The organism is Thermostichus sp. OS-CIW-31, from assembly GCF_054060305.1.
Genome location: NZ_JBSSDA010000013.1, coordinates 1 through 90,021, shown reverse-complemented (window position 1 = coordinate 90,021; position 90,021 = coordinate 1). Strand labels below are relative to the sequence as shown.

Annotated in this window: 77 protein-coding genes and 4 pseudogenes; 39 read left to right on the top strand and 42 right to left on the bottom strand. The window is 57.9% G+C overall.

The features are described from left to right. The first annotated feature begins 379 nt into the window (after positions 1–379). Positions 380–706, top strand: a complete 327-nt coding sequence (locus tag ACVWY9_RS09260) for a DUF5684 domain-containing protein (RefSeq protein WP_011432901.1) — start codon at positions 380–382, stop codon at positions 704–706. Between the two features lie 44 nt (positions 707–750). Here ACVWY9_RS09260 and nuoK read toward each other — a convergent pair whose 3' ends face one another. The 5 genes from nuoK to ACVWY9_RS09235 form a co-directional block, all read right to left on the bottom strand. After that, on the bottom strand, positions 751–1,056 hold the full coding sequence (gene nuoK / locus ACVWY9_RS09255; protein ID WP_414328814.1) for an NADH-quinone oxidoreductase subunit NuoK: 306 nt from the start codon (positions 1,054–1,056) through the stop codon (positions 751–753). Between the two features lie 81 nt (positions 1,057–1,137). Continuing rightward, the gene (locus ACVWY9_RS09250; RefSeq protein WP_414357958.1) at positions 1,138–1,746 is read right to left on the bottom strand and encodes an NADH-quinone oxidoreductase subunit J; all 609 of its coding nucleotides are present in this window, start codon (positions 1,744–1,746) and stop codon (positions 1,138–1,140) included. Positions 1,747–1,865: 119 nt separating this feature from the next. After that, positions 1,866–3,176 (bottom strand): TPM domain-containing protein, encoded by a 1,311-nt coding sequence (locus ACVWY9_RS09245; protein ID WP_457388154.1) that lies wholly within the window; start codon positions 3,174–3,176, stop codon positions 1,866–1,868. 145 nt (positions 3,177–3,321) lie between these two features. Continuing rightward, positions 3,322–4,053 (bottom strand): lipoyl protein ligase domain-containing protein, encoded by a 732-nt coding sequence (locus tag ACVWY9_RS09240; protein ID WP_457388153.1) that lies wholly within the window; start codon positions 4,051–4,053, stop codon positions 3,322–3,324. 17 nt (positions 4,054–4,070) lie between these two features. After that, positions 4,071–4,535 (bottom strand): YbjN domain-containing protein, encoded by a 465-nt coding sequence (locus ACVWY9_RS09235; RefSeq protein ID WP_457388152.1) that lies wholly within the window; start codon positions 4,533–4,535, stop codon positions 4,071–4,073. A 222-nt stretch (positions 4,536–4,757) separates the two neighbouring features. Here ACVWY9_RS09235 and ACVWY9_RS09230 point away from each other — a divergent pair, with 222 nt between their 5' ends. Further along, positions 4,758–5,513 (top strand): 5'-methylthioadenosine/adenosylhomocysteine nucleosidase, encoded by a 756-nt coding sequence (locus ACVWY9_RS09230; RefSeq protein WP_457388151.1) that lies wholly within the window; start codon positions 4,758–4,760, stop codon positions 5,511–5,513. Positions 5,514–5,576: 63 nt separating this feature from the next. Here ACVWY9_RS09230 and ACVWY9_RS09225 read toward each other — a convergent pair whose 3' ends face one another. Next, complete coding sequence (locus tag ACVWY9_RS09225; protein WP_457388150.1) at positions 5,577–6,554, bottom strand: PspA/IM30 family protein; 978 nt, start codon at positions 6,552–6,554, stop codon at positions 5,577–5,579. Between the two features lie 310 nt (positions 6,555–6,864). Next, on the bottom strand, positions 6,865–7,683 hold the full coding sequence (locus ACVWY9_RS09220) for a hypothetical protein (protein ID WP_457388149.1): 819 nt from the start codon (positions 7,681–7,683) through the stop codon (positions 6,865–6,867). 85 nt (positions 7,684–7,768) lie between these two features. On the opposite strand from ACVWY9_RS09220, the gene ACVWY9_RS09215 reads away from it, so the two are divergent. From ACVWY9_RS09215 to lpxD, 4 genes are all read left to right on the top strand, one after another. Further along, on the top strand, positions 7,769–9,031 hold the full coding sequence (locus ACVWY9_RS09215; RefSeq protein ID WP_414407247.1) for a class I SAM-dependent methyltransferase: 1,263 nt from the start codon (positions 7,769–7,771) through the stop codon (positions 9,029–9,031). A 49-nt stretch (positions 9,032–9,080) separates the two neighbouring features. Further along, on the top strand, positions 9,081–10,631 hold the full coding sequence (locus ACVWY9_RS09210) for a hypothetical protein (protein WP_457388148.1): 1,551 nt from the start codon (positions 9,081–9,083) through the stop codon (positions 10,629–10,631). 66 nt (positions 10,632–10,697) lie between these two features. Continuing rightward, the gene (locus ACVWY9_RS09205) at positions 10,698–11,216 is read left to right on the top strand and encodes a DUF4330 domain-containing protein (RefSeq protein WP_414342569.1); all 519 of its coding nucleotides are present in this window, start codon (positions 10,698–10,700) and stop codon (positions 11,214–11,216) included. Between the two features lie 15 nt (positions 11,217–11,231). Further along, the gene (gene lpxD, locus ACVWY9_RS09200; protein WP_457388159.1) at positions 11,232–12,263 is read left to right on the top strand and encodes a UDP-3-O-(3-hydroxymyristoyl)glucosamine N-acyltransferase; all 1,032 of its coding nucleotides are present in this window, start codon (positions 11,232–11,234) and stop codon (positions 12,261–12,263) included. 53 nt (positions 12,264–12,316) lie between these two features. Here the strand turns inward: lpxD and ACVWY9_RS09195 are convergent, their stop codons facing one another. Further along, the gene (locus ACVWY9_RS09195; protein WP_457384495.1) at positions 12,317–12,742 is read right to left on the bottom strand and encodes a DUF1499 domain-containing protein; all 426 of its coding nucleotides are present in this window, start codon (positions 12,740–12,742) and stop codon (positions 12,317–12,319) included. Between the two features lie 150 nt (positions 12,743–12,892). Here ACVWY9_RS09195 and ACVWY9_RS09190 point away from each other — a divergent pair, with 150 nt between their 5' ends. Continuing rightward, on the top strand, positions 12,893–13,621 hold the full coding sequence (locus ACVWY9_RS09190) for a Uma2 family endonuclease (protein WP_457384496.1): 729 nt from the start codon (positions 12,893–12,895) through the stop codon (positions 13,619–13,621). Positions 13,622–13,644: 23 nt separating this feature from the next. After that, positions 13,645–14,370 carry a Uma2 family endonuclease gene (locus tag ACVWY9_RS09185; RefSeq protein WP_457388147.1) on the top strand — a complete coding sequence of 242 codons (726 nt, stop codon included), beginning with the start codon at positions 13,645–13,647 and terminating at the stop codon, positions 14,368–14,370. A 33-nt stretch (positions 14,371–14,403) separates the two neighbouring features. Here the strand turns inward: ACVWY9_RS09185 and ACVWY9_RS09180 are convergent, their stop codons facing one another. From ACVWY9_RS09180 to crtH, 3 genes are all read right to left on the bottom strand, one after another. Next, entirely contained in the window at positions 14,404–17,097 is a 2,694-nt protein-coding gene (locus tag ACVWY9_RS09180; protein WP_457388146.1) for a TylF/MycF/NovP-related O-methyltransferase, read from the bottom strand. A gap of 4 nt (positions 17,098–17,101) precedes the next feature. After that, positions 17,102–18,022, bottom strand: a complete 921-nt coding sequence (locus tag ACVWY9_RS09175; protein WP_457388145.1) for a hypothetical protein — start codon at positions 18,020–18,022, stop codon at positions 17,102–17,104. Positions 18,023–18,312: 290 nt separating this feature from the next. Next, positions 18,313–19,869, bottom strand: a complete 1,557-nt coding sequence (crtH, locus tag ACVWY9_RS09170) for a carotenoid isomerase (RefSeq protein WP_457388144.1) — start codon at positions 19,867–19,869, stop codon at positions 18,313–18,315. Between the two features lie 203 nt (positions 19,870–20,072). On the opposite strand from crtH, the gene ACVWY9_RS09165 reads away from it, so the two are divergent. Beyond that, entirely contained in the window at positions 20,073–21,092 is a 1,020-nt protein-coding gene (locus ACVWY9_RS09165; RefSeq protein WP_457388143.1) for an aromatic ring-hydroxylating dioxygenase subunit alpha, read from the top strand. Here ACVWY9_RS09165 and ACVWY9_RS09160 read toward each other — a convergent pair. The 10 genes and pseudogenes from ACVWY9_RS09160 to psaA all read right to left on the bottom strand — a co-directional run bounded on the left by ACVWY9_RS09160 (position 21,075) and on the right by psaA (position 32,627). Next, the gene (locus ACVWY9_RS09160; protein ID WP_414342559.1) at positions 21,075–22,025 is read right to left on the bottom strand and encodes an ABC transporter permease; all 951 of its coding nucleotides are present in this window, start codon (positions 22,023–22,025) and stop codon (positions 21,075–21,077) included. The genes ACVWY9_RS09165 and ACVWY9_RS09160 overlap by 18 nt on opposite strands. Continuing rightward, positions 22,019–23,158, bottom strand: a complete 1,140-nt coding sequence (locus ACVWY9_RS09155; RefSeq protein WP_457388158.1) for an ABC transporter ATP-binding protein — start codon at positions 23,156–23,158, stop codon at positions 22,019–22,021. Before ACVWY9_RS09155 ends, ACVWY9_RS09160 begins: the two co-directional genes overlap by 7 nt. Before the next feature lie 224 nt (positions 23,159–23,382). Then, positions 23,383–24,237: a PD-(D/E)XK nuclease family protein gene (locus tag ACVWY9_RS09150; RefSeq protein ID WP_457388142.1), complete on the bottom strand. Its 855-nt coding sequence runs from the start codon at positions 24,235–24,237 to the stop codon at positions 23,383–23,385. A 541-nt stretch (positions 24,238–24,778) separates the two neighbouring features. Next, positions 24,779–25,318: a hypothetical protein gene (locus ACVWY9_RS09145; RefSeq protein ID WP_414331790.1), complete on the bottom strand. Its 540-nt coding sequence runs from the start codon at positions 25,316–25,318 to the stop codon at positions 24,779–24,781. 53 nt (positions 25,319–25,371) lie between these two features. Then, complete coding sequence (locus tag ACVWY9_RS09140; RefSeq protein ID WP_457388141.1) at positions 25,372–25,593, bottom strand: hypothetical protein; 222 nt, start codon at positions 25,591–25,593, stop codon at positions 25,372–25,374. After that, a complete protein-coding gene (locus tag ACVWY9_RS09135) occupies positions 25,594–26,793 on the bottom strand; it encodes an RNA-guided endonuclease InsQ/TnpB family protein (protein WP_457388157.1) in 1,200 nt (399 codons plus the stop codon). Next, positions 26,681–27,298: pseudogene (locus ACVWY9_RS09130) on the bottom strand (IS607 family transposase). Before ACVWY9_RS09130 ends, ACVWY9_RS09135 begins: the two are co-directional and overlap by 113 nt. A 116-nt stretch (positions 27,299–27,414) precedes the next feature. Further along, positions 27,415–27,996 carry a Uma2 family endonuclease gene (locus ACVWY9_RS09125; protein ID WP_011431692.1) on the bottom strand — a complete coding sequence of 194 codons (582 nt, stop codon included), beginning with the start codon at positions 27,994–27,996 and terminating at the stop codon, positions 27,415–27,417. 107 nt (positions 27,997–28,103) lie between these two features. Continuing rightward, positions 28,104–30,338 carry a photosystem I core protein PsaB gene (gene psaB, locus ACVWY9_RS09120; RefSeq protein ID WP_011431693.1) on the bottom strand — a complete coding sequence of 745 codons (2,235 nt, stop codon included), beginning with the start codon at positions 30,336–30,338 and terminating at the stop codon, positions 28,104–28,106. Between the two features lie 21 nt (positions 30,339–30,359). Continuing rightward, on the bottom strand, positions 30,360–32,627 hold the full coding sequence (psaA, locus tag ACVWY9_RS09115; protein ID WP_414351196.1) for a photosystem I core protein PsaA: 2,268 nt from the start codon (positions 32,625–32,627) through the stop codon (positions 30,360–30,362). A gap of 327 nt (positions 32,628–32,954) precedes the next feature. On the opposite strand from psaA, the gene ureC reads away from it, so the two are divergent. The 3 genes from ureC to ACVWY9_RS09100 all read left to right on the top strand — a co-directional run bounded on the left by ureC (position 32,955) and on the right by ACVWY9_RS09100 (position 37,151). Next, positions 32,955–34,673: an urease subunit alpha gene (gene ureC, locus ACVWY9_RS09110; protein ID WP_457388140.1), complete on the top strand. Its 1,719-nt coding sequence runs from the start codon at positions 32,955–32,957 to the stop codon at positions 34,671–34,673. A gap of 63 nt (positions 34,674–34,736) precedes the next feature. Next, a complete protein-coding gene (locus ACVWY9_RS09105) occupies positions 34,737–35,843 on the top strand; it encodes an ABC transporter ATP-binding protein (RefSeq protein ID WP_457388139.1) in 1,107 nt (368 codons plus the stop codon). Positions 35,844–35,891: 48 nt separating this feature from the next. Then, positions 35,892–37,151, top strand: a complete 1,260-nt coding sequence (locus ACVWY9_RS09100; protein WP_457388138.1) for an ABC transporter substrate-binding protein — start codon at positions 35,892–35,894, stop codon at positions 37,149–37,151. Between the two features lie 3 nt (positions 37,152–37,154). Here ACVWY9_RS09100 and ACVWY9_RS09095 read toward each other — a convergent pair whose 3' ends face one another. The 3 genes from ACVWY9_RS09095 to ACVWY9_RS09085 form a co-directional block, all read right to left on the bottom strand. Then, positions 37,155–40,163: an ATP-binding protein gene (locus ACVWY9_RS09095; RefSeq protein ID WP_457388137.1), complete on the bottom strand. Its 3,009-nt coding sequence runs from the start codon at positions 40,161–40,163 to the stop codon at positions 37,155–37,157. Between the two features lie 18 nt (positions 40,164–40,181). Then, on the bottom strand, positions 40,182–40,823 hold the full coding sequence (locus tag ACVWY9_RS09090) for an ABC transporter permease (protein WP_457388136.1): 642 nt from the start codon (positions 40,821–40,823) through the stop codon (positions 40,182–40,184). Positions 40,824–41,049: 226 nt separating this feature from the next. Beyond that, on the bottom strand, positions 41,050–41,841 hold the full coding sequence (locus ACVWY9_RS09085; RefSeq protein WP_457388135.1) for a hypothetical protein: 792 nt from the start codon (positions 41,839–41,841) through the stop codon (positions 41,050–41,052). Between the two features lie 215 nt (positions 41,842–42,056). On the opposite strand from ACVWY9_RS09085, the gene ACVWY9_RS09080 reads away from it, so the two are divergent. The 11 genes from ACVWY9_RS09080 (at position 42,057) to ACVWY9_RS09030 (ending at position 54,884) form a co-directional block, all read left to right on the top strand. Beyond that, the gene (locus ACVWY9_RS09080; protein WP_011431703.1) at positions 42,057–42,542 is read left to right on the top strand and encodes an ureidoglycolate lyase; all 486 of its coding nucleotides are present in this window, start codon (positions 42,057–42,059) and stop codon (positions 42,540–42,542) included. 549 nt (positions 42,543–43,091) lie between these two features. Continuing rightward, positions 43,092–43,238, top strand: coding sequence for a hypothetical protein (locus ACVWY9_RS09075; RefSeq protein ID WP_187147246.1), 147 nt, complete (start codon positions 43,092–43,094; stop codon positions 43,236–43,238). A 16-nt stretch (positions 43,239–43,254) separates the two neighbouring features. Continuing rightward, positions 43,255–44,394 carry a CAP domain-containing protein gene (locus tag ACVWY9_RS09070; RefSeq protein WP_457388134.1) on the top strand — a complete coding sequence of 380 codons (1,140 nt, stop codon included), beginning with the start codon at positions 43,255–43,257 and terminating at the stop codon, positions 44,392–44,394. 192 nt (positions 44,395–44,586) lie between these two features. Next, a complete protein-coding gene (locus tag ACVWY9_RS09065; RefSeq protein ID WP_457388133.1) occupies positions 44,587–46,134 on the top strand; it encodes a ferredoxin--nitrite reductase in 1,548 nt (515 codons plus the stop codon). Between the two features lie 61 nt (positions 46,135–46,195). After that, positions 46,196–47,518 (top strand): CmpA/NrtA family ABC transporter substrate-binding protein, encoded by a 1,323-nt coding sequence (locus tag ACVWY9_RS09060; RefSeq protein WP_457388132.1) that lies wholly within the window; start codon positions 46,196–46,198, stop codon positions 47,516–47,518. A gap of 145 nt (positions 47,519–47,663) precedes the next feature. Continuing rightward, positions 47,664–48,623: a nitrate ABC transporter permease gene (gene ntrB / locus ACVWY9_RS09055; protein WP_457388131.1), complete on the top strand. Its 960-nt coding sequence runs from the start codon at positions 47,664–47,666 to the stop codon at positions 48,621–48,623. A gap of 72 nt (positions 48,624–48,695) precedes the next feature. Continuing rightward, complete coding sequence (locus tag ACVWY9_RS09050) at positions 48,696–50,687, top strand: nitrate ABC transporter ATP-binding protein (RefSeq protein WP_457388130.1); 1,992 nt, start codon at positions 48,696–48,698, stop codon at positions 50,685–50,687. A gap of 38 nt (positions 50,688–50,725) precedes the next feature. Beyond that, entirely contained in the window at positions 50,726–51,568 is an 843-nt protein-coding gene (locus tag ACVWY9_RS09045; RefSeq protein WP_457388156.1) for an ABC transporter ATP-binding protein, read from the top strand. A 33-nt stretch (positions 51,569–51,601) separates the two neighbouring features. After that, positions 51,602–52,135, top strand: a complete 534-nt coding sequence (locus tag ACVWY9_RS09040; protein ID WP_457388129.1) for a Uma2 family endonuclease — start codon at positions 51,602–51,604, stop codon at positions 52,133–52,135. Positions 52,136–52,243: 108 nt separating this feature from the next. Then, positions 52,244–54,412, top strand: a complete 2,169-nt coding sequence (locus ACVWY9_RS09035; RefSeq protein ID WP_457388155.1) for a molybdopterin oxidoreductase family protein — start codon at positions 52,244–52,246, stop codon at positions 54,410–54,412. Then, positions 54,393–54,884, top strand: coding sequence for a nitrate reductase associated protein (locus ACVWY9_RS09030; protein ID WP_457388128.1), 492 nt, complete (start codon positions 54,393–54,395; stop codon positions 54,882–54,884). Before ACVWY9_RS09035 ends, ACVWY9_RS09030 begins: the two co-directional genes overlap by 20 nt. Here the strand turns inward: ACVWY9_RS09030 and ACVWY9_RS09025 are convergent. The 4 genes from ACVWY9_RS09025 to ACVWY9_RS09010 form a co-directional block, all read right to left on the bottom strand. Continuing rightward, entirely contained in the window at positions 54,856–56,049 is a 1,194-nt protein-coding gene (locus tag ACVWY9_RS09025; protein WP_457388127.1) for an RNA-guided endonuclease InsQ/TnpB family protein, read from the bottom strand. The genes ACVWY9_RS09030 and ACVWY9_RS09025 overlap by 29 nt on opposite strands. A 454-nt stretch (positions 56,050–56,503) precedes the next feature. Next, positions 56,504–57,799 carry a phosphoribosylamine--glycine ligase gene (purD, locus tag ACVWY9_RS09020; RefSeq protein ID WP_457388126.1) on the bottom strand — a complete coding sequence of 432 codons (1,296 nt, stop codon included), beginning with the start codon at positions 57,797–57,799 and terminating at the stop codon, positions 56,504–56,506. An 80-nt stretch (positions 57,800–57,879) separates the two neighbouring features. Next, positions 57,880–59,070 carry a glycosyltransferase gene (locus tag ACVWY9_RS09015; RefSeq protein WP_457388125.1) on the bottom strand — a complete coding sequence of 397 codons (1,191 nt, stop codon included), beginning with the start codon at positions 59,068–59,070 and terminating at the stop codon, positions 57,880–57,882. An 83-nt stretch (positions 59,071–59,153) separates the two neighbouring features. Further along, entirely contained in the window at positions 59,154–60,443 is a 1,290-nt protein-coding gene (locus ACVWY9_RS09010; protein WP_457388124.1) for an HD domain-containing protein, read from the bottom strand. A 160-nt stretch (positions 60,444–60,603) separates the two neighbouring features. On the opposite strand from ACVWY9_RS09010, the gene ACVWY9_RS09005 reads away from it, so the two are divergent. After that, the gene (locus ACVWY9_RS09005; RefSeq protein ID WP_457388123.1) at positions 60,604–61,563 is read left to right on the top strand and encodes an SGNH/GDSL hydrolase family protein; all 960 of its coding nucleotides are present in this window, start codon (positions 60,604–60,606) and stop codon (positions 61,561–61,563) included. 71 nt (positions 61,564–61,634) lie between these two features. Here the strand turns inward: ACVWY9_RS09005 and ACVWY9_RS09000 are convergent, their stop codons facing one another. Both ACVWY9_RS09000 and dapA read right to left on the bottom strand, forming a co-directional pair. Continuing rightward, entirely contained in the window at positions 61,635–63,470 is a 1,836-nt protein-coding gene (locus tag ACVWY9_RS09000; RefSeq protein ID WP_457388122.1) for a ribonuclease J, read from the bottom strand. A 219-nt stretch (positions 63,471–63,689) separates the two neighbouring features. Beyond that, the gene (gene dapA, locus ACVWY9_RS08995; protein ID WP_011431720.1) at positions 63,690–64,610 is read right to left on the bottom strand and encodes a 4-hydroxy-tetrahydrodipicolinate synthase; all 921 of its coding nucleotides are present in this window, start codon (positions 64,608–64,610) and stop codon (positions 63,690–63,692) included. Positions 64,611–64,885: 275 nt separating this feature from the next. Here dapA and ACVWY9_RS08990 point away from each other — a divergent pair, with 275 nt between their 5' ends. Continuing rightward, positions 64,886–65,257 (top strand): nitroreductase family protein, encoded by a 372-nt coding sequence (locus ACVWY9_RS08990; protein WP_457388121.1) that lies wholly within the window; start codon positions 64,886–64,888, stop codon positions 65,255–65,257. Positions 65,258–65,504: 247 nt separating this feature from the next. Then, entirely contained in the window at positions 65,505–65,780 is a 276-nt protein-coding gene (locus ACVWY9_RS08985) for a nitroreductase family protein (RefSeq protein ID WP_457388120.1), read from the top strand. A 51-nt stretch (positions 65,781–65,831) separates the two neighbouring features. On the opposite strand, the gene trpD is transcribed toward ACVWY9_RS08985, so the two are convergent. Then, on the bottom strand, positions 65,832–66,863 hold the full coding sequence (gene trpD / locus ACVWY9_RS08980; RefSeq protein ID WP_457388119.1) for an anthranilate phosphoribosyltransferase: 1,032 nt from the start codon (positions 66,861–66,863) through the stop codon (positions 65,832–65,834). Between the two features lie 183 nt (positions 66,864–67,046). Between trpD and trmFO the strand changes: the two genes are divergently transcribed. Beyond that, positions 67,047–68,426 (top strand): FADH(2)-oxidizing methylenetetrahydrofolate--tRNA-(uracil(54)-C(5))-methyltransferase TrmFO, encoded by a 1,380-nt coding sequence (gene trmFO / locus ACVWY9_RS08975; protein WP_457388118.1) that lies wholly within the window; start codon positions 67,047–67,049, stop codon positions 68,424–68,426. Positions 68,427–68,665: 239 nt separating this feature from the next. Here trmFO and ACVWY9_RS08970 read toward each other — a convergent pair whose 3' ends face one another. Next, positions 68,666–69,682: a phosphotransferase enzyme family protein gene (locus ACVWY9_RS08970; protein ID WP_457388117.1), complete on the bottom strand. Its 1,017-nt coding sequence runs from the start codon at positions 69,680–69,682 to the stop codon at positions 68,666–68,668. A gap of 365 nt (positions 69,683–70,047) precedes the next feature. On the opposite strand from ACVWY9_RS08970, the gene remA reads away from it, so the two are divergent. From remA to ACVWY9_RS08940, 6 genes and pseudogenes are all read left to right on the top strand, one after another. Further along, positions 70,048–70,317: an extracellular matrix/biofilm regulator RemA gene (gene remA / locus ACVWY9_RS08965; RefSeq protein ID WP_414330335.1), complete on the top strand. Its 270-nt coding sequence runs from the start codon at positions 70,048–70,050 to the stop codon at positions 70,315–70,317. A 99-nt stretch (positions 70,318–70,416) separates the two neighbouring features. Then, positions 70,417–71,064 (top strand): guanylate kinase, encoded by a 648-nt coding sequence (gene gmk / locus ACVWY9_RS08960; protein ID WP_369791759.1) that lies wholly within the window; start codon positions 70,417–70,419, stop codon positions 71,062–71,064. A 210-nt stretch (positions 71,065–71,274) separates the two neighbouring features. Beyond that, positions 71,275–72,610 (top strand): annotated as a pseudogene (locus ACVWY9_RS08955) (RNA-guided endonuclease InsQ/TnpB family protein). Positions 72,611–72,706: 96 nt separating this feature from the next. Next, positions 72,707–73,165, top strand: a complete 459-nt coding sequence (gene speD / locus ACVWY9_RS08950; protein ID WP_457388116.1) for an adenosylmethionine decarboxylase — start codon at positions 72,707–72,709, stop codon at positions 73,163–73,165. A 119-nt stretch (positions 73,166–73,284) separates the two neighbouring features. Next, positions 73,285–74,223 carry a fused MFS/spermidine synthase gene (locus tag ACVWY9_RS08945; RefSeq protein WP_414356308.1) on the top strand — a complete coding sequence of 313 codons (939 nt, stop codon included), beginning with the start codon at positions 73,285–73,287 and terminating at the stop codon, positions 74,221–74,223. A gap of 93 nt (positions 74,224–74,316) precedes the next feature. Continuing rightward, positions 74,317–75,468, top strand: a complete 1,152-nt coding sequence (locus ACVWY9_RS08940) for an NAD-dependent epimerase/dehydratase family protein (protein WP_457388115.1) — start codon at positions 74,317–74,319, stop codon at positions 75,466–75,468. Here ACVWY9_RS08940 and ACVWY9_RS08935 read toward each other — a convergent pair. The 10 genes and pseudogenes from ACVWY9_RS08935 to ACVWY9_RS08890 all read right to left on the bottom strand — a co-directional run. Further along, complete coding sequence (locus tag ACVWY9_RS08935) at positions 75,465–76,376, bottom strand: histone deacetylase family protein (RefSeq protein WP_457388114.1); 912 nt, start codon at positions 76,374–76,376, stop codon at positions 75,465–75,467. The two genes, ACVWY9_RS08940 and ACVWY9_RS08935, sit on opposite strands and share 4 nt — an antisense overlap. A gap of 57 nt (positions 76,377–76,433) precedes the next feature. Next, positions 76,434–76,754 (bottom strand): hypothetical protein, encoded by a 321-nt coding sequence (locus tag ACVWY9_RS08930; protein ID WP_011431733.1) that lies wholly within the window; start codon positions 76,752–76,754, stop codon positions 76,434–76,436. 595 nt (positions 76,755–77,349) lie between these two features. Continuing rightward, positions 77,350–77,721, bottom strand: a complete 372-nt coding sequence (gene rsfS, locus ACVWY9_RS08925) for a ribosome silencing factor (RefSeq protein WP_011431734.1) — start codon at positions 77,719–77,721, stop codon at positions 77,350–77,352. 42 nt (positions 77,722–77,763) lie between these two features. After that, a complete protein-coding gene (yqeK, locus tag ACVWY9_RS08920) occupies positions 77,764–78,357 on the bottom strand; it encodes a bis(5'-nucleosyl)-tetraphosphatase (symmetrical) YqeK (RefSeq protein ID WP_414328665.1) in 594 nt (197 codons plus the stop codon). Between the two features lie 4 nt (positions 78,358–78,361). Continuing rightward, positions 78,362–80,173: a translation elongation factor 4 gene (gene lepA / locus ACVWY9_RS08915; RefSeq protein ID WP_414356302.1), complete on the bottom strand. Its 1,812-nt coding sequence runs from the start codon at positions 80,171–80,173 to the stop codon at positions 78,362–78,364. Between the two features lie 331 nt (positions 80,174–80,504). Next, on the bottom strand, positions 80,505–81,032 hold the full coding sequence (locus ACVWY9_RS08910) for a low amplitude/bright protein LabA (RefSeq protein ID WP_011431737.1): 528 nt from the start codon (positions 81,030–81,032) through the stop codon (positions 80,505–80,507). Between the two features lie 150 nt (positions 81,033–81,182). Continuing rightward, entirely contained in the window at positions 81,183–82,169 is a 987-nt protein-coding gene (gene glyQ, locus ACVWY9_RS08905) for a glycine--tRNA ligase subunit alpha (protein ID WP_414328660.1), read from the bottom strand. Positions 82,170–82,221: 52 nt separating this feature from the next. Continuing rightward, positions 82,222–82,986, bottom strand: a complete 765-nt coding sequence (locus ACVWY9_RS08900; protein WP_414387909.1) for a peptidase — start codon at positions 82,984–82,986, stop codon at positions 82,222–82,224. 48 nt (positions 82,987–83,034) lie between these two features. Beyond that, positions 83,035–84,495 (bottom strand): DUF697 domain-containing protein, encoded by a 1,461-nt coding sequence (locus ACVWY9_RS08895; protein ID WP_457388113.1) that lies wholly within the window; start codon positions 84,493–84,495, stop codon positions 83,035–83,037. A 33-nt stretch (positions 84,496–84,528) separates the two neighbouring features. Next, positions 84,529–84,712 (bottom strand): annotated as a pseudogene (locus tag ACVWY9_RS08890) (hypothetical protein); the annotation flags it as partial. Between the two features lie 242 nt (positions 84,713–84,954). Here ACVWY9_RS08890 and ACVWY9_RS08885 point away from each other — a divergent pair. From ACVWY9_RS08885 to ACVWY9_RS08860, 6 genes and pseudogenes are all read left to right on the top strand, one after another. After that, on the top strand, positions 84,955–85,239 hold the full coding sequence (locus tag ACVWY9_RS08885; protein ID WP_414328853.1) for a DUF427 domain-containing protein: 285 nt from the start codon (positions 84,955–84,957) through the stop codon (positions 85,237–85,239). 58 nt (positions 85,240–85,297) lie between these two features. Beyond that, on the top strand, positions 85,298–85,882 hold the full coding sequence (locus tag ACVWY9_RS08880) for a TolB family protein (RefSeq protein WP_414407272.1): 585 nt from the start codon (positions 85,298–85,300) through the stop codon (positions 85,880–85,882). Positions 85,883–85,931: 49 nt separating this feature from the next. Continuing rightward, positions 85,932–87,116, top strand: coding sequence for an LL-diaminopimelate aminotransferase (locus ACVWY9_RS08875; protein WP_457388112.1), 1,185 nt, complete (start codon positions 85,932–85,934; stop codon positions 87,114–87,116). A 115-nt stretch (positions 87,117–87,231) separates the two neighbouring features. Continuing rightward, positions 87,232–87,975, top strand: a complete 744-nt coding sequence (locus ACVWY9_RS08870; RefSeq protein WP_457388111.1) for a hypothetical protein — start codon at positions 87,232–87,234, stop codon at positions 87,973–87,975. 247 nt (positions 87,976–88,222) lie between these two features. Next, complete coding sequence (gene hisD / locus ACVWY9_RS08865; RefSeq protein WP_457388110.1) at positions 88,223–89,536, top strand: histidinol dehydrogenase; 1,314 nt, start codon at positions 88,223–88,225, stop codon at positions 89,534–89,536. A gap of 201 nt (positions 89,537–89,737) precedes the next feature. Continuing rightward, positions 89,738–90,021, top strand: a pseudogene (locus tag ACVWY9_RS08860) (helix-turn-helix domain-containing protein); the annotation flags it as partial.

Genomic DNA, 90,021 nt, shown 5'->3' with positions numbered 1-90,021 from the left:
TACGGGGGTGAGGCTGGATTCCATTACGTGATCGAGCTGCTCTGGGATGCCTGTAGCGGCTTGCTGGAATCCCTGGTTCCCGGGATCCAATGCCCGCCGTTGCCCCCCCGTGCTTGAGAGATTATTCGTCAGATCTGTATTCTTGATGAAACTTGACAGAATTCTTGATGAAACTTGACAGATAAGTCTGGACAACGGGATCCCTTTTGGCTAACTTTGTGGGCGGGATCAGAGTAGCTCCTGAACAGCTTTGGAAAGTTGGTTTTCTTGCGGTTTGGCCTTATAGCTGTATAGATTCGAGGGTTGTCTCTGACACCAAAGAGACGCTGGAGACAAGTGAGTTGACATTCGCAAATATCAAATATGTGGGAGGGTCACGATGGATGAGCTTTTACCAGGGCTGATTGCCGTTGCCCTTTACGCCTTCTTTAGCTACACCTTAATGGTGATTGGAGAGAAGCTAAACGTGCCGAATGCTTGGTTAGCTTGGATCCCGATTGCTAACATCTGGGTGATGTGTCGAGCTGCTGGTAAACCCGGCTGGTGGGTGATCCTCTTCTTCATTCCCCTAGTCAACTTGATCTTCGGTATCTGGGTGATCTTTGCCATTCCACCCCGCCTGAATAAATCCCGCTGGCTGGGTCTGCTGGTTTTCCTGCCTGTTTTGGGAGCTTTGCTCTACTCAGGCATTCTGGCCTTCACTTGAATTAGCCAGCCTTGCCTTGATACAAACTAAACAATCGAAAAAGTCTACCACTTAAGCAAGTTGAAGCTCTCCATATCGATAGTGGCGCGGTTGCGGTAGATCCCCAGCACGATGGCCAAGCCCACTGCGGCCTCGGCAGCCGCCACAGTGATGACAAACACCGAGAACACCTGGCCGCGAATCATCGCTGAATCGACAAAGTTGGAGAAAGCCATGAAGTTCAGGTTCACCGCATTGAGCATCAGCTCAATCGACATCAGGACGCGAATCGCATTGCGGCTCACAATCAATCCGTAAATACCAATGCAGAAAAGAATCGCTGCCACCACCAAGAAAAACTGCAGTTGCAACATCGCGATGAGCTCCATGTAGATACACAATGACAGGGGCCTCGGGAAAGCTCTAGGTTTTATGGCCGAGAGCAGTCAGCTTTAGCGGGTGCTCACCAGCTCTGCCGGTCGTTCTGACTCTGATTCCAGCTGGGGTCGGGCCCGCTCCAGCAAGCTCAGATCCCCTTCTCCGGCTTGGGGAAGAACAAACTCCCGCCGCGCCAAGACAATGGCCCCAATCAACGCCATCAGCAGCAAAACAGAAGCCAGCTCAAAAGGCAGAAGATAATCGCTGAAGAAGTGGCCGCCGATCACCAACACACTGCTCAAAGGTTGGATCGGCTGCAGCGGCCAAGGGGTGTTCAAAGCCATCGCGGCTAGAAGAGCAAACAGACCCAAACAGACCACCGCCGTCACTCCGTTGCGCAGCCAGCCCAGCTTCAGAGGAGCAAAGGTGTAGCGCCGATTCACCAACATGATGGCAAACAGGATCAACACATTAACCGCGCCGACGTAGATCAGAACTTGGGCTGCGGCCACAAAATCGGCATTCAAGAGGAGATACAACCCGGCCATGCTCAGGAAAACGCCCCCGAGCAGAAAACCGGAATAGACAATGCTGGGGGCCCAAACCACGCCTAGCGCGAAGCCAATGGCCATCGCCGATAGCACCACAAACGTAACCAGTTGTACGCCTTCTCCGAGGGTCATGAGAGATCCGTCCTTAGCCAGTTTCTATTGCTGCTCCCTTACCACTGTACTGTCCTGGCGGATTTAAGAGAAGCCCGACTCCTTTTTCAGATCGATAGAGAAATCTCTAGAGTTGGGTCTCACCAACTGCCGCCCGCTCCGCCACCTCCGCTGCTGCCGCCACCGAAGTCTGAATCTCTGCTGCTATCGTTTGTGTGCCAATCGCTTGTGTCGCGATCGCTTGTGTGGCTGAGCTCGGGGATGACCACCTCTCGCTCGCTGCGGTACCCGCAGATAGGACAGCTCAGGATTTCCAGCTTCAAGCCGCTAGAGGAATAGGTGGCTTCCCTGAGAACCTGTGTGGTGAGGTCGAGGGTGAGGGCTTGGCACCGAGGGCAGTAAAGGTGTCGGGAGAGCGTGCCTTCGCGCACAACCACAGCTATTCCTTGACAGGTAGGACAAAACCAGCCGTAGTAGCGAGCTCTGCCGCGGCTCCTGGCCAGGCGATGCTCTTGGGGAAGGTACTTATCCAGAAGCTGGGGCTGGATTGGGCGCATGGGTCGGCCACAGGCTTGACAAACCACCGGCTGAAAAGGGATCCCACGCTTCCGGCCCAAGGTGCCGTCAGTGGCCATAGCAGCCACAACCGGCAGAGCGAACCCCAGCCAGTTGCCGCTGGACAATCCTAGGAACACGCCAAGGCAGAGGGATCCCGAATAGAGGAAGAGACGAATGGGGTCGCTCTGAACCGAAGAGAGCACAGCACCTGTTCTTAGATCTCTGCGTGTCAGGGAGAGGACTTGTCTTCCCCCTCGCTCAGCCCTTAGAGAGACGGGCATGCGAGAGCGCTGCCACCCCAGTCCCAAAATGATGATCCCCAGCAGCAGCAGGATCCCTTCCACCAGGGAAGAATCAATGCCCTGGGCCACCGCAGGAACATTTGCAACGGGCTGGCCCTGCAACACCGAGGTCAACTGCCGCACCCCCGCCAGAGTGCCGCCATCAAAATCCCCATTGCGAAACCGAGGCAGGATCTGCTGGTCGATAATCTGCTGGACTCGGCTGTCGGGGAGGATAGCGACCAGGCCCCTGCCCGTTTCGATTTCCACCCGCCGATCCCCTACCGAGATGAGAAACAAAACCCCGTTGTTTTGGCCTGCCTTGCCGATCCCCCAGTAGTTAAATAGCTGCGTGGTGAAGTCTTTTGGTGTTGCATATCCCTGAGTATTCGGCACGGTAACCACTGCCATCTCGGCACTGGTGCGCTGCTCAAGCTGAGTGATAAGACGGTTGAGCTCGTTTTCGGTGCTGCTGCTGAGGATGTTGGCGGTATCGGAAACCCACCCTCCATACTGACGGCGGGGGTTGGGCACTTGTTCAAGGGTAATGGCCCAAGCGGGCTGCGGCAGCAGGAATACAACTAGCAAAACTGCCGCCCAAACTTTCGGCATGGCTTACCTGGCTGAGCGCTGCCTAGGTTCTAGCACAGCTGTCTCGGCTAGACTGGCAGTCCTTTTCCCAGGGAGAGAGGGAAGTTGGGGAACGGTTGAGACAAGCCGCTTCTTGTTGCTAGTAATTGTTAACAGCAACCGGCCCTCAGTCCGGCCAAGGGAGCCAGGCTTCTTCTTGCCATTCCACTTCAAAGCACTCCCGGGCGGCCTGGAGAAAATGTTCGATCAAAGCAGGGATCCCTGGCGCCGTGGGGCAAATGTCGTAGATACCAATCACCTGCGAGCCGGGCAGATACCGTTCCCACAGCTCTAGATTGGGTTGCAATAGGAGGGATCCCTGTTGCAGGATCCCCCAAGGTTGCCACAGTTGGGCGTTGCCCATCAGCTTCTTGCCCTGCCAGCTCAAGTCAGCACGGGTACGGGAGGCAAAGCAACTGGTCTTGTTGCGGTAGCCGGGATCCCGGTGGCTTCGGCCGTGAGCAAAAGCGGGCTCATCTATGGCAATGCCCAGCTCCGCCAACCCCTGCACCCAAAAGCGGCAACAGAAGTCGTACACCCAGGCCCGCTGCAAACTGGGCAACCTGGCTTGCAAGTAAGAAAGGGGCAACACCAAGCTGTAGGTCAGCTCTGCTGCATCCTCAGCCGCCTGATGGAGCACCGCCCTTCCCCCCGTGGGTCGGCGCACAATCGGGATCCCTGGCAGGGGATCTGGCCAAACCTGGTGCCGTCCCAGCGAGAGGGTAAGCTGATCCCAGCCATAAAAGCGCAGGCAGGGGTGAGGGTCATGGCGCAGCCGCTGCAGAAGCCAGGCATCCTGCTCCATTTGCCGGGCCCCAGAGGCCACGCGGTAGTGGAGCCAGTATCCCTGGGATCCCATCCTGGCAAAGCCAGACCTTAAACTTTGGGGAACTCCGCCTGGAGGGGCTCATCATATTCATCGGCCAAGCTGGCCACAATGGTGATGGCCCGGGAAATTTCGCCCGCTGTGATCCCTTCCAAGGTGCGGTAGTGGTTCAGCACCACCTGGTTGTTCCAGATGCAAAAGCGCGCCTCTAGGGTGTCGCTCCAATTCTTCTCCAGGAGCTTCTGCATCAGCTTGGCCGGTTCTGCCACCGGCAGAGAGAGAACGGGAGACCATACCAAAAGAGTGTCTTCTGGGGATTCGCCGCTCAGATGGACGAACACTTCTGCCGTGCCGTATGTGAACTTCCAGGTGTGTCCCTGCTCATGGTTTTCGTAGGCCGCATCCTCTTTGAGGCTGGAAACCACCGCCGAGACAACCTCAACGCAGCGAACGGACTCTGGAAAAACCTCTGGCGAAGGGTTAAAGGTGCTCATGAGCGGCTCACTGTAGACCATGATCTTTCCCCTATTCCCTATCCAACCACCTCAACTATACCGCTATACCGCCTGAGACTCCGACCTATCCGGTCATCGCTTTGGGATCCTCAACTCAGGCGAGAATGAAACCGTTGGCAATGGTTCACTAAGTGGCCGGACAGGTGAGGGCAAGCGATCCCCCCCCGCCAACTGGAGAGAGAGCCTGTTCAAAAGTCTTTCGAAGAACCTGAGGGAAGCTCTATGGAATCTCCATCTCATCTCCCCCAGAAAGCCATTGGTATTCTTGGAGCCCTGCCCGAGGAAGTGGCCATGCTCACCGCAGCAATGGAAACCTGCTCCATCCATACCCATCTGGGGCGACAGTTCTACCGGGGATCCCTGGCGGGGCAACCGGTGGTGGTGGTACAAGGTGGGGTGGGCAAGGTGCGGGCGGCAACCACGGCGGCTCTGTTGGTGGCCCATTTCCCTTTGCAGGGGATCATTTTTACCGGTGTGGCCGGGGCCTTGGCCGATCACCTGCACATGGGAGATGTGGTGCTGGCCCATGCGGCGATTGAGCACGACTTTGGCACCGGACGACCCGAGGGCTTTGTCTTGGGGATCGACTTTATCCCAGAGCTGCGCCACCCACTGGCCGAGGCCGATAGCGCCCTCTACGACCTGATTGTGGCCCATCCCGAGCGGATCCCTCTCCACCCCCTACAAGGCCGGGATCCCGTCATTCATCAAGGCTTGGTGGCCACCGGCGATGTGTTTGTGGCCGACGCAGACCTACGCCGACAAATCCGAGAACGCACCGGCGCTTTGGTTGTGGAGATGGAGGGGGCAGCCGTGGTGCGAGTAGCGCAAGAAGCCGGGATCCCTTGTTTGCTGGTGCGCTCGGTTAGCGATGCAGGGGACGATACGGATTTCTTGAGCTTTTTTCAAACAGCGGCGCTCAACTCGGCCGCAGTCGTCCGCACCATCCTGCAAAGTCTGCCCCCGTCCTTGCCTTAGCCCGACTGTGGGGATCCGGGGATCCCCTTTCCCAAGGAAGAGTTGGGCTGGATCGCGTTGGCGTCAGTTGTTCATCTCCCGCTCCAGCTTGGCCATCGAGATCTGGCTTTCTAGGCGGGAAATGCCTTCGCGAAGGGTTGCCACCTGCGCTTCAACTTCATCCAAAGATTTGCGAACCGCTTCTGCTGCGCTCATGTGCTGGTTGCGCCGAACCAAAGCCTCGCGGGCAAGGTCATCCTGGTTCTGTTGGCTGGCTTTCTCAGCCCTGACAAACCAATCTTCGGCCTTTTGCAAAATTTCGTCGTACCGCCGTTCCAGTTGCTTGCGACTGGCCAGGGTTGTGGTGAGGCTGCGCTGCAATTGTTTCAGATCCCGCTCCATCTGCCGGATGCTCACCCTCTGTCGGCTGGGCTTTCTCCACAGCACCTTGCTCAGACCCACCATCACCACCGCAGTAGCAATCCCCACACCCGCAGCCGCCGCCGGATTTTCACGAATCAAAGAACCATCCAAAACATTGACCCCTGCAAAGGCCGAGGTTTGTGTGGCCGTCCCCCGAAACTCCCAAGGCATCACCGGATTGCGTTGCTGCCAGAAGCCTAACCGCGCCGCTTGGGCCGCCTCTTGGGCTTCTAGGTAGCGTTGCCGATTGGCCCCGTGCAAAAAGCGCTCGTAAACCACCGCCTGACCCTGGCGCAACATCTCCAAATTCACCAAACCATCGGCGTTGTACACCTGGGCAATGTGAAGCCCTTCCGGTGTGACATAGAGGGTATCCACCTGCACCAGGGATCCCGTCGGGAGCAAGTTTTGCAGAGCCTCTTGGGATAGCCGCCCCCAGCGCCCTTGGGTCAGCTCCGGCGCATCCACATAGGCCAGACGGAAACGGGTTGGCCTGCCGTTCAAGTCCGCCCAGAAGGTATCCCCATCCACCACCGACCGCACCCGGGCCGTCCCGGAAGATTGTGCTGCCGCCGGAAGAACAAGCCAACTGCCCGAAAGGACAGCCACAGTCATCAGAAGGGAAGTTCTTGAGGTCATGGGGGTCACTCCTATTGTGCAGAACAAGAACAAAAGTTAAGAAATAATAAGATAGAGAAGTTTGGGGGAACAAACCGGAATCCCAGAGCGTCCTTGGGGATTGCCGTGAGGCTGGCTGCTGCTCTTCCCTGGCAAAGGCAACAGAGCCAGCTGCCCCCTACGTCGGAAAAGCGAACCTCTCCCACGAAAAGCTGCGGCTCTCGAAGAGTCGGCTCGTGGGGTCGGCTTAATTTGGGTTAGAGTTTAGCTCACCTTTTGGGGCAACGTCACAGCCCTAAGGCGCAATCTTTGTCCCCCGGATCAAATCAAATCACAGGCGCAAGCGATAGGGTTCTTCGTCGGGGAAGTCGGGCAGAGGAGGGGGCAGGATCTCGATCTCCCCCGTAGGCAGCGTTTGCAGCACGGTACCCAACTGGACCAGTTGTTCCAAGACAAACAGGCGGGTATCCCGGTCGGTGGTGGAGTTATACACGCTCAGCCAAACATCGAATTGGACACGGCGGCTGAGAGGACTGCGGGCGATGTTATCCCCCAACTGGCGAAATTCATCTCCAGGCAGGCCCACCTGCTCTCGCCAGGCAGCAGCTTGGTAGTAATCGGTGCGGCCCGCTTCCGCGTCCCCCAGAAACATAAAGTTAAGTAGAGCACGATCCACATAAAGTCGCCAGGCGTCAGGGTTGTTTTGGGGGTTGAACTGCTGCAAGCCGCGATCCAAAATCTCGACGGCTTTTTCCGGCTGGCCAGCCCGATAGGCCAACACCAAACTAGAGAGCCGGTAGCCCAAGAGGAAATGGGGATCCAGCCGCAGCATGTGATCGAAGTAGTCGTAGGCCAGGCCATAGCCAGTCAGGGTGCGAGCCGGTGCATCCCCGTAGTACTGGATCAGCTCCAGCCACAGCCAGGAAGCCCCCAAGTTGCGGTAGCCCAGCCACCCCAGCGTATTGGCCAGGGCAATGTTGCGGTTTTTGCGGGCCTCGGCATTTTCCAATTCTCCCAGATTGATCCGCTCCAGCATCGGCAACTGCAGCCGCACCACCAGGATCCCACACAGAAACGCCCCCCCAACGGCGGCCAGAGTGCCTGCCAGGGAGAAGCGAGAGCGACGACGGGGCAAGGAAGCAGTAGCCATGGCAAGTTTTTTGCGGATCCCTGAGGCTGTCGCGACCAGGGCTACACTCAATCATAAATTGAACCGTTGAGCCTTTCCCCTGCCTATGGCCAGCTCTGCCCTCTCCGCTTCGGAACGAGCCTTGAGCCTTTACGAGGCTCTGCCCTACCCTAATGTGCCCCTCTCGCAGACGGCTCGCAATGCCCTGCCGGAGATGTTCAAGATGAGCTATACCACGGCTCAGTACCTGCGCACCCATGCTATCGTCCCGCCGGAGGGCAAGGTTTTGTTGAATGCCGGCTGTGGCTCCGGTTGGGAAACGTTGATGATGGCCGAGGCCAATCCAGGGGCCCAGATTGTTGCCTGTGATCTGTCTCCGGCTTCGGTCAAGCTTACCGAGGAACGCCTGCGCCACCACGGCTTCACAGATGCCGAATTTTATGTCCTCAATCTGCTGGAGCTGGATCGCCTGGGGATCCAGTTTGATTTCATTAGCCTCAATGATGTTTTGTATTTGCTGGAGGATCCCACCGAGGGCCTGCGGGCCATGAAAAATGTCCTCAAGCCCGATGGCATCATCCGGGCCAATCTCCACAGCCGCTACCAACGGCAGGTGTTTTTCCGCCTGCAAGAGGGGTTGCAAAAGGTGGGGCAATTTGACGTTCCGCCAGCAGTAGGGGCCAAGAATGTGCGGGAGTTCATGGGATCCCTGCGAGAAGAAGTGGCCCAGGCGGTGCTCTGGAACCCGGCCAACTATGCCGAAGATGCGGCCATTATGAATAATTACCTACTCTCCAACGACAAGGGGTTCACGATCCCCGACCTGTTTCGCATGTTGCAGCAGGCGGGGTTGAGCTTTTTGAGCTTGGTGGATAGGCCCGACTGGTCGGTGGAGTCTTTGTTTAAAGAGGTGCCTGAGTTTGTGCGGCAGCGGTTGGCAACCCTCAGCATCATGGAGCGGCTGCATCTGTATGAACTCCTTCGCCCTGTCCATCGCCTCATCGACTTTTGGGCGGAGCATGCCGGCTCTTCGCCGGTGCTGCCCTGGAGCGACGAAGATTGGCTGTCGGGATCCGTACAATTCAATCCCCTGTTGATGGACAACCCCCGCTTTCGCCAGGAGTACAGCAAAGCCCTGCAAGAGAAGCGGCCCTACGAAATGCAGTGGACAGGGGCCACCCACGGGCGGATCAGCATCCCTGCCGAGAAAGTGAGCTGGTTGGCGCCACTGCTTCAAGGACCAACGCCGGTTCGAGAGCTGATTCAACAGGCCGTCCAGTTGGGATCCCCAGATGAAGAACGAACAACCGCTGAGGTGCTGACCTTCCTAACCAACCTAGAAGACTTTCTTTTTTTGATGCTGCAATAGGCAGCTCCCCAAGTTCTGGCTGCCCATACCTGTCTGTTGTTTGTAACCTATGAGTCAGATGTCTGCCCGGTCGGGATCTTACTGGCGCGCAACCCTGACGCGGTGGTTCCCACAGCCTCTGGATCGCTGGGTTGCCCGGATTACCCTCTGCAACCTGGCCATCGGGGTGATCCTGGTGGTGTTGGGCAACCACACAGCTCCTTACGTGCGGGACTTTAACTGGCAACAGCAACGGGTGGGGGCGCAAGAAGTGCAGATGGTGCTCACCTTCAACCGCCCGATGGATCCCGTCAGTGTTGAAGAGCATTTGGAGATCCAGCCCCCTCTGCCAGGCCGAATGCGCAAGCTGGGTCGCCGCTTTTTTTGGACGCTGACAGAACCAGCCCCTTACGGCCAGACCTACCGGGTGCGCCTGCAGGCAGCCGTGGATGAACGGGGCCAGCCCATGGCCCAGCCTTTCGAGGGAGAATTCCGCACGCCGGATCGGCAGTTGCTGGGGATCAGCACCGAACCTGCCCAGCGAGGGCGAATGTTTCTGTTCAACCTGGAGACGGGAGCCGCTACTCTGCTGACTCCAGCTGGGGTCAAGGTAACCCAAATGCAGCCCAGTGCTGATGGCCGCTTCGTGTACTATTTCGCCACGGCCACCAACCTACAGCACCAGGATCTGTACCGGCTGGATCTGGAGGATCTGTCTTCGCGGTTGCTGCTGGATCATCAGGGTTACCAAAACCTGCGCTTCCAAGTCTCGCCGACGGGGGAACTGGTGGTGGCAGAGCGGATCCCGCTGCAACGGGATCCCATGGCCGCCGTCCAGACGGAGCTGTGGATCCAGAAAACGAGCCGGGATCCCTTTGAACGTCTAGAGCTGGATACGGCGGTGGGGGGAGATTTTTTCATTAGCCCCGATGAGAGCAGCCTGCTCATCTCGCAGGGACAGGGGGTGGGGATCGTACCCTTGCATCCACGGGCGGCAGCGGAGAGCTTTCTAGCCCAGTTCGGCCAAACCTTAGCCATCCGCCCCGATGGGGCTTTCGGGGCTTTACTGCGCTTCAATCCCGACTACACCCGCAGCCTCTCCATCGTCAGCAATACCGGCAACAGCGAGGAGATTTTGAGAACCCAGGGATCCATCCTGAAAGGGGCTTTTTCCCCTCGGGCGCCCATCTTCTACGCCTTGGTCAGTGAGGTCTCTCACGTTAGCGGTGCGGAGCATTATTCTGTTGGCGAGGTCGCGATGGACTTCCCCAGCTACACCGAGTCGCCCCGCTTGCTGGCGATAACCCTCGGCACTGGCAACACCACCCAGGGGGAAGCAGGCAACGTCGTAGAGGTAGCTCGAGCCGACTATCCCATCGATCTGGACTTCAGCATTTCCCCGGATGGACGCATGCTGGCCTACACGCTCTTGGAACCGTTCCCAGGGATCCCGGATCCCTCGGCTCCCCTTAGCCGTAGCGGGCAAGCCATCATGGCTTCGCAAGTGTGGTTGGTGGATTTGCAGGACGGGCTGCCCATTCCTGATGGACAAAGTGGTTCGCACCGCTGGCGGGAACGCCGCCTACCGCTGGGCAGCAGCACGCTGGCTTGGATCCCTTAGGGCGAGAAAGCCACTTGGAGAACAAACCTGCCTAGAATCAAGACAGGGTGTGCGAGGAGAGGTGATATGCGGCTCATTGACGAGCAGGGGCGGCTTTTGGGAAAGGTCAGCCTCTTGGATCTGGGAGCTCTGGCAATTGTGGTGGTGGCCATTGTCGCCGTCTTGTTCTTTCCGGGTCGGCAGGCGGGCAGTGTCGTCCAGGTGGGAGGTGGCCCCACGCTGCCGGTGGAAGTGGACATGATTGTGCGCGGGGTCAGCAGCCGCTCTATGGAACCTTTTCAGGCGGGGCAGAAGGCTGACCTGATCATCCGCAACCAGCCCTACGGCCAGGTGGAGGTGGTGCGAGTGGAAAATGTCAGCCGCACGGTGCCAGTGGTTTTCCCCGATGGGCGGGTGCAGAACTTGCCCGATCCCGAAGCCTATCGCCTCGATCTGGTGTTTACCTTGCGAGGGCGCGGCCAGCGGACGGAGAATGGCATCGTCCTGGGCAACAATCGCGTCAAAATCGGTGTTCCCCTAGAGCTAGAGACCTTTGGCTACAACTTGCGCGGCACCGTGATGGACGTGCGGCTGCCGCAATCGTAGAGGATGTCAACCCCAATGCAGCTACAGGAAATTGCCCAAAAATTGGGGTGTGCCTACGAGGGGGATCCCACCCTGGAAATTCACAGCGTGGCCAGCCTGGCGGAGGCTCGCCCAGGGGAGCTGAGCTTTCTCAGCGAGGCCCGCTACCTACCTCTCTTGGAGCAAACCCAGGCCAGCGCCGTCATCGTGGAGGAAGGGCTGGCTTTGCCCTGTTCCATTGCCTGCTTGCGGGGCAGGGATCCCCGTCTGCTCTTTGCCCAGGCCATTGAGCTGTTCTACCAACCCTACCGCCTGCCCGTTGGCATCCACCCCACCGCTGTGATCGATCCCAGCGTCGAGCTGGGGGAGGGGGTGGCAATCGGGCCGCACGCAGTGGTGATGGAGGGAGTGAAAATTGGCGACCACACCCAAATTCACCCCAATGTCACCATCTATCCCCACGTGCGGATTGGATCCCGGTGTCAGCTTTTCGCCAACTGCGTTATTCACGAGCGCACGGAGATTGGGGATGATTGCCTCATCCACAGCGGCGCTGTTATCGGCGACGACGGCTTTGGCCACATTCCTCTGGCAGATGGCTCCTGGCGGCGCATGCTCCAAGCGGGACGGGTGGTGCTAGAGGATAACGTAGATGTGGGCAGCAACACCACCATCGACCGGGCCGCCGTTGGCGAGACCCGTATTGGCCGGGGCACCAAGATCGACAATCTGGTGCAAATTGGCCACGGCGTGCGCACCGGATCCCACTGCCTGATCATCGCTCAGGTGGGCATTGCCGGCAGTACCCAATTGGGCCACCATGTCATTTTGGCCGGGCAATGTGGCTTGGCCGGGCATCTTCACATCGGCGATGGCGTGCGTGTGGCCGCCCAAACAGGCGTCACCAGCGATATCCCCGCCGGTCAAACGGTGGCAGGCTACCCCCATCAACCCATTTCCGAATGGCGCAAGAGCATGGCCGTCCAGCGGCACTTGCCTGAGCTCCAACGTACCTTGCGCAAGCTGGAAGCCCGTGTGGCCAAGCTAGAACAGAGCAGGGAATCATGAGAGACGGCAAAAGATGCGGATCCCCATAAGTCCCCCGCCTTGTCCTGTCGGCCCTAGCTCTGCTCCAGCAACGACCGCAAAGTGTTCAGGTACTCGTTGATGTTGCGCCGGTTGCCGCCGAAATCATATTCCCCAACACGGCCTTCGGAAGTAATGTGTAGACGAGTATGGCCAGGATCCCCTTCTATTGGCGACAGCGAAACCGTTAGATCGTCCACGAACTTAAAAAAGTTGGTGCGGGAGATCCCCTTCACTTCCATCGCCTCAGCATCCACAGAGACCAGTTCCCCCCGCTTCCAAACTTGAAAGGCTTGCTCAGCCGCTTTTAACACCTGGTCTGGGCTAGCTGCAATCACAACTTCCTGTTGGGCGCGATTGTAGGGGGATCCACCCAGGGTGGCCGCTTGTGCGGTGGGGATCCCGCTTGCCAAGCCGAAAAGCAGCACCGCTATCACCACCAAAAGTTTCCAGAAAGACATGCGGACAAAAGGAGAAGTTTACATCTCTTATTATGCCTTTCAGTTAGTAGAACGCTCCTGTTATCACCCTGTCAGCCTGAAGCAGAGCACCTGCCGGCGGTTCTATCGATGGGTTAGCCTACAGCTAATTCACTTGCCCCGAGTGCAAAAATGCTGGCCCAAGAAAAACTCCAAGAGAAAGCCGAGGAAAAGATTACTCCCCTCACCCGCCAGCAACTGGCGGAGCTCATGCCCTCGGCCCAGGGGCTGCTCAGCGATGAACCCGAAATGGAACACTCCCTGCATGCCCTGCAGCTTTTGATTCTGGTCAGCTGCCTCGCCCGCCTCTGGCAAGACCGCAACGACTACTTCCTCGCCTGGAACCTCACCGTCTACTACAGCCGAGAGCAACTCAAAAATAAAGACTTCCGCGGGCCAGATCTGTTTTTGGTCAAAGGGGTAGAAAACCGCCCCCGCCCTTCTTGGGTGGTGTGGGAAGAAGGTGGCAAATACCCGGACTTGATCATCGAGCTGCTTTCGGAATCGACTGCCAAAGTGGATCGGGGTGAGAAGCGGGAGCTTTACGAAAGGATTTTCAGGACACCGGAGTACTTTTACTATTCTCCGGAGACGCAGGAGTTTATGGGTTTGCGACTGAGGGGGGAGAAGTACGAGGAGATTGAGCCAACGGAGCAGGGCTGGCGCTGGAGCGAGATGCTGGAGCTGTATCTGGGGATCCATAACCAACAACTGCGCTACTTTTTCCCCAATGGGGAGCTGGTGCCTACTCCTGAAGAAGCTGAGAGAATCGAGCGCCAACGTGCTGAGCAAGAGCGACAGCGAGCAGAGCGCCTGGCCCAGAAGCTGCGGGAGCTGGGGGTGGATCCCGATACCTTGTAAGGGTAAAGAGAGGAGAACTGGCAATGACTAACCCGAACCCAATTACTGAGGTGCTGGATCCGGTTTATTTACCCGAGTTGCCCCCCACCCAAGACGAGCTCCCCTACGACGACAGCGAACCTATGGAAAGCTGGCGGCACAGGTGCCAGATGGACTTGCTCATCTCCACTACCCAAACCTGGTTGCAGCAGCGCCCTGATGGCTTTGTCGGTGGCAATATGTTTCTCTACTACAGCTTGGAGCAGACCAGCGGCCGCAATTTCAAAGGGCCGGATTATTTTGTGGTGTTGGGCGTGCCTAAAGGCGAGCGCAAAAGCTGGGTGATTTGGGAGCAGGGCAAAGGGCCGGACGTGGTGATTGAGCTTCTTTCTCCCAGCACTGCCCAGGAGGATAAAACAAGCAAAAAGCAACTTTATGAGCAGATTATCCGGGTGCCGGAGTACTTTTGGTTTGACCCGTTTGATCCAGAAGACTGGGCGGGGTTTCGGCTAAGGGGCGGCCGCTATGAGCCGATTAAAGAGGATGCAGAGGGTTGCTTGCCGAGCGAGGTTTTGGGATTGTGCCTAGTGAAGTGGGAGGGCAGGTTTCGGGACATCGAGGCCACCTGGATTCGCTGGGCCACTGCTGCTGGGGAACTGGTACCCACCGAGGCCGAACTGGAGCGGCAAAGGGCTGAGCAGGCCGAACAACGGGCAGGGCGCCTGGCCCGGAAGCTACAAGAGCTAGGGGTAGATCCAGACGCCCTGTAGACAGCCAAGTAACTCAAGACAACAGATGGATCCCTAGGAGGCCAACAGCAACACAGGTAGCTTTTGAATAGCAGGCCGTAATCCCTTGGGAAAGCGCTCCCGCTTCAAGAGATAGCGATAGTTGAGTTGGGGAATAAGTCTCTCCCATTGATAGGGGTTCAAGCCAGCTACCACTGAACAGAACGGCTCTCTACTGAGCTCTAACCCCTCTTCCATGAGCCTGAGAGCTATGTTGCCTGCAGCTATCTCCAGAGTTTGATTGGCCAGTTGCGGATCCGGATCCCCTAGGAAGATCAGAGCATAGTCTTCTGGCTGAGGACTGCGCAGAATTGGCTCCAGCAAGCCCTCCAGTTCTTGGATAAGCTGCTCTGTCTCCATTTCCCAGTAGGGGAAAAGGCCCACGTTGATCTTGCTCAGGCGGATCCCTTGTGGTTTGGAGGTTTCTGTTAGGCTATCTCTCATCACTACCAGGTTTTCTGAAGGACTCAGCCAAACCCCTGTGTAATCGACGCTATGCAACCTGAAAAAGGCTCCGATTTCCTGCTCGAAGTCATGAACAGCTTTCCAACATCCCTGCCAGTGTCCGTAATCATCGATTTGGATGAATCCTTGAGAATGAACCTGATCATAGAAATGATGAAAAATATCCATCGTTGACTGATACCAGTCAGCATCTGCATGCAGCAGAGCAACCTCGCTCACTTGCTCTCGATAGGTAGGCAAGGTGTCGGCAAACAGCCCCGGCACAGGAACAATTAGATCCCAGACCCCTAGTTCCCTGGCAATCACCTCTAAGTTCTCCGAAATGGGTGCCGCTAAAGCACCGGATCCAAAACCCGTATCGTTGGCAGCAACTCCTCGATAATCTCGATCCACCTCTGTTGGATCAGGCATACCTGAGAAGGTATCGAAAGCATATAGCCTGCGAGGTCGACGGCTGTAGTTCTTAATCACCCAGGCCAGCAAAGCTGAGCTTCCACCCCTGCAAACACCACATTCTACAAAGTTCCCAGGAATGTCTTCTTCACAAACCTGCTTAGCCAGTGAATAAAGGCTCCAAAGACGCTCAAAGCCCAGCGAGGTAAAAGATTTAACTTTCTCTAGCACCCTAGACAACTCAAGGTTACAGACCGGATAGTCCTTGAGGTGCTCTGGCAATGTCCAATTCACAGCAGGGTCTGGAATATGCTCAACGGGCTTGACATTGCCTCGCCAGGCCACTCCCATAATTTGCATGGTCTGGTAAATCATCGTGTTCCAGCCCCTGTCTCTCAAGTAATTCAAACCTTCAGCCACATCCGGCGAGGCTAGATCATGAAACAGAATCAAGGCATCCTCAGCAGCATAGCGCTCTGCCACTTGAGCATCCTGCAAGGGGGCTGGTGAGTCATGATTCCCATCGATGAAAATCAGAGACCAGCGACAATCCTCTTGCTGGGCAATCTCCTCCACCTTCCCTGGGCTATAGCCAGGGTAGAGATTGACATTAGAGCGAACTCCAGCCGAGCGAAGAGATTGATCCGCACTTCCATAAATCTGGGGATCGGCCAGAGCAGGATCTACCACATCGAGAATAACTCCTCCTGCCGCCAGGTGCGCAGTTGACCAACCTAGCCAACAGCCGATCTCTAGGGCGTTTTTTCCTTGTAGCTTAAGGGCAGTATTGTACAGAATATGAGCCTCGTCTCGACTAACAAAGCCGATAGTAGGTTGACGCAAATCCGCAGTCCAAAGGTGAGGAACTTCTTTCCGTAGATAAGGCCAGGGGTGAGAGCTTGGCTCGGCCGCAATCATTGAAGGAAAGCTATGGTCAAGATGTATTCTAATCTGGTTAGGCGATACGTAGTCGTATCTCTTGACCGGAGTGGAGATGATGCCTGCATACCGCAAGCTAGCTTCAATCTTAAAACCTTCAGTTGTAAGCGCAATATGAGTTGGTCTCACCTTAACTTCGGCTGTAAGATGTATGATTCCTACTGGATTGTGAGGTGGAAAAGGATCCACCCAAATCTTCCTTTGCAAATCCCATTGGGGCATCTCATAATGGGCTAGCCAGTTGCAATTTAATGGCAAAAGTTCAACTCTATCCAGACCTAAGTCCTTGTAAATAGCTACGTTTAAAGCAAATTGATCTGTGAGGAAGTCAAGGCAGTTATAAATGGCTTGACTCAGTCTTCTGCTCCACGCTGACCAGTGAGGAGATCGCCCAGTCCCAGAAAACACACCGGCATTCAGCAAAGGCTCTATCTCTAAACCAGCAAAATCCGTGTAGTGAAAGTAGCGACTATATTGCAAAGCTATCCAAGCGTGTTGCACGGATCTGGTGCTGTGTTTAGCAAATAACTCCGGGACTATTGCAAAGCCCTTTCTTTTTGCTCCCAAAGCAAGAAGATAAATTGCAGACCAATCTTGCACCCAAGCATCTGCATCAATCCAAATGTAAGTCTCATAGCTCGGGAAGTACCTAGGCAAGAAGGGTCTGGAAACTAGCGCCTTGAGGTACTTGGGCTGTCTATCGGCCTCTGGAAGGGTATAGTTCCAACCTGGCTCAACGATGTGGTCAACGTACTGACCTATCCATTGCAACTGCTCCGGTGTACAGCCTACATCCAAGAATCCAATATCTACAGAGTGCCCCTGAGGTTTCTCTCGGATGGAGAGAATAGTCCCCTGAACCAATTCAAAAAACTTGCTGTCAGCAGCCGTAACGATAATGGTTGAGTTCATAACCTTAAGTCTCTCCTCCAAGGCTTGAATTGTTGTCGACAAAGCAAGCCCTGCTTAGATAGCAAAGGACTCCTCTTTGGCCTGCTACAACTTCTCCCTGCCAGAGGAGATGGGTAGGGTCCAACATCTGATCAATCTGTTTGCGGTCTTGTTCTGAGCAAAACTCCACATAGATGACCTTGATATCTTCGAGTTGCTCTTGCAAGCTGGTCAACACCTCCACCTCATCTCCACCTGTAGCCACCCTGAGCACATCGATGGGCTCCAAACCCAACTCCTTGAGGGCTGCCCTGGCTTCCCGGAAAGGGAGCACCTGCTCCACTCCCCACTCGGCCTGAGGATCCTCCGGCCAGAGCCGACAAGTTCTGCAGCTATTCTGCCCCGCCAGCCCCACCGAATGCACAAAGCAGTTGCCCAAGCTGAGAATATTCTGCCGCAGCAGGTGTAGAGCTAGGGGATCCACCTCAAAACAATAAATGGCCGCCTCAGGGCAGAAACCCCGAAAACAAACGCTACCAAGGCCTACCCCAGCTCCGATGTCGATAACCGTCTGCACCTGACTAGACAGAAACACAGGAAAGTTAAGATACGTCCTCTCGTAAAAAACGGTGTTTGGGTAGAGCTTTACCGAAAACCTGAGTTTGCCAAAGTCAAAGCCAGTCAACACTGCTTCCATTAACTTACTGGCATTGGCCAAAAGAAGTTGGTGGTCCTCTGCCAAGACAAAAGCAAAGTTAGCCCTCACAGGCCGCCCCAGCCGCTGCAAGTCCTCAGCTGTGCACACCACAGCATCAAAACTAGGCCAACTGGCTGGCTCCCCTCTCACCTTGTGAATTCGCTCGGGCACTCCCTTCTGCTGCAGCAGGGCACAGGGATCCCCAAACCCCTCTTCCACATACAGCTCCAGCCGCGGCAAGTCCAGCAAGTCTGCTGCTATCACTTCCGGACAGCCGCAACTATAGCCAATAAGGATTTGAGGGGTGGCTGGAGAGATACTGAATACCGAGTTTGAAGAGGACATCTGTGTTGATTCTGGACAATGTCCTGATTCAAAGGCCTACAGCCTGCTTTCGGGAACGGACGCTATCTTACTGGCTAGCGTCTCATTGTTGTTTGAATTGACCATCAACTGCCTCCCAAACCCTCTGCGCCGCTCAACCCTCATCCCCTGCCCCTCTCCCAGAGGGAGAAGGGAGTAGCAAGGATAAGGGCAACCTAACTCAAATCCGCTGCCACCCGGTGGGCGCAGGCAAAGCCGGAGAAGGCAACGGCATTGAGCCCTTGGCCGGGGAAGGTGCTATCCCCCACGCAGTACAAGTTGGGGATGGCGGTGCGATTGAAGGGCATGCCCAGCAAGCCCCAGGGATCCCGGCTGGGGATAGGCCCATAGGTGCCGTTGCTGCGGCTCAAGAAGCGGCGGTGGGTGCGGGGGGTGCCTATCTCCTTCAGTTCAATGTGGGATCCCAGTTGGGGCCAAAGGGCCTCCAGGCGGCGGATGAGGCGGTCGGCGGCTTGCTGTTTTTGGATCTGGTACTGGCTTGGGTTCAACCCTTGCCAGGTGGACATCCAACTGGGGGTAAAGGCATGAACAATGTGGCGGCCCGGGGGAGCCAGGTCGGGATCCAACAGGGTGGGGACGGAGACGAAAAGGGTGCCCTGCTCAGCCTCCATCTGATCCCAGTCTTCCAGGAGAATGTGGTGACAATGGCATTCGCCGGCCAGGGCCTCGGCCCGCACCCCCAGGTGCAAGCTTAAAAAGCTAGGGGATTGCTGGTAGCGTTTTTGCCACTGCCGCTCCGCCCTGGGCAGGGATCCCGGCCATAGGCGCTCAAAGGTGTCCCAGCGGGTGGCATTGGAAATGATCGTGCGGGCAAAGAGCTTTTCCCCGCTGGCCAGCTCTACACCCACCGCCCGACCTCTTTCTTCCAGGATCCGCCGCACGGGTGCTTTGTAGCGGATCTGCCCGCCATGGGCCTCTAGCCCCTGGGCCAGCTTTTGGGCGATCTGCCCCACCCCCCCTTTGGGATAGTTGACACCGCCGTAGTGTCGGTCACAAAACACCATCCCGGCGTTGATCAGGGGCGTGCGATCCGCCGGCACCACCGACCAGCAGTAGCACTCCATGTCCACAAAGCGCAGCAAATCCGGATCCCGCAGACAGCGCCGCGCTACCTGGCCCACATTCACCGGCAAATAGCGCGCCAAGGTCAGGCAGCCGAGGGGATTGCTCACAAAAGAACGAAATAGATAGCCCCACTCCTCCAACGAGAGCAGCTCCATGGCGTTGAGGCTGTTGAAGATGGGCCACAGGCTATCGTAGAACCGGCGAATGCCGGCGGCTTCCCGGGGAAAGTAGCCGGATAGCTCCTGCAAAAACTGCTCGTAATCCCGGTGTACTCGGGGATTCAGCCCCTTGGGCAGGTGGTAGGCAATCTGCACCGGATCGGGGATGGACTCCAGGGATTGGCCCACGGCTGCCAAGGCGCGGGTCAGCAAGTTGGTGGTACCCTGGGTGCCCAACCCAAAGATCATGGAAGCGCCCACGTCGAAGCGGTAGCTCCCCTTGCCTAAGGGATCCGGACGCTCAAAGTAGCCGGCACTGCCCCCTGGAATGAGGTATTTCTCCAGCACCAGCACACGGTATCCTTTGGCAGCCAACTGGCTGGCCGCGACCAATCCCCCGATCCCCGCACCGATGACGATGGCATCCCAAGCAGGGGAAGGGGTGTGCAGAGCCTGCAAGAAGGTCTGAGAAGGCAAAGTAGAGGTCAAGGGATCCCTCTGGAAACTCAAACGCAAGATCAGTATCTTTACCGTACCAGAGGTTCTAGGGTTTCCCCATGAGTTGAGCTCCCCTGGGAATGAGTTTGCCCAGATCTGCAAGATCCCCAAATAGAGATTGTGGCGCGGGCTACGGAACCGAATTCACGAATTTGCTATACAGAATCCGGCCACACGACACAGATGGTTTTGCCATGTTGGTGACCCAGCATCCTGTCTTTCGGCGCTTTTGGTACCCGGTGATGCCCCTCAGCCGATTGGAGCAGGGATCCCCGCAACCTTTCGAGCTGCTGGGGGAAAAGATCGTCCTTTGGCTGGACGAGGCCGGACAGCCCCAGGCAGCCGCAGACCGCTGCTGTCATCGATCGGCTCAATTGTCCAAGGGGATCGTTAGCAACGGCCACCTTCGCTGCCCCTACCATGGCTGGGAGTTTGATGGCACGGGAGCCTGTGTCAAGGTGCCGCAACTGCCGGATCAGGCCCGCATCCCAGAGAGCTACCGCATTCCCGCCTATCTCTGCCAGGCCCGCTATGGCTATGCTTGGGTGTGCTTGCATCCCCAGCCTCTACGGGGGATCCCGGTCATCCCAGAAGCCGAGGATCCCAGTTACCGGCTCATCCACGAGTTCTACGAACGCTGGGAATGTGCCAGCTTGCGCATCTGCGAGAACGAGTTCGATGCCGCCCACATCAGCTTTGTACACCAGAACACCTTTGGCAGTATGGAAGACTTGGTACCCAGCCACTTCGAGGTCGAGGAGCTGGACTACGGGATCCGCACCCGCACAGTGCTCGGTGTAGCCAACCCAGAGCTGCAACAGCGCAACCTGGGCATTGCTGCCGCCAAAACCGAGCGCACCACCACTTCAACCTGGCATTTGCCCTTCACCAACCACCTTCACATCCGCTACCCCAATGGCCGCAGCCATGTCATCGTCAACATCCCCACCCCCATCAACGACCGAGCCTCCCAAGTGGTGCAGTTTTGTTTGCGCAACGACACCGAAGCCGATACCCCAGCCGCCGAGGTTATCCGCTTTGACCGGGCTGTAACTCTGGAAGATAAAGCCATTTTGGAGACCACGGATCCCGACGTTCCTCTCACCCTCAGCGCCGAGCAGCACATGCTCACCGATAAGCCCGGGATCCTGATGCGCAAGCAATTGGCGGCTCTGCTTAAAGCCCACAGCAGCTCCTCAAACCAGATTTTCTAGGCTGCGGGTGCCGGCGTAGCGGCTGTAGGCGTAGATCAACCCCAGGGTGAGGCCGGTGACCAAAAAGCTGAGGGCCGCCCCGAAAGGATAGTCCAGGCTGGAGCCAAACTGCAACTGAATCACATTCCCGATCAACAGCGTTTTGCTGCCCCCCAACAGATCCGGCACTACGAACATGCCGAAAGCCGGGATCCCCACCAGAATGAGGCCCGCCGCCAGTCCAGGCAAGGTCTGGGGCAGAAGCACCCACCAAAAGACCTGCCAACCCTTGGCATAGAGATCCCGTGCCGCTTCCGCCAGCCGCCAATCGATGCGCTCCACCGCCGTGTACAGGGGCAAGACCATGTAGGGCAAAAACGTGTAGACCATGCCCAGATAAACCGCCAGCCAACTGGGATACAGAGCCGTTTGCGGTGGGATCCAGCCCAGCCAGGCCGCCAAGCGAGCCGGCCACCCTTCCGGGGCCAGCACCACCATCCAGGCGTAGGTGCGGATCACCAGGTTCGTCCAAAAGGGCACCACCACCAAGGTGAGCAACAGATCCCGTTGTCGGGGTGGGTGGGCGGCAATGAAGAAAGCCAATGGGTAGGCCAGCAGCACGCAAAAAAAGGTGGTCACCCCCGCCACCAGCAGGCTGCGGCCCAAGATCTGCCAGTAGATGGGCGTCCATCCCAAGGGGCCAAAGCCGAGAATGCGCAGATAGTTCTCCAGGGTCAGGGGCAGTTGAATCTGGCCAAACTCCCCGCGGCTGAGAAAGCTGCACACCAACAGCAACAGCCCCGGCAGCACCAGAAAAAACATCACCCACAGCACCCCTGGCCCAGCAAAAATTAGGCTGCGCCCCAACTCCTGCCAAGGGGTGAGCAGCTCCCCAAATCGCACCTGGGCTTGGCCAGGGATCCACTTGCCCACAGGAGATGGCAGCTTCAACATCCAGTCTCCTCCTGACGGGGATCCCGTCGCAAACGGATTAGGCTTTTCGGGGGTAGGTGGGCCACCAGCGCTGCGCCGATCTCAAACCCTGCATCCTCAATATCGGTGTTGAGGGCCGTGGCCTTGAGCTGCTGACCTTGGTTTGTCCGCAACAGGTATTGGTTCTCAGCCCCAGTGTAGATGAGGTTTTCCACCCGCACCGGCACCTGGTTGGGCAGCAGATCCCAGCCGCTGCGAGAGAGCTGGATCTTTTCCGGGCGAATGGCCAGTTGCACCGGTTCCGAGCTGGCCGGGATCCCCAAGACCTTCAGCTTTCCCAAGGGCGTATCCACACAGTCCGTCCCACAGGCGATCCCCTCGATCAGGTTGCTGGCCCCTAAAAAGTCGGCTACGAAGGCCGTCGCCGGGCGCTCGTACACCTCATCGATAAGGCCCACTTGCTCAATGCGCCCCGCCCGCATCACCGCCACCCGGTCGCTGGTCACCAAAGCCTCTTCTTGGTCGTGGGTAACGAAAATAAAGGTCATGCCCAGGCGGCGCTGCAACTCGCACAACTGCACCTGAAGCTGCTTGCGCAACTTGGCATCCAACGCCGACAGCGGCTCATCCAACAAGAGCACTTCCGGCTCGTTCACCAAAGCCCGAGCCAAGGCCACCCGCTGCTGCTGTCCCCCCGACAGCTCATGGGGCTTCCGCTTGGCCAGAGCTGCAATCTCCACCAATTCCATAGCAGCCGCTACCCGCTTGCGCAGAGCTTCTCCCCGCACACCCCGCATGCGCAGGCCGAAGGCGATGTTGTCCTCCACCGTCATAAAAGGGAAAAGGGCATAGCTCTGAAACACCGTGTTGACGTTGCGCTTGTGGGCGGGCAGGTGGCTCACCGGGCGACCTCGAATCACCACTTCCCCAGCATCGGCCATCTCCAGGCCGGCCAGGATACGCAGCAGGGTGGTCTTGCCGCAGCCGGAAGGGCCCAGCAGGCCGAAAAACTCCCCCCGCCGGATGTTCAGCTCAATGCCATTGAGGGCCACAAAATCGCCAAAACGCTTGTAGAGGCCCGCCACTTCTACATCCCAGTCGGGATCCCGGAGGGTAGAAATACTGGAGATGACACTCGCGATCACAGTTGACAGCGCTGATAAAACCATCTAACCCAGTATGCAAGTCTCCGAGAAAATTGCAGTTATCCTCCACACCAGGGGCACCAGTTCCAGGCTCAGCCCTGCAAACGGGGATCCCTGGCCGTAGCCTTTCCAGATGGGAAACGTTGGGAACAAAGGACTCCGTCTCGCTATCGCGAACGGCCCCATAATAGGGTATGCATGGGTTGCTGCCAAAACAGCTCCTGCCCCGGCCCTCAATAGGTATCAGGGATGGGATCCGCAGGTGTCGCGGGCTCCTGCATCGGCCAGACCCAATCCGTGAGGTCTTGGGAAGGGATCCCTTCCGGTAGCAGCCCATGGCAGCGGGAGCGAAACAGACAACTGTTGCAGCGCTCAGTGTGGGGGGTCATGGGAAAGTCTTGCGCCTCCAGTTGCCGCAGGTGGTTCAGAGTGGCTCTTAGGTGGGCCAGGTCTTGCTCATAGGCGGCGGCGCTGTAATACCGGTGGAAGGGCTGCTGCGGATGTTGCACATACCAAAAGGTCAGTTGCACCTGCTCCGGCTCAAAAGGGCCTTCCAGGGGCAGCTGCTGGGCCACCTCGCAGAGCAGCAGAGGGTAAAGGCGCACCTGCCAGTCTTGGGCCAACTGTTCATCGCGAGGACGTTGACGCTCAGTTTTCCAGTCCAGGATGTGCAGGGATCCGGGGATAATCACCAGCCGATCCAAACGGGCTATCAACTTAAAGCCCTCAATCCGTTGCCACAGGGGCAACTCCGCCAACACCCGTCCCTGGGGATGGGCATGGGGACTGGCCAAAAACACCTGCCACCCCTGCTGCACCACTTCATCCAGGGCAGACAAACGCGGCTCCACCTGCCGCCCGCGGCTGTGCCACTCCACCAAACGGTGAAACTGCCGTCCGCGCCTCTGCTCCAGCTCGTGCTCAAAAACACTGGCAGCGGGCCAGATCAACCGCTCCAGGTACACATAGCGAAACAGGCGGGGGCAATGGTCCAGCAGGGCCAGTGAAGAGGCGGAGAGGTTGACCTGCTCAAGACTCAACCTCTCCAGAGAAGGGGCAGCAGGGATCCCAGACAAAGTGCTCCGCACCGCTGTCGCGAAGGGGAAGAGCTGGCAAGAGGGGGCTAAGTTCCACTGCTCTCAGGATACCCCCACCGCCACCAGGGGTCGCCCAGCGGAGGAGCATGACTCTAGTCAATAATAAGCTCAACTATACTGAAAATAATGTATAATATGTTCAGTACGGATTACTACCAGTTGATCTTTCTGTTTACTTTCGAGTCTGCCAACATGGTAGCCAAAGCAAAGCAGAAAATTGGTAGTAAGACGACACGGAAACTGCGCTTTGGGTATTCTACTCAAAGCTTTGCGGGATACCGCCATTCTGTTCGGACTCCGTCCCGCTGACGCGAATGGAAACAAACAGAATGCTATCGCTGCATAGTTGAACAGTGATGTTCAGCAGTGTTCAGCGTAAATGTATCAGCTCATTTCCAACCTTCTCCAAATTTCCATCCTGCTGCTCCGCAACGCTTGCGCAGAAGGGCGTGGGCGGGATCTGGACTGCAACCGCCCGCTGGAGCTGGGATCCCTGTCGGGATGGCTAGACCCGGAACCGTCTGTGGTTGCGCTAGGTTCCCACCGGACTTGCCCAGACCCAGATGGCGACCATCCCATCCCAGAGCAACAGAAGCAGAGCAAAACATCCTAGGAGCCCGTACATCCAAGGCTGAACGTAGGGGCGCAGCCCGCCAATCTCCAGTTGAGCGTGCCGTCGAATCTCAGCCAACAGCTGCTTGAACCTGGTCACCCGCATCGGCAAAAGTACGCGATCCCCCCCTCGGCTGACCAAGTAATACACCATACCACCCTGGCTGGTGGAGCGGGGCTCAATGCGCTCGATATCGGCCCACCGGATCTGCCACTCCTGCCGCACAAAAGGCGGCACCCAACTGGGGTAGGTGGCCTGCATGCCCTCTTCGTCCAACTGAATCTGCTGGCTCAGGGATCCCAGGACTACCCCCCATCCCAGCAGCAGAGCAATCCAAAGGGATCCCAGCTCAAGAGGTGTTGCCTGTTGCCGAGCCAGCAGGATGGGTAGGGGCAGAACCAGTCCCCAGTACAGAGCCTGCACAGCGCAGCGAATTAAGGGAGAGATGGGGAAGGTCATCGTCGGCAAGATGAGGCTGGCTTTATCAAACTTAAGATAGCGCTAGATAGCGCTTAAAAAGGCACCTCCTCCTCCAAGGACTCCGTCCCGCTGAGGCGAACGGCAAGCTGAGAAGACTGCTCACGCCGGTAGGACGGATTCCTTACTGCATTGGGAAAGTCTACGGGATGAGGACTCCGCCCCGCTGACGCGGACGGCTCTGCTCCTGTTGGCGAGCCGTAGGTCTCACCGGAGAGCAGGTCAGGGGATCCCTCGGCTTCTATAGCCTGATACATTTACGCTGAACACTGCTGAGCATTACTGCTCAGCGGTGAAGCGATAGCATTCTGTCCGTTTCCAAACAGAACGGCGGTATCCCGCAAAGCCCTGAGCATGACGCCCAGAGCGCCTTGCCAATCTCGTGGTAGCCTATGGTTGCACTTTGGGCATCTAAACACCTTTGCGCCACCCAACTTAGTGTGGATGTGCCCGCACTTGGTACAGGTTTTGCTGGTGTACGCTTCCGATACTTCCACGACGACCACGTTTTTCTTTTGGGCTTGAAACTTCAGGAACTGCTTGAACCGATAGTGCGCCCAGGTGAGCATCGCCCTCGCCGTCTTGCTACCAAACTTCCTCCCCGCCTTGGCAACCATCTTGGCTGACTCGAAAGTGGGGAGGAATATCAATCGGTAGTTATCCGTTAAGAACGCCGCTACCTTGCGATGGCACTCGTCCACCAAGTTCCTGATTCTCTCCCGCAGACGAAACGCCGCTTGCCGCATTCGCCTGCGCCTGAGTCTCGGTGCTTTGCTCAGCCTAGACTGCAGATCGTCTAGGTGGTAGCACAGCCGAGCGATTCTACCGAAGTCTCCTTTGGCAATATCTACAAAACCCGCTCCATTAAACCCTGTGAAGAAGCTTCTTACTCCAGGGTCAAGCGCAACAACCCCCTTTGCTAACGAACACTGCTCGTTCACGGGCTCAGGAAAGATGGCATACCATCTGTCTTTCACCCGCATTAGTTCAGTCCCACGTGCCCATTCTCTGGGCATCTCCTCGGATGCACGGAACGCCAAGCCTCGGGTGAGTTTCGGATACCACGTCCCATTGCGAAAGTTGCCGGCGTTGAATTGCAGCGTATGCGACCCGTCCCGCACACTGCGAAACCTCGCGTCTTTGCTTCGGCGAAACGCCAACCACGCCTCGACGACCGCGTTCTGCTTGATGTGGCAGGGGGCGTCCTTCACCCACTGGGGCAGGTCGGAGTGCAGGATGATGTCCCGCAGCTTTCTGGCCGTTTTTGGAACACCATGCCGGCGCTGATAGGCAATCGCTTGGTTGTAGCAGTACCGGCACGCCGCTTGCCACCGCTTCCAAACTTTAGCCAGCGCTGGCTCCGGATAAATCCGTATCTTTCTCGATTGCAGCCCGGTATTTTCTGAGTCCGTAGAGCCGACTGCTGAAGCAGTGCAGGATGGTGAGGATATCCTCAACCAGTTCCTGTTGGGGAGAAAGGTGATCGTCATCGAGAACCAAGATTTCGCATCCGTATTGACGGCACTACCACTCAACGAACTCAAATCCAAACCGGCAGAGTCGATCCCGGTGAGCGACCACAATTGTTCCGACATCTCCCGCACGAACTCGTTCCAATAAGGCAAGGAACTTTGGTCTTTTGAAGTTGAGACCGCCGCCAATCTCTCCGACCACTTCGGCTCCAGGATAGAGGTTAACCAGTCTTGCAATCTGTCTCTCCAAGTCTGGTTTCTGCCCTCGACTGCTGACTCGGGCGTACACAACGACTCGTTTGTCCTTTTTGGGCGCTCTGTTCGCGTCAGCGGGCCGGAGGCCAATGTAGCTGTCGAGGTCATACCTTCTCGCCCTACCAGATGGTGTACGTATTGCATTGATCCAGCCTTTCTGTTCCCATCGCCTCAAAGTGTGGAGACACACCCCAAAATAATCCGCCGCTTCTCTCGGTTTTACATACCTAGCCATACCAAGCAGCTATACTGAACATGCTATACATTATTTTCAGTATAGTCCAGCGTATCATTGACTAGAGTCATGCTCCTGCCAGCCAAGATTCGATCTGCCGGCAAGGGATCCCTGCCTTAACCGATGGAAAAAACCTGATCCAGACTCAACTCTCCAGCCCGGATCCCTGGGATCCCAACTTTCTCCTCGGGGGTGTAAGCCTCTCTTTTCTGGTAAACTCCCGACCCTGTTGGCAAGCTGTACGTCTCTAGGCAGTTCTCTTGCAAGTTCAAGATCCAGTAGTTGGGGATCCCGGCTTTGGCGTAGAGTCCGAGTTTGACTTCCCGATCATAGGTAAGGGAAGAATCAGCCACTTCGATGATGAGATAGATGTCTTCGGGCTGAGGATGCCGAGAGCGGTACTCATCCTGCTGAAAGCGCACAATGGCAAAGTCGGGCTCTGGCTCGTGATTGGGGGGCAGTTGCACCGGATCCTGGGTGCGCACAATAGCTTGCTCCTGCACAAGGCCCACCAACAGTCGGTACAGGCGGCTACAGTAGGCGGCGTGCCTCTCCCCTTTCGTCATCTTTTGAACTAGGAGCCCGTCAATCAGCTCCAACTGATTGGGCTCTTCAATCTGTCCAGACTCAATCAGTCGATGAAACTCCTCAAAGGTATATCGCCTGATATAGGGATCCAATCGGGCGGCTAGAGTCATCGACCAAACTCATCAGACCCTAAACTTCATATCACCACTCTACCAACTCACAAAAAAGGGATCCCTGGACCAGCCGAGGGATCCCTATTCAGCAGGTTATGGGCTTGCTACCCCGACTGAGAGGCTGTCGAGGCGATAACAAAGGCCGCGTAGGTCAACACGTAACCCACCGTGAAGTGAGCCAGACCCACCAGACGACCTTGGACAATCGACATGGCCACCGGCTTGTCTTTCCAGCGGATCAGCTTGGCCAAGGGAGTGCGCTCATGCGCCCACACCAAGGTCTCGATCAGCTCTTGCCAGTAGCCGCGCCAGGAGATCAGGAACATGAACCCGGTTGCCCACACCAGGTGGCCGAACAGGAACATCCAGGCCCAAACCGCCAGGTTATTCATCCCGTAGGGGTTGTAGCCGTTGATCAACTGGGCGGAGTTGGCCCAGAGGTAATCCCGCAGCCAGCCCATCAGGTAGGTGGAGTTCTCGTTGAACTGGGCAGTGTTGCCGCTCCAAACCCCAAGCTGCTTCCAGTGCCAGTAGAAGGTGACCCAGCCGATGGTGTTCAGCATCCAGAACATGGCCAGGTAGAAGGCATCCCAGGCAGAGATGTCGCAGGTGCCGCCCCGACCCGGGCCATCGCAGGGGAAGCTGTAGCCGAAGTCTTTCTTATCCGGCATCAGCTTGGAGCCGCGGGCGTCCAACGCCCCCTTGACCAGGATCAAGGTGGTGGTGTGCAGGCCCAGCGCAATGGCGTGGTGCACCAGGAAGTCACCCGGGCCAATGGGCAGGAACAGGGATCCATTGGGATCGTTGATGGCCTGCAGCCAGCCCGGCAGCCACACGTTGCCGTAGTTGGGCCAAGCGGTAGAAGCAAGGCTGTCGGGGTTGGACAACAACACATCCATGCCGTAGATCATCTTGCCGTGGGAGGCCTGGATGAACTGGGCGAACACCGGCTCGATCAGGATCTGCTTCTCGGGCGTGCCGAAGGCTTGCATGACATCGTTGTGGACGTACAGCCCCAGCGTGTGGAAGCCCAAGAACAGCGATACCCAACTGAGGTGGGAGATGATCGCTTCTTTGTGATCCAGCACCCGCGCCAGCACGTTGTTCTTGTTGGCCTCAGGATCGTAGTCCCGCACCAGGAAGATGGCCCCGTGGGCAAACGCCCCCACCATCAAGAAGCCAGCAATGTACTGGTGATGGGTGTAGAGAGCCGCCTCCGTGGTGTGATCCATGGACATGAACACGTAGGGGTTAAGGGCGTACATGTGCTGCGCCACCAGCGAGGTCACCACCCCCAGACAGGCCAAGGCCAGAGCCAACTGGAAGTGCAGGGAGTTGTTGACCGTGTCGTAGAGACCTTTGTGGCCTTCTCCCAGCAGGCCTCCGAAGGGAGTGCCCTTGGGGGGGTTGTGGGCGCCAAGGATCTCCCGGATGCTATGGCCAATGCCCCAGTTGGTGCGGTACATGTGGCCGGCCACGATGAAGATCACCGCGATGGCCAGGTGGTGGTGGGCCATGTCCGTCAGCCACAGAGACTGGGTGTTGGGGTTAAAGCCACCCAAGAAAGTGAGGATGGCCGTGCCCGCCCCTTCTGCCGTGCCCCAGACATGGTTGGCCGTGTCCGGGTTTTGGGCGTAGACCCCCCAGTTGAGGGTAAAGAAGGGCTTCAGACCTGCCGGGTGGGGCAGAGTGGTAAGGAAGTTGTCCCAGCCTACGTGCTGCCCGCGGGACTCGGGGATGGCGACGTGTACCAGGTGACCAGTCCAAGCCAGGGAACTGACCCCAAACAAGCCGGCCAGGTGGTGGTTGAGACGGGCTTCAGCGTTCTTGAACCAGCTCAGGCTAGGCCGGAAGCGGGGCTGCAGGTGCAGCCAGCCGGCAAACAGAAACACCGCCGCCAACAACAACAGGCCAATGGCACCGGCGTAGAGATCGCCGTTGGTGCGCAGGCCAATGGTGTTGAACCAGTAGTACAGGCCAGAGTAGGCCGCGTTGACGGGGCCGCCGCCCCCCGGTTGGGTAAAGGCTTCCACCGCTGCCTTGCCAAAGTGGGGATCCCAGATGGCGTGGGCGATGGGGGTGACACCCGTGGGGTTGGCTACCCATTGCTCATAGTTGCCTTGCCAAGCAATGTGGAAGACGTTGCCGGAGGCCCACAGGAAGATGATTGCCAGATGGCCAAAGTGGGTGGCGAACAGCTTTTGGTAAAGCCGCTCCTCCGTCATGCCATCGTGGGTCTCGAAGTCGTGGGCGGTGGCAATGCCATACCACAGCCGACGCGTGGTGGGATCGCTGGCCAGGTCTTGGCTGAATTGGGGAAAACGAGTTGCAGTTGTCATGATTCTCTCTTCCTCCTTGCCTTAGCCGAGTGCGCCGAACCGTGCCAGGAAGAACGCCCAGGTGGTGACGATCCCTCCCAACAGGTAGTGGGCCACACCGACCGCCCGACCCTGAATGATGCTCAGAGCGCGGGGTTGAATGGCCGGAGCGACTTTTAGCTTGTTGTGGGCCCAAACGATGGACTCAATCAGCTCCTGCCAGTAGCCGCGACCGCTGAACAGGAACATCAGGCTGAAGGCCCAGACAAAGTGAGCGCCCAAGAAGAGCAGCCCATAAGCCGACAGAGCCGAGCCGTAGGAGTTGATCACCTGCACCGATTGCGCCCACAGGAAGTCCCGCAACCAGCCGTTGATGTTAATGGCGCTGGTGGCAAAGTTGCCGCCGGTGATGTGCTCAATCGTGCCATCGGCGTTGACGGTGCCCCAGATGTCGCTCTGCATCTTCCAACTGAAGTGGAAGATCACGATGGAGATGCAGTTGTACATCCAGAACAGCCCCAGGAACACGTGATCCCAGCCGGAGACCTGGCAGGTGCCGCCGCGGCCCGGGCCATCGCAGGGGAAGCGGAAGCCCAATTTGCCTTTGTCCGGGATCAACCGGGAAGAGCGGGCAAACAACACCCCCTTGAGCAGGATCAGCACCGTAATGTGGATGGTCATGGCGTGGATGTGGTGCACCATGAAGTCCGCCGTGCCCAGCACCATGGGCATCATGGACACCTTGCCACCCACAGCCACCACGTCGCCACCAAAGATGGGGCTAACCGAGGCGCCCACATAGGGAGCGGTGCTGGCAATGGCCGAAGTGTGCAGCGACTGGATCCACTGGGCAAAGATGGGCTGCAGTTGGATGCCGGTGTCCGAGAACATGTCCTGCGGACGGCCCAGGGCTTGCATCGTGTCGTTGTGGACGTAGAAGCCAAAGGCGTGGAAGCCCAAGAACAGACACACCCAGTTGAGGTGGCTGATGATGGCGTCGCGGTGGCGCAATACCCGATCCAACACGTTGTTGCGGTTCACCGCCGGGTCGTAGTCCCGCACCATGTAAATGGCCCCGTGGGCAGCACCCCCCACCACGAAGAAGCCGCCTATCCACATGTGGTGGGTAAACAGGGAGATCTGGGTGGCGTAGTCGATGCCCATGTAGGGGTAGGGGTTCATGGCGTACATGTGCTGGGCCACGATGATGCTCAGGGATCCCACCATGGCCAGGTTGATGGCCAGTTGGGCGTGCCAAGAGGTGGTGAGCACTTCGTAGAGGCCCTTGTGGCCTTCGCCGGTGAAGGGGCCTTTGTGGGCTTCCAGGATCTCTTTAATGGAGTGGCCGATGCCCCAGTTGGTGCGGTACATGTGGCCGGCCACGATAAAGAGCACGGCAATGGCCAAGTGGTGGTGGGCTTGATCGGTTAGCCAGAGGGCGCCCGTTTGCGGATCCAGGCCACCCTTGAAGGTGAGGAACTCCGCGTATTTGCCCCAATCCAAGGTAAAGAAGGGCACCACCCCGCTGAAGATGCCCCAATCCACGCTGGGGAACATCTCCTTCATCAAGGCGGGCTTGAGGATGAACTCGTGGGGCAAAGGCACCTGATCCGCCGGCACGCCCGCATCCAACATCTTGTTGATGGGAATGGCCACGTGGATTTGGTGGCCAGCCCAGGCCAAAGAACCCAGCCCCAGCAGGCCCGCTAGGTGGTGGTTGAGCATCGATTCCACATTTTGGAACCACTCCAGCTTGGGAGCCCGCTTGTGGTAGTGGAACCAGCCGGCGAACAGGCACAGCCCGGCCATCACCAAGCCACCAATAGCGGTGCAGAGGAGTTGGAACTCGTTGGTGATGCCGGCAGCTCGCCAGAGGTGAAATAGACCAGAAGTAATGCGGATCCCTTCGAAGCCGCCGCCCACATCCCCATTCAGGATCTCTTGGCCGAAGATGGGCCAGACCACTTGGGCGCTGGGCTTGACGTTGATCGGATCCGCCAGCCAAGCAGAATAGTTGGAGAACTGAGCTCCGTGGTAGTACATGCCGCTCAGCCAGACGAAAACCACTGCCAAGTGGCCGAAGTGAGCGGAAAAGATCTTACGAGAGACGTCTTCTAAGTCGCTGGTGTGACTGTCGAAGTCATGAGCAAGAGCATGGAGGTTCCAGATCCAGGTCGTGGTCTTGGGGCCACGGGATAGGCTGCGGTCGAAGTGGCCCGGCTTGGCCCATTTCTCAAATGAGGTGGGAACCGGATCCACATCAACCGACACCTTGACCTTCGGCTCTCGCTCCTTTGGCGTAGTTGTCATCAAGAACTCCTCTCTTGCGACAAGGAACGAAGCATCCCTACCCCTTGGCAGAAGATTCCCCCAGGGCAGGACTTACCTGGCATTATAGGTCAGGGTTTGTGAGCCCTCAGTTGCTTCACAATAATTAAACGAGGGATCCCTTGTCCCATCGAGGCTGGAGTCGATTGGCAATTGTTCTTTCGATCATAGATGTAAATATATGTAACGAATTTTCAGCCAACCCAATCCGTTCTCAGGAAGGGTTGGAACTGAACAATAGACAGCAAGGGATCCCCTGGGTGGGGATGTGTGGTAAAACCCTGGCAGCCCTTTTGCAGATACCACCCTATGACCCTAGAGATTCCCCGTCGCCAATACGTCAGCAACTACGGCCCCACCGTAGGGGATCGGGTGCGCCTGGCGGATACCGAACTGATCATCGAGGTGGAGGAGGATTTCACCACCTACGGCGAGGAGATTAAGTTTGGGGGCGGCAAAACCATCCGCGATGGCATGGGGCAATCGCCGACGGCCACCCGCGCCAACGGGGCCTTGGATCTGGTGATCACCAACGCCCTGATCCTGGACTGGTGGGGCATCGTCAAGGCAGATGTGGGCATCCGGGAGGGCTACATTGTCGGCATTGGCAAAGCCGGCAACCCGAATATCCAATCAGGCGTGACGCCGGGCATGGTGGTGGGCCCCAGCACCGAGGTGATCGCCGGGGAAAACCTGATCCTGACAGCGGGCGGGATCGATGCCCATGTGCATTTCATCTGTCCGCAGCTGTGCGAGTTTGCCATCGCCTCGGGAGTGACCACCCTCTTGGGGGGCGGAACTGGGCCGGCCACAGGCAGCAACGCCACCACCTGCACCCCTGGAGCTTGGAACTTGGGCAAGATGTTGCAGGCGGCGGAGGGGTTCCCCGTCAATTTGGGCTTCTTTGGCAAGGGAAACGCGGCTTTTCCCGCAGCTTTGCGGGAACAGGTGGAAGCAGGGGCCTGCGGCCTCAAGATCCATGAAGATTGGGGATCCACGCCGGCGGTGATCGACAGCTGCCTGCAGGTCGCGGATGAGTACGACATCCAAACCCTCATCCACACCGATACGTTAAATGAGTCCGCTTTCGTGGAGGACACTATCGCTGCCATCAATGGCCGCACCATTCACACCTTCCACACCGAAGGGGCCGGGGGTGGGCATGCCCCCGATATCATTCGCATTGCCTCCGAGCCCAACGTGCTGCCCAGCTCCACCAATCCCACCCGCCCCTTTACCCGCAACACCATCGAAGAACATCTGGACATGCTGATGGTGTGTCACCACCTGAGCAAGAATGTGCCGGAGGATATTGCTTTTGCCGAAAGCCGCATTCGCCCCCAAACCATTGCCGCCGAAGACATCTTGCATGACATGGGGGTGTTCAGCATCATCTCTTCCGACTCCCAGGCCATGGGCCGGGTGGGGGAGGTAATCATCCGCACTTGGCAGACGGCTCACAAGATGAAGGTGCAGCGGGGGCCTCTGCCGCAGGACAGCAGCCGCAACGACAACTTCCGGGCCAAGCGTTACGTAGCCAAGTACACCATCTGCCCCGCCATCGCCCAAGGACTCAGCCACGTCATCGGGTCGGTGGAGGTGGGAAAACTGGCGGATCTGTGTCTGTGGAAGCCAGCCTTTTTCGGGGTTAAGCCGGAAATCGTCCTGAAGGGGGGCCTGATTGCCTACGCCCAAATGGGGGATCCCAATGCTTCCATTCCGACCCCGCAGCCGGTGTACCCCCGCCCCATGTTCGGCAGCTTTGGCCGCGCCTTGACCGAGACCAGCCTCCTCTTTGTCTCCCAGGCTGCCCTAGACCTGGGGATCCCGGAAAAACTGGGGATCCAGCGCCGGGCCGTAGCGGTGAAAAATTGCCGCGAGATCGGCAAAGCGGATTTGAAACTCAATACCGCCACTCCCCGCATTGAGGTGAACCCGGAGACCTATGAAGTGCGGGCCGATGGAGAATTGCTCACCTGCGAGCCGGCAGAGGTGCTGCCCATGGCGCAGCGGTATTTTCTGTTCTAATTTGGGTGTTCTAATTTGGGAGAGCTTGAGAGCTCTATTGAGCGTTTGATCGGTAACTCAAGCATGGGCCACCTTGTTCTCCGCCACCTCAGCAAGCGCTTCCACAAGCGAGGGATCCCTGTCCTCAGGGATTTGTCTTTGAGCGTGGAGGCAGGGGAGATCTTCGCCCTGCTGGGGCCGTCGGGCTGCGGCAAGTCCACCACCCTCAATCTCATCGCCGGCCTGCTGGAGCCGGATCCCTTGCCCTATCCGGGGGAAATCTGGCTGGATGGGATCCCCCTCAACCCTCTGCCGCCGGAACGGCGCGGCGTGACTTTGCTGTCCCAACACAGCCGCCTGTTTCCCCACCTGAGCGTGGGGGAGAATGTCGCTTTTGGCCTGAAAATGCGGGGCATTCCCCGGACAGAGCGGGAGGCTGCCGCCTTGCGCATGCTGGAGCGGGTGCAATTGCCCGGATTGGCTCAGCGTCGGCCTAGCCAGCTTTCTGGCGGACAAGCACAGCGGGTGGCCCTGGCGCGGGCTTTGGTGATTCGGCCCAAGGTGCTGCTGTTGGATGAACCTTTATCGGCCCTGGATGCCAACCTGCGCCAAGAGATGCAGGCCCTCATCCTGGAGCTGCAGGCGGAAACAGGGGTGACGACGGTGCTGGTTACCCACGATCAAGCAGAAGCCACAGCCATGGCCCAACGCATCGGCCTGATGTTTGAGGGGCAGCTACACCAGGTGGGATCCCCTGTGGAGTTCTATCAGCAGCCGCGCTCCGAGCGCATTGCCCGCTTTTTTGGCGGGGTCAATTTTTTCGATGCGCAGGCGGAGGGTCACCAGCTTCGCCTCAACAACGGGATCCGCTTGAAAAGCGCCGTGCCACTTCAAGGTCAGGTGCGGCTGACGGTGCGTCCGGAACAGGTGCAGGTGCTTCCCCAGCCGCCCGGCTTGGCCGACAATGTTTTCTTGGCCCAGGTGATGGCGGAACGCTTTGCGGGCACCCAGCGACGGCTGACCTTACAAACCCCTTGGGGCAGTCTGCAGGCTTGGGTGGCTCCCCATCAGGTGTTTGCGCCGGGGCAGGCAGTGTGGATCCATTTGCCGCCAGAGGCTCTGTGGCCTGTGGGGGTTGGCGGGGATCCCTCACCCCCGGCCCTTTTCCCAAAGGAAGAGGGGAGAGTTTGAGTTAAATCTGGTTTTAGCTGAAAGTTTGATGGGGGTGGTGGCAAGGCTATGCAACCCAAAAGCGTTTTCTGGAAGCGGCGGCAGGTGTTGGCTGGTCTGGGATCCCTGGGGGCTTGGGTGTTGGGTCAAGGCTCTCCGTTGGCCCAGAATGCCCCCCAGAACACGGTGGATCTGGGATCCCTGAGCTGGGCAGACATTCTGGAGCGGGCGCGGGGCAGCTCTGTCAACTGGGCCATGTGGAGCGGCAGCGAGGCCATCAATGGCTTCGTGGATGGCTGGGTGAAAAGCCAGTTGCAGGAGCGTTATGGCATTCGCTTGAACCGGATCCCGCTCACGGATACCGTTGAAGCAGTCAACAAGGTGATTGGGGAGGTACAGGCCGGGCTGCGCAGCGGCGGCAGCATCGATCTCATCTGGATCAATGGCAACAACTTCCGCACCCTCAAGCAGGGGAATTTGCTCTTCGGCCCCTTTGCTGAGAAATTGCCCAGCTTGACCTTCTATGATCCCGCCGATATTGCAACGGATTTTGGCCTGCCCACTGAGGGCTATTCTGCACCTTACACCGGCAACTACTTTTTGATGGCCTATGATGCCGAACGGGTACCCAATCCCCCCCAGAGCTACGCCGAACTGTTGGCTTGGGCAGAGGCCAACCCAGGGCGATTTACCTACGTGGCCCCGCCGGATTTTCATGGCAGCCGCTTTTTGTTGAGCGCCTTCTACGGCGTGACCGGGGGCTATGCTCAGTACAGCGGGCCGGACTTCGATGCCGATCTCTGGGCGCGACAATCCCCTGCCCTGGTGGAATACCTGAGAAAGCTGGATCCCTTCCTGTGGAGACAGGGCCAAACCTACCCGCCCACCTTTGCCCGCCTGGCGGAGCTTTTTGCCAACGGCGAAGTGTGGCTCATCCCCACCTTTATCGATCAGGTGATCTTACGCAAGGGCAACGGCCAATTTCCCCCCAGCACCACCCCCTATGGGATCCCGGGCACCAGCTTGATCGATCCCTCGTTCACGGCCATTCCCATCAATGCGGCCAATCCTTGGGGGGCGATGGTCTTGGCGGAGGTTTTGGCCAGCCCGGAGGGGCAGCTGGAAAAGTTCAAGCCGGAGGTCTGGGGGGATCTGCCGCTCATTGATGTCAGCCGGTTGTCTGCCGACTACCAAACAGCTTTTGCCCAACTGGAGGCTGCCGCCGGGATCCCCATTCAAGAGGCCATTGCCGGGGCAGTGCCCATCGTGAACTCCGAATACACGGTGCAACTGGAGGCCCTCTGGCAGCAACAAGTCTTGCCGGGATAGGGGTCAGGTATGCCCCTCACCCCCAGCCTCTTTCCAAAAGGGGAGGTCTTCTGACATTGGGGGTGGGCCGGGCAATGGCGGAGCAGGATCCTCACCTTGGGGCAACCAAACTTGGAAATGCGTCCATCCATCCGAGCTGTTGACGGAGATATTCCCCCCCATATGCTCCACCAGTTGCTTCACCAAAGCCAGCCCCAGGCCGGTGCCGCCGTGCTTCCAGCGATCCGATTGCGGGATCCGGTAAAACTTTTCAAAGATGCGGGGCAGCTCTGGCTCTGGGATCTCGCTGCTGTTGCTGCAGACGAAGAGGATCCCCTCTCCTTCTGAGACAACCCGCAGGTGGATGGATCCCTCGGGGGCCGTGTACTTGATGGCGTTGTGCAGCAGCTCGCGCAGAATGCGCCCCAAGCAGGTGGGGTCGGCCCAAAGCGAGGGGATCCCTGCCTCCAGGTGCAGTTGCAGGTGTTGATGTTTGGCTTGGGCCAAAGGCTGAGCCCCGTCCAGCAAATCTTGTAAATACCGCGGCAGAAAAATATTCTCTGGTTGCAGCAGATACGTCCCGGCTCCCAGCCGTCGCATATCCAGCAGGTCGTTAATGAGCTCGATTTGCCGGTTGCACTCTTTCAGGGCAATGGTGAAGTAGTGCCGCTGTTTCTCGGGGTTATCGCGGGTCATTTGCAGCATTTGCAAGGCCATGCGCACATTGGTCATGGGGGTGCGCAGCTCGTGGGAGACGGTGCTGAGGAAATCATCCTTCAGCAGATTCAGCCGCTCCAATTCCTTCACCTGCGCTTGGGCTGCTTGGTACAAACGGGCTTGGCGAATGGCCAGGGCACATAGGTTGGCCACCTGATAGGCCAGTTGAATCTCGTCTTCGGAAAACTCTTGCTCCGGCAGCCGCTCCAACAGCAAAGCTCCCAGCCGCTTCTCTTTGTCCCAAAGGGTGCAGGCCAGCAGCCGCACCCAGCGTCCTTCCTTCCGACAACAGCAGTGGATTTTCCATTTCTGCTGTGAGGAAGAATGGGACTGCAGCAGGCGCAGGAACTCCGGGTCGCTGGCGTAGTCTCGGCCATGCAAGGGATCCGCCCTGTCGCCCTGAGCTGCATCAGAAGAGAGAAGGGGGGAGTAGCAGTAGCCGGGGATCCAGGTTGACCCATCTTCTAAAAGCAGCAGGATTTGGCAGCAGGTCAGGCTTAGCGCTTCGGCAAGGGCTCTGACCACTTCTTCCAGGATTTCCCCCTCGTTTAGGCTGACCACCATCCGGCTGCTGATGGCGCGCAGCACCCCCTCAAAATACAAGGCTTGCTGCAGCTTGGCCGTGCGCAGCTCCACCTGGGCTTCCAGCTCCCGGTTGAGGGCTTGCAACTGTTGTTCTGCCCGCTTTTGCTCGGTGATCTCCCGCCCCACCGACAGGATCTCCACCAAGCGGCCTTGGCTGTCGAAAATGCCCTGATCCACCCAGCTAATCCAGCGGGACTGGCCGTTTTCTCCGGGGTACTCCCGCTCGCTGCAGTAGAAAGGATGCTCAGGCGTGAGAGCAGCAAAAGCTTGCAACACCTTAGCCTGCTCTTCTTCCGGCAGCCGATCCCGCCAAGGTTGGCCCACCACCTCCTCTGCCCGCCGACCGAAGAAGCGCAAGTAGGCAGGATTGACATAGGTGATGCAGGTATCGGGCCGAAAGCGGCAAATGAGCTCTGTCTGCTGCTCCACCACGGCGCGGTATTCTTGCTGCTGCTGCCAGAGACGATCCAGCAGGGCCTGCTGAGCTGCTGCCGCCTGCTGCCAGGCTTTGGTTAGCGTCTGCACCTCCTGGATGGGGCCGGGATCCAAAGGGGGCCAGGGCTGGAAACCGCTTTGGATAAATTGCTCGGCTACTTGGGTGAGGCGGCGCAGGGGACGCAAGAGAGCTTCGCCGAGGAGGATCCCTGTCCCCAGCATGCTCAGCAATAGCCCACCCCCCAGCAGCGCAGCCTGTTGGGCGCCCCGATGGACTTCGGCCAGAAGGGTTGCCTCTGGGATCCCGTACACGAAATAAAAACCTAGCCTCCCTTCACTCTGAACGGACTCCACCTCCGCCCAGTAGGGGATCCCGCCAACCACGAGGCGCAGCGGATTTTGAGAAGAGGCCGTCTCCCAGGAGCCCACCTGCTCTCGCACAGCCACCAGCAGCGGATGGGGAGCAGGCTCCGCCGTACTGGCCACCACCTGCCCTTCCTCGTCCAGCAGAAAACTCACCTCTGCAGGAGAACGGCCTTCTAGCCGCTCCAGGAAGGCTTGAAGCTGCGCAATGGACAGGGAAGCCACCAAGCTGCCATAAACCCGTCCCTCCGAGTCGGTCAAGGGTAGGGACGTCACGATCAGCCGCTCTGGATCCTGGGCAGGAAGCTCCGCAAAAAATCGGGTTACCACCCAAGTGTCGCGGATCCCTTCCGGCTGCAGGAGCTGGGGAAACCAGAACAACCGCCTCAAATCCACAAAGCCTAACTGCCTCCTCAGGCCAGTGGGATCCCCTGTCTCTGGATCCCGTTGGCAGCCCTGGACGGATCCCGGCAAGAGGCCGGGTGTGTGGTAAGTCCAGATCGACCCATCGGCGTGACGGCGGGCGATCACAAACCCCCCTTGAGCCGAGACAAAGCCGACATAGCTGAGCTCAGGAAATGGCTGCAACTGGCGGGCAAAGTGAGCTTCCAGCACCTCCAGATCGGCTGGGCTGGGGGTTGTCAAATCGGGCAGCAGCTCCCCTCTCACTGCCCCTTGATTGAGGGCATTGATCTGAAGGGGGATTTGCAAATATCTGGCAAGATGCTCTTCGGTGCGGTCGGTAACTTCCCGCCTCAGTTGCTCCGTCAAGCGCAGCGCCAGGTGTCGCCCGCCCTGCCAGGAGAGATAGGCCACTCCCCCCACTCCCCCTGCTACTGAGAGCACTAGGGGCAGCAGCAACGCCACCCGCAAAGGAATGGAGCGGAAAGGCCACCGGGATCGCACTTCAGAAGAACTAGAGGAAGACAGCATGGGATCCCTCACAGAACCTCAGGCTTGGGGAGGTTCCAAAGCCCGCTGCAGAGTGCCAAGGCCGATCTCGGCCGCAATAGCCAGAAGGGCCACTGGAACCGCCCCCACCAGCAAGATGGCGTTGTCATAGAGAGCAAACCCCAGGGTGATAAAAGTGCCCAGCCCTCCCGCGCCGATAAACGCTGCTAGCGTAGCACTGGCAATCACCTCAATCGTAGCCGTTCTAACACCGGCCAGGATCACCGGCAAAGCCAAGGGGATCTCCACGTGCCGCAGTACCTGGCCAGGAGTCATGCCCATGCTCAGGGCAGCTTCCCGTAGGGCCAGCTCAAGGCTGCGGAAGGCCACATCCGTGCTGATCAGAATGGGGGGCAGAGCCAGAAGGGTTAGAGCCACAACTGCCGAACGGAAGCTGAGGCCGAAATAGGGGATGGCCAAAAACAAAATGGCCAAACTGGGGATCACCCGCAGGCTGCTGAACGCATTGATCACCACCAGAGAAAGCATCTGGGAGCGGGAGCTGAAAAAACCCAGCGGCAAGCCCAACAGCAGCCCCATTCCCAAAGGCACCGCCACCAGTTGCAGGTGTTGGACGAAAGCTTGAAACAGCATGTCGCTGTGGTTCTGGGCGTAGGCCAGGGAGCGGGCCAAAAGGCTCATCTAGAGGTGTGTGGATGACAGAGGGATCCAAGACAAGCCCCAGTGTAGCGCCGGCAGGCGATCTTGACAGTGCGGAATAGTGCAGAGCGGGGATTTAGCACCAATCAGGGAGATGGGGTCACTCCAATTTCGGTCTCCGACCTGCTAACGCGGTGCAATCAACCTCAACTTTCTCCCAAGGATTAGAACCCACAGCGCCGCCTGCCGACAAAAATAACCATCTGTTTCACTGCCCATCTGAGTTGCCATCTCTATCCTGCTGATCTTTCTCAATCTTGTCTGGATCCCTGTTTGGGGGGTGGTTGGCTTCTCGCTCTTGCAAACGGCGGATTTGGGAGCGCACCTGCAAAGCAATCTGTAAAGCAGTCTCTAGGATACGACCCTGTTCGCTGGCCTGCTCGCTCACCTGCAGAGCTGTCAAAGCTGCCAAGTTATCGCCGAAGAACTCGCTCTGCTGCTCGATCAGGTCTTCGTTTTGCCGCAAGATCCGTTCGGTTTTCAAGGCACGGATGAGATCGGCCCGGGTCAGTTTCAGGGCTTCGATCACCTCAGCCCTCTGGGCCAGCTTCACCTCGGGGTTGCCCGCTTCCACCAACTGGTCGTTGACGTGGATGGCCTGGATGATTCGGTTGTAGCGATCCACTTCCCCCAGCAAGTTCAACAGCAGCGGCATGCGACGGCTGCGGAAAATCCAATAGGCTTGGCCCAGGGCGGCAATAGCCGCCAGGATCCCCCATTCCACCGGCCAAGTGCCCCAAGTGGCCTGTAGGCCAGGGATCCAAATCCGCCCCACCAGGGTAAGTAGGGATCCCCCTGTCCAGAAGGTCAAGAAACGCAGGAACAAGTCCAGCGTCACCAGCAAGCGTAGGAGATCCCAGAAAGCGGAGAACTGGCGCAGACGGTCTTTAAAACGACGAACGGGCCGAGGCCGATACAACCAAGCCACCGGCACTTGAGAGAGGTTTTGCACTTGAGCTGGAGAGATGATCAGCTCTTGCAAGTCCCGCTGCATCGCCATTTGCTCTGCTGAGGCTGGGAAGTTTTCCCATTGTACTTGCGACCTTGAGCAGCTTGGGCTTGCTCAGGGATCCCTTCCCAGAAGGGAAGCTGCCTGGCCAAGTCTCGATAGAATGGGGTTCGCTGGGCTGTTTGCGTCTTCACGCCCTCGTGCTCACGTTGTAGGGCAACAGTGAGACACAAGACAGCTCGTCAAACGCAAAGGAGAAGAGCAGGGTGACCAGCCAATTGCGCCAACTGAAGGCCCATCTCGCTGAACCGGAAAACTTTGCCCCCTACGGACAGGTCATTTGCCCCACTCCCGATCACAAACCCTTCGACAGTCAAGATGCTCAGTTGTTCTTGAATCAAGGGCAGCCCCGCTTTTACATCATGCGCTTGCCTCGCCGCGGCCTCAAGTTTACTCAGATCACCCACCACATCCGCTGCACCCAGTGCCTGGGATCCCTGAATGGCAAGGAGTGGTTTATTGGTGTTGCACCGCCTGCCGATGAGCTGCACGTGGATCAGATTCAAGCCTTTCGGGTGCCTGGGGATCGCTTTATCAAGCTGGAGATGGGCACTTGGCATGCCGGCCCCTATTTTGACCACGAAGAGTTCATCGATTTCTACAACTTGGAGCTGGCCGACACCAACATCACCGATCACGAAACCATAAACTTACTCCAAACCTACAACCTGGAGTTCCAGATCACCCCCTGACAAGCTTTTGGGGATCCCTTATCAATCGGGCAAAAAGCAGCATTGATCACAGCAATCTTTCGCTTGAGCGCAAGAAGAGCATGCCTCTAACCCCCAAAACCCTGAACTTTGCTGAATTTACTGAGCTTTAGGCGGTTTGGCAAAAGTCATTGAGAGGGATATAGTAGACCAAGTTTCCCCCTGATCCTTGAGTCCACCGCAACGGTTGCCGGGAAGTGAAGGGGGAAAGCGCTCGGGGGGTATTCCTCAGGGCTTTGCGGGATACCGCCTTCCTGCTCAGAGATAGGCAGGATGCGATCGCTTCCTTCCTGAACCATGTTCAGGAGAGTTCAGCGTGAATGTATCAGTTGTGGGGATCCGTACTCCACTATGGGTGGAGAGAAAAAGTGGGCTTGGATCCCAGTCCTGGTGGATGTAGCCGACTTGGGTGAGCGTTCCTTGACTTGGGCTTAAGTTATACCCTTGTCGGCATGAGTTTTGACGCTGTGGCCCACTCGGCCAGGTGATAGAACAGGGTCAAACCCAACAGCATTTGGGAGGTTTGTTGTCATGGCTACGTTGCAACCCAAAGTGACCCACCAGCTTTTGGCGGCCTTAGCCCTGTTTGCCTGTCTGGGCTTGTTGCCTGCTTGTGGCGAGAGCAGCAGCAGCACCGTCAGCCCCCCCAGCATCACCCCCACCCCCACCGGCTCATAATTCGGCTGGTTTTTGCATGCCCTTGCAGCGGTTGCCCAAGTTGGTTCAGCTTTGGGCTTTGAGGATCGCGGGGATCTTTTGTCTTTGTCTGCTGGCGGCCTGTGGAGGATCCCCTACCTCGATGGAGCCACCGCGGGCAGGGGAAGTGCCGATTGCCAGCTTCCTGTGCCGGTTGGATCGCCAGACCCGCAGCTTCACGGGGCCTATTTACGCCGAACAGCCCCAGGTTGCTACCTGCAACCCCGGTCGCCTTACGCCTGCAGCAGCCCAAAAGATGATGGATCGGCTGAATTTTCTACGGCTGTTGCACCAGTTACCGCCGGTGAAGCTCAATCCTCAGTTCCTAGAAGCCGCCCAGCAAGCGGCCTTGATGCAGGTAGCCAATGGTACTCTCAGCCACCAGCCGCCCCCTTCTTGGCGCTGCTTTACCCCTGCTGGGGAGGCGGGATCCCGCTTCAGCAACCTGGCGGTTGGGCCCATCCTAGAGCTGAACGGCCCCGATCCAGGCCGGGTGTTGGCGCGGCAGGTGGACATCTATTTTGCCGAGCCAGGTCGAGAAAACTTTGTGGATGTGGGGCATCGCCGCTGGAACCTGTATCCTCAGTACGCCCAGGGGGCCTACGGCATTGTCTTTGACCCACGGGCTGGACGGGTGACCCAGGCCAACGCCAACTGGATCTTCGGTTTTGACGAGTCGGTGCCAGATCCAGAGTTCATCGCCTTCCCGGAGAAAGACGGCTACCTCTACCGCCTAGAAGGGTTTTCCGGCCAGCCCCTGTCTGCCTACCGCTGGTCTTTCTCGGTGCCCAGCCGTGGCGGCAAGGCTGATCTCAGCCAAGCCCAAGTCCGCATCACCGATGCCCTCAGCGGCGAGCCGGTGCCTGTTGGAGATCTCCGCGTGGGGGATCCCGCCTTTGGCCTGGAAACTTTGACCTACTCCGTGGGTTCGATCCAGCCCAATCGCAACTACACCTTTGAAATTAGCGGCATTCGCCTCAACGGTGGCCCCCCCCACAGCTACCGCTACACCACCGCTCTCTACGACTGCGATCCCCAAACTTCCCAACGGCCCGCACCCCTCACCGAAGGGCTGGGGATCCCGCCCCGTCTGCTCTGGCAGATGGAGCCTTTCAACTCTTTCAACCCTCTCAACTAGCTTTTCCTCACCCCCAGCCCCTTTCCCAAAGGGGAAAGAGGGGTCTGCTGCTCCTGGAAGCCTGACTTTATGCATAAAGCGCAATTCGAGAATGACAAAACTGCATAACCTGTTACAAAGTGTAACTGCCAATACCAAAGTTAACGGTTCGTTATCGCTAGGGTAGCCAGTGTTCACCCCACGGCAGCGATCATGGCGAACCAATTTGAACGCCTCAAAAGCGAAAAGGATGGGCTGGCAGTCAAGGCCGAGCTGGAGGCGTTTGCCCGGATGGGTTGGGAGAACATTCCTGAAGACGACCGGGATCACCGCCTCAAGTGGCTGGGGATCTTCTTTCGCAAGCGCACCCCAGGTCAGTTCATGCTGCGGCTGCGCCTGCCCAATGGGATCCTAACCAGCGGCCAAATGCGGATGTTGGGCGCAATCATCCACCCCTATGGAGAACAGGGCGTAGCCGACATCACCACCCGGCAGAACCTGCAACTGCGCGGCATCCCCATCGAGGAAATGCCCCAGATCCTGGGCTACCTGAAAGAGGTAGGCCTGACCAGCATCCAGTCGGGCATGGACAACGTGCGCAACATCACGGGATCCCCTCTGGCCGGTATTGACCCGGATGAGCTGATCGACGTGCGCGGCCTCACTCGCAAGGTGCAGGACATGGTTACCAACAACGGCGAGGGCAACCCTTCCTTCAGCAACCTGCCGCGCAAGTTCAACATCGCCCTCTGCGGTTGTCGTGACAACTCCGTGCATGCGGAGATCAACGACCTGGCCTTTGTGCCCGCCTTCAAAAATGGCCGCCTGGGCTTCAACGTCCTGGTGGGCGGCTTTTTCTCTGCTCGCCGCTGCGCCGAGGCAATTGGCCTAGATGTCTGGGTGGATCCCCGCGATGTGGTTCCTCTGTGCGAGGCGGTGCTGCTGGTCTACCGGGATCACGGCCTGCGGGCCAACCGACAAAAGGCACGGCTGATGTGGCTCATTGACGAGTGGGGCCTAGAGAAGTTCCGGGCGGCTGTGGAGCGCCAGATAGGCCACCCTCTGCCCAGGGCAGCGGAAAAAGACGAGGTGGTCTGGCACAAGCGGGATCTGCTGGGGGTGCATGCCCAGAAGCAGCCGGGCCTCAACTTTGTCGGCCTGCATGTGCCGGTGGGGCGGCTCAACGCCCTGGAGATGATGGAGCTGGCCCGCTTGGCGGAGGTGTACGGCTCCGGGGAGCTGCGGCTGACAGTGGAGCAGAACGTGCTCATCCCCAATGTGCCCGACTCCCGAGTGGCCCCGCTCCTCAAAGAGCCGCTCTTGAAGAAGTTCTCCCCCAACCCAGGGCCCTTGCAGCGGGGGCTGGTGTCGTGTACGGGCAACCAGTTCTGCAACTTTGCCCTTATCGAGACCAAAAACCGGGCTGTGGCCTTGATGGAGGAGCTGGAGGCGGAGCTGGAGATCCCCCAAACGGTGCGCATCCACTGGACGGGCTGCCCCAACTCCTGCGGCCAACCCCAAGTAGCCGATATCGGCCTTATGGGCACCACTGCTCGCAAGGACGGCAGGGTGGTAGAGGCCGTGGACATCTACATGGGGGGAGAGGTGGGCAAAGACGCCAAGCTGGGCGAATGCGTGCGCAAAGGGATCCCTTGCGAAGACCTCAAGCCGGTCTTGGTGGAGTTACTCAGGGAGCACTTTGGGGCCAGGCCGCGTCAGCATCCGTCCGCCGCCCAGGCTTCTGTTTTGGTAACCCGCTAGCGGTTCTGTTGCCGTCCTGAAAGTTTTTCTTTCTTCATCGTTGTAAATCTTGGAGGTTTCGATGTCTAAGCTGTTCAGCACTTCCTCTCCCGTCTCCCGTCGGCAATTTTTGGCCGGGGTGGCTGCTCTCACGGCTGGGGCGGCCACGGCTGGGATCCCGCGCGCCCAATCGCAATCCTTGGGCAAAGGCTACTGGGTGGCGCAGGCCGATACTCCCGAAACCACCAGCGCCAAGCTGGGGTTCATCGCTCTAACCGACGCGGCCCCCCTGATCATCGCCAAAGAAAAGGGGTTCTTTGACAAGTACGGCATGAAAGACGTGGAGGTGGTCAAGCAGGCCTCTTGGGGCACCACCCGCGACAATTTGGTGCTGGGATCCGCCGCCGGCGGCATCGATGGGGCACACATCCTCACCCCCATGCCCTACCTCATCACCACCGGCAAAGTTACCGATGGCAAGCCGGTGCCTATGTACATTTTGGCCCGTCTCAATCTGGACGGTCAGGGCATCAGCATTTCCAACCAATATCGGGATTTGCAAATCGGCCTGGATAGTTCCCCCCTCAAGGCCAAGTTTGCCGAGGTCCGAGCTGCCGGCGGGGATCCCAAATGTGCGATGACCTTCCCCGGCGGTACCCACGACCTATGGATGCGCTACTGGCTGGCCGCAGGCGGGATCGATCCCACTAGCGACGTCTCCATCATTGTGGTGCCGCCGCCGCAGATGGTGGCCAATATGAAATCCAGAACCATGGAAGCCTTCTGTGTGGGCGAGCCTTGGAATGCCCAGCTGGTGAACCAAAAAGAGGGGTATAGTGCCCTCACCACCGGCGAGCTGTGGAACGGCCACCCGGAAAAGGCCTTTGCCCTGCGGGCCGACTGGGTGGATGCGCACCCGAAAGCCACCCTTGCCCTGTTGAAAGCGGTGCTAGAAGCCCAGATCTGGTGCGACCAGATGGAAAACAAAGAGGAGATGTGTCGCATCATCGGCGACCGCCGCTGGCTGGGGGTGCCTGTGCCCGATATCTTGGGCCGTTCTCGGGGCACTTTTGACTACGGCACCGGCAAGGTCGTTGAAAACAGCCCCCACCTGATGAAGTTCTGGCAGAACTACGCTTCCTACCCCTTCAAGAGCCACGATCTCTGGTTCTTGACCGAAAACATCCGCTGGGGCTATCTGCCTGCCGACACCGATACCAAAGCCTTGGTGGAGCGGGTGAATCGGGAAGAACTCTGGCGAGAAGCTGCCAAAGCCATTGGTCAGGGGGCAGCCATTCCCCCCAGCACCTCTCGAGGAGTGGAAACCTTCTTCGACGGGGTGCAGTTCGATCCCGAAAATCCTGCCGCCTACCTGGAGAAATTGGCGATTAAGAAGCTGGCCTAATTTCCCAACTTTCCCCAGCAAGTTAGCTGCAAACCCTCTGTCCAGGAGAGAAGGGATCCCCGAATCCCCACAAAGAGTGTTCAACTGAAACCCCTTCTCTCTTGGGATCCTCTTAAGTTGACTTCAACCTTACTCCCAGCAAGCCATGAGGATTTTCCACTCTGCCCTACAGTTGGGCTACCACCTCTTTCGGATCCTGCTTCCCCTACTGGTTGGCCTAGGCCACTGGCTGCTGAAAACCGGCCAAGGTTCTGTTCTTCAGTCCAGTACCGGAATCGGTTCCCCCGCCAGTTCTGCACCTTCTTCTGCTTGGCGGCAAAGAGTCCAAATCCACAAAGCGCTGCGTCGCATTCTGTTGCCCGCTACGGCCATTTTGCTCGTCCTGATTCTCTGGCAAATCATTTACAGCCGTCCCGGAGCCAATTTGCCCACGCCTCTCCAAGTTTGGCAGGACACCTGGGATCCCCTCATTAAAGATCCCTTTTTTGACTATGGCGGCAATGCCAAAGGGCTGTTCTGGCAAATTTGGGCCAGCTTGCGGCGGGTGTTCATTGGGTTTGCCCTGGCCGGCTTGGTGGGGGTTGTGGGCGGCATGATCATCGGGGTCAATCGCTGGCTGTACGAGGCTTTGGATCCCATTTTTCAGGTGCTGCGCACGGTGCCGCCTTTGGCCTGGCTGCCGATTTCTTTGGCTGCCTTTCGAGATGCCAACCCTTCCGCCATTTTTGTAATCTTCATTACGGCCCTCTGGCCCATTTTGATCAACACCGTTGTCGGCGTACAGCAGATCCCACAGGACTACCGCAATGTGGCGAGAATTGTGCGCATGTCCGGCTGGAAGTACTTTTTCAAAGTCGTTTTCCCGGCAACTGTGCCCTATATTTTTACCGGCCTGCGCATTGGGGTGGGCTTGTCTTGGCTGGCCATTGTGGCAGCGGAAATGTTGATTGGCGGTGTGGGCATTGGATTTTTCATCTGGGATGCCTGGAATAGCTCCCGCATCAGCGAAATCATTCTGGCTTTGATCTATGTCGGGATGGTGGGTCTTCTGCTGGATCGCATCACGGCTTGGATTGGCTCGCTGGTGGTGGCTGAGGATCGCTAAATGAGCTTGGCCGAGTTTTAGATTGGTTGCTGACAATTTCTCCATGCTCTCAGAAATCATCTCAGGGGAATCATGAAGACCCAGCCTTACATTGAAGTGGATCATGTCGACAAGGAATTTCTCCTCGACAACGGAGAGGTCTATCCTGTCCTGAAAGACATCCACCTGGAGATCCAAAAAGGGGAATTTGTCTCGCTAATTGGCCACTCCGGCTGTGGCAAATCGACCCTGCTCAACATCATCGCCGGCCTGGAAAAGCCTTCCCGAGGGGGCATTCTCCTGGAGGGCCGACAGGTTACGGATCCCGGCCCGGATCGCATGGTGGTGTTTCAGAACTATTCCCTGCTGCCCTGGCTGACCGTGCGGGAGAACATTGCCCTGGCCGTGGACGAGGTGCTGGGATCCCTTCCCAAAGCAGAGCGAAGCCGGATTGTGGAAGAGCACATCCGCCAGGTGGGGTTGCAGGGGGCAGCCGACAAGCGACCGGCCCATCTGTCAGGAGGGATGAAACAGCGGGTAGCCATTGCCCGGGCTTTGGCCATCCGTCCGCGGGTGCTGCTGTTGGATGAGCCCTTTGGCGCTCTGGATGCCTTGACGCGCGGCAACCTGCAGGAGCAACTGATGGAGATTGCCCAGGCGGAGCAGCTCACCTGTGTCATGGTTACCCACGATGTGGATGAGGCGCTGCTGCTTTCGGATCGGGTGGTAATGATGACCAATGGCCCGGAGGCCCGCATTGGCCAGATTTTGCGGATCCCTTTTCCTCGACCCCGCCATCGTTTGGAAGTGGTGCGTCACCCCGACTACTACAGCCTGCGGGGAGAGATGATCTACTTTCTCAACCAGCAAAAGCGGGCTCGCCAAAAAACGCCTGTTCGCGTGGCCATTGCCAAACACGGCCTGGAGAAGGTCAATTTGGAGGTTGGCTTTGTGCCCCTCAACGACTGCGCCCCGCTGGTGGTGGCGCAGGAAAAAGGCCTGTTTCAAAAGCATGGCCTGGAGCAGGTCACCCTGGTGCGGGAGCCAGGCTGGAAGACCATCTGGGAAGGGATCCGCTCCGGTCGGCTGGATGCGGCCATGGTGGTGGCCGGGATCCCGTTGGCCTCCACGTTGGGGGTGGGGGGAGTTCCGGTGCCTTTGATTACCGCGCTAACCCTCTCCCGCGGCGGCAACGCCATTACCTTTGGGCGCAGACTTTTGGAGCGAGGCGTTCAAAGCCTGGCGGATTTTCGCCAATACCTCAACCACACCCCCGACACAGTCCACACCCTGGGAGTGGTTCATCCGGCTTCCATGCAAAACTTCCTGTTGCGGCACTGGCTGGCCGGTGGGGGGGTGGATCCGGATCGGGACGTTACGTTGACGGTGATCCCGCCGCCGCAGATGGTGGCCCACCTCAAGGCCGGCAACATCGATGGCTACTGCGTGGGCGAGCCCTGGAACTCCCGCGCTGTGCGGGAACAGTTGGGATTTATCGTCACCACCACCCCTGAAATCTTACCCAGCCACATCGAAAAGGTGCTGACGGTGCGCCAGGACTGGGCCCAAAGCTACCCCCGCACCCACGTGGCTCTGGTCAAAGCACTACTGGAGGCTTGTCACTACTGCGATCAGCCGCAGCACCGTTCTGAGATCTTGGAGTGGCTGGCTCAGCCCCAGTATGTGGGCGTGGCCCTGGAGGATCTGCAGCCGGGGTGGACGGGTATTCTGCAGCGGGGAATTGCCGATGAATCCCAAGCCCTCACCGGTTTTCACCAGTTTGCCAACGGGCGCAACACCTGTCCGGAAAGATTGGAACACCTCTGGATCCTGACGCAGATGGCTCGCTGGGGCCTCTGCCCTTTTCCCCGCAATTGGGTTTCGGTTCTCGACCAAGTTCTGGACAGCGAAACCTACGCCCTAGCCGCCAGAGAACTGGGCCTTCCGGATCGGGCCCACGACCGCGGAGCTTTACTCTTTGGCGATGGATCCCGCTTTGACGGAGAGGATCCCGTTGCCTACCTAGAGTCTGTAGCCATCCGGCAGGATCTGAAGCTGCAGGAGTACCGGCTCAGCGAAGTTTAGCTTTTGTTACCTTAAACTCTCGATTGGAAAACACCATGATGACCAGTTCTCGCCTATCTTCCTCACCGCTATCTTCTGCATCTCCGGTTGCAGGACTGCCCCTTCTTTGTCTTCAGAATGTGGGCAAAACCTACTTTACCTCAGCCGGATCCTTTGTTGCGCTGGAAAATGTCAATTTGGAAGTGGCTGCCGGTGAGTTTGTTTGCATTATTGGCCACTCGGGTTGTGGCAAATCCACCTTGATCAACATGGTGGCGGGTTTTTCGACTCCCACTTCGGGAGCCATTACCCTCAAGGGCCAGCCCATCACCTCCCCAGGGCCAGATCGGATGATGGTGTTTCAACATTATTCCCTTTTGCCCTGGCTGACTGCCTTTGAAAATATTTATCTGGTGGTGGATCAGGTTTACCCAAACAAATCCCGGCGGGAGAAAAGGGAAATCGTTGAAGAACACCTAGAATTGGTAGGCTTAGCAGAGGCAGCCCACAAGCGGCCCAAGCAGCTTTCTGGAGGCATGAAGCAAAGGGTAGCCATTGCCCGTGCTCTTGCCGTTCGTCCGCAAGTTTTGCTCTTGGATGAGCCTTTTGGGGCCTTGGATGCCATTACCAAGGAAGATCTACAAGATGAGCTGCTGGCCATTTGGCGGGATCACCGCTGCACAGTTTTGATGATTACCCACGACATCGACGAGGCTCTCTACTTGTCAGACCGTGTGGTGATGATGACCAACGGCCCCGCTGCCCATATCGGCGAGATCTTGACCATTCCCTTTGAGCGACCGCGCATCCGCTCCCGCATTATGGAAATGCCTGAGTTCTACGAATTGCGTAACCGCGCCCTTGACTTCCTCTATCGCCGCTTTGCCCATGGAGGGGATTGAGCTAGGGTTCAAAATACTTGGAGAGGGAAGTTGATGGCCACTGCTCCGGTTCAGGTAGTTCCAACCGATCTCCCAATGGAGAAGCGGGTCTCTAGCTTGCCCAAAACCCTTGCCGACTATCTGGCCAATCCGGTTGCCCAAACCAAATGGGTAGATGGCTACATTATGGAGAAAGTGGGGCAAACCTTAGGGCATGCAAAGATCCAAACCCGACTTCTCTTCCGTTGGCTCGGTTATGTTGAATGTCTGCCATTGGGGGGTATGGTTTTGGTGAAGGCTCCCTGCCAAACGACAGGCAAAGTCAGAAGACCTGATGTTGCCTACCTGTCTCCAGATTTAATCCAGCAATTTGGAGAGGATATTGCCACGCTGCTGCAGAGCTATCCTCTGGTTGAGGAGATCTTCTCTCCAACCGACTGTGGAGAAGATATTTTCCTAAAAGCCCAAGAGTATCTCAGCTCCGATGTACTGGAAGTCTGGCTGATTTTTCCCAGAAGCAAATACGTTTTTATCCAAACTCAAGATGGCCATCTTTGGCTAGCTGAACAGGACACTGACAAGAGCTAGGTTGTATTACCTGGCTTGGAGATCCAAGTTGCCGCTCTTCTCAGCTAAGGGATCCAAAATGCGAGAGAATTGGGCGTTTAATAGGGATCCCCACTCATGGTGACCGCGATGGAGCCGGAAAAAGCCGTCATCAAAACCCTATGTCCCTACTGCGGTGTGGGATGTGGATTGGAGGCGGTTGCAACAGCCTCAGGTGACTGGAAAATGAGAGGCGACCGGGATCATCCTTCCAGCTTGGGGATGGTCTGTGTAAAGGGGGCCACGATCCTGGAGGCAGTTGGTCGGGATCGGCTGCTCTATCCCCTGTTTCGGGAGAGCTTGGATCAGCCCTTTCGTCGCATTTCTTGGGATCAGGCTTTTGAGGAGATGGTTTCTCGGCTGCGCTGCCTCAAAGACAACCCCCACTCCATAGCCATGTATGGATCGGGGCAGTTGCTCACTGAAGACTATTACGTTGCTCAAAAGCTGATGAAAGGCTGTCTGGGAACCAATAATTTTGACACCAACTCGCGCCTGTGCATGTCCTCAGCCGTCTCGGCCTACACCCAATCCCTGGGATCCGATGGCCCCCCCTGCTGCTACGAGGATCTCGATCTCTGCAATCTGGCTTTTCTGGTGGGCACCAACACAGCAGAGTGCCATCCCATTCTTTTTAATCGCCTGAAGAAGCGGCACAAGCCCGGATCCCCCCTCAAAATGGTGGTCGTGGATCCCCGGCGCACTCAAACAGCAGAAGCTGCTGATCTCCACTTAAAAATTTGTCCTGGAACCGATATCGATCTTTTCAATGGGATTGCCCATTTGTTGTTAAAGTGGGGATCCATTGCTGCTGATTTTATCGAGGGCTTCACCCAAGGTTTTGCTGAATATGCAGCTTTGCTGGCCGATTATGAACCGCAGATTGTGGCCCAGCGCTGCGGAATTGCCACCGAGGATTTGATCGAAGCAGCCAAGCTTTGGCAGGGATCCCAAAGGGTTCTCTCCCTTTGGTCGATGGGCCTAAACCAGTCCAGCGAGGGCACCGCCAAGATCACCAGCCTAATCAATCTCCATCTCCTAACTGGGCAAATTGGCCGACCGGGGACGGGCCCCTTTTCCTTGACCGGCCAGCCCAATGCCATGGGTGGTCGAGAGGCGGGGGGGTTATCTCATCTGCTGCCGGGATATCGGCTGGTGAGCCAGCCCCAGCATCGGGCAGAGGTGGAGCAGGCTTGGGGTTTGCCCAGCGGTTCCCTCTCTCCCTGCCCAGGGCTGAGGGCTACCGAGATGATTGCCGCTCTGGAAACCGGATCCCTGCAGTTCTTCTGGATTGTGGCCACTAATCCTTTGGTGAGCTTTCCGGATCTGGAACGGGTCAAAAAAGCCCTGAAAAAGTCTCCCTTTACCGTTTACCAAGAGGCTTATTACCCTACAGAAACGGCAGAATATGCCCATTTGCTTTTGCCCGCCTGCCAGTGGAGCGAGAAAACCGGGGTGATGACCAGCTCCGAGCGCAGGGTTACCCTTTGTCAAGCCTTTCGAGACCCCCCTGGCGAAGCCCGACCCGATTGGGAGATCTTTGCTGAAGTGGGGCGCAGGTTGGGCTTTGCAGCACAATTTTCCTTCCAAACCGCGGCAGAGGTTTATGCAGAATTTGCCGCCCTTACCGCAAATCGCCTCTGCGATCACTCCGGCCTCAGCCATGCCCTTTTGGCAGAACAAGGCCCTCAGCAATGGCCTTATCCCCGAGAAAGGGCCTCGGCTCCTCATCCTGCTCGCCTCTACACAGATTGGCGTTTCCCGACCCCCGATGGCCGCGCCCGCTTTATCCCCCACCATTCCCGTGGCCTAGCAGAGCCGCCGGATCCCCAGTTTCCCTACGTATTAACCACGGGCAGGCTTTACGGCCATTGGCACACCCAAACCCGCACCGGCAGGATTGAAAAAATCAAGCAAATGCACCCCCAACCCTTTATTGAAATCCATCCTCGCGATGCGGAAAAACTGGGCATCCAAGATGGAGATTGGGTTCAAGTGCGTTCTGCCCGCGGACGGGCCTATTTCCCGGCCAAGATAACTGCCAACATTGCTCCCGGTACGCTATTTGTACCCATGCACTGGGGATCCCTCTGGGCAGAACAAGCTGAGTGTAATGCCCTCACCCATGACATCAGTTGCCCTGATTCCGGACAGCCGGAATTAAAAGCCTGCGCCGTTGCTCTTGAGAAAGCCGATCCACCATCAAGTAATCCTCTCAGGTATCCTAACGGAGATTTCCATGGCTCTGTTTCAGTTTGAGCAAGATTTTGCCGACTCTCTGCGATGCATTCCCATGAGCTTACGCCTGAAGCTGGATTTGTGCGGGATCAAGCTCAAGCTTCATCAATGGGCCAAGTTTTCCTTAGAAGAGCGGCGGAAGTGTGTTGATTGGCCCTCTGAATCTCCACAGGATCTAGAAGAACTCCGCAACCATCTGCGCCATTTGGTTCGCTCCATCTGCCACGAAGAGGCGCAAGAGATTCCCATTGACCCCCAGCCTGAATGGCAAAATCCGCACCAGATCCCAATGGCTGTCCAACAAAAAGCTCAAGACCTGGGGATCCGGCTTGCCCTCGATTTCTGGAGAAACTTGCACGATATCCAGAGATTTGCCTTGCTGAAGTTGAGCCGATCCCATCACGAAAACAAAAATTTCTTGCCCGCTCTGCGAGAGTTTGGCGTAAACTACCCGGCTCCGACCGCTAAGCGGTACGGAGCGGGCTTTCAGTAGCCCTGAGCCTGTTCTGCTCTACCAGAGAACAAAACAAGCCCGGACCTCTAGGCTGGTTTACGACAGCCCCCAAGAGCGCAATCACATTCGCACCATTCAAATCCGCATCCCCTTCCCATCCACAGTGCCCACACTTGAACGACTTGCCACTGCGGTAGGATTGCGCAGGATCGGGATGGATATGCAAACACTTGTGGCAGGTCTGCGACGTGTAGGCGGGCGGCACAAGAATCAGAGAAACCCCTGCAACCCTCGCCTTGTACTCCAGAAACTGACGTAGTTGGTAGAACGCCCAACTGTTGGCCCTACGCCGCTCGGCTTTGCTGCGTGGCTGTTGATTGACCCTTTCCCGGATCCCTGTCAAGTCTTCCAGAGCAAGAGCGCTGTTTGTGGTCTTTGCCCTAGAGACAATAGCTTTGGAGATGCGATGATTGACCCACGTTTGAAAGCGCCTCTCCTTGCCAGACAGCCGTTGCAGCAGTTGACGGCATCTGCGCCGCGAACTGCGTGTGCCCTTACTGGCTTTGCGTTGGAGTACCGCCCTCAACCGGGAGTAGTGGTCTCGGATTCGGTTCAACTGCTGTCCATTCCAGTTGTCCCCCTCTGACGTATGGGCAATATCTGTCCTTCCCAAGTCCACCCCGATCACCTTGTCGGTATCTTGTTGCTTGGGTGGTTTTTTCTCTACGCAAATCTGGATGTAGTAGGAGCCATCCTTCCGCTGGACTAGGGTGGCCGATTTGGGGTTAGAGCCAGCCAGCATTCCCCTCTGGTAGTTACCAATGGCTAGCTCAAAGCGTTCTCTCCCTTCCACCGTGGTCAGCGACACCGTCCAGTCTTTCTCGCGGAATGAAAAGATACGTGCGTCGTAGGTAACGAACCTACGCTTGAACTCTTTAACCGGACGGTTGCGCTGTCTCGCCACTTTGCGAGCGCCTGCCACCCGTCTGCACACCTGTTGAGCCAAGTTACTGGACAAGCCGAACCGGGCGCGGATTTCGCGGTAGCACAGAGACTGGAGCTTAACGGCGCTGGCGACTTTCTCCGGCGTGTTCTGGTTGACCCAATTCAAGGCTTGGCCAAAAGCCTCCAAAGTCGCGTCCAATTTGGCGGCCTGCGACTGGGACACCTTGAGCTTGCAGGAGACGGTCAGGACTTGGGTCATGGTTCTATCATAACTTCCGCATTCCTCCCGGCACTGACCCTACGGGTACAGTGCGGGGCTCCTGCGATTTCTAGCTGAATCTATTTGAGAGAGATAGTCTCCTCTGCCATGCGCTGCCCCAGACGACCACCCCCAACCCCTCTTCCACCCTGGGAGAGGAAATGCCTGCTCTAGGGGATCCGGGTCCGCAACAGTTCAAGTGGGCTAATGGGGGATCCCCCTCGAGAGGGGAGAGACTCAGCTCAGCAATATCCGTGCCTAGTCAAAGCAGAGGGCTATTGTTAAGGAATCTAAAGTAAAGTTGAGCTTTTGATATCACTGTTGCCGTCTTGTTACCGAAAGCGCTATCGTCTAAGCATCAAAGCTTTTTTCAAAGCTGCTTTATGGGCCCTGGAGGAGCGACCCCTCTGGGGCTTCTTCCATCCGGCTGCAGCTGAGAGGGCAAGGGATGGCTTTATGGGGTAGGGATCACTCCTCGGCGGACGGCAGGCCCCAGGGCGTGGCTGCCGATGTCAGAACGATAGTAGGCCTTGGGAAACTGCACTTGCTCCACAGCTGCGTAGGCTTGGCGCAGGGCCTCGGATAGGGTTGCCCCTTGGCCGGTAAGACAGAGAACGCGCCCGCCATCGCTCAGGAGCTGCTTGCCTGCCTGGCGGGTACCCGCATGAAACACCAACGCCCCCGTGGTGGCAGCTGCATCCAAGCCGGAGATGGGGATCCCTCGCTCGTAGGCATCGGGATAGCCTGGGGCTGCCATCACCACGCAGGCGGCATAGCCGGGTTTCCATTTGAGCTGGATTTGGGCCAGCCGTCCTTCTATACAGGCCAGCAGCACCTCGTCCAAAGGGTTTTCCAGCAAGGGCAGGATGACCTGAGCTTCGGGATCCCCAAAGCGGCAGTTGTACTCCAACACGTAGGGATCCCCACTGGGCGTGATCATCAAACCGGCATAGATCACCCCCTGGTAGCGGATGCCCCGCCGTTGCAAAGCCTCCAGGGTGGGATCCAGGATCTGGGTTTGGATGCGGGCCAACAGTTCTGGAGTGACCAGGTGATCCGCAGGGGCATGAGCTCCCATACCGCCGGTGTTGGGGCCGGTATCGCCCTCGCCAAGGCGCTTGTAGTCCTGGGCAGGTGGCAGCAGCACACAGATCTGGCCATCGGTTAGAGCCAAAACCGACACCTCCTGGCCGGGGATAAACTCCTCGATCAGCACCTGATCGCCCGGCTTGGCCAGGGCTGCTTCCAGGGCTTGCACGGCTTCTTCCCGGTTTTGGGCAACGGTTACCCCCTTGCCGGCAGCCAGTCCGTCTTTTTTGATGACCACTGGGAAACTCTGGGAGTCGAGATAGGCCACAGCGGCAGATAGCTCAGCAAAGCCGGTAGCGCGAGCAGTCGGGATCCCCGCCTCTTGCATCAATTGCTTAGCCCAGAGTTTGCTTCCTTCCAGTTGGGCAGCGGCGCGGCTAGGCCCGAAAATGGGCAACCCTGCTGCCTGGAAGGCGTCCACGATCCCCTGCACCAAGGGCAGCTCTGGCCCTACCACCGTCAGGCGGATCCCTTGTACGGTAGCAAACCGCACCAGGCCTTCAATGTCGGTAGCCGCCAAAGCCACGGATTGACAGCGGGGCATCTGCTGCATGCCGCCGTTGCCGGGGGCACAGTAGACCCGAGTAACCTGGGGAGACTGCAACAGCTTCCAGGCCAGGGCGTGTTCTCGTCCCCCCGATCCGATGACCAGAGCCTGCATAGTGTGTTATTCCACCGTTTCTAAACCCAGCTTGCCTGTCTCCCGAACATCCCCCATTAGACCATGTTCTTGCCCCGTTTCTAGGGTGTTGGCACACTGTGGACGGCGAGAGAACGGCCCCGCCAGGTCCAGTTGCGGCCGGTGGTGGTGCGGATGGCCGAAGCCAAGATGATGGCCGCTGTCGCCCAACCCCCCACTGCCGTTAGCCACCAGTAGCGCAGGGGCAGATGCGCCCAATGCCGGAGCAAGAGCCGGATGGCCAATTGGGCCAGGATCCCTGCCAAGCTGGCCAACAGCACCTCCAGGGATCCCGTAGCCCCAGCCAGGATCACCCCCAACCAGGGCAAGCTGCAGATCCCCAAGACCGTACCCATTGCCAACACCGCCAAGGCCCAGTTGCGCTCCAGGCCCAGGAACCAGTTTTTGGTCCACCCTTCCCAAAGGGCAGCCCCGTTGGCATACATGCGGCTGCGCACCCGCGGCCCTCCCAGGCAAATTTGCAGGCCCAACCCCTGGGCTTTGATCCGTTGCCCCAGGGCCACATCCTCGATCACCACATCGGCCACTCCGGCATGCCCGCCAACTTGCTCGTAGGCAGAGCGGCGAAACAGCAGGAAGGGACCAAAGGCAAAGGCTTTGGGGTTGTCGGGATCGTTCACGGCGGCAAAGTTGTAACCCACCGCCAGGATGGTCATCATGATGGGTTGCACCAGCCACTCCGCCAGGCAACCGCACACCAATTGCGGCCCTACACTCACCAAGCCGCTGCCGCTTGCCAGCAAATGTCCTAAGGCCGCTTCAATGGCACCGGATCCCAGCCGCACGTCGCAATCCAGAAACAGCAAGTAGTCGGCTTCTACGCGGGCGACGGCTTGGGCACAGGCCCAGTTTTTGCCCACCCACCTTTGGCCTTTGGGACGGGGATCCCCCTTGAGCAGGTGTAGGCGCGGATCTTGCCGTTCGGCAGCCAGGGCTTGGGCCAGCTCCCAGGTGGCATCCGTGGATTCATCGTCCACCAACCACACCTGTAAAGGGGCAGAGGTGCTGTCCAGAATGCTGCTCAGGCAGCCCACCACGTTCTCGGCCTCGTTGTAGGCGGGCACGATCACCGCCAGCCGCTCCATCCCGGCCGCGATTTCCCCTGCCTGTTCCGCCGGGGGATCCCTCAGCCAGGGGGAAGCCCGCAACGCTCGCCTCAGTTGCAGGGCCACTAGGGCAATCGCCAAAGCTGTTAAGGACAATACCCCCGTTAGGATTTCTCGGATCCCCACTCCTGCTTCCCTCGTTGTTTAGATGTGCTCAGGAACAGATTCCCACCTCTAATGCTCTAGCTCTGGGATGGCCCAATGATTTTCTAGGCAGACAAAACCCCCTCTACGATATCGCCATAGGGCCGGGGAAAGATTAGCCAGACCTGGCGCTGGGTTTCCACCAAGGCACGCACCAAAGGGGAAAGATGGGCAATTTCTTCATAGCCACGCTCGGTTTTGAGCTGGATCCCTTGGTCATAAAAGCTATAGCCCTGGACATGGGCAGAGCGGATGCCCAAGTAACTTTTAGGATCCAGCCCGTCCTGCAGCATTTTGGCCTGCACGGCGGCCACCAGGGTTTGGCGTTGTTCCTCAGACAACTGGGTAATGTTGCGGGCCTTGAACAAATCCCGCTCCAAGTAGCGCCGCGACAGATCCGCCAAGATGGGATCCTTCCCCGACATGGCCCAGAGGCGCATGGGGTAGCTGAAGATGATATCGTCGGCAGCCAAGTAGAGGGGGAGCGGCAACTCGAAGGGATCCCCTTTTTGAGCCGCCAGCGAGGCCCAGCACCAAGCGCTGAGGATGGGATCCAGCTCAATCTCCCCCCTTTGCAGGAGCGCCTCTGCCCGCCTGAATAGCCGCTCCAAGATAAAACGGGCACAGAGGCTCTTGGGGTGCTGGTACACCTGGGTGTACATGAAATAGCGCACCACCAGGTAGTGCTCGATGGCCCCCAGGCCTTTGCGGGCGGGGATGGACAGGGATCCCGTCTCCGGGTCATAATCCAGCACCGTTAGGATGCGATCCAAGTCCAGGTGGCCGTATTGGGCACCCGTGAGCAGGCTATCCCGCATCAGGTAATCGAAGCGGTCGCAGTCCAGTTGGCTGGAGATGAGTTGCCCCACCAGCGGCAGGGGAAACTGCTTCTGCAGCACTTGCTGCATCTGGGCCGGCAGTTGGGAATCAAACTCAGCCAGCAGCGTCCTCACCTGGGGATCCTCCCGGAGAATGCGGGCCGTCCAAACCTCGTGCCGGCAGCCGAAGATCTCTTCCCCGGCATGGCTAAAAGGGGCATGGCCAATGTCGTGCAGCAGAGCCGAGGCCAAGGTTACCGCCCGATAGGGGCGCAGCTCTGGGTAGCGATGGGCCAATTTGTCGAACAGCCGCCGCGTTACCTGCAACACTCCCACCGAATGGGTAAAGCGGGATCCCTCTGCCCCGTGGAAGGTAAAAAAGGCCGTGTCCAACTGGCGAATGCGGCGCAGCCGCTGAAAGGCCGGTGTATCGATCAGGCGAATGAGCAGAGCCTCAACCGCGTCCCCTCCATTCAGGCTGATGGCGCCATGCAGGGGATCGTGGTAGGTGCGGGACTTGCAAAACCGTAGCGGCATACTCCCACCATACCTCGCCAATTTTGGGATCCTTGGCTAGCCTGTCTGGGGGTGCTTCCCGCCTCGCCCTATCTATGCCCGCTTTCCCATGCCTCTCTCTGCAAAGGATGCCAGCACCCGAACCCCAGAAAACTCGACTCCAAGACAACAAGACAGCTGGGTGTTCCTCCTCTCCCTGCTGATTTTGATACTCAGTTTGGGGCTAACCGGCTGCTCTGCCAGTTCTGGATCCCCTGTTGTGCCCAGCCCACCCACCCTCACCCGCTACGTTGCCCTGGGAGCCAGCGATGCCGTTGGCTACAACGCCTCCATTTCCTGTGATGGCCCAGCCAACGCCGCCGGCACTCGACCCCAGCGCTCAGAGCCCCTGGACTGCCCCAATGGAACGGGCTATGTGCCCCGCCTGGCTCGCTTGCTGCCCGGCCCAGTGGAGCTTATCAACCTGGGCCGTTCGGGAGCGGTGCTCAGCCCCGCCATGCAAGCCCTGAGGCAGGGGATCCCGGCCAATTTGCTGCAGGATCAAGTGCCGCGCCTTTCCCCCGATGCCACCCTGATCACCATTTGGGTGGGCGGAAACGATACCAACGCCATCGCTCTGGCGGCGGCTCAACGGGCTCTCCAAGGTGAGGATCCCTTGCCCTTCGTCGATCAGCAGATCCGACAATTCGCCGCCGATTACCAAACCCTGCTGCAAGCGGTGCGTGCCCGTGCCCCTCAAGCTCGCCTGGCGGTGGCCAACCTGCCCAACTTCGCCCTGATCCCTCTGGGTCAGCAGCAGCCCAGCAGCGTGCGCCAACTGCTCTCCCTGATCTCGGTTGGCCTCACGCAACGGGCCATCAACCCCTTAAGCCAACAGGGGATCCCGGTGGTGGACTTGCTCTGTGATCCCCGCTCCTACCGACGCGAGTCCTTCTTTCCCGGCCCGCTGGCCGACGGCTTTCACCCCAACGACCGGGGCTACGCCGATTTGGCCGATGCCTTCTTGAGCGCCCTTCGGCAACCGCTCCCTCCCCAAACCCGCTGCCCTCCCTTTAGCGAGGTGGGATCCCTGCAACCAGATGCGGCGGCAGAGTCTGCCCTCCGCAGTTTTCTCACGGATGGATACAAGCCGGCACAATAGGAAGGATCCCTGCGCTCGGCAAGGGATCCCAAAGGCGCTTAGACGATCCAGCCACGGAGAACGGGCCAGTTTTAGGAAGCAGCTACCGCTGCCGAGGAACGCCGCCGCCGGCCCAGAGCACCTGCTACCGGCTCCGGTTGGGTTTCCACACTCAGGGAAGACACAGACTCCTCTTCAGGGGATTGCACAAAAACCGCCACCGTGGGCTTGCCGGGCAATTGTTCTCGCAAGAAACGGCGCACCACCCGCTCCACTTCGCCCTTAAGGCCGGCCCAGTCGATGTCCAGGCTGCCCCGCTCCAGCGAACGAGCAAATTGGGGCCACGCTTGCCGAAGCGTGTTCTCCAGAAGGGGTTTCAGGTCGGATCCCTTGAGTTGGTTCCCTTCCCCCGCCAAGCCAAAGGTTTGCACCTGCGGGGTGCAGAGCAACTGGCCGCTGCCGTCCAGGCTGATCACCACCGTCACCATGCCATCTTTGGCGATCTGCTGCCGCTCCTGCAGCATCTCATCCATCACCACTCCATCGTGGGAAGCGGCGATCATCTGCAGGCCAGAGGGGACGCGGCCTGTGATGGCAATGCGCTCCCGGTTCACCTCCACCACATCGCCATTGTCGATGATTACAATGTTTTCCCGCGGGATCCCCATGCTCATGGCGGTTTCGGCGTGCTTGACCAGCATGCGGTATTCCCCGTGGGTGGGAACGAAGAACTTGGGGCGGGTGAGGGCAATCATCAGCTTCTGGTCTTCCTGGCAGCCGTGGCCGGAAACGTGCAGGCCCTTGTCTTTGCCGTAAATGACATTGGCTCCCAGCTCCATTAGCTTGTCAATGACCCGCGAGACTGCGATGGTGTTGCCAGGGATCGGGTTGGCCGACCACACCACCGTGTCGCCTGGCTTGATTTGCAACTGCGGGTGCTCGCCGTTGGCGATGCGGGTAAGAGCAGCCAGCGGTTCTCCCTGGGATCCGGTGGTGAGGATGATCACCCGGTCATCCGGCAGGCTGTTGATCACATGCATTGGCTGCAGCGTCTCGTCCTTGCAGCGGATGTAGCCCAAGCGCCGCGCATGAGCCACCACGTTTAGCATGGAGCGGCCCAGCAGAGACACCACCCGACCTTGCTGTTCGGCGATCTGCAGCACCAAGTTGAGACGATGTACCGAAGAAGCAAAGGTGGTGATGATCACCCGTCCCTTGGCTCCCGCAATTGCCTTGGTGAGACCGGGCACCACTGAGGCTTCAGAGGGGGTGAACCCCGGCACTTCAGCGTTGGTGGAGTCGCTGATCAGGCAGAGCACTCCCTTTTCCCCATGTTCGGCCAACCGCTGCAGGTCGAAGTACTCCCCATCCACGGGGGTATGGTCGATCTTAAAGTCGCCGGTCTGAATAATGACGCCCACAGGCGTGTGCAGAGCCACCGTAAAGCTATCGGCAAAAGAGTGGGTGTTGCGAATGAATTCGGCAAAAAAGTGCTTACTCAAGGGAACGATTTCACGGGGGCCAACAGGACGCAGCTCTGTGCGGTTGAGCAGGCCCACTTCCCGCAATTTCTCTTCCAGCAGCGCCAGCGCCAATCTGGGGCCGTAGATGACCGGAATATCAAATTCCCGCAGGTGATACGGGATGCCACCGATGTGATCTTCGTGGCCGTGGGTAACCACCATCCCCCGCACTTTGTCCCGATTTTGCTTGATGTAGGTCATGTCCGGCAGCACGATGTTAATGCCGTGCATGCTCTCATCGGGAAAAGCCAAACCGGCATCCAAGAGGATAATGTCGTCCTCGTAGCGGAAGGCCCATGTGTTTTTGCCGATCTCCCGTTCGCCGCCCAGCGGAATCATCTGAACGGAAGAGGTGGATTGTGGGGTTACAGAACGAGAAACAACTGAAGAACGTGGTGTTGGCATATGGGTTTAGATCCTCAACAGTAAAAAAACAAAAACAGAAATAGGCGCAGGCTATCCCCGACAAAGTTGTGGGCGAAAGCCGCAACTCATCCATTTCCCAGGCCGGGGAAGAGCTTTTCAGGGAAAAAGCTACCTACCCACAGGTCAAACGCCACAAAAGAGCCCCTTGCAAACCCCTGAAAACCGTGGTCATGGCAGAAGCAAAGCCTAAAAATGCAATCATGAAACTTTCGTCGCCATTTGTTCGGATCCCTTCGATTCAGCCAGTAGGCCCATCTCTTCAAGCACCTGTCGCAAAACCTGCAGAGAACTGGGCTGTAGAGGCGCTAGGGGAAGGCGCGCCCGACCCACTCGCCAACCCTGCATCTCCAATGCGGCCTTAATCGGAACTGGGTTGGTCTCGATGAATAAAACCTTGAACAACGGAAACAGGCGCAGGTGGTGGGCCAAAGCTTGATCGTGTTGCCCCCTGATGTAGCTCTGGATCAGCTCCTGCAACTGCAACCCAACTAGGTGGCTGGCTACACTGACCACACCGCTCCCCCCCAAAGATAGGAGCGGCAACGTCAGAGAGTCATCCCCTGAATAGATGGCGAAACGCGAGGGAGTGAGTCGCCGAATTTCCGAAGCTACATCCATCATACCACTGGCTTCTTTGATGGCGACAACCGTTTCCAATTCTGCTAATTGGGCTACAGTCTCCGGCTGTAAACTGGCCCCTGTCCGACTGGGAATGTTGTAGAGCAAGATGGGCAGGTCACTGGCTTGGGCGATGGCCTTGAAGTGCTCATAAAGGCCGGCCTGGGTAGGCTTGTTGTAGTAGGGCACCACCTGCAGAGAGCCATCCAAACCGAGTTGAGCGGCCTTTTTTGTGGCTTCAATGGCCTCACGGGTGGAGTTGGATCCCGTCCCGGCGATCACCTTAGCCCGACCGGCTACGGCATCTCGCACCACGCGGAACAGCTCATACTCCTCTTGCCAGGTTAGGGTGGGAGATTCGCCTGTGGTGCCACAGACCACCAAGCCGTCACTGCCGTGGGTTGCCAAGTAATCGGCCAAACGAGCGGCCTCATCGTAGTTAAGCTCCCCCTCATCGGTAAAGGGGGTAACCATGGCCGTCAGCACTCGACCGAAGTTCACCGATTGCTTCTCCCCATCAACCACACCAATCCGACGATTAACCGGGCGACCCAGATGAGACCAGTTTGTTTTTCCATCATACCTGCCTTTGCGTTAGGGATCCCGCTTGCCTGCCCTGCCAAGGCCCAGTTTGTGCCTCACCCGGTTGCCACAGGCTGGATAAAAGGGAGATAACAAAGAAGACAGACCGTTTGAACACGGAATGTATAGCCATTTGCCAATCCTGCCCCTACCTTTGGGGGGAGCAGCCTTTCTACCGACACTTGAGGATCCCTATGGACGCCCTAACTGCCCTGAAAGAGCGCATTTCCGCCGACAAATTGGATCCCAGCCGCCGTTTATCGGAAGCGGAGATCCGAGAGCTGGTGGCTTATGCTACGGAAGCTCCTTCTTCCTTCAACATTCAGCACTGGCGGTTTGTTGCGGTCACCGACCCGGAAGACAAAGAGCGCCTCAAACCTCTGGCCTACAACCAACAGAAGGTGGCGGATGCATCGGTGGTGTTTATCATCCTAGGGGATCTGCGGGGGTATGAGAAACTGCCTGAAATTGTGCAAAGAAGCGTTGCTGCCGGGATCCTCCCCCCCGAAAAAGCGGAAGGCTGGGTGAACATGGCCCAGGCAACCTATCTGATACATTCACGCTGAACTCTCCTGAACATGGTTCAGGAAAGAAGCGATCGCATCCTGCCTATCTCTGAGCAGGAAGGCGGTATCCCGCAAAGCCCTGAGGAATACCCCCCGAGCGCTTTCCCCCTTCACTTCCCGGCAACCGTTGCGGTGGACTCAAGGATCAGGGGGAAACTTGGTCTACTATATCCCTCTCAATGACTTTTGCCAAACCGCCTAAAGCTCAGTAAATTCAGCAAAGTTCAGGGTTTTGGGGGTTAGAGGCATGCTCCACAATCCCACCTTGGCGCGGGATGAAGCGATTCGCTCTGGGGCGATGGCTGCCATGGCGCTGATGATCGCGGCTCAGGCCAAGGGTTTGGTGAGCGGGCCGATGATCGGCTTTGATCCGGAAGGGGTAAAGCGGGAGTTCGGCATTGCCGACCGCTACGTGCCGGTGATGCTGCTGGCGGTTGGATATGCGGCAGCGGGTAACCTGCCGCGCAAGCCTCGCTTGGGGGTGGATGAAGTTCTGGCCTTTGGGCGAGGGCGGGAGTTTTAGCCCTAGGCTCAGGTGGGATCCCTGTCGCCCTCTCCTGGGCTCCTACCGGCATCAAGCCTTGAGAAAATGAACCAGCTGTTGCAAGCGATCCCAAGCGGCACCCCTGGCGAGAATCTCGCGAGCTTGGGCGATCCCGGCTCTCCAATCGGGGGCCACTCCGGCCACCTGCAGGGCCAAAGCAGCATTCAAGGCCACCACATCCTGCTGGGCAGGCGTCCCGGATCCCTGAAGGACTTGGGCGAGGATGGCGGCATTTTCCGCCACATCCCCCCCCTTGAGAGCTTGGGTGGGTGCCAGGGTCAGCTCGTAATCTGCAGGGTTCAAGACTTCCGTCCGTACCAGCCCACCGGACAGGATGCCCAGATCGGTGGGTTGATCCAGACCGGCCTCGTCGAGACCTTCGCGGCTGTGCAACACAATGGCCCCTTCCCGTCCCAACAGGCGCAGGGCCTCTGCCATTACCGGCACCAGCTCCTGGGCGTAAACCCCGATCACCTGGCGGTTGGGATAGAGGGGGTTGACCAAGGGCCCCAACAGGTTGAAAATGGTGCGAACCTTGAGGGCCCGCCGATAGGGGATCACCGCCCGCATGGCCGGGTGCCACTGGGGAGCAAACAAAAAGGTGATGCCCACTTCCGCCACAGCCGCCCGCACCCGCTCTGGCTCAGCCCCCAAGTTCACCCCCAGGGCCTCCAGCACATCCGCCGAGCCGACCTTGCCAGAGGCGGAACGGTTGCCATGTTTAACCACCGGGATCCCGGCTGCACTGACCACAAAGGCCACCGCCGTGGAAATGTTAAAAGTGCCGGCCCCATCGCCGCCGGTGCCACAGGTATCCACCAGGAGAGGCAAGTCCAGCGGGGATCCCAGCGAAGCCCGCTGTAGCACTCGTGCCATGCCGGCCAGTTCACCAGCGCTCACACCCTTGGCTTGCAGGGCCGCCAGAATCGCCCCCGACACCACATCTGGCACTTGGTTCTGGAGCCAACCGTTCATTAACTGTTCAGCTTGGGCTTCGCTGAGAGATTGCCGATCCAGCAACTGCCCCAAAAGCTGTGGCCAAAGGTCAGCCGTTTCCGTCATGGGTCGGGATCCTGGGTGTCAGCGGGTACTCATAGTAGCGTATCTAGTAGCGTATCCCGCCTCTGGGTCACTTGCCTCGTGCAGGTCGGGCCATGCTAATGGTTGGTATAGTGGGTCTGACCTGGGCCGTTTCCGGCCCTAGCAGGGTGCGCTCCATTCTTCTCTTCCCTCCCGGAGGTTGTGATGAACCCTCCAACTAACCCAAGGGCTTGCAGCCAGCTTGCACGAGCGGGAGCCTTTGCCCCCATCCATGTTGTGGGCGGGGGGTTGGCGGGGACAGAAGCTGCTTGGCAAATTGCCCAGGCAGGGTTGCCTGTCATCCTTTCGGAGATGCGCCCCGTGCGTCAGAGCCCGGCCCATCACACCGATCAGTTGGGGGAGCTGGTGTGCAGCAACTCCTTTGGGGCTGCGGCCAGCGATCGGGCGGCAGGGCTGCTCAAGGAAGAACTGCGACAACTGGGATCCCTGGTGATCGCGACGGCGGATTGCCATGCAGTGCCGGCAGGAGGGGCATTGGCAGTGGATCGGGCCCGCTTCAGCCAGGCTCTCACGGAAGCCATTCAAAACCATCCCCGCATCACCCTGCGTCGGGAGGAGGTGACGGAGATCCCGGAGGGCATTGCCGTCCTCTGTACCGGCCCTCTGACCAGCGATCCCCTGGCCAAGGCACTGCAAGCCTTTACGGGCCTGGAGTACCTGAGCTTTTTTGATGCGTCTAGCCCCATTGTTACCGGGGATTCGTTGAACCGAGCGGTGGTGTTTCAGGCTTCCCGCTACGACAAGGGGGAAGCAGCCTATCTCAACTGCCCCATGACGGAAGCGGAGTACGAACGGTTTTGGCGGGCGCTGGTGGAGGCGGAGCAGGCGCCCCTCAAGGATTTTGAACGGGAGGAGCGCAAGTTTTTCGAGGGCTGCTTGCCGATTGAAGAAATGGCGCGCCGGGGCAAAGACACCCTCTGTTTCGGCCCCTTGAAGCCGGTGGGGCTGGTGGATCCGCGCACGGGATCCCGTCCTTATGCGGTGGTGCAGTTGCGGCAAGAGGACAAAGCAGGGCAGCTGTGGAACTTGGTGGGCTTTCAAACCAACTTGAAATGGGGAGAACAGCAGCGGGTCTTTCGCCTCATCCCCGGCCTGGAACAGGCGGAGTTTGTCCGCTTTGGGGTGATGCACCGCAATACATTTTTGAATTCGCCCCAGCTTCTGTGGCCGACCTTGCAATTTCGTCGCCGACCCACGCTGTTTGCCGCCGGCCAGTTGGTGGGCACCGAGGGCTATGCCTGCGCGGTGGCAGGGGGATGGTTGGCCGGACAGAACGCCGCCCGCCTGGCTCTGGGGTTGCCCTTGATCACGCTGCCCCCCGAAACAATGATGGGATCCCTGTTTCAATTCATCAGCAGCGCGGATCCCAAGCATTTTCAGCCGATGCCGGCCAATTTTGGGCTGCTGCCGAATTTGGAGGGGCGCCAGCTTCGCAACAAGCAGGAGCGCTATGGCCGTTACCGGGATCGGGCTTTGGCTGCTCTGAGGGCGACTGGGTTGGTGCGCCAAGTGCAAACCGCCTAGGGGAGCTTGGAGCGTGTTCCCGACCATTGCGATCCAAGTCAAAGTCGAGATTGAGCGTTATCGTCATTTGAAACTAGATTGAGACACTTCCTAGGCGTTTCGCGACCGCCCCCAGCCCCTCTCCCTCTGGGGGAGGAGAGTCGGGAAGCAATGCCACAGAAATATTTAGAAATGTTTCATTCCTATGCCGCGGTAGCAGATCCCAAAACGAGCTGTCAAAAGCTGGGCAAACCTGTTGGCTACCTTCCCTCTTTCCGCTGCTCACAAGACAAAAGGGCGCGCATGGACTCCAACAGTTGGGGTGCCCTCTGGGTTAGGTCTTGATAGAGGCAAATTTGCTGTTGGCAGCGGGCCAGGTTATGGGCTTTGCGGCTGGGGTAGCGCTGGGGATCCCAATTCCAGTAAGCGTCTTCAAACCAATCCTGCAAAAAGCGCATCCCCAATTCCAGGGTAATCAGTTGGATCCCTTGAATGATGAGTTCTGGTTGTAGGGCGTGCAGGTTCCCGGTTTGGGCATAGCCCCGCAACCCGGCCAGGATCGCCTCTGGCTGAAGGGTATTTCCTCGTTTGCCCCAGGAGCGCAGGGCATCCCCCAATTCAACATAGAGATTGTGATACATAAAGGTGTCCAGATCCACCAGGCCCACAAATCGCCCCTGCTCATCGAACAAAAAGTTGTTGAACTTGAGATCGGCATGGATGATTTGAGTTGGGATCCCCGAGGGCAGCAGAAGATTGGGCACAGTTTCGATTAAAAACTGCCATTCTGCCTGCACTTCTGGCACCGGTTCGTGCTGGCGTAGCTGTTGCCAAAGGTGAGCCGTATCGTGAAAATGCGGGATCTGGAAGCGAAAACGATAGTCCATCTGGGCCAAGAGTCGATGCAGGCGTCCAACGGCTGCCCCCGCCTCTTCCAGATAGCCCCAATTGGGAGGAGTTGGGTGACAGGATCCCGGCAGACAATCCATGACCCGCCACAGCCCTTCTGCCCAGGACAAGTGCAGGGATCCATCGCGAGCGCGGCGGAATTGGGGGACGGGGAAGCCGTGTTGTCTCAACCATTGGCCGATGGCTTGACCATCTTCGGTGACAGCAGGATCAAATCGGGGGTGAAGGCGCTGGACGATGAAGGATCCCTCAGAGGTGTTGAGTTTCCAAGTTTGGTGAATGAGGCCCACTCGGATGGCTTCGGGTGGCTCTGGATCCCCCAGTTGAAAGTGCTGGACAAGGGGATCCAGCCAAGTCAGGTCAAGCATAGGCAAGGAAGAAATCTATTCAAGCTTGGGGTGCTGGGTCGATCTTTACTGTTTTCCGAGCCCACTCAAACTGCCTATCACACTTACCGCCTTTGAGGCTTAAAGTTCTCTTAAAGTTCTGTTGAAGTTGCTTGGCGTTGGCGATTTTACCGTCCTCGATAAACAGGGCAAGTTGTTTGGGAGGGTGCAGCTTGTTATGCAACCACAGCCTTTTTGCGGCTCACCCGAACGGGACTTGTCGCCAGAACTCACTGCCCCATTGGCCGAGAACTCAGGTGTCGTTGTGGCAAACCCGCGAAAGAGCCCCATTTGCTACCTTAATGAAGGTTGCTGGCCGGACAACCGTTAGGTTCCCTCATCACCCCATGGATACCCGCCTAATCAACATTGGCTTTGGCAACATCGTCGCCGCTGGGCGTGTGGTCGCCATTGTCAGTCCCGAGTCAGCTCCCATCAAACGCATCATCAGCGATGCCCGCGAGAGGGGCCAGTTGGTGGATGCTACCTATGGTCGTCGTACCCGCGCTGTCATCATCACCGATTCCGGGCACGTCATCCTCTCCGCCATCCAACCCGAAACCGTTGCCAACCGCTTCCTGACGGCCAAGCCCGGTTTGCCAGACGAAACCGAGTGAAAGCCATCGCTGTGAGCCGTTTGAGAAACCAGAAGTGAGATATCCTAAAACAAACCCAAACAAGTCAATTGCCCAGCCGTCTTGCGTCGGTCTCTGTCTATGCCAACCTCTCCTACCCCGGTTTCCTCTGAGTGTACGCAGCAGCAGGGATCCCTTCCGGCTCCCACCCCGCGCGGTCGCTTGGTGGTTTTGACAGGGCCCAGCGGAGTGGGTAAGGGTACGCTGGTCAACCAGTTGCGCCAGCGCCACCCCGAGCTGTATCTCTCGGTTTCGGTCACCACCCGCCCCCCCCGCCCCAGCGAACAGGAAGGCGTCAACTACTACTTTCGCAGTCGGGAGGAATTTCTCAACTTGATTGAAGCCAACGAGCTGTTGGAATGGGCACAGTATGCGGGCAACTTTTACGGCACTCCCCGCGAGATCGTGTTCCAAAAACTCAATCAGGGTCAGGATGTGCTGCTGGAAATTGAGCTGGCGGGGGCCCGTCAGGTGAGGCAACAGTACCCAGATGCCATTCGCATCTTTCTCTGTCCCCCTTCTCTGGAAGAGCTGGAACGTCGCATCCGCGAGCGCGGACAAGACTCAGAGGCCAGCATCGAGCGCCGCCTGGAACAGGCCCGCAAGGAATTGGATGCCCAAGACGAATTTGACTACGTGATTGTCAACGACAACCTGGAGCAAGCGCTGCAGGAGCTGGAAGCCCTGCTCTATCCCCCCTCTCCCTCTTCAAAGGAGCAGCAGCCCTAGCTTCTCCAGCCCCTTCCCGGAACGCTGGTGTCGGTGGTGCAGTGGCTCCAGATTGGGCCTAGGGTTAACTTTCGGTTAAGAAAAAAGCTGCTGGGGAGGGTAGTTTGGCTTTACCAAAAAACTGGGTCTGAAGCCCCGCCCTAAGGCCTACGGCCCGCTGACGCGACCAGGGCGGCTTTTATCTTGCTAGACCTTTGATAAAGTAGGCTCATGCGCGTCCTCGAAGCCAAGCTCCTCAACGGCACAGCCCAGCAGTACCAAGCCCTGGATGAGGCCATTCGGACTGCCCAGTTCGTGCGCAACAAGTGCCTGCGCCACTGGATGGATCATCAGGGGGTGAACAGGGCCACGTTGTACTCCCTCTGCAAGGACTTGGCCAGAGAGTTCCCCTTCGCCCAGAAGCTGAACTCCTCTGCCCGGCAAGCCAGTGCGGAGCGAGCCTGGTTTGCCATCTCCAACTTCTACCGCCGCTGCAAGGAGAAAGCAGCCCGGAAGGGCTATCCCAAGTTCCAGAAACGGTGTCGCTCCGTGGAGTACAAAATCTCCGGCTGGAAGCTCTCCCAAGATGGAATGTCCATCACCTTCACGGACAGCTTCCAGGCAGGCACCTTTGCCCTGTACTGCAACGGCGAGGCGCGGCGGGACATCCTCACCCTGAAAATCAATCGGGTGCGGGTAGTGCGGAGAGCCGATGGCTACTACGCCCAGTTCTGCCTGGACGTGGAGCGTCGGGAGAAGGTGGGCTACACCGGCGAGGCGGTGGGGCTGGATGTGGGCTTGATGCACTTCTACACCGACAGCCACGGCCACAAGGTAGAGTGCCCCCAGTTTTTGCGTCGTGCCGAAAGGAGGTTAAAGCGAGAGCAACGCAGGTTAAGTCGGAAGTTTCGGAGAGGGGCCAAACCCCAATCCAAGAACTACCACCAGCAGAGGAAGCGACTGGGCAAGGTGCATCTCAAAGTCCAACGCCAGCGTAGAGACTGGGTCATCAAGTTGGCCCGGTGCGTGGTGCTCGCCTACGGCGGCGCGGAGCGCTTTGTCTAGCGACATCGTGGCGTATGAGGACTTGCAGGTGCGCAACTTGGTGCGGAATCACCACTTGGCCAAGTCGCTCGCGTAAGCGGTGCGGAGCACTATTCACGATGCCGGGTGGAGTTTATTCACCGGGTGGCTGGACTCCTACGGGAAGGTCTTCAACAAGGTGGTGGTGGCCGTGCCGCCCCAGTACACCAGTCAGGACTGTTCTCGGTGTGGCCACCGGGTGAAGAAGACGCTGTCCAGTCGCACCCATCAATGCCCGCAGTGTGGGGTGGTACTTTGCCGGGATGAGAATGCGGCCATCAACATCCTGCGCAAAGGGTTGGAGTTGTTGGGTGAGGAGTGGAACAACGGTACCTTTGGGCAAAAGGGAACCGCCCCGAAAGGGGGAACGCCTGGGGAGAAAGGCCTACGGCCCGCTGCCGCGATGAGCACCGCTGCTGTGGAGGGGCAACCTGACACGGTAAGTGCTGTCGCAGAACCAGGAACCAGAATCCCCTGCCTTTAGGCAGGGGAGTATGTCAATTGTGAGATAATGGTAAAGCTGCGCTTTCTGTGCAGCCTCTGGTTCTAATCAGTTCTATCTGGCCAATTAGGGGATAGTATGCTGCACACACTATCTGGCCAATTAGGGGATAGGTCTCCAGCTCTGATCGGGATCCACTGTATCCTGGAGCTTTACGACTGCCCGGCCAAACTTTTGGATGATGCCTCTCTGGTGCAACAGGCTTTGCGAGAGGCAGCCAGACGCTCCAACTCCACCTTTTTGGGAGAGCTGTGCCATCCATTTGAGCCACAGGGGATTACAGCCCTCGCTCTTTTGGGGGAATCCCACATCTCCATTCACACCTGGCCCGAAGCGGGCTACGCGGCGGTGGATGTGTTCACCTGTGGTCGCCACACCCGACCGGAAGCGGCCTGTGAATATCTGATCGACGTGTTTCAAGCGCGACGATATTCCCTGCGCAAGGTGCCCCGCCGCACAACGCAACCGACACTCCTGGAAGAGGCCCCAGACTCGGCTGAGGTGCTCACCTGTGAAGCGACCCGACGAAGGCACTGAGATCTTCGCCAATCGCAGCTTTTTCCAAACTGTCATGGGGGCCATCTGTAGGCTGGGTGGGATCCGATTCACCCCAGAGGTCAGTCTATGTTGCTGGAAAAAGCTGTAGCGAGGTGCTTATGAGCAGCCCGAGAAGTTTCTTCTGGGTTCAGGAGTACTTTACCCCTTGGGACTACACCGCCCGTGCCGTCACGCGCATCTTGGCCTACCGAAAAACCCCTTTCCAGGAGATGCTGATCGCCGAGACAGGGGCCTTCGGCAAGGGTCTGATGCTGGATGGGCATTGGCAATCCACTACCGTGGATGAGTTTCTGTACCACGAGGCTTTGGTTCATCCGGCTATGGTGCAGGTTGTCCAAGCGGGCGGGATCCCCCGGCGGGTACTGGTGTTGGGGGGGGCAGAAGGGGCAACGCTGCGGGAGGTGCTGCGTTGGCGCTCGGTGGAGCAGGTGGTGATGGTGGACATCGATGGGGAGGTGGTGGCAGCCTGCCGAGAGCACCTGCCGGAAATGCACCAGGGATCCTTTGAAGATCCGCGGGTGGAGGTGGTGATTGCCGATGCCTTGGATTTTCTCCAGGAAACAGGCCCCATTTGGGATGTGATCCTTTCCGATCTTTCCGATCCCATTGAGTCCGGCCCTGCCTACCGCCTCTTCACCCAGGAGTTTTTCCGCCAGATCCGCTCCAAGTTGCAGCCAGATGGGGCTTTCACCATCCAAGCCGGGCCGACGGGGCCGGTTGAGCTTCATCAACACACCCGCATTGTTCGCACCCTGAAAACGGTGTTTGCCGCCGTGCAGCCCTACGCCATCTATGCCCCCACCTACGGTGGCCCACTGGGTTTTGCCCTGGCAGCTCAGGATCCCATCTCCCCCAGGCCAGAACCGGAGCAGATCGACCAGATTCTGAGCCAACAGTTGGATCCCGAGCGAGGGGCACTGCAATTCATCGATGGCATCACCCTTCTGGGCCTCTACCAAGTCCCAGCTCACCTGCGCCGCGCCATTGCCGCCGAGACCACGGTTTATACCCTGGACAACCCGCCTCGCATCGAATAAGGGGCTATCCAGCACCCCGAAGGGATCCCAGGAGAGTTTGTCTTTGGTGCCATAACTTGGTAGATTCGTGAGCAGCCGAATTTTGCTTCCCTGATGAAAGTCCTGGTTATTGGTGGTGACGGATACTGTGGCTGGGCGACGGCCCTGCACCTATCCAACAGGGGTTATGAGGTGGCCATTCTCGATTCCTACGTCCGCCGCCTCTGGGATCTGCAACTGGGGGTTTCTACCCTGACCCCCATTGCCCAGCTAGAGCAACGGGTGGATCGCTGGAAGGGGCTAACCGGCAAGGACATTCCCATCTTTGTCTGCGACGTTACCAACTACGAAGCCCTGATCTCCTGCATGCGCCGCTTCCCGCCGGAGGCCATTGTTCACTTTGGCGAGCAGCGCTCTGCCCCTTACTCGATGATCAGCCGCGAGCATGCGGTGATGACCCAGGTGAACAACGTGGTGGGCACCTTGAACATCCTCTACGCCATCAAGGAGGAATTTCCCGATTGCCACCTGGTGAAGCTGGGCACCATGGGCGAGTACGGCACCCCCAACATCGACATCGAGGAGGGGTACATCACCATCGAGCACAATGGCCGCAAGGATACCCTGCCCTACCCCAAGCAGCCGGGATCCATGTATCACCTCTCCAAAGTACACGACAGCCACAACATCCACTTCGCCTGCCGCGTCTGGGGCCTGCGGGCCACCGACCTCAACCAAGGGGTGGTATACGGCGTGCTCACAGAAGAAACCGGCATGGACGAGGTGCTGATCAACCGTCTCGATTACGATGGCGTATTCGGCACAGCTCTGAACCGCTTCTGCATTCAAGCGGCCGTGGGCCATCCGCTGACAGTGTATGGCAAGGGCGGCCAGACCCGCGGTTTCCTGGATATCCGCGACACGGTGCGCTGCGTGGAGCTGGCCATTGCTCACCCTGCCGAGCCGGGCCAATTCCGGGTGATGAACCAGTTCACAGAGCAATTTAGTGTTGAGCAACTGGCGTTGCTGGTGCAAAAGGCGGGAGCCACCATGGGCCTGAAGGTGGAAATCAACCACCTGGAGAACCCCCGCGTCGAGCTGGAAGAGCACTACTACAACGCCAAAAACACCAAGCTCCTAGACCTGGGCCTCCAGCCCCACTATCTGTCCGATTCCCTCTTGGATTCGCTGCTCAACTTTGCTCTCAAGTACAAGGATCGGGTGAATGTGCGGCAGATTTTACCCAAGGTGAAGTGGAAAGGTTAACTCTCCAGGCAAGCTTGGGCCAGGCTCAGCCAGCCGCGCGCCAGGTTGTCCAGGTTATAGCCGCCTTCCAAGCCGAAGAGGGTTTTGCGGGTCACCTGCTCCAGGCAAAGGCGGGCCATGCAGCCAAAGGCTTCCGGCTCTAGCTGCATACCGGCCAGGGGATCCCCTTTGGCACAGTCGAAGCCGGCGCTCACCAGCAGCAAATCCGGCTGGAACGCTTGCAAGAACGGCAAGATCTTCTCGTCGAGGGCCTTTTTGTAGGCCAACCAATCCGAGCCGGCAGGCAAAGGCACGTTGCAGAGGTTGCCGTGGATCCCCGTTTCGCGAGCGGAGCCGGTGCCGGGGTAGAGGGGAAACTGATGGATGGAGGCATAGGCCAGTTGGGGATAGCGCTCCACCACCGCCTGCGTGCCGTTGCCGTGGTGAACATCCCAATCGAAAATCGCCACCCGCTTCACCCCCGGCTGATCCAGCGCCCACAGCGCCGCAATGGCTGCGTTGCTGAATAAACAAAACCCCATTGCCCGTTCTGGCTCTGCGTGATGCCCAGGTGGACGGCACAGCACCAGCGCTGGCTGAGCGGTGGTCAAAACCGAAGCAGAGCCGGCCACCCAAGCCCCCACAGCCAGGCGCGCCGCTTCAAAACTTCTCTCCGAGAGAGCAGTGTCGGCATCAATGTGTCCCCCACCTGCTGTTGCCAACTCAGCCACCTGTTGGATGTGCCGACGCGAGTGTACTCGCTCCAGCTCTGCCAGCTCCGCCAAGGGGGGATCCCGCCATTCCAACTGGTTGGCAAAAGGGGCACCACGCAGCGCCTTAACAATGGACTGCAAGCGAGCCGGACGCTCGGGGTGAAATGGCCCGGTATCGTGGCTGAGGAAAATATCAGAATAGTAAACAGGCAACATGGGCAGAGGCAACAAGCTAAGGCAACGCCTTTGCAGTGTAGCTTAAGCCCGCCCCCTCTATCCGTAGAAGACCTCTGACATGGATCCCGCATAGGGGTCAAGGCCAAAAGAGGCTTGTTGGAGTTTTTGATTGACCACATCCCGCACTACCGACCGCAGCAATTCCAGCTCAGAGGAATTAAGTTGATCGCGGCTGGGACACTCATCGGCAGCCAGCCACATGTAGATGGCGGGGACCCGGTTTAGGATCTGCTGCATCATCGCTTCCCGCTCCCTAGCGTCATAAAACACCTGTTGATGGGGGTGCTCAGTGGAGAGGATAGTTTCCAGTTCTCCCAATGCCAGGTACTCGACGATATTAACCAACATCTTTTCCATGATGAATGTCCCTCCTAAAAATCCCTGTCGCTCTTAAAAACAGACATTAAACAAAAAACGCTGCTTCCCCATCTTCCTCCGCTGCTTTTGGCACCGGATTTTGCCTACAGGCCGACCATTTAAGCCGGTTGCAGTTAAGTCTGCCGTCGGGAAGAAGTTGCGGTTTCGTTCGTAAGATCCTCTTGTGCAGCCAATCCTTGCCTCCTCTATTCGCCTCGTTTGCCTTTCCACTTGCCGCTGAAAGCAGCCAATAGGAGCCATCAGCAGCTGGAAAATCTTTTTGCTGGTATTCAGTACCAACGAAGAATTATCAGCGTTCAAGAGAAACAAGGTAGAGCGTTTAACAAAGACTATAGAAACTCGACTGCAAAAGGCAGGAAGATCTTACTCAGCTATTTTCATTCACTACCCTAACACGTGACTGTGTAAGAAATTGCGGGAATATTAAGAAACTTACATATTTCTTGACAATTGACTAAAACTTCTGTCTGTCAAGGAGGCCCTGGAAGTCAGTTAAAGAGTTGTAAAGAGCAACTCTTCCCTTGGCTCCAAGACCTGAAGAACTGCCAAATCCAGGGATCCAAAACAAATAGATTTAGCCTGCTATGGGCAGATCGACTCGCTGAGCCTGGATCCAGAAAGACTCTAGGTCATAGTAGTCCCTTTCCTGTTGCATAATCACATGGACAATGAGATCGGCATAGTCGATCAGTATCCAGGAGGCCGATTCCTGCCCTTCGATGCGGCGCGGAGTTTGTTTCCACTCGTCCCAAACCTTTTCCTCAATTGCTCGGGCAATGGCGCGGACTTGCGTAAGCGAGTAGCCGCTGACCAGAAGAAAGTAATCTGCCAAAGTGGAGACTTGGGATACATCCAGCAGAACGATATCGCCACCTTTTTTCTCTTCTGCCGCGCGAGCTGCACTCAGCGCCATGCAATAGATGGGATCCCCAGCAGGGGCAGGCATGAGATGTAGCAACTAAAACCCTCCTGAAACGACTGAGTTAACCTAGGACACCGCTTTTTCTAAAGGATGTAACAAAAAATGATTCCGAGTCATGAGTGTGCGCGGATGAACCACCTGATTCCGGTCTAGCAAAAATTTTAGGCTCAAGTCACATACTCCCACTACGGTTTTAGACAAATCTACAAAAGCCATCTGCCGCAACCGCTCCAATTCTGGGCTGTTGCCCCGATTCGGCTCCAGGGCATCGGCCACGAAAACCACGCAACTGAGCGGATCCATGCCGGGCTGCCCTAGCGTGTGGTTGGCAATGGCCGCCAAAATCTCCGGATCCTGTACCTGAAACTGCTCCCGCGCCACCAGGGATCCCACCTCAGCGTGCAGGATGTGAGGTTCGGCCCGCTCAATTTCATCCAGCTCCCGTTCCTGAGCCACCCTTTGCAACAGTTGCTCCGGCGGGAAAGCCTTGGCCAAGTCGTGCATCAGCCCTGCCCAAGCAGCTTTCTGCTCATCCAGCCCGTAGTGGGCCGCCAGCTGTCGGGCCATCCCCTCTACCCCCAAGATATGGCGGAGGCGAGGAGGAGACACCCGCTCCTGTAGCCAGGCCAACACCTCTTCCCGCCCCAGTTGAGTGCCCATCGCCCTAGTCATTCTGCAGCTTCAGCACGGCCATAAACGCTTCTTGGGGCACATCCACTGTTCCCACCGCCTTCATGCGTTTTTTCCCCTCTTTTTGTTTTTCCAAAAGCTTGCGTTTGCGGGTCACATCTCCTCCGTAGCATTTGGCCAAGACGTTTTTGCGCAGGGCTGGTATGGTTTCACGAGCAATCACCTTAGAGCCAATTGCTGCCTGAATGGGCACTTCAAATTGATGGCGTGGGATCAGCTCTCGTAACTTGGCAACTAGGGAACGGCCTACATAAAAAGCTTTGTCCCGATGCACAATCGTGGATAGAGAATCCACCACATCGCCGTTGATCAAAATGTCCAAACGCACCAAATCATCGGCGCGATAGCCAATCATTTGGTAGTCCATGCTGGCATAACCACGAGTGCGTGATTTCAATTGGTCGAAAAAGTCGGTGACCACTTCCGCCAGAGGCAGCTCATACACCAGCGTAGTCCGACCCTGCGCCAGATATTTCATGTCTTTAAAAGTGCCGCGTTTGGTCTCACACAGCTCCATCACGGTACCGACAAATTCCTCAGGAAGAATCACCTCTACCCTGACAATCGGCTCCTCAATGCTGGTGCGCTCGTTGGGGGGAGGCAGCTTGCTGGGATTGTCCACCCGAATCACAGAGCCGTTGTTGAGGGTAACTTGGTACACCACCGTCGGAGCTGTGATCACCAGATCGAGATTGTACTCCCGCTCTAGGCGTTCCTGAACCACCTCCATGTGCAGCAGGCCCAGAAAACCACAGCGGAAGCCGAAGCCCATGGCGCTGGAAATTTCTGGCTCAAAGTACAGGGCAGCATCGTTGAGCTTGAGCTTTTCCAGAGCCTCTTTGAGTTCGGCGTACTGATCGGAGCTGCTGGGGAACAGGCCACAAAACACCATCGGCTTGGCTTCTTTGTAGCCGGGCAGGGGCTCAGGAGCTTTGCGATTCACCAGTGTGATGGTATCCCCAACCCGGGCGTGTTCCACGCTCTTGATGGCGGCGGCCATGTAGCCCACCTCGCCCGCATGTAGGGCATCCACCGGCTCTTGGTTGGGACGCATCACCCCCAGCTCGGTAATCTCGTATTCTCGGCCAGAGGCCATAAAGCAAATCTTGTCCCCCGTTTTCACCTCCCCGTCCATGATGCGCACATAGACGATCACGCCGCGATAGGCGTCGTAGTAGCTATCGAAAATCAAGGCCCGCAGGGGCTCCGCCACCGTATCCCGTGGGGGCGGCACCCGCTGCACAATGGCCTCCAGAATCTCTTGAATGCCAATACCCACCTTGGCAGAGGCGAGGATTGCCCCGCTGCAATCAAGGCCGATCACCTGCTCAATCTCGGCAATGACCCGCTCCGGCTCGGCCCCCGGCAGGTCGATTTTGTTGATCACCGGAATAATTTCCAGGTTGTTCTCCAGGGCCAGGTAGACGTTGGCCAGGGTTTGGGCCTCCACCCCTTGAGAGGCATCCACCACCAGCAGCGCCCCTTCACAGGCGGCCAGGGAGCGGGAGACTTCGTAGGTGAAGTCCACATGCCCCGGCGTGTCGATCAGGTTCAAAACATAATCTTGGCCGTCTTGGGCACGGTAGTTCATGCGGGCCGCTTGCAGCTTGATGGTAATGCCCCGTTCCCGCTCCAGTTCCATGCTGTCCAGCAGTTGTGGCCTCATCTCGCGGGCTGAAACGGTGCCCGTTTCCTGCAGAAGGCGATCGGCGAGGGTGGATTTGCCGTGGTCGATGTGGGCGATGATGGAAAAGTTGCGAATACGGGAGACAGGAACGCCGGTCATAAAAACCTGATCAGGGCAAAGATTTTTTACAATGCTAGCCTCTCTGCTCCCCTGCCTGAACTGAGGTTGCCCAGAAGTTGGCTGCCAAGGGGAGAAGACACAGCCCTTCTGCCGGACACCAGAGCACCCTACTGGAATTGGCCGGGACAGCTCCTTTCCGGCAGCGCTGACTAGAGCCGGTACAACAGACGTGCCGCTTGTGTGGCAGGGATGGGATCCGTGAAGATGGAAAAAGCCAGAACGAACTTAGGCGGTGTTGTCGCCAGCTCGCCAGGAGGCTATGGGTCTGACCCGACGGCAGAGGAAGCAGTCCAGAACCCTGCCCAAAGCACTACTTGTCTAACTTCTCAATGTAGGGGCGAATGTCATTGAGGTCGATGTAGCGGTCGGTGGCGTTGCGCAGCTCGCGGGCGATCATCCCTTCGGTGGAGACAACTGTAATCAGCGTGTTTTTGGAACGCAACAGCTCGACGGCCCGCTCAAAATCTCCATCGCCGCTAAATAGAATGATCCTATCGTACTGGCCAACGGTGTTGAACATATCGATTACTATTTCGATATCCAGATTTGCTTTTTGGGAGTACCGACCGGAGTCTTCATCTCGATATTCTTTGAGGATCTTGGTGCGCACGGTGAAGCCCATGCTGATCAGAGCGTCTCGAAAAGCCCTCTGATCATGGGGATCCTTGATGCCGGTGTACCAAAAGGCGTTGACCAACTCAACATTCGGCTGTGATCTAACAAAATAATCCAGCACCCGGCGTGGGTCAAAAAACCAGCCATTTTTCTGTTGAGCATAAAACATATTATTGCCATCAATAAAGATGGAAACCCGAGTGACGGGATGATGGTAAAACATAAAGCTTTTCCGAAAAAAGTAAGGTGAACTGGTCAGAAAAAGAGGATGAAAACGAGGTCACTGACTTTCCACAAGAGCCATTTGGGCAGCCAGCACCTTGCTGACACCAATCTCTCATCATAGCCAAAGGTGGGATCCCTTTCTCAAGAATTAACTTTGGGGAGAGGCACCCCTGTAAACCAAAGCGGGTTCCGGTTGCCGCAGGGCATAGCTGGATCCCGGTCGATCGGCTTGGCTAACGTACAGCTCCGCCAATTGTCGAGCCAGGTTACGGATGCGCCCAATGTAGAGGGTGCGCTCGGCTACAGCAATGACACCACGAGCGTCGAGCAGGTTAAAGGTGTGGGAGCACTTGAGCACATAGTCGTAGGCGGGCAGGAGCAGAGACACGGCCAACCGATCCGGCAACACCTGTTTCTGCAGTTTCTGTTGGGTGGTTTCGATCAAACGCTTGGCCTCGGCTTCGTAGAGCCGGAACAATTCCAGTAGCATCTCCGGATCGGAATACTCGAAGTTGTAATAAGATTGCTCGACCTCATTTTGGAAATAGATTTGTCCATAGGTAATCCGTCCCAGAGAAGGATGCTCATTCCAGCAGAGATCGAAAACCGAATCCACCCCCTGCAGATACATGGCCAGGCGCTCTAGCCCATAGGTAATTTCTACAGAAACCGGGCGACAATCTTGTCCGCCCACCTGCTGAAAGTAGGTGAACTGGGTTACTTCCATGCCGTCCAGCCACACTTCCCAGCCCACGCCCCAAGCCCCCAAGGTGGGAGATTCCCAGTCATCTTCCACAAAGCGAACATCGTGTTCTGCCGGGTTCACGCCCAAAGCTTGCAGGCTATTTAGGTACACATCTTGAATGTCATCGGGGGAGGGCTTGATCAACACTTGGTATTGAAAATAGTGCTGCAGGCGATTGGGGTTTTGACCGTAGCGTCCATCGGTGGGGCGGCGACAGGGTTCGACATAGGCCACTCGCCAGGGATCCGGCCCCAAGGCGCGCAAAAACGTGTGGGGGCTCATGGTGCCGGCGCCTTTTTCCAGGTCGTAGGGTTGTAGGATCAAGCAGCCCTGCTCCCCCCAAAACTGTTGCAGGCGAAAGATCAAGTCTTGAAAGGTGTGGGCTGACATGGCAGGGGTTGGGCAGAGATGGATTAACCCCTATCCTACCAATCTCCTCTTCTCAGTCGAGCAGCTCTTCCCGATCAGCTGGATCCGAGTAGTCCCACTCGATGGGGGGCATTTGGTCGAAGGCTTGTTTGAGGGCGCTCTCCCACAGTTTGCGCATCTTGGCCAGGTAGGGATCCCCGGTGCGCAGGCGCAGACGGTGGGTGACCTTGAACTGATCCGCTTGCACCATCACCAAATCGATGGGGGGGCCGACGGAGATGTTGGATTTCATGGTGGAGTCGATGGAGAGGAGAGCGCATTTGGCCGCATCTGCTAGCGAGGTTTCGTAGGAGAGGGTGCGATCCAAGATTGGCTTGCCGTATTTGGTTTCCCCCACCTGCAAAAAAGGGGTTTCCGGGGTGGCCTGGATGCAGTTGCCCTGGCTGTAGATCAAAAAGAGGGCCGGCTCCTCGCCTCGGATCTGTCCCCCCAACAACAGGCTGCACTGGGCGTCGATACCGTCCTTTTCCAGCCAGGGTCGGTCTTGCTCCTGGATGTAACGAATTTTGGATCCCAGGTAGCGGGCCACGTCGTAGAGATGGGGGAAGGTGTGGAGATTGGAACTTTCCGGTTGGCGCAGATCCCGCTGCACTTCGGTCAAAACGCCCTGGGTGATGGACAGGTTGCCGGAGGTGCAGATCAAGATCACCCGCTCTTCGGGCACGGAAAAATCGAACAGCTTTTGGTAGGTGGAGACGTAGTCCACCCCGGCGTTGGTGCGGGAATCTGCCGCCATCACCAAGCCAAAGCGGGTGATGATGCCAAGGCAGTAGGTCATGCGAACGATGCGGCTCGGCTCTCTGATGGTAGAGGCGATTGTAGAGGTTCAGGAGAAAGCAAATCCGATTTTGTGGCGGATTTCCTCTCGCAGGCGGGCGGTAATCGAGGCTTCGTCCAAATCGGCCAAAATCTGGGCTATGGCGGCTTTGGGCCCCTCTGGCCCCCAACTGGCTCCCTGGGCCAGGTAGCGGCGGGCGGACTCGCCGATGGCATAGCAGGAAAACCCGGCCAACACCGCCTGCGTCAGGGCCACGGAACCGTAGGCTCCCAGAGAGAATCCCCCCAGCAAGGTTTTCAGGGATCCCAGGCCCAACAGCGCCACCCACTCGCCGGCGCCCAGGCTGAGCATGCTGAGGACGATCTTCTGCAGCAGTTGTGTGGCTCCCGCAGTGCTCATGGGCCAGCCGTACAGGCGGGACAGGCGCAGGATCAGGGTGACATCGATGGCCAGCCCTCCCAAGGTATCGAGCAGAGTGATGGGGTTGAGGGCAACCGCCAGCGCTTTGGTGCGGGCGGCTGAGGCGATGAGGTCTTGGGCTTGCTGGGCACGGGTTTGCAGCTTGCGCTCAATTACCTGCTGGTTAACCCGATCGGCAAACAGGAGGGCATTCAAGGCCAGCAGCGAACGCCCCTCCCGATGCAGGACTTCCAGGATTTTCTGGCGCAGCTCGTCCACCTGCGGGGATCCCACTTCCATTTGGGCAGCAAAGCTCCCATCCGGCCTTTGCACCAGGCGGGGTACGCGAGGGGAGGCCGCCACCATGACGATCTCGTCGGGGGAAAGGAGCTGCCGCACCCGTTCGTTGCGGATCTTGTCGTAAATGGCCTGGCGATCTGCCTCTGGGTACTGGTCGATCTTGTTGAACACCAGCAGCATAGGCTTGCCCGCCTCCCGCAGGGTGGCCAGGGCCTCAAACTCCACCCGCGTCAGATCCCCGCAGACGACAAACAGGATCAAATCCGCCCGCTGCGCCACTTCTCGGGCCAGCCGCGCCCGCTCTTCGCCGTCTACTTCATCCAGGCCGGGAGTGTCGATCAGCTCCAGACGGGATCCCTGCCAATGGGCAACCTGCACCGATTGAATGGATGCAGGGGGAAGGCGGGATCCCTGCAGGGATGTGCCAGAGAAGGAGGACTGGGGGCGGGTTTCCCAGCTGATGTTCCAAGTTGCCGCTTGCTGGGTACGGGTGATGCCATGGGTGGGCCCCGTCTCAAAGACTGGCTCGCCCAGCAGGGCATTGAGCAGGGAAGACTTGCCTCGCCCCACCAGACCAAAGGCGGCGATGTGGATGACCTCGGTTTCCAGCTTGTCCAAGAGCGCTTGCAAGCTCTCCAACTCCCCTTCTAAGCCCGCGACCTCTTGGGGGCGCAGATCCAGTTGGGCCACCCACTGGCGCAGGCTGCGCTTGGCTTGTTGGTAGTTGAGGTCATCTTGTAGGGTGTTGCGGCGAGCCATAGCCGTAGCGCTCAATAGCGGTAGGAAGCAGCCCTTAAAAGACTGATACATTTACGCTGAACACTGCTGAACATCACTGTTCAACTATGCAGCGATAGCATTCTGTTTGTTTCCAACCAGAATGGCGGTATCCCGCAAAGCTTTGAGTAGAATACCCAAAGCGCAGTTTCCGTGTCGTCTTACTACCAATTTTCTGCTTTGCTTTGGCTACCATGTTGGCAGACTCGAAAGTAAACAGAAAGATCAACTGGTAGTAATCCGTGCTGAACATATTATACATTATTTTCAGTATAGTTGAGCTTATTATTGACTAGAGTCATGCTCCACTTTGCTCTCGGGATCGGCAGGCTTCCCCACCGGACAGAGAGCTTCTCATCGGACAATACAAGGGACAATACAAGACGATCATAAGAGGAAGGGAAGAGTTAAGCTCAAAGCAAGGCGGCCTCAGCCGCCGGGATCCGCAACTCAAAAATCTGATATCCAAAACTTGGCAAGAGGAGGTTTTCCATGCCCAGGGCTATCTGGAATGGGGTAGTGGTGGCGGAGACAGACCGCTACGAAACCGTAGAAGGCAACATCTATTTTCCGCCGGAATCTCTGCGCCGGGAATACTTCCAGCCCAGCTCTACCCACACCACCTGCCCCTGGAAGGGGGAGGCCAGCTACTACACCCTCGTGGTCAACGGCCAGGAGAACAAAGATGCCGCCTGGTACTACCCGGATCCCAAACCCGCTGCGGCCAACATCCGGGGCTATGTGGCCTTCTGGAAGGGTGTCAAGGTGGAGCCCTAGCCGGAGCCGAGTTTGTCAACCGGGTATGATGGGAAGAGTGGGTTGGAGAGGCGATGCCATGCTGACCGATGGCCGGATCCTGTTTGGCGCGGCCCGGTGGGCGAGAAAGCTGGGCCTGGCCGGATTGAGCTTGGTGCTGTTGGGCTGCAGCCCCGCAGGTTTTCGCACCCCGCGTCCCAGCCTGACCAACAGTGGCCTCAACAGCATCTTCCCCGATGGGGAGCCTGCTTTCAACGGAGATGGCCGCTACCTGGTGTTTTCCTCGGCCCGCAGCGGCAGCCAGGATATTTTTCTCTACGACACGGTGGAACGTCGCTTGGTGGATCTGCCCGGCCTCAACTCCAGCGACGTGGCGGCTACCTCGCCCGACATCAGCGCTGATGGCCGCTACATCGTCTACGTGTCCAATGCTCTGGGCAAGTCTGAGATTTTTCTCTACGACCGGGAAACTCGCAGGATAGAAAACATCAGCAGCCGGGTGCCGGGAGATGTGCGCAACCCCACCATCAGCGGCGATGGCCGGTTTATCGCCTTCGAGAGCAACGGCCAAGGGCAGTGGCACATCGAGATTTTCGACCGGGGGCCGGCAGCCAGCACGCGCCCAACCTCACCCTCTTCCCCCACTTCTGGCGACAATCCCTGAGGGGATCCTCAAGCTAGGATAGACCCCCCTGCTTTGCAAGAGTTTCTGCATGTTGATTCCCCTCGCCCAGCGACTTCAGCCCCTCGGCGGCAATGTGTTTGACCAAATGGATCGAGCCAAGCGAGAGGCTCGTCGCTCTGGCCTGGATGTGATCGATCTGTCTCTGGGATCCTCCGATCTGCCCCCACCTTCAGACTCCTTGGCGGCCATCCAATCGGCTCTGTCGGATCCCTCTACCTATGGCTACACGCTGTTTCACGACACGGCGGACTTTCGGTCTGCCTGCGCCAAGTGGTACAGGGGCAAGTTCGGCCTGGAGATCGATCCGGAAACAGAGGTGCTGCCGTTGATCGGATCCCAGCAGGGAACGGCCCTCTTGCCCCTGGCCCTGCTCAACCCCGGCGATGTTGCTTTGGTTGCGGATCCGGCCTATCCCTCTCACGTGGGCGGGATCCATCTGGCGGGCGGGATCCCCTACTACCTGCCCCTGCGGGCGGAAAACCGCTTCTTGCCCCGCTGGGATCGGATCCCGGAGGCAATCTGCCGGCAGGCGCGGCTGCTGGTGTTGAACTACCCCCACAACCCCACCACTGCCACCGTCACCCCGGAGTTTTGGCAGGAAACCCTACAATTCTGTCAACAGCACGACATCGTTCTGGCCCACGATTTTCCCTATGTGGACTGGCGTTTCGACGGCCAGGTAGCCCCTTCCGCGCTGCAGGCGGATCCCGATAAAACCCGCACCATCGAGTTTTTTTCTCTCTCCAAGTCCTATCACATGGGGGGATTCCGGGTAGCCTACGCCATTGGCAGCCGGGAGCTGATCCGAGCCCTGCGATGGGTGAAATCCACCATCGACTTCCATCAGTACCAGGGCATTCTGCGGGGGGCAGCAGCGGCTTTGGCAGTTCCCGATAGTTTTTTGGAGCGCTGGCGGCAGGTGTACCGCGAGCGACGGGATATAGCCGTGGCGGCTCTGCACCGCATGGGTTGGCCTGTGCCCTTGCCGGAGGCCACCATGTATCTGTGGGCGCCTCTGCCGGAGTTTTATCGCGGCTCTTCTGCCCAGTTTTGTCTGGACTTGGTGAGAGCCACAGGGGTTGCCCTGTCTCCCGGTTCTGGCTTTGGCCCCAGTGGGGAAGGCTATGTCCGCTTTGCTTTGGTGGTCGAGGGATCCCGTCTGGAGGAGGCGGTGGGACGGATCGAGGCGTTTTTGTCCCGGTGCATTTCCTAAATCCCAAACATCAATCCCAAACATCGAGCATCCAGCTCTCGGTTGGTTGTGCTCGCCCACCCTCGGGCAATCTAAGTCAGGATAAGAGTAAGAGTGTTATCCAAGTTGAGTGGGCATGGAGAAGGAAACGCTCGACAGTTTTTTGTCCATCCGTGGGGTGATGGGGGTGGCGCTCTTGAGTCGGGCAAGTCGCCCTTTCTTCTACCGCTCTTTTCAGGATTTGGATAGCCGACAGCAGCAAGCCCTTACCGAAGGGCTGTTTCAAGTTTTGGAGACCATGCCCCCAGGACTTGACTATTTTGACTTTCAGTTTGCCGAGCAGCGGGTTTTCGTTTACCCCCTTGGGCCGGAATGGGCGCTGCTGGTGGCGGTGAATGACGAGCTGGTGATGCCGGTTTACACCTTGGCCGTGAACCGCCTGCGAGCCGAGCTGCAGCAGGATACGCCAAAGGGCTTGGCCACCTTTCGTCTATTTACCAGCCAGGCGGAGGCAGGCCGGAACGCTACCCAGCCCAGTTCCGCTCCTACGGCGGGCCCGCGCATGGAGATGGATGTCTTCGTGCAATCTCTGAACCGTCTCTGCCAGATTACAACCGGCTATTTGGGCAAGGCGGTGATCGTCAACTATTGGAAGGCAGCACGGCAGGAAGTGGTGGAACGCCAGGGATCCAAAGCAGAATGGCTGAACCAGTTCGAGATCGAGCGCAGTGGCCAGATCCACTACCGGGGATCCCTCAAGGAACTGGACGAATCTCAGCAAAGGGTGCTACGGGATTGGGTGCTGGCTTTTTTCCGTCGCTGTGAAGAGGTAATCCACGATTTTCGCAACTTGATCAAATCGACAGAACTGGGCCTATGAAAAAGGGGCAGGCTTTTTCCTAAGTAGGGCTATCGGCGAACTCTACCCGGCTCTTGGTCGAGGAAAATCCAGGCTAAGCTATGACCATGATCAACCCGGATCGCGCCAGGTGCAGACAAGATCCCTGCCTGGGGATGTCCCTTCTTGTCGCCGCAAGCCGACCCAGCGAAAGATCCGCTTTGCTACCGCGATGCCGCCGGATCCCTCGTTACTATGGGGTTGCGGCACTCTACGCGAAGGAGTCGCTATGCTGAGAATCGTCACCCAGCTAGCCGAGGCTGAAGCCGAGCTCAGACGGATCTCGGAGCGCACTCAGGCTGACCAGAACCTGCACCGTGAAGCAACCGTGCGGGAGATCCTGCAAGCGGTACGCCGTCAGGGGGATCGTGCCCTGCTGGCCTATACGGCTGAGTTTGACCAGGTGGAGCTGAGCGTTGCCGAACTGAAGGTGTCTGGGGCCGAGCTGGAGGCGGCTTACCAGGCGGTGTCTCCGCAATTGCTTTCAGCCTTACGGCTGGCCAAGCAGCGCATTGAAGCTTTTCACCGGCAGCGGGTGCCCAGCAGTTGGGTAAGCTTTCCCGGCCCTGAGATCGTCTTGGGCAAGCAATACCGCCCTGTGGATCGCGCCGGCCTCTACATTCCGGGAGGGCGAGCCGCCTATCCCAGCACGGTGTTGATGAACGCCATCCCGGCCCAGGTGGCAGGGGTGCCCGAGATTGTGATGGTGACGCCACCGGGATCCGACGGCTCCGGGGGCAAGGGGATTAGCCCGGCCATTTTGGTGGCCGCCCAAGAAGTAGGCATCCACACCATCTATCGCGTTGGAGGGGCTCAGGCAATAGGGGCTTTGGCCTACGGCACCGAGACCATCCCCAAGGTGGACGTGATCACCGGCCCCGGCAACATCTACGTAACTTTGGCCAAAAAGCTGGTGTACGGCACGGTGGGGATCGACTCGCTGGCCGGGCCATCGGAGGTGTTGATCATCGCCGACGAGAGCGCCAACCCCCTTTATGTGGCTGCCGATTTGCTGGCCCAAGCCGAGCACGATCCCTTGGCGGCGGCCATCCTTCTGACCACCGATCTCCAGCTGGCCCAGCAGGTGCAGCAGGCGGTGGCCACCCAGATGGAGGCCCATCCCAACCGTCTGATGGTGGAAAAGTCGGTGGTGAATTACGGGCTGATTGCGGTGGTGTCGGATCTGACGGCGGCGGTGGCTTTGTCCAACCTGTTTGCGCCAGAGCATTTGGAACTGCAGGTGGCAGATCCCTGGGCTTTGCTGGATCCCATTCGCCATGCGGGGGCCATTTTCTTGGGCCACCATACTCCGGAGGCGGTAGGAGATTACCTGGCTGGCCCCAACCATACCTTGCCCACCGCCGGTGCGGCCCGCTATGCCTCGGCTTTGGGGGTGGAAACTTTCCTAAAGCATTCCAGTCTGATTCAATACAGCTCAGCGGCTTTGCGGGAGGTGGCCAGCGCCATTCAGGCTCTCACACAAGCGGAAGGGTTGCCCGCCCACGGCCAGTCGGTACAGGTGCGGTTGGCGGAGGAGCGCTAATCAAGCCCTGGTCGCAGTTAGCTAGACCGCCGGGAAGCCCCACCCTCTGTTAGTGACTAGTGGCTAGTCACTATCCACTCACCACTATCCAGGGTGAGGGTCGGGATGAGAGGCAAGGACACGATGCTTTGTCCTTACTGGTGCTATGACCGGCGTAGCAGGATTTTATACGCTCATCATGAGAACTTTTATAAACTCATCATGAGAACTGCCTATCAATATCGCTTACGCCCTACCTCTAGCCAAGTTGCTCTAATGGAGCAATAGCTAGAGTTGTTGCGGAAGCACTATAACTATCGCTTGGCAGAGCGCTTTGCGTGGTGGGAACACAATCGCTGTGACATCAATGCTTGTCCCTTAATCTGTCACTTGCCTGAGTTAAAAGACAATCCCGATTTCTACTCCCAGAAACGGGACTTGGTGAGCACGAAAGCCCTGTTTCCGCAGTACAGAGCAGTCCATTCGCAAGTCCTGCAAAACTGCAT

Coding starts and splice junctions, on each gene's coding strand:
- ACVWY9_RS08880 (WP_414407272.1), top strand. CDS start 85,298: ATGCTGACCGATGGCCGGATCCTGTTTGGCGCGGCCCGGTGGGCGAGA.
- ACVWY9_RS09090 (WP_457388136.1), bottom strand. CDS start 40,823: ATGAGCCTTTTGGCCCGCTCCCTGGCCTACGCCCAGAACCACAGCGAC.
- rsfS (WP_011431734.1), bottom strand. CDS start 77,721: ATGCCTGCCCCTGCTGGGGATCCCATCTATTGCATGGCGCTGAGTGCA.
- ACVWY9_RS09100 (WP_457388138.1), top strand. CDS start 35,892: ATGCAACCCAAAAGCGTTTTCTGGAAGCGGCGGCAGGTGTTGGCTGGT.
- ACVWY9_RS08990 (WP_457388121.1), top strand. CDS start 64,886: ATGGACGCCCTAACTGCCCTGAAAGAGCGCATTTCCGCCGACAAATTG.
- ACVWY9_RS09125 (WP_011431692.1), bottom strand. CDS start 27,996: ATGACTCTAGCCGCCCGATTGGATCCCTATATCAGGCGATATACCTTT.
- glyQ (WP_414328660.1), bottom strand. CDS start 82,169: ATGTCAGCCCACACCTTTCAAGACTTGATCTTTCGCCTGCAACAGTTT.
- ACVWY9_RS09045 (WP_457388156.1), top strand. CDS start 50,726: ATGACCAGTTCTCGCCTATCTTCCTCACCGCTATCTTCTGCATCTCCG.
- purD (WP_457388126.1), bottom strand. CDS start 57,799: ATGCAGGCTCTGGTCATCGGATCGGGGGGACGAGAACACGCCCTGGCC.
- psaA (WP_414351196.1), bottom strand. CDS start 32,627: ATGACAACTACGCCAAAGGAGCGAGAGCCGAAGGTCAAGGTGTCGGTT.
- ACVWY9_RS09095 (WP_457388137.1), bottom strand. CDS start 40,163: ATGCTGTCTTCCTCTAGTTCTTCTGAAGTGCGATCCCGGTGGCCTTTC.
- trpD (WP_457388119.1), bottom strand. CDS start 66,863: ATGACGGAAACGGCTGACCTTTGGCCACAGCTTTTGGGGCAGTTGCTG.
- psaB (WP_011431693.1), bottom strand. CDS start 30,338: ATGACAACTGCAACTCGTTTTCCCCAATTCAGCCAAGACCTGGCCAGC.
- ACVWY9_RS08970 (WP_457388117.1), bottom strand. CDS start 69,682: ATGCTTGACCTGACTTGGCTGGATCCCCTTGTCCAGCACTTTCAACTG.
- ACVWY9_RS08935 (WP_457388114.1), bottom strand. CDS start 76,376: ATGTTGCCTGTTTACTATTCTGATATTTTCCTCAGCCACGATACCGGG.
- ACVWY9_RS09185 (WP_457388147.1), top strand. CDS start 13,645: ATGACTAACCCGAACCCAATTACTGAGGTGCTGGATCCGGTTTATTTA.
- ACVWY9_RS09010 (WP_457388124.1), bottom strand. CDS start 60,443: ATGCCGCTACGGTTTTGCAAGTCCCGCACCTACCACGATCCCCTGCAT.
- ACVWY9_RS09060 (WP_457388132.1), top strand. CDS start 46,196: ATGTCTAAGCTGTTCAGCACTTCCTCTCCCGTCTCCCGTCGGCAATTT.
- yqeK (WP_414328665.1), bottom strand. CDS start 78,357: ATGGGCACTCAACTGGGGCGGGAAGAGGTGTTGGCCTGGCTACAGGAG.
- ACVWY9_RS09070 (WP_457388134.1), top strand. CDS start 43,255: ATGCCCTTGCAGCGGTTGCCCAAGTTGGTTCAGCTTTGGGCTTTGAGG.
- ACVWY9_RS08885 (WP_414328853.1), top strand. CDS start 84,955: ATGCCCAGGGCTATCTGGAATGGGGTAGTGGTGGCGGAGACAGACCGC.
- ACVWY9_RS09230 (WP_457388151.1), top strand. CDS start 4,758: ATGGAATCTCCATCTCATCTCCCCCAGAAAGCCATTGGTATTCTTGGA.
- remA (WP_414330335.1), top strand. CDS start 70,048: ATGGATACCCGCCTAATCAACATTGGCTTTGGCAACATCGTCGCCGCT.
- speD (WP_457388116.1), top strand. CDS start 72,707: ATGCTGCACACACTATCTGGCCAATTAGGGGATAGGTCTCCAGCTCTG.
- ACVWY9_RS09145 (WP_414331790.1), bottom strand. CDS start 25,318: ATGACCTTCCCCATCTCTCCCTTAATTCGCTGCGCTGTGCAGGCTCTG.
- ACVWY9_RS08930 (WP_011431733.1), bottom strand. CDS start 76,754: ATGGAAAAGATGTTGGTTAATATCGTCGAGTACCTGGCATTGGGAGAA.
- ACVWY9_RS09040 (WP_457388129.1), top strand. CDS start 51,602: ATGGCCACTGCTCCGGTTCAGGTAGTTCCAACCGATCTCCCAATGGAG.
- ACVWY9_RS08875 (WP_457388112.1), top strand. CDS start 85,932: ATGTTGATTCCCCTCGCCCAGCGACTTCAGCCCCTCGGCGGCAATGTG.
- ACVWY9_RS08895 (WP_457388113.1), bottom strand. CDS start 84,495: ATGTATCAGTCTTTTAAGGGCTGCTTCCTACCGCTATTGAGCGCTACG.
- ACVWY9_RS09065 (WP_457388133.1), top strand. CDS start 44,587: ATGGCGAACCAATTTGAACGCCTCAAAAGCGAAAAGGATGGGCTGGCA.
- ACVWY9_RS09220 (WP_457388149.1), bottom strand. CDS start 7,683: ATGGCTACTGCTTCCTTGCCCCGTCGTCGCTCTCGCTTCTCCCTGGCA.
- ACVWY9_RS09260 (WP_011432901.1), top strand. CDS start 380: ATGGATGAGCTTTTACCAGGGCTGATTGCCGTTGCCCTTTACGCCTTC.
- ACVWY9_RS09165 (WP_457388143.1), top strand. CDS start 20,073: ATGTTGGTGACCCAGCATCCTGTCTTTCGGCGCTTTTGGTACCCGGTG.
- ntrB (WP_457388131.1), top strand. CDS start 47,664: ATGAGGATTTTCCACTCTGCCCTACAGTTGGGCTACCACCTCTTTCGG.
- ureC (WP_457388140.1), top strand. CDS start 32,955: ATGACCCTAGAGATTCCCCGTCGCCAATACGTCAGCAACTACGGCCCC.
- ACVWY9_RS09035 (WP_457388155.1), top strand. CDS start 52,244: ATGGAGCCGGAAAAAGCCGTCATCAAAACCCTATGTCCCTACTGCGGT.
- ACVWY9_RS09225 (WP_457388150.1), bottom strand. CDS start 6,554: ATGACCTCAAGAACTTCCCTTCTGATGACTGTGGCTGTCCTTTCGGGC.
- trmFO (WP_457388118.1), top strand. CDS start 67,047: ATGAACCCTCCAACTAACCCAAGGGCTTGCAGCCAGCTTGCACGAGCG.
- ACVWY9_RS09025 (WP_457388127.1), bottom strand. CDS start 56,049: ATGACCCAAGTCCTGACCGTCTCCTGCAAGCTCAAGGTGTCCCAGTCG.
- ACVWY9_RS09215 (WP_414407247.1), top strand. CDS start 7,769: ATGGCCAGCTCTGCCCTCTCCGCTTCGGAACGAGCCTTGAGCCTTTAC.
- ACVWY9_RS09180 (WP_457388146.1), bottom strand. CDS start 17,097: ATGAACTCAACCATTATCGTTACGGCTGCTGACAGCAAGTTTTTTGAA.
- lepA (WP_414356302.1), bottom strand. CDS start 80,173: ATGACCGGCGTTCCTGTCTCCCGTATTCGCAACTTTTCCATCATCGCC.
- ACVWY9_RS09195 (WP_457384495.1), bottom strand. CDS start 12,742: ATGTCTTTCTGGAAACTTTTGGTGGTGATAGCGGTGCTGCTTTTCGGC.
- ACVWY9_RS09240 (WP_457388153.1), bottom strand. CDS start 4,053: ATGGGATCCCAGGGATACTGGCTCCACTACCGCGTGGCCTCTGGGGCC.
- ACVWY9_RS09250 (WP_414357958.1), bottom strand. CDS start 1,746: ATGACCCTCGGAGAAGGCGTACAACTGGTTACGTTTGTGGTGCTATCG.
- gmk (WP_369791759.1), top strand. CDS start 70,417: ATGCCAACCTCTCCTACCCCGGTTTCCTCTGAGTGTACGCAGCAGCAG.
- ACVWY9_RS08900 (WP_414387909.1), bottom strand. CDS start 82,986: ATGACCTACTGCCTTGGCATCATCACCCGCTTTGGCTTGGTGATGGCG.
- ACVWY9_RS09085 (WP_457388135.1), bottom strand. CDS start 41,841: ATGGCGATGCAGCGGGACTTGCAAGAGCTGATCATCTCTCCAGCTCAA.
- ACVWY9_RS09105 (WP_457388139.1), top strand. CDS start 34,737: ATGGGCCACCTTGTTCTCCGCCACCTCAGCAAGCGCTTCCACAAGCGA.
- ACVWY9_RS08910 (WP_011431737.1), bottom strand. CDS start 81,032: ATGTTTTACCATCATCCCGTCACTCGGGTTTCCATCTTTATTGATGGC.
- ACVWY9_RS09050 (WP_457388130.1), top strand. CDS start 48,696: ATGAAGACCCAGCCTTACATTGAAGTGGATCATGTCGACAAGGAATTT.
- ACVWY9_RS09205 (WP_414342569.1), top strand. CDS start 10,698: ATGCGGCTCATTGACGAGCAGGGGCGGCTTTTGGGAAAGGTCAGCCTC.
- ACVWY9_RS09030 (WP_457388128.1), top strand. CDS start 54,393: ATGGCTCTGTTTCAGTTTGAGCAAGATTTTGCCGACTCTCTGCGATGC.
- ACVWY9_RS09190 (WP_457384496.1), top strand. CDS start 12,893: ATGCTGGCCCAAGAAAAACTCCAAGAGAAAGCCGAGGAAAAGATTACT.
- ACVWY9_RS09075 (WP_187147246.1), top strand. CDS start 43,092: ATGGCTACGTTGCAACCCAAAGTGACCCACCAGCTTTTGGCGGCCTTA.
- ACVWY9_RS09235 (WP_457388152.1), bottom strand. CDS start 4,535: ATGGTCTACAGTGAGCCGCTCATGAGCACCTTTAACCCTTCGCCAGAG.
- ACVWY9_RS09245 (WP_457388154.1), bottom strand. CDS start 3,176: ATGCCGAAAGTTTGGGCGGCAGTTTTGCTAGTTGTATTCCTGCTGCCG.
- ACVWY9_RS08870 (WP_457388111.1), top strand. CDS start 87,232: ATGGAGAAGGAAACGCTCGACAGTTTTTTGTCCATCCGTGGGGTGATG.
- ACVWY9_RS08985 (WP_457388120.1), top strand. CDS start 65,505: ATGCTCCACAATCCCACCTTGGCGCGGGATGAAGCGATTCGCTCTGGG.
- ACVWY9_RS09140 (WP_457388141.1), bottom strand. CDS start 25,593: ATGTATCAGGCTATAGAAGCCGAGGGATCCCCTGACCTGCTCTCCGGT.
- ACVWY9_RS08945 (WP_414356308.1), top strand. CDS start 73,285: ATGAGCAGCCCGAGAAGTTTCTTCTGGGTTCAGGAGTACTTTACCCCT.
- ACVWY9_RS09210 (WP_457388148.1), top strand. CDS start 9,081: ATGAGTCAGATGTCTGCCCGGTCGGGATCTTACTGGCGCGCAACCCTG.
- ACVWY9_RS08940 (WP_457388115.1), top strand. CDS start 74,317: ATGAAAGTCCTGGTTATTGGTGGTGACGGATACTGTGGCTGGGCGACG.
- ACVWY9_RS09000 (WP_457388122.1), bottom strand. CDS start 63,470: ATGCCAACACCACGTTCTTCAGTTGTTTCTCGTTCTGTAACCCCACAA.
- ACVWY9_RS09160 (WP_414342559.1), bottom strand. CDS start 22,025: ATGTTGAAGCTGCCATCTCCTGTGGGCAAGTGGATCCCTGGCCAAGCC.
- hisD (WP_457388110.1), top strand. CDS start 88,223: ATGCTGAGAATCGTCACCCAGCTAGCCGAGGCTGAAGCCGAGCTCAGA.
- lpxD (WP_457388159.1), top strand. CDS start 11,232: ATGCAGCTACAGGAAATTGCCCAAAAATTGGGGTGTGCCTACGAGGGG.